The sequence below is a fragment of the Psychrobacter sp. H26 genome (assembly GCF_059073035.1).
Genome location: NZ_JCACRW010000001.1, coordinates 2364532 through 2479874 on the forward strand (window position 1 = coordinate 2364532; position 115343 = coordinate 2479874).

Below are 115343 nucleotides of genomic sequence, written 5' to 3' on the forward strand. Positions count from 1 at the left end.
CATCGTTCAGCCATCTGCTGAGACATTTGCCGCCGCAGGTGATATCGATTGGTCACAACAAGAAGGCTTTTATAAAGTCATCACTAACTCTGAGACTGAGCAAGCATGGCCTATCGCTGCTGCAACCTTTATCTTAGTACACAAGCAGCCAGAGAATCCTCAGCAAGTTGCTGGCGTGTTGAACTTCTTTGACTGGGCGTATACCCAAGGTGATGATAGCGCTATGAGCCTAGATTATGTCCCATTCTCTGATACGGCAGTGGCTCTATTCAAAGCAAAATGGAACGACGTAAAAGGTAGCGACGGTCAGCCAGTTTATAAGCCAGCGCAGTAAGTTGCTACTCTTGATTTTGACATAGTTAGACTCTCAAACAACCACTCTAAAGAGAGCCTGGTTGTTTGAGAGGTTTTATCACAGCAATTTTGACCGTAACATTGACTGCAGTACTGATGGATATATTGAGCAGTTGCCATTGGCACACAGGATCGCTAATGATTATGCGGGTGGGCTTGTTGTGATAAAGCTGAACAAACACACTGGTTTTTTGAATTCACTCTATTCAATGCTGAGACACTTATGACAGACTTAAGGTCCCAACTGGCTAAACAAAAACGTTACGACGCTTTATTTGTCAACTCTACCAAAGCGTTTGCCATACTGGTCCTCCTATCTTTAGGGGGCATTCTAGTTTCTCTCATCGTTGGTGCTTGGCCGAGTATTCAAGAGTTCGGGCTTGGGTTTTATACCAGCAACAACTGGGACACGGTCGCCAATGAGTACGGCGCGCTTGCGCCTATTTACGGTACGCTAGTTACCTCACTCATCGCTATCGTGATTGCCGTGCCCGTCAGTTTTGGTATTGCGATATTTCTGACTGAGATGTGCCCTAAGTTCCTCAAAAAACCACTGGGTATTGCCATTGAACTATTGGCCGGTATCCCTTCTATCATTTATGGTATGTGGGGTTTGTTTGTTTTTGCGCCATTCTTTGGCGATCATATCCAGCCATGGTTTATTGAGAACATCGGTCCTCTACCTATCATCGGTAAATTGTTTGTAGGTGCTCCCATGGGACTGGGGATGTTCACGGCATCTCTAGTACTGGCTATCATGATTATTCCCTTTATCGCAGCCACCATGCGTGACGTCTTCTCTGTCGTACCAGATTTGCTCAAAGAGTCTGCCTACGGTATGGGCGCGACGACTTGGGAAGTTATGTTTAAGATTATCCTCCCTTATACAAAAGCAGGGGTTGTTGGCGGCGTTATCTTGGGTCTGGGGCGCGCACTTGGCGAGACCATGGCGGTGACTTTCTTGATAGGTAATGCTTTCAATATCAGTCCAAGTCTGTTTACTTCTGGTGTGACGATTACCTCTGCCTTAGCCAACGAGTTTGCCGAAGCCTCTAGTGAGCTGCATTTGGCCTCGCTACTACATTTGGGCTTAATACTGTTTGTCATTACCTTCATTGTGCTGTCTTTGGCCAAACTCATGCTTATGCGTATGGATCATAAAGCGGGCAACCGATAAATCATGTATCAGACTTTGATATTGATAAAAGATATGGGAAATAAAGACTATGCCTTCTAACAATGCGCTCAACGCACCACTACCAGTCAAGACAAGCTCTAAAGCACGTTATAACAAGAGTCTTTATAACAAGCGCCGTTGGACCAATAAGCTTGGGCTAGGGTTTGCTATGTCAGCCATGGTTTTTGGTTTGTTTTGGTTGTCGTGGATTCTAGTGACATTATTTGTTGAAGGTTTTCAGGGAATGATGGAGTTACCCATCTTTACCGCTGATACGCCGCCCCCTATGAGTGCTGGTGGTTTGCGTAACGCCATTGTTGGTTCGGCGATGCTCGCGTTCTCAGGATTGTTTATCGGTGCGCCCATTGGTCTTATGACTGGTATTTATTTGTCTGAGTTTTCTAAAGGGAGTATGCTGGGTAAGGTCACTCGTTTTTTGAATGACATTTTATTGTCAGCGCCTTCGATTGTTATTGGTCTATTTATTTATGCGCTGATGGTAAAAGGTCAGAGCTTCTCTGGTTGGGCAGGTGCATTAGCGCTAGCATTGATTGTTATTCCAGTGGTCGTGCGTACGACTGAGAGCATGCTCAACTTGGTGCCTAATAGTTTACGCGAAGCGGCATACGCACTTGGTACGCCTAAGTGGAAAATGGTGACGCAGGTCACGGTAAAAGCTGCCAAAGCGGGACTGACAACTGGTGTGCTATTGGCTTTTGCTCGCATCACAGGCGAGACGGCGCCGTTGCTATTTACGGCACTTAACAACCAGTACTTCAGTACCGATATGGGTCAGCCGATTGCCAACTTACCCAACACCATCTATCAGTTTGCTATGAGTCCTTATGATAACTGGCATATGTTGGCTTGGGCAGCGGCGCTGCTTATTACGGCGTCTGTCTTGGTACTAAACGTATTAGCACGATTTATTGGTAATAGAGGTCAGGTTAAATAAGTCCTGATACCCTGTGATATCGCAGCAGATACTCACTCAAATTTATATGAAATCAATTAAGATAGGTTGAATAATATTATGAATGATGTCATAAGCAAAGCCCGTACAAAAACCACAACAAATGATTTTGATACGGCAACAGACAGCCTATTGAGTAGACCTATGTCAAATAACCAAAAATCACAGCAACCCGTTGCGACTGATTTCAACAAACAAACCCGCCACGATATACCGAAAAACATGCCTGCGGCAAAAATGGAAGTGCGAGATCTAAACTTCTATTATGATGACTTTCAGGCATTAAAGAATATCAACATTGATATCGCAGATAAAAAAGTTACTGCTTTTATCGGTCCTTCAGGTTGCGGTAAATCTACGCTACTACGTACCTTTAACCGTATGTACGACCTATATCCGGGTATGCGTGCAGAAGGTACGATCAATCTAGATGGAAAAAATGTTCTAGGTAAAGACGTCGATGTCAACCTGCTAAGAGCACAGGTCGGTATGGTTTTTCAGAAGCCAACACCGTTCCCTATGTCTATCTATGACAACGTCGCCTTTGGGGTACGACTCTACGAAAAGCTGAGTAAAGACGAGCTGGATCATCGTGTGGAGTGGGCACTGAAAAAATCAGCGCTATGGCCAGAAGTGAAAGACAAACTAAAAGCGTCAGGTCTATCATTATCAGGCGGTCAGCAGCAGCGTCTATGTATCGCCCGTAGCGTCGCGACCAAACCTGAAGTCCTACTACTTGATGAGCCAACATCTGCACTTGATCCTATTTCGACTGGCGCGATTGAGGCATTGATTGAAGATCTCAAGAACGACTATACGATTGCTATTGTCACGCACAACATGCAGCAGGCTGCCCGTGTGTCTGACTATACGGTGTATATGTATTTGGGCGATATGATTGAGATGGGTGAGACCGATCAGATATTTACTAAGCCTGCCCAAACAGCTACGGAAGACTATATCACTGGTCGTTATGGTTAATATCGAGCGATACCAAAGGTAAGTAGTAATGCGTTGAAACTAAAGCTGGATTAAACACCAAGTGCTCAATAGAACATTGTGAGTCAAGCTGTTTTATCCAGTAAGTACACACTGAGCTCATAAAATATAGATTTCAGGGAATACCTCTCATGCAAAGTGATAAGCATATCTCCAAAAGTTTTGACCAAGATCTTGATGAAGCCATTCGTTTGTTTTTGTACATGGGTGATAGCGCTGCCAACCAAGTGGCCAAAGCGATCCATGCGCTGATTGACAAAGATGAGATACTGGCGCAAGAGGTCATCGAGATGGACTTTGATATCAACCGAATGGAGGTTGAGCTCGATGAACATATTCTACTATTGGTGGCGAAGCGTCAACCTGCAGCAGGAGACTTGCGCTTAGTGATGTCGATCAGTAAAGGCGTGGTAGATTTAGAGCGTATCGGTGATGAAGCCGTGAAAATCGCGAAAATGGCAAGCAAAATTGCAGCACAAGGCAAGTCGTCTTATGGCTATGCTGAGGTACAGCATTTGAGTAATCAAGTAAGGTTGATGCTCAACAACGCGCTAGAAGCCTTTAGCCAATCAAATGCTGAGCAGGCATTTGAAGTGATGCGCAATGACAGTGTGGTCAATAACGAATATCAATCCGCTATCCGAGCATTGATGACCTATATCATGGAAGACTCTAGACAAGTCTCAAAGGTCATTAATATCATGTGGATTTTGCGTTCGCTTGAACGCATTGGCGATCATGCACAAAATGTAGCAGAGTTAGTCATCAATTACATCAGTGGTCAAGATGTACGCCATTCAGACTACGCCATGGTCGAAAAAGCAGTACAAGAAGCCAATGATCGTTTGGCTGCTCGTCAAGTCAGTACCATGTCAGTCGACGACTATGAGTCGTTGGAAAGTAATGACGACTGATAACGCAGTCAGCACAGTCTACTCATAATAAAAAACGCGCTATAGTTAGCGCGTTTTTTGTGGTTATTACCAATACATAGAACACTGAGATTAGCTTTCTGGTGTCCAGCCTTGGGCGCGTTCGTAGTCTTCATTGTCCAAGAACTTATCACGTTGCTCAGTCAGGAATTTTTTGGCTTCAGGGTCCATCATGCTCAAATGATTTTCGTTGATGAGCATGGTTTGATGTTCAAGCCACTCTTTCCATGCTTTTTCAGATACCGTTTCTTGTAGCTCTTGACCTTTTTTGTTTGGAAAAGGCGGATGCGGCATTTTTGGCAGTTCTTGCTTGTATTTACGGCAAAAGACGGTATTGGCTTGAGGGTTAAAAGTCTCAGTCATAAGGTACTCCTTATTTATTATATTGGGTAAAATCACATAATCTTATGAGACCATGATAACGGTCTTGGTAGATTTAGCAAAGGATATCTGGTGTAACGTTTGCAATTGTCAGTTTAGTAGCATAGGTCTCAGCATCTTAAATTTTAGCGTCGTAAATTTCAGCACTGTAAATTTCAGTAGCATAAATTTTAGTACGATAAATAAAAACACCCGCTACAGATGCGGGTGTTGGGTATCGATATCACGAATATTGATCGTCAGCCATAGCTTAGCCACTATTTTGGATCAGCTAGCTCAATCGACTGATTAGGCGAAGGCTTTTAAGCGAGCGCGGCCATTGACCACAGCCTTCTTAACTTGGTTTGGCGCAGTACCACCTAAATGGTCACGAGCGGCAAGCGAGCCCTCTAGAGTTAGATAATCAAAAACATCTTCGCCAATAGCGTCGCTGAATTGCTGCAACTGTGCTAATGATAAATCACTGAGATCGACACCTTCTTTGATACCTAGCGCAACCGCATTACCGACCACTTCATGCGCATCGCGGAAGGCAACGCCCTGGCGTACCAGATAATCTGCCAAATCAGTTGCCGTAGCATAGCCTTTCATTGTCGCCGCGCGCATACTTTCTTTATTCGGGACGATGTTTGGTAACATATCAGCGAATGCCAAAAGCGACCCTGTCAGCGTGTCGACACAATCAAACAAAGGCTCTTTGTCTTCTTGATTGTCTTTATTGTAGGCGAGTGGTTGGCTTTTCATCAAGCTGAGCAATGTCATGAGCTGACCAAAAACACGTGCTGCCTTGCCACGTACCAGCTCAGGCACGTCAGGGTTTTTCTTTTGTGGCATGATCGATGAGCCAGTACAGAAGCGATCTGGTATTTGTACAAAGTTGAACTGTGCTGACATCCAAAGAATAATCTCTTCGCTCATACGCGACATGTGCATCATCAGGATAGAGGCAGCTGAGGTAAACTCAATCGCAAAGTCACGATCTGAGACCGCATCTAATGAATTTTGACAAATACCTTCGAACCCTAATAGCTCAGCGGTAATGGTGCGATCGATAGGGAAGGTCGTGCCAGCGAGGGCTGCGCTACCAAGTGGCATCTGGTTGATACGGCGGCGGGCATCAACCAAGCGTTCAGTATCACGATACAGCATCTCAAACCAAGCCATGACGTGATGACCAAAGCTCACAGGTTGGGCAGTTTGTAGATGCGTAAAACCAGGCATAATGGTATCGGTATGTTGATCAGCCAGATCAAGCAGTCCGCTTTGCAAACGCACGAGTAGAGCAATGATATTATCAGTCTCTTCACGTAACCATAAACGAATGTCGGTAGCGACCTGATCATTACGGCTACGACCAGTATGTAGTTTTTTACCGACTGCGCCTATAATGTCAGTTAGGCGTGATTCGACATTCATGTGGACATCTTCAAGAGCGATTGACCAGTTAAACTCGCCTGCTTCGATCTCGCGTAATACCTGGTGCAGTCCATCAATAATCGTGGCCGTTTCATCAGCGGTTAGAATATCGCATTCTTTGAGCATCGTTGCGTGGGCAATTGAGCCTTGAATATCGTGACGAGCAAAACGTTGATCAAAGCCGACAGAAGCAGTAAAAGCGGCAACGAAGCTGTCCGTCGCTTCGCTAAATCGTCCGCCCCACATTTGCTGGCCCTGACTGTTTTGTGTCGCATCAGTTGTTGTAGAGACATCTGTGCTAGAATCAGAGACAGATGAACTTTTACTTGATTCGGGATTACTAAGGTTTGAAGAATTGGCGTTCATATCGGTACAAGACAAGTCAAGAGAATAAGAACTCGAGTATAGCAAATGATGAGGTTGCCTTACTAGCCGAACGTTTAGAGTTTTTTATTCCCAAACTCATGAAGCTTATGAGACCTTGGCAGTGGCTGACATATATCGTTTTTTGGTCATTGTTTCTGACAGTGATTGATCGTCATGGTCTGTCAGGTTGGTCTGATTTTATTATCAAGTTCTTTTCTCGAGTGCTACAGAATTCGCTAACCATCATTCCAGCGTTATATTTGGTCGATTATCTGCGTCCTGCCTTCAAAAACGCGAGCATTCCTAGCGTGAGTGTCCGTATTGTCATGCTCATGATGTTTTCTGCTACGGTATCCATGGCGTTAGTGGTGTTGGTTATGATTAATCTAGGGTTTATGGTATACGACCGTCAAGCTTTTGTGCTCAATTTACTGTTCAATACGATATTGACTGGTGGCTTCACCACTGTGTTTTTGTTATATTTTTTGCGTAATCACCGTGAGCTCAACGCGCTCAAGGTATCTTTTGAGTATAAGTTAACTGCACAAAATGATTTGATCAAAGCCCGTACTGCCCCGCACTTTTTCTTTAATACGATCAACACGCTTGTATCACTTATTGAGTCTAATCCGCCAAGAGCTGCTGCCTTGCTACAGCATGTCTCTGCCTTATACCGTGCCAGTTTTAACGGTGCGCGTGAGATCAGTTTTGAAGAGGAAGTCGCGCTTTGTGAGCATTACTTAGCAATTGAGTCTAGTCGCTTAGCAGATAAGCTTGAGGTAAGCTGGCAGTTGCCTGATGAAGACATCATGTACGATATGATCATCACGGCTTTAACCTTACAAAGTGTTTTAGAAAAGATGCTGCTCAATGTTGTAGAAATGACCACCGAAACCATTCATATTGATATCAAAGTCACTTGGCAACAGCACCGTGTGGCAATTCAGATTGAGGTAGAACTGCCCAAAAGAACCTTAATCATCAATCATGATTTGCGTCAGCACATGAATTTTTATATTCAAGCTGATCGTCTACGTGCCCATTTTGGTCAAAGTGCTGACATCCAAAGTCTTGTAACCAGTAACCAAGTTACCACCATTATTGACTATCCCTTACAAGATGTCAGTTTATAATATTTGCACCTTTTAGGTGCTTTTGAGTGCTACTGTTCACGTATTATAAAGTGTGGCATATTTATTGCATCATCTTCTATATCTATATGGTTATTGCGATTTATATCTGGTGAATAATGGTTAATATAAAATAGGATGCGACGAAATGTCATCATATCGAACCGATCAATATATTCGTAATACCATCAAAAACATTAAGTATGTCTTTAGGTGGGAGTTTTCATGCGTATCGTAGTTTGTGATGATGAGCCTTTGGCACGTGAGCGCTTAGTCAGAATCGTACAGGAGTCAGGTCACGAGGTCGTCGCTCAAGCCACAACAGGTGGAGAGGCCATCGTCGCTGTAAAAATTCAGCAGCCTGATATTATATTATTAGACATTCGGATGCCTGAGATGGATGGGGTACGCTGTGCCCAAGAGCTTGCCAAACTTGAGCATCCACCTGCTATTATTTTTGTTACCGCTTATGATCATTACGCGATAGCGGCACTAAAAGCCAATGCAATCGGGTATCTGTTAAAGCCTGCAAACAAAGATGAGCTGTTAGAGGCACTGAACAAAGCAAAAAACCTAAACGCGGCGCAGCTCAACGAAATTCGTAAGCTAGAAGATCCAACCGCGCGTCCAGTACGCGAGCATATTGCTGCCCGTACTCACCGCGGTGTAGAACTGATTAAACTAAAAGATATTTATTACTTTGCAGCAGACCAAAAGTACGTCAAGGTACGTCACAAAGATGGCATGGTACTGATTGATGAAACGCTAAAAGAGCTAGAGCAAGAGTTTGATGACCGTCTATTTCGCGTGCATCGCAATGCGATCATTAACCTTAATTTCTTGGATTATTTAGAAACCTTAGATGCAGGTCAATATCAGATACGATTTAAAGACATTGATGAGACGCTAGCCGTGAGTCGGCGCCATCTGCCAGCCTTACGTGACAAAATTCAAAGCATGTAATGAGGTGTTCCCATTGCGACATAATCCTGCCATATCATCCAACCCTTATTTATGCTTAAATAGGGGTATTTTTTTGCGTCAGCCTCTACTATCAATGATTTGAGTCACCACTTTTCTGTGGCAAGCTTGCACTATTATTTGGTAATGACATCATGATGGTGGGCTGATAGCATCGAGTTTATTGAGGCCCTTTATGAGCAATCCACAGCAACCTGTTTTGACTACACTAACTATCGCTACGCGGCAGAGTCCTTTGGCTCTATGGCAAGCGGAACATATTCGCGATCGTTTATTGGCGCTTTATCCTGAGCTGACAATCGAGTTACTAAAAATTGTCACTAAGGGTGACAAGATTTTGGACACCCCTTTAGCCAAAATCGGCGGTAAAGGTTTGTTCGTAAAAGAGCTGGAACAGGCGCTGTATGACAAACAAGCAGATATTGCCGTACATTCACTAAAAGACGTACCGATGCAGCTTCCTGAAGGTCTAATGCTAGGCGTTTATTGCAAACGTGCTTCACCAACGGATGCTTTTGTCTCAAACACTTATAATAGTATTGACGAGTTGCCGCAAGGTGCCGTCGTTGGGACGTCGAGTCTGCGCCGTCAATGCCAGATCAAAGCGTACCGCCCAGACCTACAAATCAAAACCCTGCGCGGCAACGTAGGTACGCGTTTGGGTAAACTAGATGCTGGTGAGTATGATGCCATTATTTTAGCGACCAGCGGATTACAGCGTATTGAATTAGATGCGCGTATACGCGGAGAGTTAGATATTGCTGCTTGTTTACCTGCAGTTGGTCAAGGTGCTTTAGCTATCGAATGCCGTGAGGGTGACGATGAAGTACTACAGCTGCTGGCACCGCTAAACGATGACAAAGCTCGCATTCGTCTCATCGCTGAGCGTGCATTAAACCGTCATCTAGAAGGCGGCTGTCAGGTGCCGATTGCTGCTTATGCTGTGTTGCAAATGGCGGACGAGACCAGTGCCAATAATGATGACAATGGCGAAAATGGCAATAACGATGATGGTAATGTGCTGTGGTTACGAGGCCGAGTGGGTCAAGCTGATGGTAGCGAGCTGTTAAAGGCAGAAAAGCGAGCGACGTTGGTCGGTACGCAAGATGAGCAAGAAGTGCAGGCAAATCAGCTGGGTATCGATGTCGCAGACATGCTACTCGCTGATGGAGCTGGAGATATATTATCAGCCATTTATGAGCCTGAGTAACCGATAGATTGCATTGTGATTTTGTTATAGACCAGCACTTCAAATGGCTGGTCTATAGCGAAGTCGACTTTATAGGTCTTTTGCCGTGGTACAGCTATGTCATCAACGTCAACCCAAGCGACATTCAGTCGTGATAGTCACAATAGTCACCTTGAGGACTCATCATCAGTGCCGCAAATTGTCATCAATACGCGTCCAGCAGAACGTGCTGCACCGCTGACACATCACTTGCAAGCAGCTGGGTTTACAGTGATTGAGATACCTATGTTGGCGCTACAATCGCGTCCAACGACTGATGATGATATGGCACTGATGCTTGCATGGCTAACTGGTCAATATAAAGCTCTTGTGGTTATCAGTCCAACTGCTGCTACGTTAGGATTGGATGTTTGGCGTGCACTTGCGCGCAATGAGTATGACGACTGTAATCCTGCGGGAGAAGAGCTCAAGCGACTAGAACTTGCGCAGCTAGAACCTGGACGGCCAAACGCTAAGCCGCCGAAGAGTAAGCAATCAGCGTTTAGGCAAGAAACGTCCACGCAAGCTGAAATACTCTCTGAACCTCTTATCGCACCGAGTCAAATCATCGCAGTCGGTCAGGCCACTGCTACGGTACTGAATCAGGCAAAAATAGAGCCGACAAGCTACCAAGTATTGCAGCCCGAGGTTGCCAATAACGAAGGTATGCTGGCAATGCCTGAGATCGAAAGTTTGCAGTCAGGTGATAAGCTGCTGATATGGCGCGGTCTTGGTGGGCGACGATTATTGGTCGATACATTACAGGCCCGCGGTGTACATATTGATAGCATTGAGTGGTACGAGCGCACCATGCCTATCGATGCATGGACTCAGTATCAGCAATATCAGCAAGATTTTTTTGCACACAACAAAGAAAGGAACGCACAATCTCATCAGTCAAAACCAATCGTAGTTGTGAGTAGTGGTGTTGCCTTTGAGCATTGGAAGCATATCGTTGAAGGTGCACAAGTAGAGACTTTGGCACCGAAGCCAGATACAGATGCGATTAAATATACCGAGGAAAATTTGTCGCTCACACTATCAGATTTTGTTTATGTCGTATTGGGTGAGCGTTTAGCAAAGATGGTGGCAGCAGAACACTTGAGCTATTGGCGTGTAGAAGATTTAGCACCAGATACGATTCTCTCAGCCATCAACGCTACCAATTAGCTTTATAATCTTTTATTTGCTCTAAACATGGTCACACCTATCAATAGTGGTACAGCCTTATGTCAATAAATCCTGAGTCTTTACCCGAAGGTCCTTCTGCTGTACAGCAGCGTCGCCAAGCAAACATTTTGCTGCTACGGATGCAGTGGCTGGTTATTCTGCTACTTGTTGCAGCGCTGCTTTGGCTATATATCAGCCAGCAACGCTTTCAACATAGTGTCAACGAGCGCTTACAAAGTAACGAACAGGTCGTTAGCCGTTTAAATGAAATGGACGATCGTTTATTTGCGGTGAGCCAACAGACACTTCCCGAGCCGAGAGTGGAAGCCAGCAGTCAAGCGCAGAACCAGCTGGATTTATTACGTATCCAAATAAAGGCTGCCGATAGACTACTAGCAGATAATAATGATAGTGCAGCGATAGAGCTACTGCGAGGGTTGCATTGGCAGTTGGCACAAAGCAGTAATGAGATTGCACCTGCGTTGACTGTGGTCATCAAGCAAAGCTTGCTCCAAGATATTGAACGCTTGCAAGCGCAAAGCTCACAACCGAGTCCATGGCAAATACAAAACCTTGCGATTCAAAATATCCAAGAGTTTTTGCACAGTCATGAGCGTCTTGGAAGCTACGAGCGTACGGATATTCATCGCCGAGAGCTTGTCGATGCTGCAACAAACAAGCCTGCTAATAGACCAGTGAACAATGAGGCAAACCTCTCTCGCAGACAGCTCGTCATTCACGAAGTCATCATGACCTTAAATCTTGCGAGCCAATCTAGCAATATGCGTGAGCAGGACCAATTGAGTAGTTATTTGATCCAAGCGCGCAAACAGCTAAAAACGTTAATCCCTAAGTCATCAGCGAGCAAAAAGTCCACTCAAGATAATGCGATTGGTATTGTGCCAGCAGACAAAAAACCGATAAGCGCACAAGCTAATTCGAACACAGCTTTAGATACCAGTTTGAAAACCAACGTGGACACTAATTTAGAAATTATGAAAGCCCCTAGTGATATACCAGAAGTCATTGCTTGGTTGGATCAACTGATTGCTAATACTCCTAAACCAACCCCGTTATTGACCACACAAATCTTAGACAAACCTCAGAGCCAATAGAGGGTGTTTAGAAATGCGACATATATTGAATATAAAGAAAAAGGTAAATTATGACTGATTTTAATGAAAAATCTGATTTTTTGGCTGAAGTGATTACCGAGCGTCCTGATGTATTGGCTAATTATCCAATTATTCATCATCAGCCAATCCATTGGGGTGAAATGGATGCATTTAATCACCTAAATAATGTGGTTTACTATCGTTACTCTGAGTCAGCGCGTATTGGTTATCTACATGCGTTAGATATGTTTGATGGCAGTATGGTTACCGTACTGGCGCAATCAAGCTGCCAATACTTACGGCCAGTGACGTATCCTGACACCTTGCTACTAGGTGTTCGCTGCCAGCGTTTGGGTAATACCAGTATAACAATGGAATACAGCTATTATAGTACAGCGCAAAACATCATCGTGGCGACGGCCGAGGCAGTGGTGGTACGTCTCGATAGTGATGGGAAAGGTAAGTTGCCATGGACAGCGGAAGAGCGCGCGCGGCTGTTAGCACTAGAAGCGAAATTTGATCACACCCCCGAGCTTTAGAGTGATATTAACCTGAAGTCTTATTAAAAATCTCGCTGATTAAAGGTGAACGGTATCGTCGGTTAAACGTTGATAATCAAAAATAAAAAAGGGCACGCTAACATGATATTAGCGTGCCCTTTTCGCGACTTATGTTTCAGTCCACTTTCAAACAAGCTTTAGCTTTGTTGCGGTGCGCTCACAAAATCAACCACATTTAAGTCAAAACCTGATAAGGCATAAAACTTCATCGGTGATGACAGTAAACGCATATCACGCACACCTAAATGACGCAGTATTTGTGCACCAACGCCGATACTACGATAAGGCTGCTGGGCAATGGTCGATAGTGACTGATTGTCTGAAGCTTTATCTAGCGCATCTCCTAGATCGACTGGCTGATGATTACCTACCCAAACCATGACGCCACGATCTGAAGCACTGATCTCTTCTAGCGCTGACTGCACGCTCCAGCCGCTACGACCCGTCGTATCATTTTTGGCCGCAAATAGGTCACGTAGTGGATGGAAGCCATGGACACGTACGGTGCTTACGCCTTCGCTCACATCACCTTTTACCAATGCCAAATGCGTTTCTTCAGCACCAAACTCGCGGAAACGATGCAAGGTAAAGGTGCCATGTTCAGTTTCAAAAGGACGCGACTCGATTTCCTCTACCGTTTGCTCATTGGCGATACGGTAGTTAATGAGATCGGCGATTGTACCCATTTTGATATCGTGCTCTTTTGCAAATATCTCAAGATCATCTCGACGTGCCATCGTACCATCAGCATTGATGATCTCTACAATGACTGCTGCAGGCTCTAGTCCTGCCAATCTTGACAAGTCGCAACCAGCTTCTGTGTGGCCTGCACGGTGTAGAACACCGCCGTTTTGCGCCATGATTGGGAAGATATGCCCAGGTTGGACGATATCTTCTGGTTTGGCAGCAGACGAGACTGCAGCTTGAATCGTGCGAGCGCGATCTGCTGCAGAGATACCAGTGGTAACACCTTCAGAGGCCTCAATAGACACCGTAAAGTTTGTGCTGAACTTTGCCTCATTGCGATCAGACATGAGTGGTAGGGCTAATTGCTGGCAACGCGCCTGTGATAGGGTTAAGCATACCAAGCCGCGCGCGTGAGTAATCATAAAGTTGATATCTTCAGGGCGAACGTGCGTCGCTGCCATGATGATATCACCTTCGTTTTCGCGGTCTTCATCATCCATCAAGATGACCATTTTTCCGGCACGAATGTCTTCGATAATCTCAGGAATCGTATGTAAACTCATAGTAAGTCTCAATATTTTATTATTAATAAATATGTGTGGTTTGGAATATAAAGCGTTATCTGCCTATTGTAGCAGTAGATGGTACAACGCGCTGTTGCTGTTGAGCAAAGCGCGTGATAATCATAGTAATCAAATAGCAGTAATTAAATATAGAAGTAACTCATGACTTTTATAGATCATTAAGGATACATTTTAACGGTTTTTGTCCACGCGTGCTGCCTCAAAGCTGAACTATCACGCTTAGTCTTTTAAAAATGGGGTTAAATATTACTAATGGCTCATACGTATAATGACTAATCCCTAAACCAACGATAGCTCAAAATTTTCCGATACATCAGATGGTAGTCTCAATCATTACTTGCTGCTTGGGTTTTTAGCCATTCTATAAACTGTTTACTATGCTGCTCGCGCTGATTATCAGCAAACTCGTAAAAACTGGTACCCAACAAGTTTTCTGGCAAATAGCTTTGAGGATAGTAGTGATTGGGGTAGTTATGAGGATACGCGTAACCTTGTCCGTAGCCCTGATTACGCATTAGTTTTGTCACCCCATTACGTAGGTGTAATGGTACAGGGGAGGCATCCTTTTCTGCCAAAGCCATCGCCGCATTTATCGCTTTATAAGTGCTATTGCTTTTGGCACTGGTCGCTAGATAGACCACGACTTGCCCCAATATGATGCGCGCCTCTGGCATACCGATTGATTGCACACTGCGCAATGCTGCATCAGCAAGGAGTAGGGCATTGGGGTTGGCATTACCGATATCCTCACTGGCGAGTATCACCAATCGACGCGCAATAAAATCTGCAGGCTCTCCGCCAACCAGCATCCGAGCCATCCAATATAGCGCGGCGTCAGGATCTGAGCCGCGTACTGATTTAATCATGGCTGAAATAATATCGTAATGCTGCTCACCATCTTTGTCATAACGTACCAACGCCGTTTGCGCCACTCGGCTAATCAGCTCATCATCGATGATTGTTGGTGATTGCGTGGTGTCGGCTGTTTGGATCGCGAGCTCTAGTAAGTTTAGCGCCTTTCTTGCGTCGCCATGTGCCAATTGACTAATGGTATCTTGCGCTTGTAAGTCGATAGTCAATTCTTTAACGACAGTGTCTTCTGTTAGTGCTCGCTGTAATACGGCACCAATCTGCTCAGGCGTCAACGGCTCTAAACGATATACTTGGCAACGTGATAATAGAGCATTATTGACGCTAAATGATGGGTTCTCTGTGGTTGCACCAATTAAGGTAATATCCCCAGACTCCACAGCGCCCAAGAGCGCGTCTTGCTGCGCTTTATTAAAACGATGTATCTCATCGATAAACACTACAGGTGACTCAAGGCTTAATGAGTCTTTATTGTCTAATACTTCACGTAGCTGCTTGACCCCAGTATTCAAGGCAGAGAGCGCATGAAAGGGTCTACCAACGGCATCAGCCAATAGCATCGCGATGGTTGTTTTTCCGATACCTGCTTCACCATGTAAGATAATAGATGGCAAGTGTCCTTGCTCTACCAAACGTCGTAGCGGTGCACCTATAGCTAAGAGGTGCTCTTGACCAATAATGGCAGCAAGTGAGGCAGGGCGCATACGCTGGGCAAGGGGGGTGTCGGCGTGAAAGTTGGTCAGCATAAAACTCTCTATTAAAAATTAAAAAACCACCAATGGATCATAATGGCAGTTATCAATGGGCGTTATCGCTAAATACAGAACATTGGGTACAGAGCACCGCATTCTATTCTATATTTACTATTCTAAGTTAATCTGAATATACTCAGTTGTTTGGCATGATTCTCGCAGAAACTTTATGATGACAATCAATATTGGACATTAGATATGAAAGTAGGCTAGGTTATAAACCTGATGCTATCTGCAAGTAGGTGTCATACACACTAGGCTAACGCAAAAATATGTTAATGAAAGCTCACTAAGCGTATAGCTTATGTCCTTGATACTTTAGTTTTCATAATTCATCTATATTAACGGTTTAATCGTTTTATTGAGAACGGACTTAGAAAAATGGATAACCAAACATAATTTATTAGAAGTAGCCTATTAAATATAAGGTAATACATTGACGATGTCTAAACCCACACTCAAGCGCTTATTTAATCGATATCTACGTAACCGTAACCACAATCAGCGGTCGCGTGGTTTGACGGCAGGCGAGATAGCGCTGGCGAGATCCGTATTTGGTGAGAGTATCAGACTTGATGAGGTTCGGCTAAAGACCGCTTGGTGGGTACTAAAAAACTATGCCGTCAGTCCCAATGGTAATATCTATTTTAACCCAGCTGATTGGATTATAGATTTTAGTGACGCGCCTTTGGCGAAACAGAGCTGGCTAATACATGAGTTGACTCATGTATGGCAATTGCAGCAAGGTTTAAAAGTCGTGCGTGGTGCGGTTATCGATCGGCGCTATGACTATGTATTAGAAACGGGTAAATCTTTTTTTAAATATGGTATAGAGCAGCAGGCACGTATGGTACAAGATTATTTTGTACGCCGTCAGCGCGGACAAGACTGCCAAGCTTTGGAGGCTTGCATACCATTTTTGACCGTAAATCCTATTACTAATGCTAAAAACTCTAGTAGCTCTTTTGTCAGCTAGGTCTTATTTGTCATGTTGTAATTGAGTTTTTGGCTGCTCGTGTTGATTAGAGACAGTACTGCGATTAGTAACGGTACGACTAGTGAATAAATTAAAAAATAATTATATGCCTATTGAATTGGGTTTGTTCAATGACTGATAAGTCAGTGATGGCTCGAAGAATAAATGAACAGAGAATGACAAGTCAGTCACTGTCATCACTTTAGCTTTTTATACGTTTGCTTTATTAAAGGATATGTACTCTCATGCTTAGATTTTCATCAGTGAAGCCTAATACTGACACTCATTATCAATCGCCACTGCTTGCAGCAGCGTTGACGAGTGTACTGTTTCTGACGGGTTGCCAACAGCAAGCAGATACCCAGCCTGTACCAAGCGATACCGAGACAAGCGAAAAAACAAATGAAGAAGACAGTCAGCCTATGCCACAAAGCGATTCGGCTGCAGCGCGTATAGAACAGTTTCAACCTATATATGTTGCACAAGCGCAAGGGTTGCAGCGCCGTCTTCAAGCAGAGTATGAGTCACTGCAAGCGGCAGATGCATCAGACAGCGATGAGTCCTTACTACTAGGCGGTGCAGCTGACAATGCTAACGATAACGTGACTGACAGCACCGGTGAAAACACTACTAGCAACAACAGCAACGATGAGACAATAGAGAATGCGTCAGAGGGCTCTGGTGTTGATAGTGCTGAGCAGACAACAGCATCGAACAGCCCAGTGGCTATAGGTAGCAATACAGATTCGGATGCAGCGGTCGATATCAATACCAGTACCGAGGTTGGTGAGCGTGATTTGACAGTGTTAAAGCGTATCAGTCTGGAGCCGCGTAAACCTGTAATACTGACCGAAGCGCAGATAATAGAGCGCTATCAACAAACGATGGACGCACTATATCAACCTGTGACGATGCCGCTCAGTGCGAAGGATTCTGACACGCTGATTAACATCACAACTTTAGTGCCGCAACTGTTTGAACATGCAGAGATTGCTGGAAGAGTAAGCGCAAAAAGCCCGGCGCTGGCTCGTTTGATTATTCAACATCAAGTATGGGAGCAGATAGAAGCGCAGCAGGTAGTCGATATGCAGCAGATGAAACAACAGCAGCAGCAAGAGTTTGAGATGCTCATGACTAAGTTTAATGATACGATCAAAGGCTATGACGAACAGATCGCCAAGTATGAGCAGACTTTAAAAGAGTTTCAGTAAATAACTATGGGCTCGTAGTATCAACTATAGTTATAGAGTCATTAGCACCTATCAAATAGCAATAAAAAATCCCGCATAATAGCGGGATTTTTCATTGCTCAAATACCGTTTAGCTTACTTGCGATCTTCAACCTTTACAAAATCACGGCGCGTTTCACCAGTATATAACTGACGCGGGCGACCGATTTTGAATGGTGCACTGTGCATCTCTAACCAATGGCTGATCCAGCCTGAAGTACGAGCCAATGCGAAGATAACTGTAAACATTGATGTTGGGATACCGATGGCTTTCAAGATGATACCAGAGTAAAAGTCAACGTTTGGATATAGGTTACGCTCGATGAAGAACGGGTCTTCTAGTGCGATTTTCTCTAATGCCATCGCCAACTCAAGCTTAGGATCGTTGATACCTAGTGCTTCTAGTACTTCATCACAAGTCTCTTTCATTACTTGAGCGCGTGGATCGAAGTTTTTGTAGACACGGTGACCAAAGCCCATTAGCTTCACTTCACGGCTTTTTACTTTTTCCATGAATTCAGGCACGTTTTCAACCGTACCGATTTCATCTAGCATCTCAAGAACAGCTTCGTTGGCGCCGCCATGTGATGGTCCCCATAACGCAGCAATACCTGCAGCGATACATGCATAAGGGTTTGCACCGGTAGAACCTGCTAGACGTACCGTTGAAGTAGAGGCGTTTTGCTCATGGTCAGCGTGCAAGGTAAAGATCTTATCCATTGCGCGAGTGATAACGTCGTTGGTTTTGTAGTCTACATCAGCAGGCGTTGCAAACATCATGTACAAGAAGTTTTCTGCGTAGTTAAAGTCGTTACGCGGATACATGAACGGTTCACCTTGTGAGTATTTATAACTCATCGCAGCAAGCGTAGGCATCTTAGCAATCAGACGAATAGCTGTGATTTCGCGATGTTCTTCATTGCTCACGTCTAGATCTTCATGATAGAACGCTGATAAGGCACCAACGACACCAACCATAATAGCCATTGGATGCGCGTCACGGCGGAAGCCTTCAAAGAACTTACGCAATTGATCATGAACAGGAGTATGCTCGCGGATTTTTTCAAAAAAGTCTGCTTTTTGCTCAGCAGTAGGTAGGTCACCATGAATCAATGCATAAGCAACTTCTAGGTACTCAGCGTTGTTTGCTAACTCGTCGATAGGATAGCCACGATGCAATAACTCGCCTTTACCGCCGTCGATGTAAGTAATCTTTGATTCAACAGGAGCAGTAACTTTAAAGCCAGGGTCATAAGACCAGAAGCCTGATTCTTGTAGAGCAGCAACATCGATAACTGGGCGCCCTAAAGTACCTTTAATAATAGGAAGTTCGTATTCTTCACCATTCACGGTTAGTTTGGCATTATTATCAGCCATAAATTGCTCTCCATTGGTTTTAGCTTGTTAGAATAAAATTACTACAGACGTACACCTCACGTCATCATCGGTCAAACGGTAAAATGAATTTAACTCATTTAATACGCAGGGTATATTAGCAGCAATCACTTGTGATTTGAAAAAACTTTTATTGACTACCATCCCAATTGGCATGGGTTAGCGGTGGTTATTCGCTGTAATTTTTGTATCAAAATATGTCTGTTTGGTTATTTTGCTTAAATTTATCCATTTTTAAGCCATATTTATGATGTCAAAATCGGTACAACATTGTTCGAATATTGGCAAAAATCTAGACACATATGCATAAAAATTGAGCCTAAAATCTTCTAGGTTATGAGTAGCAAACCAATCGAATTCGACTTAAGTTTGATATAGATCAATGCTTTTCAGATTGAGTATTACATATCTCTATTTATTTGTTAAATAACTGTGTTTTACTATTGCTTCAGGGATAAGTTTGTAATTATCGCTCAGTCATTTTATAATTGTATTAATTAACTAGCACTAGCTTGTGCAAATTGATAAGTGGTCATAACATAGTGTCGTTTATAGCTTACTTTATATATGCCTATTTACGATTGTCTAGTGTTTTGATAGACCAAACCGAATTCTATGGTTTGAGTGTTCCTATTAACCATTCTGTTTTTGAGTGCTGAGCACAAGTATCTGTTGCTTAGTATGCGGCTCGCTCTGAAGTAGAGGACATATTAACGTTGTCTTGCACTTCATACGACCAATAAAAATAGACTGGTTAGTCGATCTTACTCATGTTTATTCTCTTTGTTGTATAATAGATGGGTTGTTTGATAGGCCTGTCATCTCGACAAGCGATGTTGAACAGTCTATTACTACCTTTATATACATGATCCTTTCTTCATATTTAGCGCAAACTAAAAGAAGTCAGCTAGCTCTTCCTTACTTTATTCGTCTCGTGTGTTGCTCGACGCTCATCTGACACTATTCATGTCAGGCCTCGATAGCAGATACAGGAGTATAACCGCAAAAAGGATGCCCGCTGTGAAAAGCAACCGACCTATTGATCTGCCTTTAAGCCAAGTGATTAGTGTTAATCGCTCACCGATTGCGATCGCCTCTATCTTGCATCGTATCTCTGGCATTATTTTATTCTTATTAATTCCTGTCATGCTATGGTTATTACAGAACTCACTGGCGTCGCCTGAGAGTTTTGCAACTGTATTTGACAACGTACTTGTGCGCTTTTTAGCATGGATATTTGTTGCCGCTATTGCCTATCATTTCGTAATGGGTATGAAACATTTATTTGCTGATATGGGCATGAACGAAGAGCTAAAATCTGGCCGCACTGCCTCGATGGTCAGTTTTGTGATCGCTGCGATTTTAGTTGTCGCGTCATTTGTATGGGTGATGTTCTAATGATAAAAAATGATTCAGGAATCAAAAGTGCTACTGGTCTGACAGGTTCAGGCTCACGTGATTGGATTATTCAGCGTATTAGTGCTGTTGTTTTAGCCGTTTATAGCGTGATATTGCTGGGCTTCTTTTTGACCCATGGTGATGTCACTTTCATTGAATGGTCATCATTTATGACCAGTTTACCGATGCGTTTATTCAGTTTGGTTGCAGTACTTGCACTGGCTGGCCATGCTTGGGTCGGTATGTGGACAGTATTTACTGACTATATTACGACAGGCAAGCTAGGCTCAAGCGCAGCAGGTTTACGTTTAGTACTACAGTCATTGATGATTATCGCTATTTTAGTATTTCTATTTTGGGGCATTATGATTTTTTGGGGTAACGGTTTCGGTATCGCTGCTGTTTAACCATTGAACAAATACCTCTTATATCTATATATAACAGCAGGTATATCCAACTGATAAACTGGTTGGAAAGATAATCGCAATTATCTGCTGATAGCCAAGAATAGTCATAGCATTGGACTAGCATTGATGACCAGCTAATCTGATTATAGCTGAGTAGGCTTAGTCCAGTATAACGATAGATATGCACATGAAGTGGTTGCAGACTGTTTAGATTGTTATGTTACAAGTTTATGAAATAGCCAAATAGTGAGCTTTCATAAATGTGATACAAGCTTTTTAAAGAGTTTTAATTAACTTCTGAGCATTAACAGGCATTAGGAAAACCGTAATGGCAACTAGACAAGACAATACCATTAGTAATATCAAGACCTTAAACTACGATGCAGTCATCGTTGGTGGCGGCGGCTCAGGTATGCGTGCTTCATTGCATTTAGCGGAAGCGGGCATGAAGGTTGCAGTCCTTACCAAAGTATTCCCAACGCGTTCGCACACGGTTGCCGCTCAGGGTGGTATCGGTGCAAGTTTGGGTAACATGAGCAATGACAACTGGCACTTCCACTTCTATGATACCGTAAAAGGATCAGATTGGTTGGGTGACCAAGATGCTATCGAGTATATGTGCCGTGAAGCGCCAAAAGTGGTCTATGAGCTTGAGCACATGGGCATGCCATTTGACCGTAACGAAGATGGTACGATTTATCAGCGTCCGTTCGGTGGTCATACGTCTAACTATGGCGAAAAAGCTGTACAACGTGCTTGTGCTGCTGCTGACCGTACAGGTCACGCGCTGCTACATACGTTATATCAAAAGAATTTAGAGCAAGGCACTGAGTTCTTTATCGAGTGGATTGCCCTTGATTTGATCAAAGACGAAGCGGGTAACATCAACGGTGTCGTTGCGCTTGAGCAAGAGACGGGTACGGTTGCGGTATTCCAGTCACCAATTACTGTCCTAGCGACAGGCGGTGCGGGTCGTATCTTTGCAGCGTCTACCAATGCTTATATCAATACTGGCGACGGTATTGGCATGGCAGTACGTGCTGGTATCCCATTGCAGGATATGGAATTCTGGCAGTTCCATCCAACTGGTGTTCATGGTGCAGGTGTACTACTGACTGAAGGTTGTCGCGGTGAAGGCGCTATTTTGCGTAATAAAGATGGTGAAGCGTTCATGGAGCGTTATGCACCAACCGTGAAAGACTTGGCACCACGTGACCTCGTATCACGTTCAATGGACCAAGAGATCAAGGAAGGCCGTGGTTGTGGTCCTAATGCTGATCATATCGTTATGGATATGACGCATCTAGGCGTTGAAACCATCATGAAGCGTTTGCCATCAGTATTTGAGATTGGTAAAAACTTCGCCAACGTCGACATCACAAAAGAACCAATTCCAGTAATCCCAACCATTCATTACATGATGGGCGGTATTCCAACCACTATTCATGGTCAGGTTGTTGTGCCAGATCTAGAAGCAGGTACTGATGAAGACGGCCTATATGCTAAAGGCAATGTGGTTAAAGGTCTTTATGCAATCGGTGAATGTGCTTGTGTGAGTGTTCATGGTGCCAACCGTTTAGGTACGAATTCACTACTTGATCTACTCGTATTTGGCCGTGCAGCGGGTAAACATATCGTTGATGAGTTCCATCACGCTGATCACAACTACAAGCCGCTTGATCCACGTGTGCTTGATTTTACAGTGAAGCGTTTAGACAAGTTGCAACAGTCTACTGAAGGCTACAATGCGCAAGACGTGGCTGATGAGATTCGGGCAACTATGCAAAAGCATGCTAGTGTATTCCGTACCCAAGCAATGATGGATGAAGGCGTTGAGAAAATCCTAGCGCTAGGCGATAAGATCGAAAAAATTCATCTTGGCGATAAATCACAAGTGTTCAACACAGCACGCATCGAAGCTTTTGAAGTGGCAAATCTGTACGAAGTAGCAAAAGCCACTATGATATCAGCTGCTACACGTCACGAAAGCCGCGGCGCGCACAGTGTATCTGACTATGACCGTCCAGAAGATGATGATTACGCACCAAACGGTCGTAACGACCACGATTGGATGAAGCATACTTTATGGTATTCTGAAGGCAACCGTATTATTTATAAGCCCGTTCGCAAAGTACCATTGACTGTTGACTATATTGAACCAAAAGTTCGCGTCTATTAACTCTAGATTGCATGCTTGGTTCATAGCCAACATGCAACAGCAGTCTCAACGTTTTATCCCTTATTAATTTATTAAAAAGGTGACCGCCAGCTACATGCTCATACCAGCGTTACTAAGTTATTGATTGATACTCGATATTTAGTTATCAGTATCAATTAATAGCCAGCGCTAATATGTTGCAGTCTTTGTATGCCCGCCATCACCTACGTGTGGAGTTTAGCATTATGAGCCGAGGTACTCGCACCATCGAAATCTACCGCTACGATCCTGATGTGGACGCAGCGCCGCGCATGCAAACCTATACGATTGAATTACTTGATTCAGATCGTATGTTGCTTGACGTATTATTACGCCTAAAGAAAGAAGATGAAACAATCACCTTCCGTCGCTCTTGTCGCGAAGGTATTTGTGGTTCTGACGGCATGAACATCAACGGCAAAAATGGTCTAGCATGTTTAATCAACATGAATACCCTACCAGAAAAAGTAACGGTTCGTCCGTTACCTGGTTTGCCAGTGGTTCGTGATTTGGTTGTTGATATGAACCAATTTTATGAGCAATATGAGAAAGTACACCCGTACTTGATCAATGATCAGCCAGCGCCGCCGACGGAACGTCTACAGTCACCTGAACAGCGTGAAAAACTGAACGGTCTGTATGAGTGTATCTTGTGTGCGTGCTGTTCAACCAGTTGCCCATCATTTTGGTGGAACCCTGACAAGTTCCTAGGTCCATCAGCGTTACTGCACGCTTATCGCTTTGTTGCTGATAGTCGTGATGGTGATACCCAAGCACGTTTGGCTCGTCTAGACGATCCGTTTAGTTTGTTCCGTTGCCGCGGTATCATGAATTGTGTATCGGTTTGTCCTAAAGGCTTGAACCCAACCAAAGCCATTGGCCATCTACGTAATATGTTGATTGATCAAGCCGGTTAGTAGTTTACAAGCGCATCAGTTATAATAGATACAGTACGAAAAACACCACCTATTCGTTAGGTGGTGTTTTTGTTAGTTGAACGGACTTAGATATATTTGCGTGCATACTCTACTAACTCTATACCAAGCAGGCTTACCTATAGAGTTTTAGATTACAGTAGCAGGAAAATTAAGCAGTAAGTTTGACTCGCAAATGGTCAATATTCAGCCATCGAGCTGGCAAAACACCATATGCAATACGTTGGTTGTGTGTAAGAAGAAATAATATATAGACAATCAATCTATATAATCGGATATAGACACGAGAAAAGTTTGGTATAATTACGTTTTTGACAATATTGAATACGATTAAATGCTGCTTAAGTGGTTCAGTAATACGTATCAATTAATAGAATAAAACGTTATGTATACAATTATTGTGTTTGTATAATTGATAATAGATATTCATTACGTAAATACTTAGTATTGAACAAACAAACTATGTCACAAAAAATGGTCGTGATAGGCTATACAGCAATGTATTTCTGTCTTGATGGACAAAATTTCTAGTAGATATAAGATGTTTTAGCCTTAACAGCCATTTTAAAGGTTAGCTAGAATTTTAGTTGATTGTTAATAACTTACAACTTACCAATCGGTTATAGCTAAAAGAAGTATATATAAATTAATGTTGTGAAACGAGTCAGTTAACAAAACTGAGCGTTCACAAATAATTTTATTTTTAATATAGGTATTGCAATAAGACTTGTTATCACTATTTAGCATCCCTTGCTTCTTTAGACAATGACGGCAATATTCTATAGTGACGGCAATACTTAGGGATAAAAGTGTTTTATCAAATAGTATTTAACGGGATATGACAAATTGTCTATATGCCTAGCATCTAGCGATTGACACCATAATAAGCACGATTCCATTCATTTATCTATCAAATAGACGATTATTATGAATAGTATAACTAAAGAAAAAGCGGACCAAGGACATACTGAACTGGCCGCTGATAATGCCAGCTATATAGAAGCTCTTTACGAGCAGTACCTAACAGACCCTGATAGTGTTGACACAGATTGGCAAGCGTACTTTGAACAGTACAAATCGTCAGACGATGCCAAGCATAACGCGATTAAGGACCAATTTTTATTACTTGCTCGCAATCAGACTGCAAACAAAGTAAGTGATGAAAGCACTGACCAAAGCAGTGGTACCTCAAATAACTGTACTGATCCAAAGCAAATGGGTGTGCAGCAATTAATCTCCGCATATCGTCGCCGTGGCCATCGCCGTGCCAAACTTGATCCTTTAGATTTGCATCCACGTGCAGAAGTAGAAGATCTAACGCTTGCTTATCATAATTTATCAGAAGCAGACCTTGATACTGTATTCCCAACCAATGATTTAGTAATCGGTAAAAATGAAGCGCCATTGCGTGAAATTATCGAAATCATGGAGCGTGTGTACTGCCGTCATATTGGTATCGAATACATGCACGTCACCACCAGTACAGAAAAGCGCTGGATGGAAGAATACTTAGAAACCAACTTGGGCTATATCCATTTTGATAAAGAAAAGCGCTTATCTATTCTTGAGCGCCTGACTGCTGCCGAAGGTCTAGAAAAGTACTTAGCACGTAAATATACGGGTGTTAAACGTTTCGGTCTAGAGGGCGGCGAAAGCTTCATTCCTGCTATCAATGAAATCATCCAACGTGCTGGTGGCTATGGCACAAAAGAGATGGTCATTGGTATGGCTCACCGTGGACGCCTTAACCTACTAGTCAATATCCTAGGTAAAAATCCTGCGGATCTGTTTGACGAATTTGATGGCAAAGTACAACCAGAAAAAGGCTCAGGCGACGTTAAATACCATAATGGTTTTTCATCGAATGTGATGACCCCAGGTGGTGAAGCGCATTTGGCACTAGCGTTTAACCCATCTCATCTTGAAATCGTTGCACCAGTACTACAAGGCTCAGTACGTGCACGCCAAGTACGCCGTAATGATCAGCCATTGTTAGATAATACTGGTGGTAATTCAGTATTGCCAATCGTTATTCACGGTGACGCTGCGTTTGCCGGTCAAGGTGTGGTTCAAGAAACCTTCCAAATGTCACAAACCCGTGCTTATACCACTGGCGGTACTGTACATATTGTTATCAATAACCAAGTTGGCTTCACTACTAGCCGTCAAGAAGATGTTCGTTCAACCGAATACTGTACTGACGTTGCTAAGATGGTACATGCGCCTATCTTGCATGTGAATGGTGACGATCCTGAATCAGTCGTATTTGCAGCTCAGTTGGCATTAGATTATCGTCATCAGTTTGATAAAGACATTATCATTGATCTTTTCTGCTATCGCCGTAACGGACATAATGAAGCAGATGAGCCTTCAGCCACGCAGCCACTGATGTATGCAGTTATCAAGAAACTGCCTACGACACGTACCATCTATGCACAGAAGCTTATCGCTGATGGGCTTTTAAATAGTGAAGAAGAAAAGCAATATGAAGACGACTATCGTGAATCTTTAGATCGTGGTGATTATGTTGCCAGCTCACTAGTACAAGAACCTAACGAGCAGTTATTTGTAGACTGGAAGCCTTATTTAGGTCACGAATTGGTTGACGACTGGGACACTAGTGTCGATATCGAAAAGCTAAAAGCTTATGGACGCCGTATGGCTGAAATGCCAGAGGGCTACAAGTTACAACGCCAAGTTCAAAAAGTAGTCGAGCAGCGTCTAGCTATGCAGACTGGTGAAGAGCCTCTTAACTGGGGTGCAGCTGAGACATTGGCTTATGCATCATTGGTCGATAACGATGATGTATTGGTACGCATTACGGGCGAAGACGTAGGCCGTGGTACATTCTCGCATCGCCACAGTGAAATCTATAATGTCAATGACGGCAGCATGTATGTGCCACTCGCTCACATGAGTGAAACGCAAGCACGCTTTGCTACCTATAATTCATTGCTATCAGAAGAAGCCGTATTAGCCTTTGAATATGGTTACGCTACGACAGTACCAAATGCATTGATTGTTTGGGAAGCGCAGTTTGGTGACTTCGTGAACGGTGCGCAGGTCGTTATTGATCAGTTCATCTCAAGCGGCGAGACTAAATGGCAGCGTGTTTGTGGTTTGACAATGCTATTGCCACATGGTTTTGAAGGTCAAGGTCCAGAGCATTCTTCTGCGCGTCTTGAGCGCTTCTTACAACTATGTGCTGAAGACAATATGCAAGTTATTACGCCAACGACTCCTGCGCAAATTTATCATGCCTTGCGTCGTCAAGCAGTACGCCCGATTCGTAAGCCTTTGATCGTTATGTCACCAAAGAGTTTGTTACGTCATAAGTTGGCAACGTCTAATCTAGAAGAGCTTGCCGATGGTAAGTTTGAAACTGTAATTTCAGAGATGGACGACCACAACGCAGACAAAGTTACTCGCATGGTGCTATGTGGTGGTAAGGTCTACTACGATCTACTAGAGCAGCGCCGCGCATTGGGTCTTGATCATGTTGCTATCGTACGTATTGAACAGCTTTATCCATTACCAGAGCAACGTTTGGTTGCTGAGATTGAGAAATATAGCAACTTGACTGAGATTGTGTGGACGCAAGAAGAACCACTGAACCAAGGCGCTTGGTACTATCTGGCCCCGCATATGTTCCGTATTGTTGTACCGCATCCAACTAAGGCAAAAGTCATGGAGCCGGTGGCACGTCCTCCTAGTGCAGCACCTGCAACAGGCTCGCCAAAACTGCATGCTCAGCAGCAGCAAGCATTGATTGCTGGCGGTCTTGGCATAAGTGTCGATGAGCTATCTAAGTAACAGGTTATCTAACCGAAAGACTATAGCAGATAAATGAATCAGGCGATGACAGTTAGTATCCGTTAGTACAATCTAAGCGTTACTTTTAACGAATACTGGCTGCCTATCACGACTTAATAATAAGTATGAATATCCACATCTAAGGAGTATATCGATGGCTGACATCAAAGCCCCCGTTTTTCCAGAATCGGTTGCCGATGGCACAATCGTTGAATGGCATGTCACTGAAGGTCAACAAGTTAATCGTGATGACCTACTAGCTGAGATCGAGACTGACAAAGTAGTACTAGAAGTTGTTGCACCTGATGATGGTGTAGTAACTAAAATCGTCAAGCAAGTTGACGACACAGTATTGTCTGATGAATTGATTGCACAGTTCGAAGCGGGTGCAAGTGCAGGCGAAGCACCAGCTGCAGAAACAACAGAGCAGCCAGTTGCATCAGAAAAGCAAGCTGCAGACGGCGGTGAGCCAGTACAAGCGACTGACAAAAAAGACGAAGCAGATCACAAAGATCAAAGCCCAGCAGTTCGCAAAGCGGCAAAAGAGTCTGGCGTTGATCCTAAAGAAGTTGAAGGTAGTGGTCGCGGCGGTCGTGTCACCAAAACGGACATGGCAAACCCAACGCTAAAATCGGACAGTAGCATTAAATCTGATAGTGGTCGTCCTGTTGCTGAGTCAATGGGTGAACGTACAGAAAAACGCGTTCCAATGACTCGTCTGCGCAAGCGTGTTGCTGAGCGTCTATTGTCAGCATCACAAGACACAGCGATGTTGACGACGTTTAACGAAGTGAACATGAAGCCATTGATGGACATGCGCGCTAAGTACAAAGAAAAATTTGAGAAGCGTCATGGCGTACGTCTAGGCTTTATGTCATTGTTTATCAAAGCAGCGACAGAAGCACTTAAACGTTTCCCAGCAGTAAATGCGTCATTAGATGGCGACGACATTGTTTATCATGGTTTTTATGATATCGGTGTGGCCGTATCATCAGACCGTGGTCTAGTAGTACCAGTACTTCGTGATACTGACCGCATGAGCATGGCTGATGTTGAAAGCACCATCCGTGAGTTTGGTAGTAAAGCACAGCAAGGTAAGCTTGGTCTAGAAGATATGACTGGTGGTACTTTTACCATCTCTAACGGCGGTGTGTTCGGTTCATTGATGTCAACGCCTATCCTGAATCCACCACAAACCGCTATCTTGGGTATGCATGCTATAAATGACCGCCCAATGGCTGTTGATGGTAAGGTTGAAATTCTACCGATGATGTACCTAGCGCTATCTTATGACCATCGTATGATTGATGGTAAAGAGGCCGTACAGTTCCTAGTAACTATCAAAGAGTTGGTCGAAGACCCAGCCATGTTGCTACTAGACTTGTAAGCTTCTAAGCTTGTATTGGCAATAGCCGATACAAGCTTTTTCACTTTAGTACAGATTATAGTTTTGCTCAGTCAGCAATCAGTTAATCCGCTGACATACATGAAAATGATTTTAAAAACGGTGACTTACTATCGACTAGCGATAAGTGAGTCTTTCTCACTGATATGGTGTATTAACCATAGAGTGTAGACCGTACTGATTTATCATTAAGATAACAATCTATTTAAATGACACATACAATTAAAAATAGGAACGTACTATGAAAGACAATTATGATTTAGTCGTCATCGGCGGCGGTCCTGGTGGTTACGAAGCGGCTATTCGTGCAGGTCAACTCGGTATGAGCGTTGCCTGTATCGAAAAGCGCGTTTATAAAGGTGAGCCAGCACTTGGTGGCACTTGCTTAAACGTTGGTTGTATCCCATCAAAAGCCTTGCTTGACAGCTCACATCGTTATGAAGCCACTAAGCATGATCTTGACGAGCACGGTATCAGTACTGGTGACGTTGCTATCAATATCGAAAAAATGATAGAGCGCAAAGAAGGTATCGTCAAGCAATTGACTGGCGGTGTTGCAGCGTTGCTAAAAGGCAATGGCGTTGACTGGCTACAAGGCTGGGGTACTCTAGTTGATGGTACGGGCACTGACAAAAAAGTCAAATTTACTGCTCTAGAAGACGACAGCGAAACGACGATCACTGCTAAGAACGTTATTCTTGCGGCAGGTTCTGTGCCTATCGAGATTCCTGTTGCCAAAACTGATGGTGACCGTATTGTTGATTCAACTGGCGCACTTGATTTCACTGAAGTACCTAAGCGTCTAGGCGTTATTGGTGCTGGTGTTATCGGTCTTGAGCTTGGTTCAGTATGGCGTCGCCTAGGTGCAGAAGTGGTAGTCTACGAAGCACTTCCTAGCTTCTTAGCTGCCGCTGACAAAGACATCTCAAAAGAAGCTGGCAAAATGCTGAAGAAGCAAGGTCTTGATATTCGTGTCGATACCAAAGTAACCAACGCTGAAGTTCAAGGTGACCAAGTTGTCGTCACTAGCGAAAACAAAGGCGAGTCGAGCGAGGAAAGCTTTGATAAGCTAATCGTTTGTGTTGGTCGCCGCGCTTATTCTGAAAAACTGCTTGGCGATGACAGCGGTATCACGTTGACTGAACGTGGCCTTATCGATGTCAATGACCAGTGTAAAACCAACCTTGATGGCGTGTATGCTATTGGTGATTTGGTCCGTGGTCCAATGCTTGCGCATAAAGCTATGGAAGAGGGCATGATGGCTGTTGAGCGTATTCATGGCGAAAAACCTCAAGTTAACTATGACACTATCATCAATGTCATTTATACTCACCCAGAAATTGCATGGGTAGGTTTGACTGAGCAAGAAGCTATCGATGCTGGCTACGAAGTGAAGACCGGTTCGTTCAACTTAGCTGCTAACGGCCGTGCACTTGCTCAAAGTGAAGCTCAAGGCTCTGTGAAAGTAGTCGCTGATGCGAAAACAGATCGTCTGTTAGGTATGCATGCGATCTCTGCTGGTGCTGGTGATATTGTCCATCAAGGTATGATTGCGATGGAGTTTGTCTCTAGCATTGAAGATTTGCAGCTAATGACCTTTGCACATCCAACTATCTCAGAAGCAGTGCATGAAGCTGCTCTATCTGCAGACGGCCGTGCTATCCATGCTATCCAGCGCAAAAAACGTAAAAAATAAGTAGTTAATTTAGTTATTGTCGATTTACAACCTGATTGTGGTATCGCTATGTTGGCGATAGCCACGATCATGAGTGCGTTATATGTATGCTTAATATATGTGCGTACTTGATTTCACTTTTTATTAATTGTAAAAAATAAAGGATACAATCAATGAATTTACATGAGTATCAAGCAAAAGAGCTATTAAAAAGCTACGGTTTGCCAATTCAAGAAGGCATCATCGCCCATAACGGCGAAGAAGCTGCTGCAGCTTTCGATAAAACCCCAACTGATATTGCGGTAATTAAAGCGCAAGTACATGCTGGTGGTCGCGGTAAAGCGGGTGGCGTAAAGCTGGTTAAAACTCGTGAAGAAGCGAAGCAAGTTGCTGAAGAGCTGATCGGTACTAACCTAGTAACGTTCCAAACTGACGCTGACGGTCAGCCAGTAAACTTCGTATTGGTTGCAGAAGATATGTACCCAGTACAGACTGAGCTATATCTTGGTGCAGTGGTAGATCGTGCAACTCGCCGTGTAACGTTCATGGCATCTACCGAAGGTGGCGTAGATATCGAAGAAGTAGCACACAGCACCCCAGAAAAAATCTTCAAAGTAAATGTTGATCCTTTAGTTGGTTTAATGCCTTTCCAAGCGCGTGATGTTGCGTTCAAACTTGGTCTAGAAGGCAAGCAAATTAACCAGTTCGTTAAATTGATGACTGGCGCTTATAAAGCATTCGTAGAAAACGACTTTGCCCTAATGGAAATCAACCCATTGGCAGTACGTGAAAACGGCGAAATCGTTTGTGTTGATGGCAAAATCGGTATCGATTCAAACGCACTATATCGTCTGCCTAAAATTGCAGCGCTACAAGACAAGACGCAAGAAAACGAGCGTGAGCTTAAAGCAGCTGAGTTTGACCTAAACTATGTTGCTCTAGAAGGTAACATCGGTTGTATGGTAAACGGTGCTGGTCTTGCAATGGCGACCATGGATATCATCAAGTTGTATGGCGGCAAGCCTGCCAACTTCTTGGACGTTGGCGGCGGCGCAACCAAAGATCGCGTTGTTGAAGCGTTCAAAATTATTCTAGAAGACAGCAGTGTTGAAGGCGTTCTAATCAACATCTTTGGCGGTATCGTACGTTGTGACATGATTGCAGAAGCTATCATCGCTGCTATCAAAGAAGTTGATGTACAAGTACCTGTGGTCGTGCGTTTAGAAGGTAACAACGCTGAGAAAGGCGCACAAATCCTAGAAGAGTCTGGTCTAAAACTGATTTCAGCTCAAGGTCTATCTGACGCGGCTCAAAAAATAGTCGATGCTGTTAAAGCCTAAGTCTTTAAGCATAGTAGTCAAATCGTAATAGTGGTTTTTATAACAAAGATTGGTTATCAATATCTGATAATAAGAGTCATAAAGACCATTATTGCAAGACAACCGAATACAAGGAAAATATAATGAGTGTATTAATCGATAAAGATACCAAAGTATTGGTACAGGGTTTTACTGGTAAAAATGGTACGTTCCATTCTGAGCAAGCCATCGAATATGGTACCAAAGTTGTTGGTGGTGTGACTCCAGGTAAAGGCGGTCAAACGCACCTAGGCCTACCAGTATTTAACACTATGGCGGAGGCTATGGAAGCGACTCAAGCTGACGCTTCTGTCATCTATGTACCAGCACCATTTGTACTAGACTCTATCGTTGAAGCAATCGATGCTGGCGTTAAGTTGATCGTTGTGATCACTGAAGGCGTACCGACTATCGATATGCTAAAAGCAAAACGCTATCTTGAAGAAGCGGGCGACGTACGTTTGGTTGGTCCTAACTGCCCAGGCGTTATCACTCCAGGCCAGTGCAAAATCGGCATCATGCCAGGCCATATCCATCAGCCAGGTAAAGTGGGCATTATCTCACGCTCTGGTACTTTGACCTATGAAGCGGTAGCTCAGACTACTAAGCTTGGTTTTGGTCAGTCAACTTGTATCGGTATCGGTGGTGATCCTATCCCTGGTATGAACCAGATTGATGCCCTAAAACTATTCGAAGCGGATCCACAAACTGAAGCGATTATCCTAATCGGTGAGATTGGTGGTACTGCTGAAGAAGAAGCTGCTGCTTACATCAAAGACCATGTAACCAAGCCAGTTGTTGGTTATATCGCTGGTGTTACCGCTCCAGAAGGCAAGCGCATGGGTCATGCTGGCGCTATCATTTCTGGTGGTCAAGGTACTGCTGAAGAAAAATTCAAGGCGTTTGAAGATGCTGGTATCGCATATACGCGTGACCCATCTAAGCTTGGTGACAAGCTAAAAGAAGTTACTGGTTGGTAAGATAGGCAAAAGCCTACTAACTACCAAAGCTTTGTTGAAATTTTGAAAGGGCACCCCTACAATGGGGTGTCTTTTTTATGTCTGAAAACTTTATGAAAAACAAAATACTAGTCACTGGCGGTGCTGGATATATAGGTTCGCACACTTGTATAAGTTTGCATAAGTTGTATCGTAGCTATTAATCTGAGACTTTTGAAATTGTTATAGGTTATATTTGTTAAGATATTTTACGTAAACAGAGTATGAATCCAAATGGATATACTATGTCTTAAGATTTATTAAATCCTATTACTTATTTAACATTTTTCTCTAAACTCATCTTTTGAATATAGCTAAAAAACTATGAATAAAATAACGCATGCTGTTATCCCCGTCGCAGGCTTTGGTACTCGTATGTTGCCATTGTCTAAATCTGTACCTAAAGAGTTGTTGCCTTTGGGTAATCGTCCAGCTATTCATTACGTGGTAGAAGAGGCCATTGCTGCAGGTATTAAGCATATCGTCTTGGTCGGTCATGCACAAAAAAGCGCAATTGAAAACTACTTTGATGTCAATGCTGAGCTTGATAATCAACTGCGCCATAAAGGTAAAGATGAGCTGGCTGACAGCTTGAACTGGCTACCAGAAGACGTCACAGTATCGATGATACGTCAAGGTAAAGCTTTGGGCTTAGGACATGCGGTATTGGCAGCGCGTCCAATCATCGGTGAGCATGATTTTGCAGTATTGCTTCCAGATGTTGTGCTTGATCCGTTTACTAATGACATGTCGGCTGATAATTTGGCTTTTATGATCGATGCATTTGCTAAAGATGGTCATTCACAGATATTGGTTGATCAAGTGGCAGATGAGGATGTGCATAAATATGGTATTGCTAAACTGAGTAGTAATAGTGAAGTGAACGACCACGTAGATGTTAATACTAGCTTTAAAGTTGCAGGATTTGTGGAAAAGCCAAGCTTAGCAGAAGCGCCTTCGAGACTGGCGGTTGTAGGCCGTTATATTTTTAGTAATCATATTTTTGACTATCTGGCCGATACAAAAGCTTCAGTCGGTGGTGAAATTCAACTAACGGATGCGATTGATGCTTTGATTAGTAAGTACGGCGTGCATGTCACCACTATGCGCGGTGATAGTTATGACGCAGGTGACATGCGCTCATATATGCAGGCTTTTATCTACTTTTCCGAGCAGCAACTAGCGGACGATAAATAACCAATGGAAGAGATAAAAGGCAATAAGAAGTATAAGCGTGCTCGTGATTCTCAGCATTGGGAGCACTTGCAATCGCTTGCATCGCGGTCATGGTCGCTGGCAGATTTATTTGCGCAAGATGATAGCCGTGCGACACGCTTTAGCACCCAAGCGGTTGCATTGTATATGGACTATAGCAAGCAGTGCATAGATGAGCAGGTAATGGACAGTCTATTACAGCTAGCAGACAGCTGTGAGTTGTCCTCTCGAATTGATGCGCTTATGCAAGGTGCGATGGTCAACAACAGTGAAGAGCGTGCGGCGTTGCACACAGCATTGCGTCTACCCGAAACAGCAAAGCTACAAGCAGGTGAGCAAAATATTGTTGCCGATGTACATCACAGCCTAAGGCAGGTAGCGAGGCTATCCGAGCGTGTTCGTAGCGGAACGTGGCGTGGGTTCTCAGGAAAGGCCATCACTGATGTTGTTAATATCGGAGTCGGTGGTTCTGACCTTGGTCCACTTATGGCGACTACGGCGCTTGATGAATGGGCAGATACTAGTATCGAGGTACATTTTGTCTCTAACATGGATGGTACTCAACTCGATAATCTACTTAAGCACTTAAATCCTGAAACCACTTTATTTATTATCTCTTCCAAATCCTTTGGTACGGTTGACACCTTATCGAATGCTAAGACGGCATTATCTTGGCTACTTGCGACGGCAAAACTCCGTGCAGGTACAGAAGATAGTGTATTGCGTCGGCATTTTATCGGCATCTCAGCCAATAGTGAAAAAATGAGTGCTTGGGGAATTCATCCTGAGCACCAGTTAGAGCTTTGGGAGTGGGTTGGCGGTCGCTTTTCTCTATGGTCAGCAATTGGCCTTGCCATTGCTATTCGTATTGGAATGAGTGGCTTTAAGGCGCTATTAAGCGGTGCACATAGTATGGATGAGCACTTTGCACAAGCTGATTTTGCAGACAATTTACCAGTATTGTTAGGATTGCTAGCAGTGTGGAATAGTACGTTTTTGAAAGTAAGTGCCCACACCGTATTGCCTTATGATGGCAGGCTAGGTTATTTACCGAGCTATCTTACCCAGCTTGAGATGGAAAGTAATGGTAAGTCAGTTACCCAGTATGGCGATCGTATCGACTATGATACTTGTCCGATTCTGTGGGGAGAAATTGGTTCAAACGCCCAGCATGCCTTTTATCAACTCTTGCATCAAGGAACGCAGCAAGTCTCTTGTGATTTTATCGCTTGCGTACGTCGCTATAGTGATCAGGCGCAAAATACTTCATTACAGCAGCAGCATGAACTATCTTTAGCCAATTGTCTGGCGCAAAGTCGGGTACTGGCATTTGGTAATGCTGCTGTGACAGAACTGGTCGATCAAACAACAGTATCTCGTGTAGATAAATACAAGTACTACCGTGGTAATCAACCATCAACCACATTGCTTATTGATGAGCTCACACCGCATAGTTTAGGGGCACTAATCGCGCTCTACGAACACAAAGTTTATGTGATGGCCAGTATTTGGGATATTAACCCGTTTGACCAGTGGGGCGTTGAGATGGGCAAACAAATGGCAGAGTCGGTCCATGATGCCATGCAAAAAGAGTCTCAAGGTCAATTTGATACGTCTACTGACCAGTTATTACAATATATTAAAAAGTTGTCCTAATAACAGTTATGGGTCAACAATACAGGAAAGTACGCTCATGGAGACTGCCACAAATGACAGTTATATGCCTAAATATAAAAACATATCTGAAACCAATCAAATGAGTGAGCCTGCAGTCAGTGTACTCATTGGTCACAGCATAGAAGCGATTACCAGTGCGGTCGTGCTGGCAAGTCTTGGTCAGCGTGTGCATCTTTATGCAGATATAGATCTATTGACTGAGCAGATACAGCAGTATGGTTTTGAGCATCATTTGCAAGCATTGTGGCAGATGTATGAACAACAGCAAGTCATCACTATCAAAGCATTACCAGCTAGTGCAGACACAGTGATAGCCTCTTATGAACCTGCAAGTCACAACGAAGCTGATACGCAGAGTCTTGCAGCACTATATTGGTTGTTTCTTGATAGCGCTAAGTCAGTATGGATAGAGGACAGCTGGATTACCGCTTTTAACCACAGCCATCAGCAGAATATACCGGTTATCATGAGCGGTATTGAACAGCTAGGTCATGTATCGGAACTGGCTCAACGTTTGCAGCGTGCATGGGTGTATTACGTGCCCTTTGTATTCTTGCAAGATGGGAATGCGTATAGCTCGATGTTGAACCCTTCGCTATGGCTATTGGGTGAAAAGACAGCGAGCAGTAGTCAGCAGCTACAGGTGTTAAAACCGTTAATGCAGCATGCGCGTGCTGCTCATTATGCTGATATCGCAACAATTGAGTTTGCTCGTAGTAGTATCATGGCGATGCTGGCAACACGAGTGAGCTTTATGAATGAAATGTCACGCTTAGCTGATAGTCAGAACGTTGATATCAGTCAGGTCAGTCGTATAATGGGATTGGATGAGCGCGTAGGCAGCAGCTATCTGCAGGCGGGATGGGGATTCGGTGGTAATACTTTGCCCACCGAGCTGACCAAGTTGCAGCAGTCGAGCAAAATGCACAGTTTGGATATGCCTTTGTTAGAGTCTGTCGTACACATTAATAAAGATCAAAAAGAATTGATATTTCGTAAGTTTTGGCAATATTTTGATGGTTTTATCGACAATAAAACTGTCATGGTTTGGGGCGGCAGCTACAAATCAGGTTCAGGACGTACTGCAGGGTCCGCCATTCATCCGTTATTGGCGTTGTTATGGTCTTATAATATTCGTACATTGGTGTATGGTGATAAAGCACAGGCTGAGCTTGCTGAGCGCTACCAACAGCAGCCATTACTCAAATTGACTACTAACCCTTACGAAGGCTTGGACGATGCCAACGCTATTTTTATTATCAGTTGGTCACCGCGAGATCAGTTGGATATTGCCAAAATAAATCAGCAAGCGATGCCTATATTTGATGCACAAAACGCTCTCACTCGAACGCAAATCAATGATTTGGTAGGGGACTATATGGGTATTGGCCGATCCAAATAGCTTGTTTTCATAGTTTTCGCAATACATATTAATCAAAAAACGCTCACTAAATAACATTAGTGAGCGTTTTTTGAATGTCTAGTTAGCGCTAAAAGATAAGACTATGCGGGCACAGCTCCTTGATCCGCTAGCCATTGCTGAATGGCTTGAGTCTTAGTGGTCAGCAGCTCTTGTTCACCACGACTCTCGATATTTAGTCTAATAAGCGGTTCGGTATTCGATGCACGTAAATTAAAGCGCCAGTCACCAAAGTTCAGACTTAAACCATCTAGAGTTGATTTGGTAGGATTATCCACACTGAATTTTTCTTCAATGGCATCAATAATGGTTGGTGCATCGAGGGTGGTTAGGCGAAAGTTTAATTCACCTGAGCTTGGGTAATTTTCAATATAACCTGTGACTAATTCTGATAAGGTTTTACCTGTAATAGACAACAGCTCAATTGTCAATAGCCACGGTATCATACCGCTATCGCAATAGAAAAAGTCACGGAAATAGTGATGAGCAGACATCTCGCCACCATACACGGCACCCGAGCTGCGCATGACTTGCTTGATAAATGAGTGTCCAGATTTACTGATGACAGCCTTGCCGTTGTGCTTTTCTATCACCGCTTCAGTATTATAAATGACACGTGGATCATAGACGATGGATTCGATTTGTTCTTGATGTTTATTCAAAAACGCTTGGGCGAGCATACCAACGACGTAGCTACCATCGATAAACTCACCTCGCTCATCAAATAAGAAGCAGCGATCAAAGTCCCCATCAAAAGCAATACCAAGGTCGGCGTTGTTTTCTAAAACTGCTTGTTGAGTGGCCACTCTATTGGCTTCAATCATTGGATTAGGAATACCATTAGGGAAGCTGCCATCTGGAGTATGGTGTAGCTTAATCACTTTGATAGGTGCACCAGCTTGGGTCAGTTTATCGATTAATAAATCGACCACAGGACCTGCGCTGCCATTGCCTGAGTTGATCACCAGCTCGAGCGGCTTTAGCTTATCAACATCAATAAACGTCATGACATGATCGATGTACGCACTTTTATTTGTTAGAAGTTTTAGTTTTCCTGATTGGTTATCAGTGATAAATTGTCCTGATTCTGCCAATGCCTGAATCTCTGCCAATCCATCATCAGCACTGATTGGTTTTGAGTATTCTTTGACCAGTTTTAAGCCATTATAGTTGATAGGGTTATGGCTGGCAGTTACTTCGATACCGCCAAGCGTCTCATAATGGCTGGTCGCAAAATACACTTCTTCAGTACCGCTCATACCCAAATCGATAACGTCGACACCAGCATCTATTATTCCTTGAATGGCAGCTTGTTTTAATTGCTCACTAGAATGACGAATATCACTACCAATGACGATAGCCGGCTTCAGAGCTATCATATCATTGTCTTGAGCTTTCACTGCTACCTGATAACGCTGGTACAAAATCTGTGCGAACGCTCGTCCGATACGGTAGGCAATGTCTTCATCTAAACTGACCCCCAGCTCGCCGCGAATATCGTATGCTTTGAACGAATTAATGGTAATAGGAGTAAATTCTGTTGCAGGTTGATAGCTGGTAGCCGCAGAAGTTGACATAATGATAAAATTCCTTGGGAATAAGCAGTGATAGAGTTAGTACGCGCGTCGCACAATTATAAATCGAGTTGTGTTCAATGATACACTAACTGCTAAAGGTGTGAGACATGTGTCGATAGGTAGGGTCAAAATATATATCCATCAACCACTCAAATATACATTGAATCATAGAATGACAAGCGATACTTCCTGTTAAGTAAACAACTAACCCATAGAATGATAAGAGTCGCCATTATGAGTATTGTGAATACTACTACCGAGCCGAAGCCGGTACAAGGAATACCAGCCCCTAGCGGATCGCTCGATGATCTTTTAGCGTTGATGGCACGATTAAGAGCAGACTGTCCGTGGGACAAAAAGCAAACCAATCATAGCCTTATTCCTTATGCTATCGAAGAGGCTTATGAGCTAGGCGAAGCGGTACAAAGCGACGATGACGAAGATATCAAGGGCGAGCTTGGCGATGTGCTACTGCAAGTGGTGTTTCATTGTCAGATGTATGCTGAGCAAAGACGCTTTGATATGAGCGATATCATCAGTACTTTGCAAGAGAAGTTAGTTCGTCGTCATCCACATGTGTTTGAGGCTGAAACGCTACAAGACGACGATGCGGTAAAAGAGCGCTGGGACGAAATCAAGTTAGAAGAACAGCAAGCACGCGAGGCACGTGGTAAATCAAAACGTCGCTTAGATCAGGTTAAGGCGGGTAGTGCTTTGATGCAGGCACAAGATGTACAAAAGCAAGCGTCAAAGTTAGGTTTTGATTGGGAAGGTGTTGCAGGTGCGGTAGACAAGCTAGACGAAGAGATTGCTGAACTCAAGCATGAGCTAACAGATAAATCTGCCGCAGATATCAAGACCAATATCAGAGAGGTCGAAAAAGAATTGGGCGACTGCATGTTTGCGCTCGTCAATGTCGCACGTAAACTAAACCTCGATGCAGAAGCAGCGACTTTAACCTGCGTGCACAAATTCAAATCTCGCTTTGGCTATATCGAAGAGCAATTGGCAGCGAGTGGCAAGCGTGTCGAAGACAGCGATATATCAGAGATGGATGCACTATGGGAAGCGGCGAAACAACATGAACGCTCAGCATAAAACGTCATTTACCAGAATAATTATGATAGCAGTCTTTAGTCTCGTATCGAATGTCGGTATAACTATTGAGGCTAATGCCTCTGAGCCCTGTTTTGATGATCCTGAACGCGCCTATGAGTATTTGATCGCAAAAGAGCAATCTGTGATACAAGCGCGTGAGCAAAAATTAATCAATATTAATAGAGCCAGTGAAGGTGAGCTGGTGTCATTAGATGGCATTGGCAGTAGTAAGGCGCAGGCTATTATTCTATATCGTGAGATGTTTGGTGGTTTTAGGACTGTTGACGAGTTAGAAAAAGTAAAAGGGATTGGGGCGAAAACAGTTGAGAAAAATAAAAAGCGTTTAAGCGTAGTGGATTAACAGCTGTGTTTTGCATTAATTAATCCTAATATTGACAAAATAGCATGTAAGTAAATGTCATAACACCCCCAGTACGTCCAAAATTTGTTAAACTAGCGGGTACATCCGCCTGATAAACGCTGTGTTATTCAGGGGTAGTTAAAGAATACCGGCGAGGAGTAGATGCATGGCCGAGCGTGCCGCCAAGCAGTTAGAACTGAACAAATCTGAATTACCCAATTCCATTACTGAAGTGATTGCCACATTGACCCGAGCTGGGTTTGATGCCTATATCGTCGGTGGTGGTGTGCGCGATACTTTATTGGGCTTGCGCCCGAAAGACTTTGACGCTGTTACTGATGCCAAACCACATGAGATCAAAGATGTCTTTGGTAAGCGTTGCCGTATTATCGGTCGTCGCTTTCAGCTAGCGCATGTATATTCAGGTCGCGAGTTGATTGAAGTGGCTACTTTTCGCGGTCCGCCAACCAGCGATGCCAATACCAATCGTGATGGTATGATTCTGCGCGACAATGTTTGGGGTGATATTCAACAAGATTTTTCTCGCCGTGACTTCTCTATCAATGCGCTCTATTATCAACCGCTCAAAGGCATCGTCCATGATTTTTGTGGTGCGCTGGAAGACATCGATAATAGAGTCATTCGCCTGTTAGGTAATGCGCCAGTGCGTATTGAAGAAGATCCTGTGCGCTTGCTCCGTGCCCTGCGTTTTAAGGCAAAATTAGGCTTTGAGTTTGATGACGCATTGGCTGAGCAATTCCATGATGGTAATTGGGCACTGCTTGAGCAGATATCACCGCATCGACTCTATGATGAAACGCAAAAAATGTTTACTGGTGGTTATTTAGTGCCATTGTTGCCGTTACTTTTTGAGTCAGGTGCCATTGATAGCCTTATCATTTATCCACCAGCCGAGCCAAGCGCCTTGGTCAACCAAGTAGCGATCAATACTGATAAGCGTATTGCTGCTGGCAAAAGTATTAATCCAGCATTTTTCTATGCTGCGCTGCTGTGGGAAAACTATTTACATCAACTGGCAAAAGCTAAAAAGCGCAATATGCCGTTTGCGGAAGCACAAATGCATGCTGCTGGCAAAGTTATTGACCGTCAACGTATCAAGACAGCAATTCCAAAATTTGCTGAGCAGTTTATCCGTGATATTTGGATATTGCAGCCAAAACTTGCCGCTCCTCGTAGCAAACAAATTGTTCAGCTCTCTGAGCATCCACGCTTTCGTGCAGGTTTTGACTTTTTGTTGTTGCGCGAACAGTGCGGTGATGCTGAGCACCCGCTATCAGAGTCGACCAATGATATGGGTGACTGGTGGCAGACATATCAAACATTGTCTGAGCGCGAGCAACAGCAGGCGATTGATGAGTTTGATGAAAATCTTCGCCGCGGTGCCTACAAAAAAGGACAACGTGGTCGCGGACGCAATCGTCAAAAGCCAGAAGCCAATACCATTGATAATGCATCATCTAATCAAAACAGCGCTAAACAAAGCAAAGCCAGTAATAGTGCTGGGCAGGGAAGGAATGATCAGACAATGGTAAACGATCCATCGAATATTCCAGCACGTCGTCGCCGCGCTAGCAGCCAAGCTAAAACAGGTCGAAATGGTAGTAAGCATCACGACACGCAGCAGGTGAAACAAGATAGCAGCGAGCTTGCACAGCTACAGCAGTTATCGCTCAGTAGCAACGATCAATCAGCAAACAAACGCCATCAGTCTAAACCTGCGCCACTGTTTGTAATAGAGCACGATAATGTCGTGCCGCCATTACGGAAGCAGCTATCAGATGATAAAGCGTCAAAGCGCAGTAAGACGCCTGCAAACAAGCAAGAAGCTACGCAGAAGCGAGCATCTATTGATAGCGATGCACCGCAGCAAAAAGCCAAAGCTGATCGTCAGAATAGGAATCAGCCTACTAAAACTGATCTGCCAGAGTCTAACTCGTCATCTAGTCAGGCAAAACCAACGCGCTCGATCGCAAGGTCACCTGCATTGGTGAGTATGAATAACGAGCCAATTCCGCATAAGCGTCGCCGCCGCGAGCCTACTGTTGACAGCACAGACAGTGCTCAAGTACAAGCTGATGATAAGGCGCCAGCAACAGCAAAATATGCGAAAAAAGCACCTAAACAAGTCGCTCAGTCGACTGGTAAAGCTGATGTCAAAGAAGTGACAACCACCGAAGCAAAGAAAGTCGCTACACCTGCAAGAGCGAAAAGACCAGCTAAAACGACTACCGCTAAACCTGCTCAACCCAGTCAAATGGCAAGTGACCAATTACCTGCTATCAAAATGACTGAGAGTAAAGGCCCTGTACCATCAAAGCGTCGCCGTCGTCAGCCTAGTACCGATAACGCTTAATGTTATCAGCATAATTTGCAGATGGTGACATGATGAATAAAAGTAGTTTTGATAGTGGCAACGTATCGGGTAGCAACACATTTATATCGGCAACTAATAGCATTGACGAGACCATTTGGTTCACCTGCTATGTGGGCCTAGGTAGCAACTTGTCTAACGAGCTAGGGTCACCTATAGATCATTTGCAGCAAGCGCTTAAAAATATGCAAGATCATGAGAAGGTACGTAAAGTGACTGTATCTTCTTTTTATGCATCAGTGCCGATGGGACCGCAGGATCAGCCTAATTTTGTTAATGCCGTTGCTGGTTTTGAGACAACGATGAGTCCTTTTGATCTGCTTGCCTTTTGTCAGCAGTTAGAAATATCGGCCAAGCGAGCACGTTTACGTCATTGGGGTGAGCGCAGTCTGGATGTCGATATTTTATTGTATGGAGACATACAAGTCACTGAGACGCAGCTAACGATTCCACATGCAGGCCTGTGTGAGCGTAATTTTGTCCTGATACCATTACGAGAGCTGGCACCCCATTTGACTATATTAGACAAGCCAATAGGTGACTATCCACAAAGCTGCGATTGGACAGGCTTAAAGCTACTATCAGATGCTTGATATTAAATAAACCATAGTCAATGCTCAAAGTTATACGATGATATCGTATTTAATTACAGTCATTATTATAGCTAGCGATATTTATAATCAAAGGTATTACAGGTTAATTGAGGGTCATATGACAACGTTATCTACTTTAAATAAGTTTAAAAAAGACGGCACCAAATTTACGTGTTTGACGTGCTATGACTCAATGTTTGCACGAATGATGGACAAAGCACAGATCGATACGATTTTGATCGGTGATAGCTTAGGAATGGTCGTGCAGGGCCATGATTCGACAATACCTGTAACAATTAATGATATGGCTTATCATACCGCCAATATTGCCCGTAGCAACAAACATGCTCTGATACTGGCTGATCTACCGTTCATGAGCTACGCGACATTGCCAGAAGCCATTGCCAATAGTCGCCAACTGATGCAGGCAGGTGCGCATGTAATCAAAATTGAAGGCGGCAATGAGCTGTGTGAACTGGTCACTACCTTAGCACAAGCAGGGACACCAACTTGTGTACATCTCGGTTTGACGCCGCAATCAGTTAATGTCTTTGGGGGTTATAAAATCCAAGGTCGCGGTGATGAAGCGGCTGACAAATTACTCGCTGATGCTAAAGCGGTCGTTGATGCAGGTGCGGCGCTATTAGTGTTGGAATGTGTTCCAGCAGCACTGGCAAAGGCAGTCACAGAAGCGGTCGCGGTACCTGTTATCGGTATCGGAGCAGGCGCAGATACCGACGGTCAGGTACTCGTTATGCATGACATGCTTGGTATGGTACATGGGCGTGTGCCACGCTTTGTACATGATTTTCTGACCGATGAGCGCAATGATGCAAACAGCATCGAGGGTGCTTTTGCTTTGTATCAACAGTCAGTACGCGAAGGCAGCTTTCCAACTGAACAACATCAATTCGATTAATCTCGTTGACGCTTTTACATAACAGAACGCTTTAATAAAAGAAAAAATTACCATGTCTCCTATCATTCATCATCATATCTCGTCGTTACGTGAGGTTTTGCAGTCTTGCCGTGGTCAGCAGCATACCAAGGAAAAAGGTGTGCAGCGTATTGCTCTAGTACCAACGATGGGCAATCTGCATGACGGTCATCTTGAGCTGGTAAAAATTGCCAAGCAGCATGCGGATGTGGTTGTCGTGAGCATTTTTGTGAACCCTACTCAGTTTGGCGTGGGTGAAGATTTTGACAGTTATCCGCGTACGTTAGACGAAGACGTGGCTAAGCTTGCGACAGTGGGTACAGATTACGTGTTTGCCCCTAGTATCGAAGAGATGTATCCCGTATTACCACCACCCACCAGCGTGTTGGCTGGTGAGATTGCCAATCAATTATGCGGTCAATCACGTCTCGGTCATTTTGATGGTGTGGGTATTGTGGTCTCCAAGCTATTCAATATTGTACAACCAGATATCGCCGTCTTTGGACAAAAAGATTACCAGCAGCTGGCTATCATTAAGCAGTTAGTGCGTGATTTGAGCTATCCCATCGAGATCATCGGCGCCCCTATTGTTCGTTCTGATGATGGGCTAGCACTGTCATCGCGCAATCAGTACTTAAGCACATCTGAAAGAAATACGGCGCCTATATTGCATCAAGCATTACAAGATTTGGCTGAAAAATTAACAGATAGTGGGATTACTCAGCAGGCGTTTCAAACATTGCTAACAAACACGCACAAGCGTATTAGCGACGCAGGTTTTGTGATTGATTATCTAGAAGTAAAAACTGAAGATCTAGACGCTATGACTAATGATTCAATAATCTTCAATGCAGAAAACAAAAATCTCGTTATTTTGGTCGCAGCTTGGTTAGGGCGTGCACGGTTATTGGACAATCAGTTAGTGGCTATTAATTAGTGATTATCAGTTAATGACAATGGGTTAGCTTTTTTATACCGTAATGTACTAGATGGGATGAATAGAGCATGGATACACGTCAGGATCAAAGCGATAATAATACAGCATCGACAACGCCTCAAGTATCAACCGATAAGCTCAGCATCTTGGTGGTATCAGGTCGTTCAGGATCGGGGAAAACCTCGGTGCTGAACATTCTAGAAGATCTGGGATATTATTCTATTGATAATCTACCCTTGTCATTGTTACCTAGTGCGGCACACAAGCTGATTGGTGAGAGCGGTATCAATCGTATTGCCCTTGGGGTTGATATTCGCACGCCGCGCGCTGATCTGTCTAACTTTGCAGCGACACATGAGTTATTACGAAAAACTTATGGGGCGCAGGCAGTACAAGTCCTATATGTGACGGCGCAAGAGAGTACGCTAATTGCGCGTTTTAATGCGACGCGCCGCGTCCATCCGCTAATGTCTCAAGATGTCGATAGCGACAACGCCAGACATATTGCATTTAATCTGCCTGCTGCACTCAAAAAAGAAGTAGAGCTGTTGGAGCCAATTTCTGCTCATGCAGATATCACCATTGATACCAGTAGTTTAAATATTCATCAGCTAAAAGACAGCTTGCGCGAACACGTTGGTGTGGACAATCAAATCGTCATTAATTTGCTGTCTTTTGGTTTTAAATACGGCAGTCCCATTGATGCGGACTTTGTATTTGACGTTAGGATTTTACCCAATCCGCATTGGAATCCTAAGCTGCGCGCATCGACAGGTCTCGACGTTGAAGTGGATGCCTTTTTTAGCGACTATCCTGAAGTGACAGAGATGCTCAATGACATTGATAAATTTTTGATGCGTTGGCTACCCGAGTTCTTGCACAATAATCGTCATACGGTAACCGTTGCCATCGGCTGTACAGGCGGTAAACATCGTTCAGTATTTATTACTGATCACCTGCAGCGCCGCCTCACTGATACCATGCCACAAGGCGTCAAAGTATTGGCAAAGCACCGCGAAAAAAGCCGTTGGTAATTCATTTCGACCCTATTCATTTTATTACTTATTATTTTGGAACGCTTTTATGATCGACTGGAAAGAACAGGACATGCGCGTCTCGCGCACAGAACTCAAAAAAGCCCATGAGCGTTTGCAGCAATTGTCTATACCGCTCGCAAGCCTGTCAAAAAAGCAGCTAAAGACTCTACCTGCCAGTGATTACTTTATGGCTGAGCTCATGGCATTGGCTGACATTACCAGTGCTAATGCTCGCAACCGTCAGACTAAGCGCGTTGGCAAACTTATCAGTGAAGAAAACCGCCACGAACTTGTCAAAGCATTGTTTGATGCATTCTTTCCAAAAGAGCAAGTCTCTAAAATAGAAAGCTGGTACGATCGTTTAAATATCAATGATGAAGGAACGCTCAAGCAATTCGTCAAGCAATACAAAGCTTCTGAGCACAACAGTATGTATCAATTACTGCTATGGATTGAGTATGCTAAGCATATGCAGGACGATGAGCTACTGGCAGAGTCGAAAGAAGATTTGGCAAGTTATATCCGCGAAGTAGCGATTTTGTCGCAGTTGAAAAAATAGATACATATAATATCGATTATATTTTAGAGCATAAAAAAGCCAATCAATTATGATTGGCTTTTTTGTATCACCTAGTGATTCACATTGTATGTATCACTAGGCTGTTTCGATTTGCACTTGCTTCAATTATTTTTTCTCAGCACGCGCTTTATCGACTAAGTACTCAACAACTTTAGGTACTTTAGCATCTTCACCAGTTACCACATATTTGCCTTGTACAACGACGGCTGGTACGCCAGACAGTTGATAACGTTTAGCACCTGCTTGTGAACGACCAATTTTTGTACCCACTGCAAATGAGTTATAAAGACTGTTGAATTTTTTCTCGTTGACCCCTTTTGATGCATACCATTTGCTCAATGATGATTGATCAAACAGTTTTTTGCCGTCTTTATGGATGGCATCAAATAACGCAGCATGAGTTTTGTCTTCATATCCCAAAAGCTGAGCGGAGTAAAAACCACGTGCATTGGCTTCCCAAACAGGGTTGAGCGCTGCTGGTGTTCTAAAAAACACGACATCTTTGTCTTTGGTTTTTGCCCATTTTTCCATATGCGGATCAAGAACATTACAATGCGGGCAGCCATACCAGAAAAATTCACGAACAATGATAGCATCACCGCTGATGGTTTCTGGATTGTCTAGTACGCGATAATCTTTTCCAGCGACATAGTCCGCAGCTTGTGCGCCCATAGAAGCAAGCCCAATGGCCATCGCTAGACCAGTCAGTGTCATGACACGTTTCATACTTTATCCTTGAGGTGTAGGGATTTAGAGTTCGTTAAGAGGTTTGTGCACTGGTGGTATTCAAACGCATGATATTTGCAATATGCAGTTTTCACCGCGTTTGAATGATGCAGCGCCCAGTATAATCGAACGATACAGCAATATTAAGGTATCGACTATGATAACGCAAAATGCATACACTTGTGAATCGGATTCTTAACCGACAGTTGTAAAGCTGTTAGCTATTATTGAAGACATATTGCTTAGCGCTTTTCGGTCTTAGCTTGTTCGGCCTTATCTCGCCAACACTTATCATGATCCTTGCTTCATGATGATTACAAATAATGTGAACAAATACTACCTGTGACAAGGTGGTAACTCATAAAAAATGTGTATTTACCAAACCTATTCACAATCAGTGACGATGTACTTACGACAAATTCGCAGCTGCCATGCTAATATTGAACACATAATCGTGCACTGCATACGATAACAACTATAATAGTAATCAAGGACAATCCTATGAGCTCAGCCTTACCTGCTTCGTCATCTTCAAACGACGAAAACTTAAATAATAAATCGGCTAATACTGTCAATGTTGATCCTAGCGAAGTCGAGAAATTCAACAATTTAGCAAGCGAATGGTGGAGCAATACAGGTGCCTTTGCCACTCTGCATGAGATCAATCCATTACGCTTGAACTGGATAGAAGAAAACATAAAACGTGGCTATCAGGGCGATACTAGTAATAATGGTACGCCTGCCAAAACAGCTGAACAAGGACTTGCTGGCAAAAAAGTACTAGATGTTGGTTGCGGCGGTGGCATATTGGCAGAGTCTATGGCACGTCGCAATGCTGATGTGACAGGAATCGACCTAGGTACCGAAAACTTGAAAGCGGCGGCGTTGCACGCAGAACAAAGTGGATTAGAAAGCACTTTACGCTACCAGCATATCCCAGTAGAAGCGCTGGCAAAGACGCATGCGGGTCAGTTCGATGTCGTAACCTGTATGGAAATGCTTGAGCACGTTCCTGATCCCAGCTCGATTGTGCAGGCTTGTTATGAGCTGCTAGCCCCTGGCGGTGTCTGTGTGCTGTCGACAATCAACCGAAACCCCAAGTCGTATCTGTTTGCTATCGTGGGGGCGGAGTACGTACTACGATTGCTCGATCGCGGTACCCATGACTATGCCAAGTTCATCACGCCAGCTGAATTAGACAAGATGGCAATAGACACGGGGTTTGTCCGTCAGGATATTATTGGCTTGCATTACAATCCATTGACTAAGCGCTATTGGCTCGCTCAAAATGTCGATGTTAATTATATGATGGCAGTCCAAAAGCCATTGGCTTGATACTGGTATCAGTTACCTCTATTCACCGTAATTCACTAAATACATGATCAATCTCAAGAGCATTCACTATGACCCAATTCGTAAAAGCTGTTTTATTCGACCTTGATGGGACGTTAATCGATACTGCTGCTGATTTTGTTCGTATCATTGGCAAAATGAGTTTGGAGAATAACTGGCAAGCGCCGCCTGAAGCAGCAATCCGTGAGCAAGTCTCGGCGGGTGCGTCAGCCATGGTGCAATTAATGCTCAGACACAACGATCAACTTGAGGTTAGCGATGACGCATTACTTGATTTTCGTCAGCAGTTTTTAGACGACTATGAAGCCGATATTTGTGTGGACAGCTGTGTGTTCCATGAGCTCGAAGCGGTACTGACTGATTTAGAAAAAAAAGGTGTCCCATGGGGAATTGTCACTAATAAGCCTCGTTATTTGGCAGAAAAGCTATTAAGCGAAATGCAACTAGATGATCGCTGCGCCGCTCTGGTATGCCCTGATGATGTGTCCCGATCAAAGCCTGATCCAGAGCCGATGTATATGGCATTAGAGAAGCTAGGGATTCCTCGCGGCGCAGCTGGTTGTGTCCTATACGTCGGTGACCATATACGTGATATAGAAGCAGGCAATGCGGCTGGTATGCCAACGATTTTGGCCGCTTATGGTTATATTCCGCCTGAAGATCAGAAGTCTTTGAAAAAGTGGGGTGCTGATTATATTGCTGATACCCCTGAGCAATTAAACAAACTGCTGTTGTCTTCTGGCAAATTTGATTATTTATAAATTTTTAGTTTTTAGTTTTATAGCTATCAGCTATTGGTATATTTCAGTCTCTAAAGACAAGCACATATTTTAACGATTCCATGATAACAAATGATAAGTAGTGAGCAACGCCATGAGTGACCATATTGACAAGCCAGCCAATCAGCAAAACAGTCAGCAAGACAACCAAAGAACCGTCCAAAGTCGTCTCCAGCCTTTGACTCATGATGATATTCGTAGTTTTGTGCCACCTAGCAATTGCCTAGATGGTAAGACTATCTTGGTGACTGGCGCAGGTGATGGTATCGGCCGTGTTGCCGCTTTGACCTATGCTCGTTATGGTGCCACAGTCCTATTGCTAGGACGGACCAGTAGCAAGCTTGAATATGTCTATGATGAGATCGAAAGTCTGGGTGGTAAGCAGCCTGCAATGTTGCCTATGAATCTAGAAGGGGCGACTTATGCTGAGATGCAGCAGTTAGAAGGATTGATCGACAAAGAAGTGGGTCAGCTGGATGGCATATTGCATAATGCTGGTGTGCTTGGGCAACTGACCCCGCTTGAGATGTACGACGTCGATACGTTTGCTGAAGTGATGAAGGTTAACTTTACGGCGACCTTTATGCTCACCCAAGCCCTGCTTCCCTTATTGAAAGATGCTGATCACGGCTCTATCGTCTTTACCTCTAGTACAGTAGGTACGCATCCTCGCGCATTTTGGGGCGCTTATGCGCTCTCAAAACAAGCAGTAGAGGGTATGAGCGATATATTTACGCAAGAGACGCAAAACACCACAAACTTACGTTTTAATTGCGTGAATCCTGGCGGTACGCGCACTAATATGCGTGCTCATGCTTATCCAGGTGAAAACCCTATGAGTTTAAAAACACCTGAGGATATTATGGCAGGTTATGTCTGTCTGATGAGTGACGACAGCATTGGCGTGCGCGGGCAAGTTGTTGAGCTACAGCCTAAAAACTAACAGCGAAATATTTTAATTAATATTGCCGAGTTATATTTACGATACAGTGGTTGTTATCAGGTTGCAATCCAGTAAAACCAGCCCCATCTATCTGTTATTAAAGACTTTTGTATTGTCTAATTATGACAAATAAATAGGATGAGATTATGGCAGGTGGTTGGTCAAGAGATGGTGCTGAGCACGAGCAGATGGACGCAACGGTCAACGATGCGTTAGAGCGAGCACGACGTTCGCTGCCTACAGGTATCAGTGCCGAGCTATGTGATGAATGTGGTAACCCTATTCCAGAAGCGCGGCGATTAGCGGTTCCTGGTATTCAACACTGCGTCAGCTGTCAGACCGAGCTTGAACAAGAAGCAAAAGCTGCGGAACTGTTCAATCGCCGCGGTAGTAAAGACAGTCAATTGCGTTAATTGAATGGTTTTAGCAAGAGCTAAGCAACTTTGGGTAAGAGAAGTCAGAGTGAGCATAAAAAAGCGACCCCTGTTCTACATAGCAGGGGTCGCTTTTTTATGTTCATTTTTTTGTGTTAATGCTTTTATTCTAGAGCGACTGTATAACCATCGCCATCAACTCTCGATCAAAAGCTTCCCAATCTACAGAGTCTGATGAGGATTCAGTATGGGATGCGGTCTCTATTTTTTCTATAGTTGTATCGATAGCATTTGTATCGACAGTATTGCCTAACTGTAAGATAACCTCCAACCGACTGTCAGTCTGTGCATCAATTGTCTTGGTAGTTATACTGCCAGGATTGAAGTTGAGTTGCAGCCAGCCATCTGAAGTATGTACGACGCCTTTGATACGCTGCCAGTTTGGCAGTGCTAATAGCCAGTTTTGTAATTCATCAGCGTCTAGCACGTAGTGTGTGGGTAATCGCCATCCAGCCAGCTGAAAATCTTGCTGCTCTTCATGATATCGATAGGGTAATTCGGTATCAGTATTAGCTTGAGTTTCTTCATCCCCAAAACTGTTCGAGGATGTCGAAACTCCCAAAGTGCTTGGCTGTGACAGTGAGCCAAGCGTAGATTTTTGATTATGAGCGATGTTGACTTTGCGTTGGTTTGAAATGATAGCGCTGGGCTTATGCAGTTGCTCGTTTAGCGTCGCTAAGTAGTTATGTGCTAAAGGGGTATTTGACGAGCCTGCTATATCAGACATTACTTGTTCAGATACTGCCCAAACAATTTTTACTTGTGAATTGAGCTTGGATACCCACTCTACTAAGGATTGTTTTTCGTTACTACTCAATTGAGTATAGCGATTAATGATCAGTACATCGGCATCACGGATATGCGCTTGAAAGCCATCATGATGACGGTATTTAGTCTGTTGCCACTGCTCAGCGCTCAGTACAGTGATCACGGCGCTCATTTTCAAAGCTGTCTGCCAGTGCGGGGCACTGAGCTGTAATATAAGCTCGCGCGGATGAGCTAACCCTGTAGGCTCGATAAGGAGTCGCTGTGGATGATGGTCACTGAGTAGACGACTGATCGCTATTTGTAAGGGCAACTGGCTGGTACAGCAAATACAGCCGCCACTAACTTCACGAATGGCAATGTTCTTTTGCTCAAGCGTGCTGGCTTGTGAGCTTGCTAAGAGTGCACCATCAATACCGATACGACCAAACTCATTGATCAGTAAAGCCCAGCGTTCGTTATCAGGCTTTGCGGCAAGCAACTGATTAATCACTGTGGTTTTGCCAGCACCTAAAAACCCTGTCACTAACGTGCAGGGTATATTTTGAAACATAACAGAGTTTTTCACAGAAATGCTCATTATATAGGTCGTATTTGTGAGTTACCGAACACGACCCATACTAAAAGGAAATGATAGTAGTCAGAAGCTACTCGCTTTTGACGGTGTCTGCCTCAGCCTCGTCAGGGACGAACACATAGCCGACACCCCATACCGTTTGGATATAACGCGCTTGGGAAGGATTATCCTCAATCAGACGACGTAGACGTGATACCTGTACGTCGATAGATCGTTCCATCGCGCCCCATTCGCGCCCGCGAGCAAGATTCATCAGCTTATCACGAGTCAGTGGCTCACGTGGATGTTGTACCAACGCTTTGAGCACTGAGAACTCACCTGTGGTAAGCGTCACTACATTGCCGTCGCGCTTGAGCGTACGAGTTGATAAGTCTAGGGTCCATGGACCAAACTCAACCACTTCTAATTGATGACTTGGTGCGCCTGGGAGCTCACGATTCTGACGACGTAATACTGCTTTGATACGCGCCAATAGCTCTTTCGGATTAAAAGGCTTTGGCAGATAGTCATCTGCACCTGCTTCTAGACCTGCGATGCGATCTGCATCGCCACCTTTGGCGGTCAGCATGATAATTGGGATGTCAGCATTGTCTTCGCGTAAGCGTTTACAGATACTGATACCGTCTTCACCTGGCAACATCAAATCTAGTACGACCAGAGAGAAAAGCTCGCGCTGCATGAGTTTGTCCATTTGACTGCCATCGTGAGCAGTACGAACCACAAACCCGTCGTCTTCTAGAAAGCGCTGCAGCAAAGAGCGCAGACGGGCATCGTCATCGACGACTAAAATACGCTGAGTCAAAGTATCTGGGCTGTTATTATCAGTCATACAGGCATCCTTTTATAAAAATTATTGTTAGCAGAAACTACGAGTCAAAAGCGATGAGTAAAACATTGCTATTGGTTGCCATTATTTAATTATTGGGCAAAATAAATACGTCACAAAATCAAAAACTATTGTTCAATATGTCAACGCATATCGATATTTGTGTCATTGATACTTTAGTGTATAAGATTGCACCGTTAATTGCATCACTCATAAGGACAAATGCTGTATGCGTTTGTTTAACGAAGCCATGGAACGTTTGATACAAAACGATTTGCGCTACAAAATAGACGATAAATAACGAAAAGATAAAAAGGATTTTTATTCATGCAGCTTTTGCTATAATGCAAAACTACATTTCTCAACGATTGATACGTATATGAGTAGCACTGATACCTTAACGTCATCTCAAGCCTCGACAAATGCACAGGTTTTGGATGCAACCACACACGCGAATATTCACGACAAGCTTGCTCGCGCGCTTGGCATTAAGACTGCTCAAGTCAATGCGTTTGTGAAACTTTATGATGAAGGCGCGACTGTTCCTTTTATTGCGCGTTACCGCAAAGAAAAGACGCAAAATCTGGACGATGCACAGTTGCGTGCACTAGAGAAGTCTTTGAACTATGAGCGTGATATGGCTACACGTCGCCTCAAGATCTTGGAGCTACTCAGTACACAGGGCAATCTGACTGATGAGCTACAGGCGCGTATCGATCATGCGACCTCTAAGCTTGAGCTTGAAGATATCTATCTGCCATATCGTCCACGTCGTCGTTCACCTGCTGCCAAAGCGCGTGCCGCAGGTCTCGATGTTGCTGCACAAGCAGTATTGACGCAAGAAATCACTCCGACTGACGCATTGGCTGATTATCAAGTCCAATCAAGTATTACTGATGATAGTGGTAATGAGATTGAAGTTGATTTTAGCGATATTGAAAAACAGCTCGCGGGCGTACAGGCAATTATCGTTGATGAATGGACACAGGCACTAGGCTTACTAGATAACTTGCGTAGTGGTTTTGCCAAAACTGCCAGTATCGTATCGAGTGTTGCGAGCGAAGAAAAGCGCGAAGTGGGCGAGAAGTTCAAAGACTATTTTGAACATAGCGAAAGCCTAGCTCGTCTCCCAAATCATCGTCTATTAGCAATGTTACGTGGTCGTCAAGAGAACGTCTTGGGTCTAAAGATTGAAGGCGAGGATGCTCCCTTTATCGAAAAAATCATTAGCAATTTTGATGTTGATGCCAAAGCACCGGCTGCACGTCGTGAATTTTTGACGGAAGCGGCCAGTAGCTTGTGGAAAGACAAATGGCGTCCGCATATCGAGCATCGCTTGTTGACTGAAAAGCGTCTAGCCGCAGAAGCGGATGCGATTGATGTATTCGCTAGCAACTTACAGCATCTACTCATGTCTGCACCAGCAGGGCCCAAAGTGATTTTGGGCGTTGATCCTGGTATCCGTCATGGCGTAAAGATGGCTATCGTGGACGCTCAAGGTCACGTGATGCTAGACAGCGAAGAAAAGCCTGTCATCGCGACGGTTTATCCATTTGCACCTGATAACAAAATGACTGAAGCCAAAACAGTCATTGATGAGCTATTAGGCACTTATAATGTAGACCTAGTGGCTATCGGTAATGGTACGGCAAGCCGCGAAACTGACGCGATGATTAAAGAGATTCTAGCGGCGAATGATGCACTGAAAGCTAAAGCTGTTATCGTTAATGAGTCAGGCGCGTCTGTCTATTCAGCGAGCGAGCTTGCCAGTGATGAGCTTGCTAACTTAGATGTCTCTGTACGCGGTGCCGTTTCTATCGCCCGTCGCCTGCAAGATCCGTTATCAGAGCTTGTCAAAGTTGATCCAAAAGCCATTGGTGTTGGTCAGTATCAGCATGACGTGAACCAGAACCAGCTAGCGGATAGTCTCGATAAAGTCACTCAAGACAGCGTGAATGCGGTTGGTGTGGACGTCAATACGGCGAGCCCTGCTATCTTGGCTCATATTGCAGGTCTTAACCGCAATGTGGCACAGCAAATCGTCACGTATCGCCGTGAGCACGGTGCCTTTGATAGTCGTGAAGCACTCAAAAATGTCCCACGCCTAGGTGCTAAAACTTTTGAGCAAGCAGCAGGCTTCTTGCGTATCCATAATGGTAGCAATCCACTAGATGCGACTGGCGTACATCCAGAAAGTTATGCCTTGGTCGACAGCTTATTGGCACAAGCGGGTAAGCCGTTGCCAGAAGTTATCGGTAATGATGGTGTGCTGAATGCCATCGATACGACCACACTAGCGGCTAACGATGATAATGTCAGCGTAAAAGCAATATTAGATGAACTGGCTAAACCTGCACGTGATCCACGACCTGAGTTTAAAACGGCTAACTTCCGTGATGATGTGAATGGTATCAAAGATTTGAGCGAAGGGATGACCCTAGAAGGCGTTGTCACCAATGTGACGGCCTTTGGTTGTTTCGTTGACGTAGGGGTACATCAGGATGGTCTGGTACATATCTCACAGATGGCTAATGACTTTGTCGCAGATCCTATGAACCGCGTCAAGCCAGGTGATATCGTATCGGTACGTGTCATCTCTATCGATGAAAAACGTGGGCGTATCGGCTTTAGTATGAAACCTGAATCTGAGAAACCTGCACGTACAGCGGCTATAGATACGGATGGCGAAAAAACCAGTCGTCCACGTAGCAATCCTGCAAATAGCAACCGTCCAAATAATAGTCGCCCAGCTACTGATAAGCGTTCCGCTAAACCACGCGGCAAGCGTCCGGACAATGCAAACAGTAACCGCAGTAGTAAACCAGTCAAAAATGACAAAGCTGAATCACCGAGCAAGATGGGTACGCTTGGCGCCTTGTTACAAGAAGCTGGCGTGACTAAGACAAAGAAATAAGTACGCTACGGTATAGGTAATATACCAATCGCAATACGTAAAAAGGCAGCCATATGGCTGCCTTTTTATGTTCGGTAAATCAGTGATAAAGCATTGATTGACTTAAAAAAATTGTTAGCCTTAACGCGATACCGCAATACGGCGGTTTTCTTTGAACTGTACATTGGCTGGCTGTGTGGCTAGTAACTCACCGCGTTTGTCTTTTTTCTTTTCTTGTAAAGTACTAGCGGTATCTGCCATTTTATTATCGGAAGCCGCTTCACCTGCAATCAATGGCTGATAGTTTGCATTGCTGTGCTGCATGTTAGGTGTCTGGACGCTACGTGCAGGAACTTGAGCAGTTGGCGCCGCAGTCATTGCTGCAGCATTGGTAGATACCTGGGCGTTGTTTCTCAAAGCGGCATTATTGTTGGCCTTATTACGCATCATATCATCGGCTTCGTCATCCATATCGTCGGCATCAGACTCATCGATATCAACAGCGCCAGGTTGTGTCGCTAGTAGCTCACCATCAGGACCTTCTATTTCAGCTCGTAAAGTGTTGTCAACGGCGGTGCTACGCATATCTGCTGGCATAATGTTACTGTTCCCCATAGGGGCAGCCATTGCTACAGCTGGTAACATGAGAGTAGTTCCTACGATTAAAGATAAAATGTTCTTTTTCATTGTAAAGCTCCAAAACCTATAAATTGATAATTGAAAACCGATCTATATATCCAAGTCCTAACATCTATATCCAAATACAATCACTTAGCTAAAGTGTTTTAAAAAAAGTAACTTATATGAGGTAACTTATAATAGGTAACCTAGATATTAATAAGTAATTTATATATAAACTGCTTTGAATATAAATCGACTTAAATAAGGGCATATATAAATGTGATCAGCTTTTGATTTAACCTTGTTCTAATTGGTAAAAGCAAAATACCAGCTATATAGCTGGTATTTCAGTAGTAAACTCATTAAAGTTCTAACAGCTTGGTATATTCTTGTGATGTTATGAAATCAAGCTCTATGACTATTGGTACATGCATCACCGTTTTTATTCAATAATCATGTACTCAGTATCATCAGAATTCATTGAGCGTTGCTGATTGTCACTATCATCATCAGATAGGTCTATCACAGGGTAGCTCTGAGTCACTGCTATATTATTAATAACATCAGCATCTGCTTTTTTCCCAACGATAACCGTGTCATTGGCACTGTTTTCAATGGCAATGGCATCTCCTCTAGCTGTATTAATACTTTTGACTTGGTTTTCTGGCACGAGGATAACTTCTTTAACTCTGTAACTTGTAGGGCGGATGACACGAGTGGTCTCAATCATCACTGGTTCTACGCTACGTGCTTCAGCGATAGCGAGTTGTGCTTCTGGCGCTGCTACCTCACCTACGATAGGAGTAGGGAACTTGCCGCCAAAATGGTTATCACATTGTTGCATACTCAGGCGTACAGGGTTTCCTGCACTGTCCATGTAGACGTTGACAGGCATGTCAGCTGCAATAGGGATGTACTTGCCGACTAAGTCTCCTGATACACCATAGCGACCGTTTGCTTGACCAACACCTAAGTCACAAGCACCAGCTGAATAGTTACTAGTAGACAAATTATTACTATTAACAACGCTCTGAGGGATCATGACTTCAGACAATCGCATTTTGCCGACAGTTGCTTCACCAGCCTGGCGTTTTGGGTTTTGATACGTATATGGGGTATAGAATTTGGCTGAGCCATCTCGAACGGCAGTCACGCATTCTTCATAACTGTCGTAACCAACATTACCATGACCGTCTGTCACCATGGCAGCATTAGCCGAACTGGCAAAAAAAGCAAAACCTGAACTTAATATGGCGGCTGTTAATACATTCAATTTCATCGTTATTTCCTTTTTAGTTAATGTTAGCAATCCTGCTGTTTCTCTGTCTTATAAGAAGCTAGAACTATTCTTATGTCTAGTATCACTTCTTTAAGCAATACTTAATCCTTTAACCAATACGTTTACTTATTTACTTCGTTTTCTTTTTTCTTAAATAATTAGCGTGTCAAAACTGTTTTTAAATTTTCGCTATAAATTTGATGCGCCTTTCTGTATGTCTCTTTTTTATTTTCTATAGAACGGACTTTATGACCTGTTTCATCCTAGCGTACTGCCCCAGTTATGGCTGTGACATTACGCTAGGAATGTGTAGCATAATGTATTAAAAAATCGAAAAGCCGCAACATTGTTTACTAAAAAAGTACGGTATTAGTATTTGTTAACATGCACTGTAAAATTGATAGATGTACAGCCATCAAAAAACCGTACCTTGTTACCAAGATACGGTCATAAAAGTAATAAGCGTTAACCCAGCGCTATTTAAAAATTGTTCGAGCGACTAGCCGTCGACAACCTCAAAGCTCAGACCTGAGTGTTCTTCTAGACGAGATATCAAATTATCCCCCATTGCAGAAGCTGGTGTCCAAAATCCACCGCCGACGTCCTCTTTACTCACATCTTGTGCCAGACACAATGCTGCTTGTGCAATCATACGAGAGGTACTGCCATAACCAGGGTCTTTATCACCTGTGACTTTGACAGTGATAGTGTCATTTTTAGCCGTTTTTCCAAAATGACGAATATCGAAATAGCCGTTTTCTTGCTCATCTTTAGACGGGCCTGACCCTGCCTTAGGAAGGACATGCTTAGATAACAACTCACGGCTTGGCTTGATCATCATGGCGGTAACGAAACCCAGCAACCCTGCACTCATAGCATAGCTTGATAGTTTGCCTTTGACGCCATCTTGCATCCACATGGCTTCGTCATATTTGAAATCGCGACCATATTCATAACTGAGTAGTTGGTTGCTGCGATGGACAATACGCGTATTAATGGTCGCCATCACAAAAGGCGCTAACCAACGTTTATGGTTGCTATCGTACTTTGGTTTGCTGACATTGTCTTGACGTACATTGGGCGCCTCTGCGTCGTCATTCAGCAAGTAAGGGTTGGCGACTTGTTTACGGCGTGATTTATCTTCTCCAGCTTCTTCAAAGATCGACGCCATCGAGGCAATCGTTCCACCAGAAATGCCACCTTTCGCCGCTTTTACGCGCATATTGATCACATTACAAGTTTCGCCAAACTTCTCTTCCGCCTTTTCTTGTAAGAAATAAACGCCCAAGTCTGACGGGATAGAATCAAATCCACAAGAGTTTACGATACGTGCGCCGCTTTGTTTGGCAGTATCTTGATACTTGTCCATCATATCTTTGATAAAAATCGCCTCACCGGTAAGGTCGACATAATCAGTGCCGTTTTCAGCACAAGACTTGATCAGTGGCTCACCATATTTTAGATAGGGACCAACGGTTGAGATGATAACTTGTGTCTGCTTTGTCATGTCATCGAGACTGGCAGGATCTTTGCTATTGGCAACGATAATGTCTACTTTGCTCTCAAGCTTTGACTGTAGTTTATTTAGCTTGTCTTCGTCGCGCCCTGCAATCGCCCAAGTAATATTAGAACCGTCTTTGTTTTTGGCATTAGACAAAAAGTTGGTTAGATAATGAGCAGTGATTTGACCTACGAAGCTCGTTGCCCCGTACAAGATAACGGCATAAGGGCGGTTATCAGTGTTGCTCTGTTTTAATGATTTTGCGGTGTCCGTTTCGGTATTCATAGGTATTATCCTTAATAGGGTGAGTGATTATGTGACCTTAAACTATAAACCAAGTGGTTTAAATAGGTTAGGAGTTTATGGAGTCGCTACAGTTTTCATTGCCAAACATCTGTTTCGGAAAACAGTTAGGGCATCTATCCTAATGTTACTTATCTATATTTCTAATAGGTATATAGTTCTAAAGCGCATAGCTTTAAAACGATAGATAGATTATCAAAGGATATTAGAAAGTGTTTCTATTAAGACAAGAAAAAATAAAAGATACCAGGAGTTGCTACAAAGTTTACATAACCTACCGATATCATTACCAAAGTGTACGCTCTTTAGAAAAAAATATTGCTAATCTATGTTTGTAAGCAGATATGACTGGTATTAAAAAAACAAGAAGTTAAATGAATACCATATAAAGTTTACTATCTGGTTTTTAACAATTATTTTAGGAGAACATTATGTTTCGTTGGGCTATTATTTTCGCAGTAGTTGCACTATTAGCAAGCTTACTAGGTTTTGGCGGTGTTGCAGGACTATCTGCTAATCTGGCATACATTTTCTTAGCCGTTGCGGTCATCTTATTTATCGTTGCGTTTGTTAGTCGTAAAATGTAAAAAAGCTTATCGTTCTAAGAAATTCATAATTATAAAAAAGACCCTAACATTAGGGTCTTTTTTATGTCTAACTCAAAAAATTCACTTATTGATGCGCTCAGCGTAATACTATAGACGTTTGGGCTGAACGATGTGTTCCATTCGTTTTGCTAAGCGAATATCCAAACTAGAAATACCGCCTGTATCCTGATTGGTCAAACGTACTTCTACTATGTTGTATGTATTGCGCCATTCAGGGTGATGTTCGAGTGCTTCAGCATGGAATGCTGCTTGATTCATAAAGCTCATAGCTTCGATGAAATCAGCAAAGTGGTAAGTCTTGACGATGCTGTTACCATCACGCTGCCAACCAGCAAGGTCTTCTAGCTGTAGATTGATTTGTTTGTCAGATAAACTACTCATATTAATAACCTTTATTGTTGTATAGGATTGGTTGATTAACAGTTATGTGCGGGCGTGTCCCTATTTTAAAAATGATGATAAAAATGAGATAAATCGCAAACAAATAAGGAAAGTCGCGCAGATAATATCAAGATATTGACCAGCTATTTGTCGCCATTTGTCAAAGATTTAGCCATTTTTATTCTATTTAGTGATAAACGTTTGAATTAGGGATATGCCCTAATCTCTCATTATTGAAACCATGGTTTAACACAGACAGTCGCGCTGATAGATAACACGCTAGATCAAATCTTGATACTCAGGGTGTTTGCTGATGTATGAGGCTACAAATGAACACTGCGGTATGACTTTCTTATCTTGCGCACGTGCATAGTCCAACGCATGTACAACCAATGCAGACCCAATACCTTGGCCGCCTAACTGCTGAGGGACAATTGTGTGATCGTAGACGAGCGTATCATCACGCTCTTGATAACTGATATAGCCAGTTTGACCATCAATAGTTGTCTCAAAACGTTTTGCTGCTTGATTATGCGTAATATCTAATTCTGATTTAGAAACTTGGTTGCTCATTGATAAACTCCATTTATTATTATCGGATTTTTATTGTGAATTAAAGGTTTTTGAGTGTTAAGGCGCTAGCAGTAAGGACCTATCGAACCCTATTTTGCTAATTGAGTATGTAACTATATAACTATGCAACATTGATGCTAAATACTCTAGACGCTTACCGTAAGGGTCGATAGGGTGATTGTTAACATTATTAAGGTCTTGTCTCTGCTAGGCATTTCCCAATCACTTAAGCACTCAGTTATCTAGGCACTTAAACATCTAAGCGCGTAAGCATCTGGCATCGATTTATCAGAGCAACAATCTAAATATATTACCGTGCGTATGAGATGGCTTTACGAACCACAGGAGGCAAGAACCGACTGAGTCCACCTTCGTCCTCGATCTCTGGTTTAGCGTCATTGGTGGTAGTATTGTCCGTACGTGATACTGACTGCTGATACGCTTGCCACTCTTGTTCGCTAGGTTTGCTAAAGTGGTGAATGCGTCCTAAGACTTGTCGAAGCTGTGTGCTAAAGCGCCCAGTGTTGTATGCCAGATTATATTTGTGACATACGGCCTGTACTTGCGGCGCGATTCTAGCGTAGTGGCGGGCTGGCATATCAGGGAAGATATGATGCTCAATCTGATGGGATAGATTGCCTGTCAAAATATGAAACCACTTGCTACCCTTGATGTTACTAGAACCAAGGATCTGCCGCACGTACCAGTCGCCTTTGCTTTCATCAGCATCGAGGCGGGTGTAGATATGCGCTTGCTCAGTGAAGTGACCACAAAAAATCACCGCCCATGTCCATAGGTTACGGACAATATTAGCTGTGACATTACCACTCAGTGTACTCACAGCGCTACGGCGTCCTAATGTCATTGCTGCTATCGTTGGCAATACAACATAGTCCTTACCCATCTGTCGTCCGATTTTGGCAAATAGGGCACGAGATTTTTGCTGCATGATTTGGTGCAGCTCAGGAGAATCCGCATACTCATCTGCGCTAATCTGAATATCATGAAAAGCAACCGCCCACTCAAACCCAAATGCCAACCCTGCCGTACTGAGTAAATTATAACGGTCTTCTGGTACCCATGGCTGCTCATCAGTGACCCTGATCAAATGGTAACCGACATCATGATCACGACCAACAATATTGGTAAATGTATGATGTAGGTAGTTGTGAGAGTGCTGCCATAATGGCGCAGGACAGACAATATCCCAGTCAAATTTTTGACTGTTGAGGTGCGGGTGCTGCATCCAGTCGTATTGCCCATGCATGACATTGTGCCCAAGCTCCATATTGTTTAATATCTTGCTAAAGCTCAGTAAGTATGTGCCCAGTAGCCAAGTCGCTACTTGTGAGCGCCGCGACGGCATACGTCCTACTGCGGCAAGAAGGCCACGTGCGGCAACCTCACTGTAGGCCACAGTGGCATATATTCGCTGAATGTAACGAGCATCATCACTGCCCAGTGAATCCATCACGTTCTTATAGATAGTATCTAGCTCTGCTCCTAAAGCCTCACTTTGTGTTTTTGTGAGTGGTGCACTACTCAGTGTTGGATAGCGAGCTGACTGTGATGGCAAGCTTGTCGGGTTATCACTGCCAGTTATTTTATCGTCGCTATGAGCGTCAGACATCTCTGGGGCTAATGCTAGCTGCCCTTGAGCTGCATGTTGTGTATCGGATAGTGGCGTCAAGGTAGGTACGGCAGATTGTGCTGGAGTAATAGGTGGTAATAAGCGCATAAATAATCCTTAACCGAAACGGCACGAATAAGCAGCACTGGATCCGGTTTAATAAGTCATCTGAGTTTTAGCATACAATATGAGTTAACATCAGTCTATTTTTTAGTTTTAAGAGGTCAATAGTTAGGGGTCAATGGTCGTATTTTTATTTCAATATTAATGAGGCATGTCATGAACTGGCCTATCTTTGAATTTAGTCGGCTTAAAATGGCCAAATCTTAAGTCTGACACCACAAATGAAATGATGACACGCCTTAAACGTCTAATACCACGTCAGTCATCGCGATATTGATACAAGTCTGGATAGACTCGTAGCCGTCGTGGCTGAGCTTACCTGTTTGGATGTTTTTGACCACGCCACTGACTTTATTGCAGCGGCACAACTGGCAAATACCTTGCCGACAACCATAGGCTAGGCGTAGATCTGCGCTCTCAGCAGCCAGTAGTAAAGTCGTGTTACTGCTAAACTGTCGTTGACGTGCACGTAGATAAACGGTGTGCGCTTCTGTCTGTGGCTGTCGATCTATCTGGTCACTATCACCCTCAAAATCAGGTAACGCACTACCGAAGTTTTCTACGATAATATTGTCGCGTAGCTGGATACCCTCGAGTAAGCTGATCTTTGCTACCGCTTTGTACAGGCCAGCTAAGAGAGTTTGTGAGCCACATGCAAATATTGTTGTGTCTGCTAGAGGCAGATTTAGTGCCGTCAGGCTATCTGCACTCAAGTAGCGCTCACCAGCCAAGTATGTCGCAGGAGTGTCAGTACGAATCAGATGATAGGTAAAGGTCGAGTGTACATCGCCTAGTTGTTGCCACTGGTGCTCAAGCTGTGACAGTTCAGAACGACTATAATGCAGCAGAGTCACTGGATGTCCGATCTCTAGCGCTTGGGTAATGAGCCCTAATATGGGCGTAATACCGCTGCCACCAGCGATAAACAACAAAGGATTAAGTCTTTTATTATCTAGGCTTGTTTTCGCTAAAGTAAAACCACCCAGTGGCACACTCGTATCGACGACGCTAGCCAGCGGCATTTGCTCAGCAAGATAGTTGGATATCAATCCTTGCGGTTTGATAGCGATAGTCACTGTATGGCGACGGCTTTTTGCTGCTTTGGTATTGGCATCATCTGACCACCATAATGGCTGGTTTGCCAATCCTACTATTGAATAGCTGCGCTGATGATACACGCCATCGATGAGCACGCGTAAATCAAGATACTGACCGCCTTGCCAACTCTCTGTCTCTTTAAAAGACTGCTGTCTAAAGGCGCCATTGGTCTCAAATCTGAGTGCAATCAAATCATCGCTCAATGGATACCGCGCAACAAGTCTTAGTTTGGGCGTTGTCAGCGACCAAAATGGATGAAGGCGCGCTCCGATAAAATCGACAAACGCACGTTGAATAACTTCAGGGCGATAGCCGGTGGTCATATTACCAGTACCTTTATCATTGTGATGAAAATGGATATTGCACATTCGATGTCAGCTTGTCAGTCATGCTGTAGCTTGTTGGTCATATTATGGACAATAACACCAAGCTATCTGTCCAACGCTATTAAGCTATCCTAACATGCTAACGGCTATTGATTAAATTTGCGAAAGTTTTGATGCTACTTTTTGTGGTTTTTATAAAACACTAATGAATCAGAATGTTAGGTTTGCGTATTGAGACAAATTTTTTGCGCGACTCTTTTAGAAAACTTATATCATTAAAGTAGACGACTTAATGCCAAAAGCAGCGAAACAAAGGGGAAAACAACCTGTTAGCTTGCAGGGTATGCGCCACAATGCGATAATAACCTATAATTTGTAACCCTGATTTTGAGGTACAGCACGCTTGGCATCATTGCTAAGTGGTATTTGCTGTTCTCTTCTATGCAGTCTATCGGAGTGTTAATGGCTCAATATATCTACACGATGAACAACGTGTCAAAACTTGTTCCCCCTAAGCGCGAAATTCTAAAGAACATCAACCTATCGTTTTTCCCTGGTGCCAAAATTGGTGTCCTAGGTATCAATGGTTCAGGTAAATCAACCTTGCTCCGTATCATGGCTGGTGTTGACACTGAATTTAGCGGTGAAGCACGCGCGCAAGCGGGTACTAAAGTGGGCTATTTGCCACAGGAACCACAGCTTGATGACAGCAAAGATGTACGCGGTAATGTCGAAGACGGTATGCGCGAAGCACTAGACGCGCTCGCTCGTCTAGATGCGATCTATGCTGAATACGCAGAGCCTGATGCTGATTTTGATAAACTTGCTGAAGAGCAAGGCAAGATGGAAGATATCATCCAGTCATGGGATGCTCATAACTTAAATAACCAGCTAGAAAAAGCCGCCGATGCACTACGTCTGCCACCATGGGATGCGGATGTCAGCAAACTATCAGGTGGTGAAAAACGCCGCGTGGCACTATGCCGTTTACTGCTGTCACGTCCTGATATGCTATTACTCGACGAACCGACCAACCATTTGGACGCCGAATCTGTCGCATGGCTAGAGCAGTTCTTGCAGAATTACAGCGGTACTATCGTTGCCATTACCCATGATCGCTATTTCCTTGATAATGTCGCTCAGTGGATCTTAGAGCTTGACCGTGGCCATGGCTATCCGTATGAAGGCAACTATACTGAGTGGCTAGAGCAAAAGAACACGCGTCTAGAGCAGCAGAATAAGCAAGAAGAGTCATTTGCCAAAGCGCTGAAAAAAGAGCTTGAGTGGATTCGTAAAAACCAAAAAGGCCAACAAGCCAAATCTAAATCTCGCGTACAGCGTTTTGAAGAGTTGAACTCAACAGAGTTCCAAAAACGTAATGAGACTTCTGAGATTTATATTCCACCAGGCCCACGTTTGGGTAACAAGGTTATTGAGATCAATGACATCTCTAAATCATTTGGCGATCGTTTGCTGTATGAAAACCTAAGTTTTAACGTACCAGCGGGTGCGATCGTTGGTATCGTCGGTCCGAATGGTGCGGGTAAGACCACGCTATTTAACATGATTACTGAGCGTGATACGCCAGATACTGGCTCGGTTGATTTGGGTGAAAGTGTCAAGGTCGCTTATGTCGGTCAGGTACGTGATCACTTAGATGACAACAAAACCGTGTGGGAAGAAGTGTCTGACGGTCTAGATATCATTACGGTTGGCGACTACACCACGCCGAGCCGTGCCTATATTGGTCGCTTTAACTTTAAAGGCTCAGACCAGCAAAAGCACGTCGGTCAACTATCAGGTGGTGAGCGTAACCGTCTGCAATTAGCGAAGACGCTAAAGCAAGGCGCAAACGTATTGCTACTCGATGAACCATCAAACGATTTGGATATCGAAACCTTACGTGCGCTAGAGGATGCGATTCAAGTATTCCCAGGTACCGTCATGGTGGTCTCGCATGATCGCTGGTTCCTTGATCGTATCGCGACTCACATCTTGGCATTCGAAGAAGAAGGTCCAGTGTGGTTCGATGGTAACTATACTGAGTTTGAAGCATATCGCAAGAAAACAATGGGCGATGATGCGACTCCTAAACGTGCTAAGTATAAGAAGATTACCAACTAATACGGCTGTTTAGTATAGTTAAGTTCAATAAAAAAAGACCGCTAATCATTAGCGGTCTTTTTTTATATCTATTTAGTCAGTATAAGTTATTAAATCAACACTAACGTTTACGCCCGAATTTACGCTGCTTTTTATTACTAATCTCAGTAATCGCATGGGTAATCTCTTCTTCGTCTAGACTCGCCACTTGCTGCAAGATTTGCATCATATCAGGCGTTAGGACGTACTTAGCGTGACTGGCGATATCATTGATACGATGATCAAAGGTCAGTATGCCTGTCTCATCATCCTTTTGTAGATAGTCTAAGCGAGTCAATGCACTGATAAAGCTGGTGAATAAGGCGCGATCAAAGAAGTCCGGAATATCATCGGCGTATAGTACAGATAGGCGCTGTCCAAGCAGATGACATAGGTCAACGACTTCGTTCTCAGTCAAATTACCAGAACCCTGCTGAGCGAGTAGGGCAAGCGTCATAAAATAACGCTCAAGACTCTGTCCAACGGGTGTCGCCAGTACTTGCAGCTGCTGATAATGCTTGCTATTAGACTCAGGAACGCTAAGCGTGTCATCACCCAGCTCAACAATCAGCCCATGAGAGAGTAAGCTGTCGACTTTTTTGTTGAGGGTCTCAGCCAAGCCATGTGCGGGGTAGTATAAAAATAGCTCACCCTGCAAGAATGGGTATAGCTGCTCAGCGATACTGTCTAGGCGACTGCGTTTGATACGGCCGTTGCGAGCGACTAGCGCGGACAAGAACGACAATAGAATAAACACATGCAAAATATTGTTGCGGAAGTAACTGAGCAGGGCAGCTTGCTTGCCTGCAACCTGAATAATATCACCCAAGATATGCGGCGTACGTTCGATCAATTTCAGCTTGATGCCATAATCGATGATTTGCTGCGGTGTCATATCGGTGATCACCGTATCCTCTGCATAGACCAGTTGCTGAGCGAGGCCTTGATATAAAGCGATCTGCTCACGGCAGCTATTTTCATCCAATGCAGCTTTCGGTGCGGACAGCAAAACCAATGATAATAGCGAGACAGGCGTCACCACTGCTGCTTTGTTAATATGCTGCATGACTTTCACACCGATGTTATCAACCATAGCGCTGGTTTTTTCATCGAGCGGTGAGTCAGTACGATCGGATGGCAGGCTGTCAGCAGGAACATCAAACTTGGCCATAAAGTCGCTAAGATGCAGCGGTGTACCAAAGCTCAAATGTACATTGCCAAAGATTCGCTCAATCTTACGACCAACTTTGAGTAATCCAATCAAAGACTCTGACTCTTTTGGTTTGCCTTTTAGCTCACCAACATAAGTACCGCCTTCCATGATACGCTCGTAACCAATATAAGTTGGAATAAAGACCACAGGTTTATTGGTCTTGCGCAATTGGCTATGCACCGTCATCGCGAGCATGCCCATCTTTGGAGGTAGCAGACGACCTGAGCGTGAACGACCACCTTCAATAAAGTACTCAATCGGGGTATTACGCGTGATAAGAGTATGCATGTATTCACGTAGTACCGCGGTATATAAGGCGTTCCCGCGGAAGCTACGACGAATATAAAAAGCGACGGCACCGCGTAATAACGGTCCCAATACTGGCACATCTAAGTTATCACCTGCTGCGACATAAGGGATACTCAAACCGCGTTTGTAGATGACGTAGGACAGCAATAGATAGTCAACATGGCTGCGATGACAAGGTACATAAATCAGCTCATAGTCGGTTGCAAGGTCACGTACTCGCTCGAAGTGATGAACTTCCACACCGTCATATAACTGCGTCCATAGCCATGTCAAAAACTTATAGAATCCGCGGATAATAGAATGAGAGTAGTCATTGACCATTTCATTGGCATAGCCACGGGCTTGGCTACGAGCTTCTCGAACGCTAGTGCCTGTCTCTGCTGCTTCCATCTCGATGGCATGTTTGATGGCAGGCGAGTACACCAGTTTGTCCACTAGGTTACGTTTGTCTGACAAGTCCGGTCCCAGCATGCTGGCGCGTTGCTTATCTAGATAGATCGTCAACTGCTGCTGTAGCATACGTACGAGCTCGCGATTGCCGTCCGCGGCTGCAACCAGAGTATAGCTGGGTGCTACCTCGGCATCAGTTTTTACATCATTGTTTGTAGAGGTGTCTTCAGCACTTTTGGCGTTAGTTGGTGTTAGTTCTGCCGTAGCCAAATCTGTAGAAACCGAGTCAAAAACAGCAGGTCCTTCTACATCGCCTTTAAGGCTGTCGTTGATAATGGTACGTAAGTCTTGCGGTGGATGAAACTGTACAAAAGTATCGCGGCCCATCACACCGATATTAAATAACTGCCTAGTGATACTAGGATCCTGCCAGTTATCAGCAGTGAGCAGCTTAAACAGCGAGTCTTCTTTTTCAGGTGCGCGTCCCCACAAGATAGACACAGGCACGAGGCGGACCTTTAGCTCTGGATGTTGCAAGACCGCAGACACCAAGCGCGAAAGACGAGGGGATAAGGGATTATCTTTGGCATGTGGGTGGTTCAAAAATATAATAGCAGCGTTTTCTTTAATACCGTGGGCCGTATCATTTACCCCAACCAATGCAGGCGGCAAGTTGTGCTCTTGCGTCTGTAAATCAATTAAAATACTATTGGAGCGAGAATAGTCCTGTAGCACATAAAACCTGAGTATCTGATCGTCGTTATCAAACTCAGGCAATTCTCCAAGTAGCTTGGGTTTGACCGCGACATCGAGTAGCTGACCCGATAGCTTGCGATACAACTGATTGATCGGTGCATTCGAGTATGGCTTAGTGGCGACTGGGCCGGCGTCAGTTTCAGAAGTATCAGTTTCAGACGTACGGCCAGTCGCGACTGGCGCTTTAAAAATCCGTTTTTTTAGGAACTTCGGTATCATAATCAGTATCAAAAATAGTCAAATATGTTGCGCTTATGATGCCATAAAAGCCATCAAAGCGATATATCGTGTCTGCATATACTGCGAATATTAATACGGTCTGGTCACGCTATAGTAAGTGATAGATGATATAAAAAATCCAAATATTTGAAATATGACGGTGTTTGGCGTAATAATACAGTGGTGACAGATATGATAAACATATGTGTCTTCTACTTTTTAACTTCACTATACTAAGCCTAAATCCTATGACGCCAGCTATCGACCTTGCCAAAAAACGTGGTCTTGATTATCAAGTACACGAATATACTCACGACAGCCATGTCCCATCGTTTGGACTAGAAGCTGCAGAAAAGCTTGGCGTGGATGCGACACAAGTGTTTAAGACATTGGTTGTATCAACGGATAGCGATGTGCTTGCTGTCGCGATACTGCCAGTAGACAAAACGCTTAATTTTAAAAAAATGGCCAAGGCGTTATCTGCCAATAAATTGCTGTCCTGCAAAAAAGTACAGATGGCTGACCCAAAACAAGTCGAGCGCAGCACGGGCTATGTACTGGGCGGGGTCAGTCCTTTAGGACAAAAAAAGCGCCTGAAGACAGTGATAGATAGCACGGCTCAAGATCAGTTAACCATCTATGTCAGCGGTGGTCGTCGCGGTTTAGAGATTGAGCTGCCACCCGTACAATTGGCTCAGACACTTGATGCCTGTTTTAGTGCGATTACTGATGAATAATATCAATAAATATTTTACGGTAGTCAGGCAGAACGCGTAAACTGATGAGCCAATTTATTTATTAATTTCTCTATATCTAAGGATGTACTCATGCCGCATTTAACCCTTCAAGTCACGCCAAACGTTCGTATCGCTCACGAAGAGTCATTGCTCAAATCGCTAAACAAAGCGCTGTGGGACAGTGGACAGTTCAAACAACCTGCTGATATCAAGGCACGTATCATACCCATGGAAACATTTTTGGTAGGTATTGAAGACGATGAGCAGGCCAATGGATTTATTTATGCGCACCTAAAGCTGATGAGCGGACGTGATATAGAGACTCGCAATCAACTGGCTGAGCTATTGGTCGCAACCATTGAGGACAAGATAGGGCACGAGCAGTCAGGACGTGCAGCCTTGCAGATATGTGTGGAAGTTGAAGAGATTAGTGCGGTGTATCATAAGAAGATACTAGGCAGCTGATAGCGGTTATACTTTTCAAATCTATTGTATGGAATACGATGTATAGCGTGTTTTTAATTAAGCACAAAAAAGCGCCCAAATGATAGGCGCTTTTTTATGGCTTATTAGTACAATCTTAATCTAGGAAAGAAAAGTGTTCGATATCCATTGCGGTCATGCTTTCGCTAGGTGCGACCATCGCTTCAGCATGGCCTGATGTACGAGGCAACAGCTTATCAAAGTAGAATTCAGCAGTTTGAATTTTAGCCTTGTAGAATTCTGGTGCTTCTGTACCACCATTTTCTAGCTTGTCATAAGCAACGGCTGCCATACGAGCCCAGTGGTAACCCATCATCACGTAGCCTGAATACATGAGGAAGTCTTCTGACGCGGCTGAGATGATTTCACGATCTTTACGTGCCATCAACATCAAGCGTACGGTTAGCGTGTTCCACTCAGCACATAGTTTGGTCAGTGCCCAAACAAATTTACGCATTTCTTTATCTAGTGCGTACTCGCCACACCATTTCATGATGCTTGACGTGTAGTCACGGATAATCTTACCTTTAGACTGTAAGATAACCTTACGACCTAGTAGATCAAGTGCTTGTACGCCAGTAGTACCTTCGTACATCGTCGCAATACGAGCATCACGAGCGATCATCTCCATGCCCCATTCTTTGATGTAGCCGTGGCCGCCATAGACTTGTTGACCATGCTTGGCAGCTTCGATACCTAGCTCAGTTAAGAAGCCTTTTAGGATTGGCGTGTAGAAGCCTAGCTTGTCATCCCACTTTTCGAATTCTTCATCATCACCATTGACGATACCTTGAGCCATTTTATCAGCGTAGCGTGCTGAATGATAAATCATTGAGCGGCCGCCTTCGGCAAAGGCTTTTTGTGTCAGTAGCATACGGCGTACATCAGCATGATGGATGATCGCATCAGCTACTTTTTCAGGATCTTTAGTACCTGATAACGTACGCATTGAGCGGCGTTCTTTGGCATAAGGCAGTGCGTTCTGGAAAGACAGCTCAGTATGCGCTAGACCTTGGATACCCGTACCGATACGAGCCGTGTTCATGAATGTGAACATGGCTTTTAAGCCTTTGTGCGGCTCGCCAATCAGATAGCCTGTCGCACCATCAAAGTTCAATACACAAGTCGATGATGCGCTGATGCCCATTTTGTGTTCGATTGAACCACAGACAACGGCATTACGCTCGCCAGCTTCACCTTCAGCGTTCGGCATGAACTTAGGTACGATGAATAATGAGATACCGCGCGTGCCTTCTGGTGCATTTGGTAGACGTGCTAGAACAATATGGACGATGTTATCTGTTAAGTCATGCTCACCGCTTGAGATAAAGATTTTGGTGCCGCTGACTTTGTATGTACCGTCTTCTTGCGGGATTGCTTTTGATTTTACCTGACCCAAATCGGTACCACACTGTGGCTCAGTCAAACACATGGTACCTGCCCATGAGCCTTCGACCAGTTTTGGCAAATAAAGCGCTTTTTGTTCATCTGTACCGTACTGAAGCAACGTATTGATACAACCCGTTGATAGACCAGGGTACATCGACCACGACCAGTTAGCAGTACCGATCATCTCAGCTTTGATAAGGTTGATTGAGGTTGGCAAATTCATACCACCAAACTCTTCAGGGTATGAGATACCTTGCCAGCCACCTTCTACAAACTGGTCATAAGCTTCTTTGAAACCTTTTGGCGTAGTCACTACACCATCTTCGAAATGACAGCCTTCTTCACCACCTGATTGGTAGAGAGGCGCAATGACGTTTTCAGCAAAGTCAGCCATGCCTTGTAGAATCATATCGATAGTTTCAGGGTCAGCGTTTTCGCCGTTGTCTAAGCTTTTGTAATGAGTCTGATAATCAAATACATCATTAATCAAAAATTTGATATCACGTAAAGGTGCTTTGTAAGTTAACATAATCGCTCTCTTTGGTTGGTTCGCTATCATAGACTTACGACGCAGTATTCGAGTCAAAATGCATGTCAGCGATATTTGCTTATTTTAAGTGAGATAGACACTATAGGTCGTCATATGGACTGGTAATAAACAGCAAGTCCGTTGTGAGGGTAAGTAAGACGTCCTTGTTAAGCGTCAGCTGTTATGGCGTTGATATGATTATAAATCTTATAGGGCAACAAATATACAACTAATAACTATTATTCATGTTTTGATGTTTTATTAATTACATTTAGTTATTGGGTGTGAGCGATATATACTTTCAAAGTCGTCTGTAATGGACTATCTCTATGGGTAAAAGGTCGAAGATAAGTAGATTTAATAAATGAGGAAAGCCTTTTATGAGTGAGTCAAAACAACAAAAACAAGGGTCAGGGTTGTCCGCGCTATTCACTCGCATAAAACTGCTTATTGATGGAGAGCTTGGACATCTACTCACCATCAATCGTAGCCAAAGACCGTGGCACATGCCTATTGTTATGGCGATTGCCATTAGCTTTCCGGTATTTGTGGGTGCTTATTTTGGTGACTTGTCCTCCGGTATTAAAGCGTCATTAGGGTCGATGATTATTCTGAACTTGCCATTGGCTGGTACATTACCTTATCGATTGGTGACGGTAATGGCTTGGGGGTTTGCCATGATACTTAGTTTTGCACTGGGACTCATGGCGCAGCAGCTGCCTGTGCTCAGGCTTCCTGTATTTATGTTCATTGCTCTTGGTGTTGTGATGCTAGGTCGCTATTATCGGCAGCCACCACCAGCAGGGTTGTTTGTATTGATGGCAGGTGCCATTGCGCTGTTTATTCCTGTGCCGATAGACCAAACCCTATCAGCCATAGGACTTGTGCTGTTGGGCAGCGGGTCTTCGATGCTGTTAGCGCTGCTCTATACATTGTTTCTACTCGCCACACGTTCTATTGTCCCTGCACCTAGCTATCAGTATGAGCCAGATACGATCAGCGACAGTCTCATTGTCGTAAGTTTTGTCAGTTTGGCATTGGTGATAGCGGTACTGTTATATATGCCTTATCCATACTGGGCGGCGATGAGTTGCTTTATTATTATCCAAGGCATGCAACTACGGACCATGTGGATTAAGCAGTTGCATCGCTTGCTAGGCACGTTGGTTGGTATGGCGGTTGCAAACTGGATGCTGTCTTGGGGACTATCGATGTGGGGTGTTGCCGTAGCGATACTATCTATGATGTTTTTGATTGAGTCGTTTGTCGATCGGCATTACGGACTGGCGGTGATTTTTATCACACCGTTGACGATATTTATTGCAGAATATGGTAGTACGATACTTGTGCCGCCAGTGGCGAGCGTGGTTATCAACGCACGTATGATTGATACAGCGCTTGGCTGTGCGATTGGATTGAGCGGCGGTTTGGCGATACATTCTACGCGATTACGCGTACCACTACGGCGTTTTGAGAACTGGTTACTGCTGCGTTTTGGTCCATAAAAAGCAGCAGTCTTTTTGATACCGCTCGTTTAGTTATTAATCAGTATTCATAGGCGGTATTCATCATGATTTCTGGCTCAATGCTGCTGTGGCTTTGGCGACGTCGATAGTATGACCCGTCCAGCGCTCAAAACTCAGCGCTGCTTGTCCGATGAGCATGCCGTAGCCTTCTGATACTTGGGCATCTCGCGCCGCAAAATGCTGCAAAAACGGTAGCGCGCGCCCGTACATCATGTCATAAGCGTACTGGCAGTTTAGATTATCATCCAGAGGTAAGGTGTCACCTGACAAGCCAATAGAGGTGGCATTGATAATAATATCAAAGGCACCGCTTAACTCATTAGTAACACAGCTCTCAATTTGTTTTGCTGCAATGACGGGACTGGCGGCACTTAGCTCTTTTACTAAATCAGTTGCTTTACTCACAGTACGATTGGCGATAGTAAGGGTGCTAATACCTGCTTCAATCAGTGGCAATATGACACCGCGTGCAGCGCCGCCCGCCCCAATGAGTGCAACACGAGCATCAGCCAGTGGCCAGCCCAAGCTTACGATGTGATTGACGAGTCCTTGCCCGTCTGTATTATCACCGTATATCGCCTCTGTTATCGACGCGCCTTTTGCGACTAATGCTTTGTTTATCAGCAAGGTGTTGACTGCACCTGCTGTCTTGGCATGATCCGATAGACCACCGCGCGCTGTGCAAAGATCATAAGCCGTTTGTTTAAAAGGAACAGTCACATTGGCACCCACGCCACCACCACAAAAAAACGCCTCAACGACAGCGATAAAACTGGCATCGTCAGCAGGGCAATACTGACGTTGGTAGCTGATATCTGCCTTTACCTGTCGCGCAAACTGCTCATGAATTGCTGGAGATTTACTATGGGCAATGGGATTGCCAATGACGATGAAATGTTGAGTCATAAATAGTCCGTTAGCTAAAAGGGGCGAGGCATTATCAAAGAAGCCGTCAGTCACGACCAATCATCATAAGCGATAAAATGATGATTGACAAACTGAAGGGTCAACCAAAAATAAGTCATTAGCCAATAATATTAAAGGATTAATGCTTTAACAAATATGTACTCTCCAAGACTACTATGCGTAACGTAAAAGGTAGTCAAGCAATGAGCAGTTGGGTAAACTATGGATTATATGTTAATTAATATGCTCTAATGATTGTAAGGTTATAACTTTTATTAAATACATTATTTATTAAAAATTCTTCGTTATCGGCGGCATCTGTGTCAGCTCGGTAATGTCATTTTGAGACTAATTTAAAAGTGTGAGTAAACAACCCATGTGGAATCATAACCTTCAGACCCTGCTAGTTGGTACGATAATGGCGGTTAGTGTGTCATTAAGTGGCTGTGATAGCACCAAAGACGATACTCAAAATCCAGAGACAAACACTGAGAGTAGCGAGCAGACAGTCACTGACGCACCAGCCAGTACGACTGATAATTCTGATACGGATACGGCAGCTGCCCAGCAAGGCACACCAGTAAAATATGACGTCTCGGCATGGGGCGCTGATACGGTAGAGCCGATCAGTGTCAATGAGCTCAATGGTATCCAGTCGGCGTTCGGTGAGGTGATGAGCACGGATGAAAATAGCCTAGACTATGCCAGTAACCCTGCGACCAAATACCGCTTTATGAAGACAGATGCGCCTTATCTGGATATTATCGATTCTGAAAAGTATCTAGAGCTTGGCTGGTATTATGCCAACCCTACCGACTCTGACAACGAAAAAGAGCTGAGTCAAAGCCATGCCAAAAAAGCCTACCAGCTATCGCGCCAATTGATGAGTGATGAAGGTGGCAAACTGGTCGGTGAAATGCTCAATGGTCAAATCGTCAAAAACAGAGTCGTTGGCGGACAAAAAGTAGAACTGGCGAAATGCGAGTTTTATAGCTGTATGCTGGTCATCAATAAATCTGATGCCCAAACAGACGATAGCTAAACTATGATAGATACGACGTCAGTACCGAATGGCTGGGTATGTCTGTATCCACAAGACAGCAGTTTGACCGAAGATAATAGTGTGACCGAAGATAATCGGTCGACTAGCCAAACGGTGACGGTGTCTCTAGATAATCGCGGACTGGCATATGGTGATGGATTTTTTACTACCATGGGCGTCATCGATGGGTTGATACTGTGGTCAGACTATCATTATCAGCGGCTCGTCTCTCATGCTGACGCCTTGCAGTTAAATATAAACAGCGAAGCGTTATTAGCAGTACTGCAACTGTATGCCCAGCAATTAGAGCAGGGTATGCTAAAACTCGTAGTCACTCGCGCTACGCAGGATGTACGCGGTTATGGTTATACACCTAGTACAAATGGAAGCGACTGTGAGATATGGCTAAAGGCTACGGTCATGAGAGTATCTACGGCGCTGCAACTGCCTTTGCTCGATGGGAGTTTGGTACCCATACAACCTCACGCCCTGGCAGTATGTTTGTCTTCTCAGATTGCTTGCTTACCGCCACCGCTGGCAGGTCTCAAGAGCCTTAATCGTTTAGACAATGTCCTCGCTAGTGGTGAGCTACAACGTATAAAAGCTGAGCCATTAGCGTCTGAGCTTGCCTCAACACTTGGTGAAGGTCTGCTACGCGATATGAGTGGGCAGTGGGTTGAGGGTACGATGAGTAATGTATTCTATCAATTGGCAGAAGCGCCACTATCAGAATCCAAAACTACCTCTAGTATTCATAAAAATGATGAAGATTACCTAACCACCGGTCAGTGGTACACCCCTTCTATGGCTCAATCGGGTGTCGCTGGCGTCATGCGTCAGGTAATTATAGATGCGCTATCCACGACGCAATATCCAGTCAGAATCAGGTCGCTACAAGATGAAGATTTGCCTAGAGTCACGCAGCTCTTCTTTTGCAATGCACTGCGCGGTATCATGCCAATGAGTAGTCTGACGTTATTGTCAGGTGATGTTGTGGATTTTTAATCTACCTAGCTGTTATTGAAAAATATTGAATTGGGTATCAATAAAATCATCAGGATATAAAACCACTTGCTCATTTCTATACATTTCTTGCGCTTTCAAAAGCGCACTTTGTTTATCTTCTGCGACGATTTCCACGATATTACTTGATGTTTCGACAATCTCTATTTGAAATTTTTGCATCGATTTTTCATCTTTTCTTATCGTATTTACTTCCATTTCTCACGAATAACTTTAGTCATCAATGCCAACTAGATTAGCAAAAGCCCTCAAAAGAAGTGATCGTCTTTTGTTACGCAGACTTGTGCCATAAAGCAAATTATTCAGTGATTTTTTATATCATGCAGGTCAAAAAAAGAAGCGATTAGTATAATTTTCGATAGTGACCACGGCTTACAAATTCAATAATACCTTTGTCTCGTAATACTTGTAATTGTTGGCGAATTTTATCTTTTATATGGTTGTTTTCAGGGTGTTTAAGCTGCAATTCACTAGCAAAAGTATAAACTTGATTGAGAGAAAAACTGGTATCGAGTCGATCGATACATTGCCAGACATCGAGTGTCCAACCGCGTGAAGCCATAGATTGCTTGCGTAAAAACAATGTCTTTTGGAACTGTCGGCTGACATTTTCACGAGGTATAACTTGTTGGTTTTTGACCAAAAATACTTTGCCTGATTCGGGTACTTGGCGTAAGTCAATATTACAACCAACCCAACCTGCGCGCTTGGCAGTCACTGATAATGGTTTACGCTTAACAATAATATTGGGCGTAAAGAAATGCTTGGGAATAATCAGAAAGTTATTGACGCTGTATTCCTTTGAGTAGGTCAAAAAGAAGAAGCTGGGGTTATCCTTACTATTGATACGCTCAATCATCGTCTTATAAGCGCCATCATTGACAACATTGCTTAACTTGGCTTTTTTACTTTTGAGCTCATATTGCTCATGACAGTTTTCGCAATAAAAATCAGCAACTGGCCTGTTGTTCGTAAATTCATTCAAAGGCTGCTCGTTACAGCTGGGACAGTACCCATTTTCTTTTACCCATCCCTCACTGAGTACGCGGATAATTTGCGCTTTAGATGTATAGTTTTTAGCAAGACTTTGATTGAAATGTATGTTCATAAGATATTTTTATTATTAATAGATAAGCTGATAATACTGAAAGAAGCGCCTGAGTATTCAACCATATAAACTCCTATCAATAGCAAGATAATCGATAAGCTAAGCAAATACCATTGAAAATCGCACAGTTCAGTGCTAAATTCTAGCAAACATCTGCCTCGCGAGTTGCCATGAGCAAGCCTACACCTAGTACGCCACCTGAACGTCCCAATGAGACGCCATCAAATAAACAAGATGGCACAGTCGAGGAGCGTGTCGATACCACGCTACCGGACGATCAAACCGTGGTAGATGGGGTGAAGGACGCATCTGCAACGCCAGCAACCAATGTCTCACTCATTAGTGGCAATAGTAAACCGCGCCAATACAAAGTCAATAACCCCTCGTTTTTTATGCAGCGTGGTTACCAAGTACTGCTCGTGTTGGGACTTATTGCTGCGTTTTTCTTAGTCATGGTCTATCAGACACTGTTCGGTCGTATTGAGCAGCCGCAGCAAATGGTCACTATTGACCAAGGTCAGACCTACTATGGTTTATTGCCGCAGTGGCAAAACCAGATTCCGCTATTTTCGGCCAGCGTCGCCAAGCTGTATATTAAGTCACAAGTTGACGCGCCATTGCATGCTGGTATTTATCAGCTGCCTGAAAACCCAACCATCGCGGAGGCACTGCAAATATTAGAGCAGGGCGCAAAAGCAGCTATGGTAAAGGTACAAATTATCGAAGGCAAAACGTCAAAAGATTTGTACCAAACGCTACGGGATAATGACAATATCAAGAAAGAAGTACTGACCGCAGACAGTGATAATGCCAGTATTGCGCAAGCACTGGACTTGGCAAGCATACTGCCAGATACTGTGACGAGTAGCAGCGACCCAATTGTTAATTACAATCTTGAAGGTTGGTTTGCTCCTGATACGTATTACTATGGTGAAGGTACCAGCGACAAAAAAGTCCTTACTGACCTATACAAACGCCAGCAGCAAGCGCTTACTGAGGCGTGGGAAAACCGCGCACCGGATCTACCTTATAAGAGTCCCTATGAGGCGCTAGTGATGGCCTCTATCATCGAAAAAGAAACCAGCGTACCTGAAGAACGCGAGCTGGTCTCTGCGGTGTTCAGAAATCGTCTGAACAAAAACATGCGTATGCAAACGGATCCGACGATTATCTACGGGATGGGTAGTCGCTACGATGGCAATATCCGCCGCCGCGACATCGATGAAAAGACCTCGTATAACACGTATCAAATTGACGGCTTACCACCAACCCCTATTGCACTGCCTTCTGCTGCCTCTATCGAAGCAACACTGCATCCTGCCGATAGTGAGGCGCTTTACTTTGTGGCGACAGGTAACGGCGGACACAAATTTACCAACAGTCTGGCTGAGCACAACCAAGCGGTAAAAGACTATCTAAGCGTCATGCGTGAGAAAAAATCTCAAACACCGCCGCAGTAAATACCCTCTAATTTATAAAACTTATCGTTTATTGAGCGCTATAATCTAACTATAGCGCTCATCAATGACATAAGGTCATATCATGTCAGTATCTATGAATACCAGCGCACCATCACATACCAGCACAGCATCATCGAACCTCATCGACTCCGACGCTGTACAGACTACTAGCACACCTAGTATAGGACGGTTCATTAGTTTTGAAGGGACTGAAGGTGTAGGTAAGACTACCGCCATTGATCAACTGTGCTTGCGACTAGAAGAAAGCGGCGTTAAATATCTACGTACGCGCGAGCCAGGTGGTAGTCCGTTCGCTGAGCGACTGCGTGATATGTTGCTAGACCCTGCCACTAAGATTGAGGATGATACAGAGCTGCTGCTGCTGTTCGCGGCGCGCTGTGATCATATTCAGCGAGTCATCATGCCTGCACTACAACAGGGCATATGGGTCATCTGTGATAGATTTACGGACTCTACTATTGCCTATCAAGGGTTCGGACGGGCGCATGGTGATAAGGTAATGCTAACCAAGATTGAGACGCTAATCGCTCAGTTCGTAACGCAATTGCCTGAGCTAACGTTGTGGCTTGATTTGCCAGTAGCAGAAGGCATGGCGCGTGCCAATAAGCGCAGTACAGCCGATCGCTTTGAGCAGCAGGCAATGACGTTTTTTACTTGGGTGCATAATGGCTTTAGCCAGCTTGCAAGCTCGCATCCTGAACGTATACAGCGTATCGATGCATCAGGCAGCACAGATGAGGTGAGTGCTCGCATATGGCAAACCGTCACAGAAAGGTTCGCTATAGAATAATCAGATGTGATTGAGCGGTTCTATTTTGTCAGTAGCGTGGATAATCAGTCAGATGTGATAAAAACAAAAAGCCCCAGCATATCGCTGGGGCTTTTTATAAATCAACGTTTATTATTTAACGAACTATGACAGTAGCTATCAAATAGCTACAGATGTTATTTATCACTATTTTTATCAGTTAGCTCACTTTGCTCTGCTGGTTTTTCAACAGTGACAGAAGTATCGGTGCCAGTACTAGTATCAGCTTTGGCAGTCGCATTAGTCGCATTGTCTTGACCAGAATCAGGAAGACGATTGGGATCAAGTGCACCTTTTTTGTTTTTGGGCGCGTTGCCGTTACCATTACTGTGAGTAGAGCTCTTCGTCTTTGAAGTTGCTGTTGAGTTTGCGGACATCACACCTGTATGAGCATTATTAGTAGAGCTGGTAGAGGCTGTTTTTTGCTCCACATCTGTATCCTCAGTCGCTACTGGTGCAATAGTAGGTGGCTTGTCCACGTTACTATCCTGAATCGTTGATGACTGAGTAGCCGTATTTTTCTCAGTGCTTTTGGTAGTATCCATCGGAGTCTCTGGCTCGACTTTTGGAGTACTATCACCGCTCAACTCTTTTTCTTTACGTTTTTCAGGCGCTTTTGAACTCGATTCAAAGTTAGCGTCAGCTGCCATACGAGCTTGCTCTTGCTTAGCGGTCACATCGACAGGTTTTGGCTGCACTTCGTCATCCACGACCAGTGATATAAGCTTACGATCACGAGGTACCGTACCGTCGAATTTATCAGTGATGACATGTAGCTTGCCTTCTTTGTCTATCGTATACAGCGGTACGAATTGTTTGTTATCCGCTTTATACTGCTCAAAGCTATAGCTGTCAGTAATGTTAGTGATTTTGATACGGGCTTTTTTGGACAGCATACTAGCAAGTTTGGTATACGTCACATCTTTGCCAAACAGCCACTGTGAGTGGAAGTTTGATTGCTTGTCGTCACGCTCACTTCTGACTTTTTCATCACTGAATTTGAGGCGGTATAGCTTACGCTCACCAAACTCATGACGATAATGAATCTCAGACAGGGTATTCATCTCTTTATCCATACTCATGGCAAACAAACGACCAATACCAATAAGATCGAGATGATGGTCTGCATGATCGGAGATAGGGTTACCAAAGTACGTACGCAGTCCACTCATACGGGCGCGTGCAATGTTGGTGTAGTTGTTATGCGCGACGATAACGTCAAACCCTTGATCTTTGAGTGATGTCGCAATCAATAAGGCGATAGGGTTTGAGCCGACAATCAGGATACCATTGGTTTCAGGCTCGCGTACGCCGAGCAAGTTACCGACTACCTTTGCACCCAGTCCTTGAATCATGACCGTACCGATGATGACCATAAACACCAGTGGCACGAGCAGCTCGACACCCTGAATATCATACTCTTGCAAACGAATCGCAAACAGTGATGAGATGGCAGCAGCAACGATACCACGTGGTCCAATCCAGCTAATCATCAGCTTTTCGTTGGTCTTTAGGTTTGAGCCAATAGCCGATGCCCAGACCGATAGAGGACGTGCCACAAACATGACGATAGCAAGTAGTACTAGCCCCGCAAAACCCACGCTCAATAAGCTTGCCAACTCGACACGAGCCGCCAGAATAATGAACAGGACAGAGATAAGCAGAACGGTCAACGACTCGTTGAACTCCAAAATCGTTTCGCGAGGGAACTTTGGCCAGTTTGCCAATGCCACACCCAGTACAGTGACCGTCAAGAGACCGGACTCATGCTCTAAGTGGTTAGAAATCGAAAACAATACCAGCACAAACGCGAGGGTAAACACATTGCGTAGAAACTCAGGAACCATATGTCGACGCATGAGGAACGCTAGTAACCAAGCACCTGCCATGCCAAGTGCTGTAGCCAATACAACGATTTTGGCAAATAGCAAAATACTACTGGCTTCGCCGCCTGAGATAATATATTCATAGACCAATACAACGGCAATCGCGCCGATTGGGTCAATGATGATACCTTCCCATTTGAGGATATTAGATATCGTCTTGTTGGGACGTACACTACGCAGGAGTGGCATAATGACCGTCGGACCAGTCACACAGACTAGCGCCCCGAACAGCAGAGCTATCAATGGGTCGACATCGAATAGTAAGTAAGTCGATAGCGCTACGATGGCGATGGTGATAAGCACACCCACCGAGACTAGCATTTGTACGACAGTACCGTGCTGCTTGATCTCATCGAACTCTAGGGTCAGCGAACCTTCAAATAAGATAATCGCGACGCCCAGAGAGATAAAGGGGAACATCAGCTCACCCAATACCAAATCGGGGTCAAATATCCCTAATACGGGACCGACGATAATACCAATCAATAATAAAAATAAAATGGACGGTTGCTTTAAATACCAAGCCAACCATTGGGCGGCGATGCCGATCCCAACCACGCCGGATAGCAATAGGGCGGTATCCATAAATTAATCCTTTTATAATCTTGTCATATTTTATATCTATCCATAGCTACTATAAAATAGTGCCATCGTTCATTCTAATAATCGGTTGTCACCAGTACTTACCGTGTCTGGGTCACAACATTGACAGCCATCATGAATCACAACATGAGCCAGATATGATATATATACTATAAAGTAGTAAAGACAAAAGCATCTGTAGACAAATAATATTGTCCTAAAAATGCAAAAGATGGAAAACAAGGGTGATGATGGTCAGCCTGATAAAACTGCTCATCGATAATATTTTTCAAAGTAACTTTTGTTTATTAAGTAATATGTTTTGCTTGCTATCATAGCATGGTTTTATTTCATGCCCATGTAGATAGCGCCGGTCACAATATCATCATAGCGCCATAAAATTGTACAAAGTAAGTATGAAATAGCGATACCTTGGGTTATTCTGCACTATAGAGGCGATGACAACACAGCGTTTTACTCATCATACAGTAGCGACGGTGGTCTTGCACGCTGCGAATACGACAATAATATGAGGTCAACTAGGCACTATATAAGGGTGACGATCGGACGTATTTGCCACGTTCTGTAGTCCTATAATGTATAGAGCAGTAATGAGAGAGTAAGCAGATATAATGATGGATATAGTAGCTTGGTTGTAAGATAGTTATAAGCAACATGGATAAGATACTATTGAAAACAACCATCAACAGTAATCATCAAAAATAACCGTCGTACAATGATCAATGATAACGATCGATAACAATAATAATGACCACTCATATGGAGGACAATATGCCTATCAATATGTTTAGAGCACGAACCACTGTCGATATGCGACTTTGGTTACAGCGTAGCGCACTAGCATTTGCTGTGAGTACCGCTATGGTGGCTGGTATCAGCGTCACAACCATGAATAATGCCCAGGCTGCCGTGACGACGGCTGATTTTTCTGATCTGGTTCAACAAGTCACACCAGCGGTAGCACGTGTCAACGTCACCAAAACCATCAGTGAAGCTGAGCTTGCTAAAGCCCAAACGGCTGAAGTGTTAAGACAGTTCTTTGGTGACCGTGTGCGTATCCCTGATCGTGCAGCCACGCCAGCGATTGAGAATGCTTATGGTACGGGCTTTTTTATCTCGTCTAACGGCTATATGCTGACCAACCATCATGTCATCGAAGGCGCTGACAAGATTACTGTCACACTGAATGATAGAACAGAGCTGGATGCGACCTTAGTCGGTAGTGACGAGCGCTCAGATGTGGCTGTGTTAAAAGTAGAAGGCAGTCAGTTTCCTGCGCTGCCGATTGGCGATTCAAACAGCCTAAAAGTAGGGGAGCCGGTACTGGCCATTGGTTCACCATTTGGCTTTGATTATTCTGCTTCTGCTGGTATCGTCAGTGCAAAATCACGCAGCTTCTCACGTGAGACCAGTGTGCCATTTATCCAGACAGACGTAGCGTTGAACCCGGGTAACTCGGGTGGGCCGCTGTTCAATCAGCGCGGCGAAGTCATCGGTATTAACTCGCGTATTTTCAGTGGTACTGGTGGCTATATGGGACTGTCGTTCTCTATCCCAATTGATGCTGCGATGGATATCTATGAGCAATTAAAAACCAATGGTGAAGTAGCCCGTGCATATTTGGGTATCTATCCGCAAGATATCGACCGTAATCTAGCCGAAGCGTACAAACTGGATCGACCTCAAGGTGCCCTGCTAACTCGTGTGTCTCCAGATTCACCAGCACAAAAATCAGGTCTAAAACCTGGTGACATCATCTTGCAATATAACAATGTACAAATCATGCGCGCCTCTGACTTGTTAAATTTACTCAATCGAGCAAAGCCAAGCGATCCATTCCGCGCACAGATTCAGCGTAATGGTAAGCAAATGATTGTGAGCGGTAAGCTTGCCTATGCACCCGATGATGTGAGAGCTCAGGGCGGCGATCAGCAGAGTGATGATATACAGCTGGGCTTGCGCTTGCGTGATTTGACTGAGGATGAGCAAGCAGAAATCGCTAAGGATAGAAAAACGGGTATCTTAGTGACGACTGTTGACCCTACTGGGCTTGCGGCACGTTCGGGGATTTTGGCCGGTGATGTCATCACCAATTTCCACCAAAAGCCGATCAAAAAGGTAACGGATTTCTCTAATGCTATCTCATCCCTTCCTAAAAAAGGCGTGGTAACGATAGAAGTCATCCGCCAAGGCATTCCTGCTATTATTGGCTTGCGTATTGAGTAGATACTACTGAAGGTGAGTTTTCGGGAAATCAAGATAAGAGGTGTGGCTATATCGCCCGACTATTGACGTGTTGACGATTCGTTAAGATTATCTCAGTGGGTAATCATTACGCTAAACTGACTATTAAGTGATAGTCTTATCTATTGATGCGCTTTTGCGCTGATAGTTACGGTTTTTAGTAATAAAAAAGACTCTTTTTTAGTCTGTAATTTGTGTTTCAATCATCAATTGATTGATAGCGGTCAAAAAAAAATATGCTACACTAGCAGGCGTTTTTATTATTATATTTGATGACTGAGCAAGTATTTATCATCATTAGCGTAGCTGATGTCAATACTGGTCTAAATACCTGGTCTAAATACACAGTCATTTTCGATGTAAGTATTATTATAATAAACAAACATTCGGCATCAACATCAAGCAAGACATGGTCATTAGCGTTTATCGACGCATATAAATATTTGACCACTTGCAAACGACCTATCATGTGACAGCTTTGATAAAAGCTAGGATAATACAGTAAGGCACGGTTATGAGCACAGCATACGACGAGATTAAAACCCGACTACAAGGCTCAATGGTAGCTTTGGTAACGCCCATGCATCCTGACGGCACGGTCGATTATAAACGTCTGGCAGACCTCATAGACTGGCAGATTGAGCAGGGCACTCATTGCCTCGTCGCTGTCGGCACTACTGGCGAGTCGGCAACCTTATCTATGCAAGAGCATAGTGATGTTATTCGCTACTTTGTAAAGCATGTCAAAGGTCGCGTGCCTGTTATCGCGGGTACTGGTGCCAACAATACCATGGAAGCTATCAAGCTGACTCAAGATGCAGCAGATGCTGGTGCAGACTGTGCGTTATTGGTTGCCCCTTATTACAACAAGCCGCCGCAAGAAGGCTTGTATCAACATTACCAAGCCATCGCCAAAGCCGTAAACATACCGCAAATGCTGTATAACGTGCCAGGACGTACAGTGGTTGATATTGCGCAAGATACGGTCGAGCGTTTGTGTGATATTGATAATATCGTTGCTATTAAAGATGCGACAGGCTCTGTCGGTCGCGGCGAGCAACTGATAAAAGTAGTTGGCGATAGAATGGTTGTCCTATCAGGTGATGATGGCACGGCGCTTGATTTGCTGAGAGTAGGCGGTAAAGGCAATATCTCAGTGACTGCAAACGTAGCACCAAAAGCCATGAGCGAGACATTTACAGCAGGATTGCGCGGTGACTTTGAAGCGGCTGACAAAATTCACGACGTGGTCAAGCACTTACATCGTGATTTGTTTATCGAATCAAGCCCTATCCCAGCAAAATACGCACTACACAAAATGGGCATTATCGATAAAGGTATACGCTTACCGCTCGTTTGGTTGGCAGAGCAGCATCATGCGACTATCGATGAAGCATTGGTTCGAGCAAACATACGATAAATTGATAACCAGTACATTGATATTCGGCGATTTAAGACTTGCTGCACATTAGATGAGTGTTATTCGATCTAGCAGCAAGTTACCTTATCACGGTAAGTCAATTGCCCACATGAGCAACAACTGCTAACTCAGAGAGACAATACGATGACAGTAACATCAACGAAAAAACTATTTCCTGCGATGCTGACCTTAGTTTTGGGTAGCACGCTAGTATTGAGTGGCTGTCAGGCAACCAAGAACCTACTTGGTAAGCGTGACAACGGTAGCTTAGATTATCAACAAAGCAAAAAGCTTGTGCCAATCGAGCTTCCTGCTGCCCAAGAAACAGCCCCTTTTGTACCTTTATACCCAACACCTAACGTTGGTGCAAATACGCTCAAACTACAGAACGAATCAGGCAATCAGTATCAGCTGCCAAAACCTCAGCGTGCTGTTAGTAACACTTCGAACTAATTTCATTTTCCTTATTTATACCGCTGGCTTTTATCGTTATTGATTACAATGACATCGATATTACACAATAAGAGTGAGCGGTCGCTGCGCGTTTTTACCACATAAGCTTGAACGAACAGGAACCCCATAATGCAAAAGCAACAACTGCTGTATAAAGGTAAAGCCAAATCTGTCTATGAAACAGAAGACAATGATCTTCTGATTTTGCACTTCCGTGATGATACTTCAGCGCTTGATGGTAAGCGTATCGAACAATTGGCACGCAAAGGTGTGGTCAATAACCGCTTTAACGCTTTTATCATGCAAAAATTGTCTGATGCTGGCATCGAAACGCATTTCGAAAAGCAACTGTCTGATGATGAAGTATTGGTCAAGCGCTTGGATATGATTCCTGTTGAGTGCGTGGTGCGTAACTTTGCCGCAGGTAGCCTAGTGCGCCGTTTAGGCTTAGAAGAAGGTCAAGAATTGACGCCGCCAACGTATGAGCTGTTTTATAAAGATGATGCGCTAGGCGATCCGATGGTGAATGAGTCACTTTCTGTGTCTCTTGGCTGGGCGACCAAAGAGCAATTGGCTAAGATGGAAGAGCTAACCTATCAAGTCAACAATGTATTAAAGGCATTGTTTGATGCGGGTGATTTAATCCTAGTTGATTTTAAACTAGAGTTTGGCGTATTCCATGACCGTATCGTTTTAGGTGATGAGTTCTCACCAGATGGCTGCCGTATCTGGGACAAGAACACTAAGAAAAAGCTCGATAAAGACCGTTTCCGTCAGTCATTGGGTGATGTGATCGAAGCTTATGAAGAAGTGGCTGACCGTATTGGTGTACCATTAAACTAAGCTATCAATAGTCACAATATAAAATAAAAAACTGAGCCATGTGCTCAGTTTTTTTATGGCATTATATTAAGCTAGATAATCTGGTTAGGACTTAATTATTTCATGTTGCGCTTGGTGAATTCTATATAGTAGATATTCCTTTCTTTTTTGTAAATCTTTCTAGTCACTATTTATATATGCTAACAAGATCTTTTACAATCGAATTTTCGAACTTAAAATTCATTCGCTATAACGTTTGTTATAAGAAGATTTTCCAAAAAATAGTTCAGTAATTTTTTACACAAATTAGAAACAATATAGTAATATGTATTGCATAATTATTTCGATTGGAGAAAAAAGTGTCTTTAAAGTATTTCACTAGAGTCAGTATCCTTGCTGTTTTATCAGTAGGTATTGTTGCATGCAGTAGCAGTGGTGGTAGTAGCTCTTCAAACTCACCTACAAGTTTACCTCCGTTAACAGAACAGACTGAAGCTGAGAAAGCTGAAGTAGAACGTCTACAAAACGTTGAAAACAATCGCCTGACATTATTAGCAGCAGCCAAAACAGCTGGGTTAACTGATGAGCAAGCAACTGTTTATGCTGAAGCCAACAAAGAGTCTAGTGAAACAGATGCACAATCAGCCTTAGATGTTCTAGTTGCTGAAAAAGTTGAAGCAGATAGAATTGCTACTGAGAAAGCTGAAGCAGAACGTTTGCAAAAAATTGAAGCTAACCGTGTAGTTCTATTAGCAAAAGCTAAAACAGCTGGGTTAACTGACCAGCAAGCAGCTGCTTATGCTGAAGCCAACAAAGAGTCTAGTGAAACAGATGCACAATCTGCATTAAATGTTCTAGTTGCTGAGAAGATTGCTGCTGAAAAAGCTGAAGCAGATAGAATTGCTGCTGAGAAAGCTGAAGCAGAACGTTTGCAAAAAATTGAAGCTAACCGTGTAGCTCTATTAGCAAAAGCTAAAACAGCTGGGTTAACTGACCAGCAAGCAGCTGCTTATGCTGAAGCCAACAAAGAGTCTAGTGAAACAGATGCACAATCTGCATTAAATGTTCTAGTTGCTGAGAAGATTGCTGCTGAAAAAGCTGAAGCAGATAGAATTGCTGCTGAGAAAGCTGAAGCAGAACGTTTGCAAAAAATTGAAGCTAACCGTGTAGCTCTATTAGCAAAAGCTAAAACAGCTGGATTAACTGATGAGCAAGCAACTGCTTATGCTGAAGCCAACAAAGAGTCTAGTGAAACAGATGCACAATCTGCATTAAATGTTCTAGTTGCTGAGAAGATTGCTGCTGAAAAAGCTGAAGCAGATAGAATTGCTGCTGAGAAAGCTGAAGCAGAACGTTTGCAAAAAATTGAAGCTAACCGTGTAGCTCTATTAGCAAAAGCTAAAACAGCTGGATTAACTGATGAGCAAGCAACTGCTTATGCTGAAGCCAACAAAGAATCTAGTGAAACAGATGCACAATCTGCTTTAAATACTATCGTGGAAGATAATACTGAAAAAGCACTATTGGCAGAAGCAAGCGCAGCGAAGGGAGTCTCAGACACTATGTATCCGGTTGGAGCTATTACTGCTAATAGTCAAACATCTAGTAGCATTACAAGAAATGCATTTACAGAAGAATCTAGAACTCAAACAGTTGTCTATAATCAGCCATATTCTGTTGTTCTGGGCAACTATTCAGGCAACCTATCATATAATAATCAGACAGGAGCTATCTTCACAGATGATAGAATATCTGATATTACCATTAAAGGATTGAAAACTGCCCCGGATGCTATTCCAACATTAGGAAATGCTACTTATACAGGTAAGGCTTTCAATGGTACTTACCAAAACTCTTTCAATTCAAATACCTTTGAGACTACGAAGAGCGTCAAAGAAGGTGTTTTATCATACGATGTTAATTTTACTAACCGCATGGGTTCTGGTTCAATTACTGGATTAGGCGATACTGTTAATTTAAAACAGGGTACTATATTAGGAACGGGTATCAACTCAACAGTCGAACAAGGCTTTAGAAACGGAAATTATTCACTAGACTTCTTTGGTAAAAAAGCCGAAGAAATCGCTGGTAAGGTTGTATTCGATGGTAAAGATACGATTGGCTTTGGCGGTACTCGTGGTGAAATCTCTAAATAATAGAAAATCATTCTTTAATAATTAAATTAAACCGTTTGAAGTATTTAACATATATTTCAAACGGTTTTTTATGGTATCGGTAAAAGTTAATGAAAATAAAGCTCTATATATGCTGTTGTATAACTTTATCTACATCAGTTCTCGCGCAGGAAGTACCTCCTGCCCAAAACGTGTTTTTTCAGAACATTTCACAAGTACAACCAGAATTATTACTGAGTCAACCTAATATTAATACATCGACTCCTGCACCAATAAGAGAAAACAGCAGCCTAGAAGAAAGAATTAATTTTGCTATTATCAGTAAAGAATGGCTAGAGCTAGAAAGATTATTGAGTCAATATCGTACCGCTACAAACTTTGATCCAACGTTATACGATTATGGATTGGGAGCATTATATCGGTATCAAGGTCGTCAAAAAGAAGCAATTGCTTTGTACCGACAGATATTAGTTCGTCAGCCGGATTTACATTACCCAAGATTTGACTTGGCAATGATGTTATACGAAGACAAACGCTATGCCGAAGCAAAAATTGAATTAGAAACAGCTGCGCCTTATGTTGCACAACCATTACAGTCTTTGATTGGTCAGGTATTGACGAGTATACAAAAATCTCAGGAATGGCAGCCTAGTTTCAACTTTAGCTATGAGTCGACTGATAACGTTAATCAAGCATCCGATATAAAAGAATTAGTAGTTGGTGAAGCCACGTTTGTTCGTAGTGATGATTCATTGCCACAAGATGCACATGGAATAAGATATAACATTGGCAGTGCAAAAGAGAAGAACATTACAGGCAATAGTTATGCATATACGGGCATAGACATAGCAGGTGTAAATTACTGGGACAATAGTGACTACAGTGAGTTGACGCTACAAGCAAACTTAGGATATCGTCATAAAAACATCAACCAGTCATGGGGTGCTGTAGCAGGTGCAGGGCAAAATTTACTAGGCGGAAGCCGATACAATCAAAATTATGGTTTAGCGCTAGAATATAATCGAAAGATATCAGATCAGTGGCAAGTTTCTGGTAGTGTATCGCATCTGCAAAAAAACTATAACGAAAAAGATTTAGCCGATTTCTACGATGGTTATGCTAATAGCAACGCATGGGTTTTGCTTTATCAGCCAAAACCTAGATGGCTAGTCTATGCAGGCACAGATTTTACAAATGATAATTTAGCTGATAAAGCTGAATCATCAGATCGTAAAAGCGTACGCGGAGGAATGGTATTCTCTGGGAATGACGTCAATGCAAGGAGTAGTATACGTTATTCTAAACGAGACTTTAAAGGAGACAACTTCTTTTATGGCGAAAGACGTAAAGACGATGAATATCAGTTTGGGGCAACAATAGGACACAAAAAGCTTAGCTGGCAGGGTCTTATACCAAAATTAAACTACGAGTACCAAAAGATTGATAGTAACCTACCATTATATGAACGTAGCAATAGTACCGTGTTTATAAAAGTAGATAAAAAATTCTAGAATTCTCTTTTTGCTATGTTTAACTATGGTATGTCAGCAAGGAGCACATTTTTCTAAAATAATGTATACCCCAGCGGAACCAGTTATTTTACTCGACAAACCTATTAACAGACTACTTAAAATAGACCATCATAATGGAACTACTTATAACAGACTGCAATCCCTACCTATTTATCAACCAGTATCACTCTTTAGGCATAGGTTTGTAGTTTAGCCCGTATAAAAAATCAAACATAGTGCCAACACTGTCCCCGATAACTTATCTTGCTTTTATGCTAATTTATTAATACTTACTCATATCAATTAGACCATAAAATAAGAAAAGGTTTTGCTAATGTCGATTGTCTCATCAACTGTTTTAGAGCCTGATTGGTTCACTCGTCCGGCCTGTGTGGTTGCTGCTGACCTAGTTGGTAAAGTCTTATGTCGAGAGCTAACCGATAATGATGGACAACAAAAAACGCTACGTATGCGTATTTCTGAGACCGAAGCCTATATTGGTCAAGATGATCCTGCGTGCCATTCACATGCAGGCACTCGAACAGCGCGCACAGAGATTATGTATGAGCAAGGCGGTGTGTTCTATGTTTATTTGACCTACGGCGTGCATCATATGCTCAATCTGGTCAGTGGTGCAGCCGAATCCCCTGAGTCGGTACTGATTCGCGCTGGGTTTTTGACCGAGGATAGTGACCGTCTGATTGAAGAGCAACAACTGAGTCCAAACAAGCAGCTGACACACCTCAAGCAGTTCGCAGGCCCCGGAAAATTGACCAAACGCTTGCAAATTGATCGCGATTTATATGGCAAACCAATCTCGCCAGACTCAAGCGTTTGGGTCGAAGATGATAGTTGCCAGCCACCCGTGTCAGTGCGTCCACGTATTGGTATCGACTATGCAGGTGATGCCAAAGACTGGCTACTACGCTATGTTTGGACCGATCATCCGTCTCTGTCCAAAAACTAATAGATTGATTGCCTGTTGACAACATCTATGAGGTAAACCTATGTATAAGTTAACCGTATTCATTCCTGATGTAGCGTTAGACCAAGTAAAATCTGCGATGTTTGCTGCTGGTGCTGGGAGTATTGGTAACTACGAGCAGTGCTGTTGGCAAGTGCAAGGGACTGGACAGTTTATGCCACTAGCAGGTAGTGCGCCGCATATCGGTCGTCACGATAGTTTAGAAATAGTCGATGAATGGCGTGTTGAAATGGTGGTGGATGACGCATTTATAACGGCTACTATCGCCGCGTTAAAAGAGACGCACCCGTACGAGACACCAGCGTATGATGTAATAAAAGTCTTGGATTTTTAGTGTTATGTAGAGAAATATCAGCTTATCGAGCGTAAGACTTGTCATAAAAAAACCAAATAAACCACTCAATGACTTATTTGGTTATAAAATTTTTGATGTTCCAACTAGGTATTAATAGTGAATGCCAGTATTTAACAACTGATCAATCTTTTTTAAGCTTAATCACATTGTAGCTCGGATAACCCAGCTCGATTTTATAATCAGTGCGTCCACGCTCAGCCTTCACTTTAATTTTACGATCGCCCTTTTTATATTTAACGTCTTTGACACGGTAGCCCATACTGCTGACTTTACTAGCCGCTCGGCGCTCGACAGTGGCTGAGGAGATGTTTTTGTCAGCTTTTTTGTTCTTGTGCTTTTTGTGATCTTTACTGTCCTTATAGACATCTCCGTAGATGTCATCGTAGATATTGTAGCCGTTAGGGGTAGTCACACAGCCAGTTGTTACTGCTAGTAGTGTGGCAACAATACTACCAGATACTACATTTTTTAGTGCCAAAGGTAATATGGTTCTCATAAAAATTTTCTCATAACAGGACATTATTGAATATAGGTTAATTTGCAATGCTTCGAGATATCTCGCCAACACTCAGGTCAGTAAGATTGACGATTTGCACTTGCTTCGACGGACAGACATATAGAGCTGCGATAATAAAAGCGGCGTCAGTATAATCAATCTTTTTTGACTCTAATAACCTCTAGATTTGGGTAGCTCAGCAATATCTCATATTTCTGTGAACCGCGTTTTGCTTCAACTTCAAAGACACCGCGCTTGTTCTTTTCTTCAAGATCTATATCTTCGACGCGGTAGCCCATTGCTCTGACTTTGTTGATCGCACGGCGCTTGATAGCGGGGTAACGTGACTCTCTCTTGATACTGTCTTCGACGTTTCCTTTTTTGTAGCGCTTATTCCCTTCGTATTTGTCATCATCCTTGTACTTGTCTTTTTTATATCGGTCATTGTCTCGTTGGTACTTGTTGTTTTTACCATTATTTGACCATGCTACCTTATTTGAGTTGATGAGTCTCAGAGTGGGATAAGTATATTTGACCTCATAAGCTTGGTTGTTCTTTTTGACAAAAGCCGTAATTACGCGCTCGCCGCGATAACTGTCGGGTCTGATATCCATCACCTGATAGCCTTTGCGGCGCAGGTCTTGACGTAATTGCTGGCTGACACGATTAAAACTATCATTTTGACGATTGTTATCGACACGATATACACGTTGGTTATCATAGCCTGGACCAACTACTGTACAACCGACAGTTGTACCTAATAGCGTAAGGGCAAGGCCAGTAGATACAGCAGTCCTAAGTGAGAACGGCTTTATAGTTTTCATAGTTCGATATCCTATAAGGTTTCAGTGGGCTGTAAGGTAAAGTGCTGGTACTGATTAAAAAAATAGGCTGCTGGGTAAAGTAATCTTTGTTTAAAAGTTCACAGTTGTTATCATCGGAAAGTACGTCTAGAAATGTTTTCTTACATTATCTATAGTAAGATGCAAAACTTTATATTAAGTGTCATTTGCGTTAGTAAGTTGTAATCGTTGCTATAATTCAATCGATGTAAGCATATGCTTACACACAATGACGTTTACGCGACTTAACATGAGAGTGAGATTTAGGCATTATAGTCACACGGCATTAGGGAATGTGACTCAAGGATTGAGTTGACCGCATTAAGGATAATGATTCAGCTATCACCATCAGGATGATAATGATAGTTGAAGTAAGGACACATACCCTTTGCTGATAGCAGCAATTAACAGTGAGCTGTAATGTAGTAATAAGGGCAGGATGCCCAGTATCGCAATATACTAACTATTTGTGCAAGGATGCATAGAAATTAGTCCGCGATAGGTAACATGGATGGTTAACAATAAAACCGCATAACAATTAATTGCTATGCGGTTTTATCGTGTCTGGATGACGCTCATTGTTATTACTATTTAATTATCGAAACGCATATGCTATCTAAAATATTGATGGTTTATAATGAGCCTTTATTTAATAACTAGTTTTTATTTTATGGTTAATGTTTATTTGATTATTAATATTCATCCGACGTAAAAAAACCGCATATATCAATATACGGTTTTTTATTTTTGTTAAGAAATTACTATTTTTCTAAATAAAGCCAATTAGTATTTGTTTTCGCGCCGCCAGTCGTCTACTTCACGCTCTGCATCTTCTTTAGCATGACCATAGCGCTCTTGGACACGACCGACTAGTTTGTCTCGGCTACCTTCGACATGGGTAAGATCATCATCAGTCAACTCTGCCCACTTTTGCTTAGCCGAACCTTTCATTTGGTTCCATTCGCCTTTTAGAGTATGTTCGTTCATTGTGTTATTCCTTTTATTGAACTTGTTGTCTTCGGTTAGTTTCAACGTTTTTTTTCTAGTACTTCTTCTTTTTCTTTATTATTAGACGCTATTTATTATTATATTATTTTTATTTTAAAATATTTATTTTGTTTATTGTTATTCTAGCTATTATTATTTTATTTATGATTCACAAGTATAGTTGGTTGTTTTCAAATATCTTGTGAAATCAAATATAGGACTTTTCAATTGGACTGTCTGTATGTGCTATGTTTATAGTGTTACTTAATTATAGTGAACGTTCGCTAAGTGTTATCCATACGGATGATGTGATAGTGCAGCGTAAATTGCGTCTATTGTGCGTAATAGTATTAAACTGAATATGGAAATACGAGAGTCATTAAATAGCGTGTCTGCAAGGTAGAAGGAACTTGTAGGCAAGATAAATAGCGAAAAAAAAGCAGAGCTCTAAATTTAGAATTCTGCTTTTTACTTCTTTATACTCAATAGAGGTCAGTGAAGAGCGCTAGGTTATTAGCGGTTAGCCAGGTAACGCTTATAACGCGTGGTCAGTTTCTTTATGCGAATACGGTCACTAACCAGTGAAAATAATGGCGATACATTAGACTTAGGCGGCTTGCCATTGCCCATGCGCTGTAGCTGACGTTTGACTACTGCCATGGTCGCAAGCGCACTCAAGGTTTTGTCTTTCCAGCGTACCATAGGATCGTGAGCACTCAATGTGGTATCTTTTTTCCAATCATTGGGAAGGGCTGGATTCAGCGCTAACGCTGTACCCATGCCAACAATATCGATGCCTTGAGCCAGTACCTCTTCTGCAACAGCCAACCGTCTGACGCCGCCTGTCGTCATGATAGGCATGGTAGCGGCTTGAGCAATATCTTTTGCAAAATCCAAAAAGTAAGCCTCTCTTTGTAGAGTGCGTCCATCTGCTGTATTGCCTTGCATGGCTGGGCTCTCGTAACTACCACCAGAGAGCTCGACCAAATCTACTGCTAGCTCATTCATGGCTAACACCACCACTTTAGCGTCATCGGCATCAAAACCACCTCGTTGAAAGTCAGCTGAATTTATTTTTACAGCCACTATAAAAGTGGCAGAAACCTGCTCACGAATGGCTTTGATCACTTCGAGCAGCAGTCGCATACGGTTTTCAATCGAACCGCCGTATTTATCTTCACGCTTGTTAGTGAGCGGAGATAAAAACTGAGAGATAAGATAGCCGTGGGCGGCATGAATTTGCACACCATCAAAACCTGCCTGTTCTGCTTTGACAGCGCTATCGGCGAACCGCTGTACCAACTGCTCTATATCTTGCGGTGTCATGGCACGAGGTTTACTAAATAAATGAGAGTGCTTGCCCAAATCAAGCGCCACATCAGAAGGGGAGAGGACATCACCGCCCATCGCAGCGTATACCTGACGACCAGGGTGGTTGAGCTGCATCACAACGCGGGTGTTGTTTTGTTTGGCGGCACGTGCCCACGCCTCAAAAGGCGCGATGCCACTATGCTTATCTAGTACAACACCGCCAGGACCAGTCATGGCGCGACCATCGACCATGACATTCCCTGTAATGAGTAAGCCTGTACCGCCTGCTGCCCAGCGCTTGTATAGGCGAAGGAGGACAGCGCCTGGAATCTGACCTGCATCAGCCATGTTTTCTTCCATGGCAGCTTTTGCTAAGCGATTGGGTAAGGTGATGCCACAAGGCAATACGAACGATGAAAAAACAGGTGATGTCATGATAGTGGCCTAAGATTATGTTTTTGTGAAGCACGAGTTCTACTATGCGTTTGGCTATAGACTTATAGTTTAAATGACTATAACCTTATAGTCGAAACATGATTAGTAATTGTAGTGAGTTTATGGGTGGTAATTCTAAAAATGGCTGATCAAAAGGCAGCTCACCCAAAAAACCGTTATCTCTATCTATCATCACATTTTTTTAGCACAACAGCACCTCAGGTAAATTACTGACCTGTTGACCATACTATTGACTAAGTTATTGAACGAATTCTTAATCAAGTTATTAACCAAATCAGGATACCCCTGTATTGAATGTATTAGTACAAGATATGACAGTACCTATAGAGTCAAAACGCGAGCAAGCAAAGGCTAAGACGCGGCGCGCATTGCTCAAAAGTGCTTTGCGGTTGTACAGCTTGCAAGGCGCTCAAGGTATGAGCATGAATAAAATTGCTAAGGGTGCTGGTATAGCACAGCCCAGTTTTTATAATCATTTTGAGAGTTTAGATGCGCTGCAAAACGAGCTAAGTGCTCAGTTAAAGGACAACTATCTATCTCCTATGCGACTAGCATGGGTCAATATGCTCAAAGACTACGACGTATTGAGTAAGGAGCAGTTTAACGAGCAGTGTCAGCAATGTCTGACCATGATTTTTGATTCAGCGTTTCAAAATATAGAGCTGTTTCAGCACTTGCTCGAAGACCGTCCGCGATTTAGCGCCACTATAGAAAACCAGTCTTCACTAAGTAATGGTCTAGGAAACCTGGTCAGTGAAATACAAGAAGAGTGGACAGAGATATTTATTCAAGGATTACAGCTATCCAATCGTTCTGCTGAGAGGAGTGCTGTCAATCTTTGTGTCGATATGGCTGCTGCACAGGTACACGAGTTGATATTAGGCTGTCATCAGCAGCGCTATTCAAGGGCGCAGGCGATTAACACATTGAGCATTAGCTTTGATGCGCTGTTCGCTAATTTTTTGCACGGAAGCAACCATAGCAAGTCATGATGCATATCGTGATAGCTAGGATTTACAACACATAAAAGGGAGCACGACTATGGCCACAACAGCGGCTACACCAACAGACAATGAACAAATACACTTTAGAACCTGTACCTTATGCGAGGCCATGTGTGGCGTCGAAATAAAGCATGATGGCGAAAAAGTCTTATCGATTAAAGGGGATAAAAATGATCCTTTCTCCCAAGGCTACATTTGTCCAAAAGCCACTGCTTTGCAGGATTTGTACGAAGACCCTGATCGTCTGCGAGGGCCTGTTGAGAGAACGGCGGATGGCTGGAAATCGATCAGTTGGCCAGAGGCTTTAGACAAAGTCGCTGCAGGTATTCAGTCCGTTCAGCAAAAATATGGCCAAAATGCGTTTGGGGTCTATTTAGGTAACCCGAATGTCCATAATATGGGCGGTATGTTGACCATCAAACAGCTACTGACCAGCCTAAAGACACGCAGTCGTTTTTCTGCGACCTCAATTGACCAGCTACCACATCATATTGTTAGTATGCACCTGTTCGGTCATATGCTGCGTATTCCGGTCCCGGATGTGAATCATACCCAGTATATGCTCATCATCGGCGGCAACCCGCTAGCGTCTAATGGCAGTATCATGACTGCGCCCAACATGCGCCAAAAACTAAAAGACATCAAAGCCCGCGACGGTAAAGTGGTGGTGATCGATCCAAGACGTACCGAAACCGCAGATATCGCTAGCGAGCATCACTTTATTCGCCCAGCGACAGACGTACTGCTATTACTTGCCATGCTCAATGAAATCTATGCACAAGGCTATGCCAAAGTCGACAGCCGAGTGGCAGGCTTGGCACCAGAGATTGGTCGTATTGAATCGTTTGCAGAAGGGTTCACACCTGAGTCGGTAGCAGGTATCACTGGTATCACAGCTGATGAAATCAAACGTATAGTTAAAGAGTTCTGTGAGGCCGAAAGCTCGGTCTGTTATGGCCGTATGGGTATCTCAGTGCAAGAGTTTGGGCTGCTGAGCCAGTATCTCTCTATGGTCATCAATATCGTGACAGGACGCTTGGATGAAGTGGGCGGACTCATGTTCCCGAACCCAGCTGTTGATGTGGTCAATAGCTCGGGTCCTGGCTATTTGGGCAAACGCCATAGCCGCGTGAGCAACCTACCTGATTTTAATGGTGAGTATCCCGTGGTTGCGATGGCCGATGAGATGTTGGTCGCAGGAGAAGGGCAGTTAAAAGGCTTTATGACTGTTGCGGGTAACCCCGTCCTCACGACACCAAACGGCGAAAAGCTAGACGAGGCGCTATCAGGGCTGGAGTTTATGGTGTCACTTGATTATTTTGTGACTGAGACCAGTCGCCATGCCAATATTATCCTGCCGCCTGTATCGCCATTAGAGCGTGATCATTATGACATCACGTTTAATGGTTTTGCGGTACATAACGTTGCCAAATACTCGCCTGCCTTGTTTAGCAAAACAGATAATGAAAAGCATGACTGGGAGATTTATTTGGGGCTTGCTGATCGTTTGGATAAAGATGCCCCTGAAGCGGTACAAAAAGAGCGCGCGGCGACCAAAGCGTTTGGACCAAAGTTCTTACTTGAGCAGGGTCTTAAATATGGACCTTATAAAGACGTGACATTGGATGCGCTGATAGATAACCCACATGGCATTGATTTGGGACCATTGCATCGTATGTTGCCAGAGGCAATCAAGCATGCGGACAAACAAATCAATCTCAATGTTGATTTTTATGAGGCGGATTTGGCACGGGTCAAAGAGATGATGCAGCAGTATGACAATCGAGAGATTTTACTTATTGGACGTCGCCATGTACGTAGCAACAACTCATGGCTGCATAACAGTTATCGGTTGGTCAAAGGCAAATCTCGTTGCACGCTAATGCTGCATCCACAGACGGCAGAGCAGTACGGCATTGAAGATGGTCAAGACGTAAAAGTAACGTCTCGAGTCGGTAGCGTAGTCATCGCAGCAGAAGTAACCGATGAGTTGATGCCAGGCGTGGTGAGTATTCCTCATGGCTTTGGTCATGGACGTAAAGGCGTCAAACAGAAAATTGCACAAGAGCATGCTGGCGTCAGTGTCAATGACTTAACAGACGATACTCTAATCGATCAATTGAGTGGTAATGCCGCTGTTAATGGTGTGCCAGTACAGTTGGAAGCGTTGGGTAACAGCATAGAAAGTATATTTACCGAGGCATCAGAGACGTTAGTAGGCAGTGCAATCGCGTAAACTCAATTTTTTAAAGCAAAAAGCAGGCGCTTACATGATGTAAGCGCCTGTTTTTTTATAGGTATAACGCTAATATATTATTTCAATATCGGGTTAATTACTTGCACCTACAAAATCAAAATCGACTTTAGGTGTCTCGCCTTGGATTAATAAGCTAATCGCTTTTGCAGAACCGCAAGCATGCGTCCACCCTAGTGTGCCATGCCCTGTGTTGAGCCATAAATTATCAAAAGTCGCTGACGTATTGTGACTGCCATGTTTGACTTGACCACAGTGCGCACGACCAATCAATGGCACGTTCGATGGGGTCATCGGTCGTAGTCCTGTCCAATACTGAACAGAATTTGCGATGATGCCTTTGGGAAACAATTGCTGTACGCGGCGAGTAATCGCCTCACAGCGCGTGGCATTTAGGTCGAGATTATAGCCGTTAAATTCTGCTGTCCCCGCAACTCGCAGTTTGTCACCCAACCGCGAGGTTACCAGCTTAAACTCATCATCTATTAGGCTAACAAAAGGTGCTAAATGCGGCGCTCGCGGATTCACCGTATATGTGGCTGAATAGCCCTTTGCAGGAAAGATGGGTACATGAATACCCAGTGGTTTTAAGAGAGGAACGCTATAACTGCCAAGTGCGACCACATGACTATCAACCGTGAAAGTCTGCGCGTTTTCACCTTTCGGGCGAATAGTAATACTGTGCACATGGGGCCTAGTAGAGTGAGCGTCAGTATTGAGGGCTAATATCTCAGTATCATACAAAAACTGCACACCTGCACCGATGCAGCGCTGTGCTAAGCGCTGAGTAAACAGATGTGCGTTGCCAGACTCGTCGCGGCTGGTATAGGTAGCCCCTGTGAGATTGTGTGCAATAGGGTAGAGTGCTGGCTCTAAGCTGACGGCATTATTGATATCAATCACATGACGCTCACAGCCTAGCGCTTGCATGCGCTCTGTAGGTTCGATAGCGGCATCGAACTCCGCTTGGCTGGTATAAAAATGCATGATACCGCGTGTTTGCTGCTCATAGTTGATACTGATATCTGCGCGTAGCTGTTGTAGGGCGTCTCTTGAGTAAAGCCCCAAGCGTACCATTTGCACCAGATTGGCATCGGCACGATCGGCGCGGCACTCTTGTAAAAACTGCATGGCCCATTTGAGCTGATTCTTATCTGCACGTAGACGAAACAGCAGTGGCGCATCTTCTTTAAACAACCACTTGAGCGCTTTCATTGGCGTTGCAGGGTTGGCCCATGGCGTGGCATGCGAGACCGATATTTGACCGCCATTGGCAAAGGAGGTCTGCATGCCTGCTGCGGACTCACGCTCAATCACGGTCACATCATAGCCTGCCTGACGTAGATACCATGCGGTGGTCACGCCCACCACGCCTGCTCCGAGTATCGCAATATGTGTCATAGGATTCTCTATGCTCATGTTAATCATGATGGCAGTTCTGTATCAAACCACTATCACCTTTGCCAAGTAGCTATATTGCTTAAGTTACTTTGGGCGCGCCACGTCCACTTGTAGTGCTGCTGGCAAGTCCAGTATGCTCAGTGTGCTTTCTGCCAATTGTTCAGGACGCGCCACGACAAGAGCGATAAAGCCATCGTCGGTCTTCATGGTGTTGACCACTTGGATTTTGTCCAGTTTGTCGCCTGCTACTGGTGCTTCGCCAGTGCCTTGTACATAGTGCAAAAATGCTTTGGGCGCAGATTTGAAATAAATACGAGCGATAACTTCTTGACCTAAATAGCAGCCTTTATCATAGTCCATACCGCCGCGCTGATGTAGACGTAGCTCTTGCGGTTGAAACTCACCTTGAGTCGCCGCCACGATCCAATAGTTGCCTGTGGCTATACTGCATGTCATCCACGCCTCAGTATCAGTGGCTGTATTATGATCTTCCTTGTGACTAAAAGTGGGTGCATCTGCCAGCACGCAAGGATAAATCGCAGTCGGCGCACTGGTCTCAAACTTTGAAAACGCGCCATACTTATTCAGATGCGCTTGCAAAGATGCCGCACAATCGCTGCTTATGACCACATCATAATGCTTTTCTGCTTGTTTCTTAATCCAAATGCCAAATTCGATACGACCTTTTAGGTTACCGATAGCGGCTGCCTGATAGCTGAGCCCAAGTTTGGTCACATCACAAGTCAATTGACCTTGCAAGAATTTTTCGGCGTCCTCACCTTGAATGGTCAGCTGTGAAAACTGCGGTAATACTGAGGTATCTGAAGACTGAGTCATTGTTATTATCCTTCTGCTAAGCGCTTAATTATTAGGGCATATCCCTAATTCAAATGTTTATAAATAAATGGGCTAAAAGACAACATCGAAGTGATAAAAAATTATACGCGCACTTTTTATATAGATGTCGTTGTTTATATAGATGTCGTTGTTTATATAGATGCCGTTGTTACTGACCATGTTACTAACTAAAAATGCACGCATAAATCGTTATAAGGTTAAGAAGAGTACCACAAAAATACAGTCACAAAAACGTCATCGCTAAGGGGTACATTAAAATGAGGGGCTAAGTGCTAAATTGGGTACAGTGTCCAATTTTCAACCGTACAAATTGGTTAAAGATGGTGAGTTACGGTACAATGTTGACTCTATATTGAACCCAATATTTGATGACTACCGAGGATATAATGAGCTTACCAAATTGCCCGAAATGTGATGCTGAATATACGTACGAAGATGGTGCGTTACTGGTATGTCCTATGTGTGCTCATGAGTGGACGGCGGCTGAGACTGATGCAGCACAAGCAGAAGAACAAGATGCATTGATTCGTGATGCGGTCGGCAACGAGTTGCAGGATGGTGATGCTGTTACGGTCATCAAAGACCTTAAGGTTAAAGGCTCGTCACTGGTCATCAAAGTCGGGACAAAAGCAAAAAGTATTCGCTTGTTGCCAGACGCAACCGATGGTCATGATATCGATTGCAAGCTCGACGGCTATGGTCCAATGAAGCTAAAATCTTCTGTCGTCAAAAAAGCGTAAATTGTAAAAACGTCTTGAAAGATTGGATAATAAACAAATATAAAACTAACGTTAATCAAAAAATACAGACCCTATAAAATACAACATCTACAAATAGAGACTAGCTATGAGTACTAAAAACGAACAGCTCTTTGCCCAAGCGCGCAAACATATCCCAGGTGGTGTCAATTCACCCGTACGTGCCTTTGCCGGAGTTGGTGGTACGCCGATATTTATGCACCGTGCCAACGGTAGCAAGATTTATGACACCGAAGACAATGCCTACATCGATTATGTGGGTTCTTGGGGTCCGATGATTTTGGGTCATGCGCATCCAAAAGTTATTGATGCGGTAAAAAAAGCGGCTGATGATGGTTTGAGCTTTGGTACACCAACGCCGTTTGAAACCACCGTTGCTGATAAGATTTGCGATATCGTACCAAGTGTCGAGATGGTTCGTATGACCAGCTCAGGTACCGAAGCGACTATGAGCGCGATCCGTCTGGCACGTGGCTATACCCAGCGTGACAAAATCGTTAAGTTTGAAGGCTGCTATCATGGTCATTCAGACAGTCTACTTGTGAAAGCAGGCTCAGGCATGCTCGATATTGGTGAGCCCACCTCAAAAGGCGTGCCAGCCGATTTTGCGAAGCATACCATCACGATTCCTTATAATGATCCGCAAGCGATTAAGGACTGCTTTGAAAAATGGGGTCAAGAGATTGCCTGCGTTATCTTAGAGCCTATCGCTGGCAACATGAATATGATCATTCCAGAGCAGGACTTTCACGATACGCTGCGTGCCCAGTGTACTGAGCATGGCGCAGTATTGATCTTTGATGAAGTCATGACAGGGTTTCGTGTGGGTCTTGGCGGTGCGCAGGCACATTTTGGTATCACGCCTGATTTGACTTGTTTTGGCAAAATCATTGGTGCCGGTCTACCTGTTGGCGCGTTCGGTGGTAAAGAAGAGATCATGTCTTGCATCGCGCCACTTGGCGGTGTTTATCAAGCTGGTACATTGTCTGGTAATCCGCTGGCCATGCGTGCCGGTATCGCGATGTTTGAAGACTTAACGGAAGCAGGTTTTTACGATGACTTATCTGCCAAAGTCGATCATTTAGTCGATGGTTTTCAAGCGGTAGCGGACAAACACGGCATTAATCTGCGTACCAATAAATTAGGCGGTATGTTTGGTATGTTCTTTGTCAAAGATGCTGATACTCAGACGCCAATGAACTTCGATGATGTGACAGAGTGCGACATGACGGTATTCAATACTTTCTTTCATGGCATGCTAGATCGCGGTATCTATCTTGCACCCTCTGCGTATGAAGCAGGCTTTATGTCGATTAAGCACAGCAATAAAGATATCGATGCGTCGATTGCTGCTGCTGATGAGATATTTGCAGAGATGGCGAAAGCTTAGTCTAGCTACAGTCTAGCTACAGTCTAGCTTTAACTTGGTTTGGCCATATAGTTATCAAGCTTCATAAACATTGAAAAGTTCAAAAGCCAGCAAAATCAAACGTTGATTTTTGCTGGTTTTTTTCGTTTAGTGGCTCTTGTCTTATAACTATTACAGAAGTAAAGGTGTATTTCTAAGGTTCGTTTATATCGATAATAGCGTGACTGATGCTTATACATTCAATCCCTGTGTGTCTAAAAAATAGACAATAAACTATGATACTCTGAGATAAATTCGGACAATAAAGCAAGGATGCAAAAGAATGAGTGATAGTACTTCTAGTAGCGTAGCGCCTCTATGGCAGACCACGTATGAGCAGTATGGTTTGGACAACAACTTGGACGTATTGGCAGGTAAGCAAAACCTGATTGACTTATTGCAACCAAAGATAGATCAGCACAGTAATCGTCCCGCTTTTAGTATGGGCGCTGCGACCCTTACTTTTGGTCAGTTAGACAGTGCTAGCCGCCGTTTTGCGGCGTTCTTACAGGCACAAGGTATAGAAAAAGGCGACCGTATTGCCGTACAGCTACCAAACATACTGCAATATGCCGTAGTACTGTTAGGTTGCTTACGAGCGGGTGTGGTACTGGTCAACGTCAACCCCATGTATACGCAGTATGAGTTGGCACATCAGTTGACGGATGCCCAAGCTTGCGGTCTCATTGTGCTAGATGGTATGAGCACGGCTTATGAGCAACTAGATGAAACGGTAAAAGCACAACTAAAATGGGTGGTCAGGTGCTCTATAGATCCTAGTATTTCTGATAACGATATTGCCTTGCTCAGTCAAATTGACTCAGCACAATCTGCAAGCACACATGAGCCAGCACATACCTCGACCCAGTCAACAACTGAGGCAGTAACCGAGTCATCAACTGACTCAGCAAAGCACAACATAATGTTTGCCCATGTTATGCAGGCGTATAGTGAGTCAGCGTTCAAAGGCGTTACGATAGAACGTGAAGATTTGGCATTGTTGCAGTATACAGGTGGTACGACTGGCAAGCCAAAAGGCGCTATGCTGACCCATTACAATGTCATGGCCAATGTTTGTCAGTGCTACGCAATGTTTGGCAAGACAATTGAAGCCAATCGTAGTGAGCAAATCAAAATCCTCAATCCTTTACCGCTTTATCATATCTTTTCATTTACGGTTTGCGGATTACTGGGTCTTTATGGCGGCTGGGAAGATGTCTTAGTCACCAATCCTCGTGATATCGATGGTTTGGTCAAAACGATTGAACAGCATCGACCTCATGTCATTCCTTCGGTAAATACTTTATTCATCGGTATGTTGCACCATCCGAAATTTGCCAGCCTTGATTTTAGCCGCTTGGCACTATCTATCGGTGGCGGTACAGCAATTATCAAAGCCGTCTCAGATCAGTGGCAGCAGGTCACGGGCATGATTATTAGCGAAGGCTATGGTATGTCTGAGACAGCGCCAGTTATTTCTTTCAATCCCTCTGGTGTTACAGCGTTCAATGGTAGCGTTGGACTGCCGCTGGCGTTGACAGACATTAATATCATAGATGAGAATGGCAAGACATGTCCGCTAAGTACGCGTGGAGAGGTTTGTATCAAAGGCCCACAGGTCATGCGCGGCTACTGGCAACGAGACAATGTAGATACCTTTACCGACAATGGCTACTTTAGATCAGGTGATATTGGTGTCATGAATGACGAGGGGTTTTTGACGCTCGTAGACCGCAAAAAAGACATGATACTGGTCTCAGGATTTAATGTGTATCCCAATGAAGTAGAGGCTACCCTGACCGAGCACCCTAAAGTATTGGAGGTGGCTGTGGTAGGCGTTGCAGATGAACATAGCGGTGAAGTGCCAAAAGCATTTGTGGTGAAAAAAGACTCAGACCTCACAGTAGAGGAGCTACAGGATTTTGCAAGCAAACGCCTCACTGGCTATAAGCGTCCGCAATCCTATGAGTTTATCGATGAGCTACCTAAGACCGCTGTTGGCAAGATATTACGTAAATCCTTAAGATAAAAAATGTGTCGTGTCGTTTATAAAAATGAGCTGACAGCAATAAAGCGATCAATAATAAAAAACTGGGCTACTAAAAATAGTAGCCCAGTTTTTTTGTCATTTGTCTCGTACGATAGCTGGTTTTTATCGTGCTTTATCGTACTTACGATTTCTTAGGCTCAGATTGCCTCGTAGGACATCGCTATACATACGGAAGTCGCTAGCAAAGCTTTTTAGTGGAAATTTAAAGGAAGCTGGCTTGTTTTTTTCAAAGAAAAAGTGCCCAACCCAAGCACAAGCATACCCAGCAGCGATACCTTTTACCAAAGGTTTCGCTGATCTGGTTTTGACAGACTTTGCCAGTCCCAATAAGCCAAAACTACTGCCTGCAAAATGCAGACGGCGACAAGCCATGTTTTGATGCTCGTCCAAATAAAAATCATAGAATGCTTGTTCAGATGGCGTCTCAGTTTTTACCATGTCTGTCTTGGTACTATTGACCTGAGGGCTTGCGATTTTGGTAGTATTTGTGGTGGCGGTTTGATTCATGCGACTAGCTTCCTTGCTGGCGGGTTTATCGGTGGTCAATCGAAGACGATTTATAAGAGAAATTTGAGCAAATAACTCATAATTTTGATGTCAGTTATAGGGGCATATAACCACTAAATAACGGTTTTCTATCATGTTATTGATAACTTTCAATGTAGCAAACCGCTATCACTAACACAAGCACTAGATGTCCAGTGCTTAGAGGATAAGTGTCAAGATAATAAGTGCCTAGCTGATAAATGCCAATATGTCCCCTTAGTCTAAAGAGTAGGTTTTAGAGGGAGTAAGCCTGTAGCAAACTTTGCCTAATGTTGCTCATGTCCCAATATTATCTGTACTCGATTTTCGATGATACTGCTTATTTGGCTGCCATTTATCTTATGATTATCGTCATTTATACCCTCAGTAGACACACCAATGATAACGCTGCTGTTTTATAGAATGGTTGGTTGTGTGCTCGCCATGATTTTACGTTGCTTGCGAGTGTTTGAGATAAATGCTTTAATGACAAAATTGCCCTGATTTTTGTAGATGCTGCTCTTTTCTACACATGTGGTTTCTATATCTATGTAGCACATGATTTTGATAAACTACACATTCTCTCTAACACGGTGACGACTTGTCTTATGCCTATTGACTATCTTGCAAATCCGCCTCTCAGCGATGATCAAATGATGGCCGCTATTGATATTGGTTCCAATAGTTTTCACTTAGCCATCGCTCGTCTGGATCACGGGGAAGTGCGTAAAGTAGTCTCCATGTCTGAAAAAGTGCAACTCGCTGCAGGATTGGATGAGAACAATATATTGAGCGACGCCGCTGAGCAACGCGGTCTGGACTGCTTGAGCCGATTTGTCGCGCGTTTGGATTCTGTGCCGCCAGAGCGTATTCGTGTGGTTGCTACCAATGCCTTGCGCCAAGCCAAAAACGCTAATGACTTTATTTCCCGTGCCAACAAAATCCTGCCAAAGCCCATTGAGACTATCGCTGGACGTGAAGAGGCGAGACTGATCTATTTGGGTGTTTCGCATACCAATGAGAGTAGTGATAAACGCTTGGTTATTGATATCGGTGGTGGCTCAACAGAGTTTATCATTGGTCAAGAGTTCGATCCGCTACTGACCGAAAGCCTGCAAATGGGCTGCGTTGCCTTTACACAAAAATTCTTTGCTGATGGTCTTGTTACCAAAGAAGCGTTCAATGACGCGATTTCAGGCGCGCGCAAAGAAGTCTTGGCAATAAATGGACGTTATCAAAAGACAGGCTGGAGCAGTGTGGTTGGCTCAAGTGGTACGATAAAAGCCGTGCGCAACGTTTTGGTATCTAAAGGATGGGCGGATGAGCAAGAACGCATCACCTACAAAGGGGTCAAAAAGTTAGAAAGACTGCTAATTAAGATTGGCAATATTGACGATATCGAACTAGAAGGCGTCAAAGATCACCGTAAAGCCGTGTTCCCTGCGGGCGTAGCAGTGCTGCGTGCCGTTATGAAAGTATTGGGTGTTGAGACTATTACCTACTCAGATGGGGCATTACGTGAAGGGGTGATGTATGACATGCTGGGACGTTTTGCAAGCGAAGACGTGCGTGACCGTAGTGTGCTTGCACTGATAAAGCGTTATTCAGGCGACAAAAAGCAAGCCAAGCAAGTGGTCAAAACCAGCCGCAATCTGTTTGAACAAGTAAAAGAAGCGCTTGATCTTACGAACGATGATTGCGACTTACTCAGACGCGCCGCGTTCTTGCATGAGATAGGTCTTGCGATCAGTCATAGCAGCTATCATAAGCACAGTGCCTATTTGCTTGAGCACTCTGATATTCCAGGGTTTTCGCAAGTGGATCAAAAGCGCATGGCGCAGCTGATGCTCAATCATCGCCGCAAGCTCAAAAGCGATATGTTAGATCAGACCTGCCAGGTTGGCGGCGAACAGCTGGTCTATCTGTGCTTGCTATTACGTCTTGCTGTCTTGGCACACCATAGCCGTAGCGATCATAAGCTACCAGATCTAGCACTCAAGGTCACAAGCGATAGTGAGTGGCAGATTACGGTTGCTGATAGCAGTGAACATTATGCATTTTTGTTGGCTGATTTGCGTACAGAGATTGACCAGTTTGCCAAATGGGGCATACAGCTGAGTGTGATTGAGGCCGAGGAATCCGAGCCGTTACCATTGTCAGTATCGAGTTAAAGAGTAACGTAACAAAAGCGGTGTCGCCGATAATGTCATGCTATATAAGATGTGCTACTATAGCTTCTATTGAGTTTACAACTGTACTTTCATTATCAAAAAATCGATAACGATATTATTTTTTAAACATAATTATTTTAAACATATATACACTAAGTATAATGAGTAAAAGGAAGCGTTTATGAGCACTGTCTGGGATAGTGTGCAGCTTGCACGACATGCCAAGCGTCCATTGTTTATGGACTATGTTAATCAGCTTTTTACCGAATTTGATGAGTTGCACGGTGACCGTGCTTATGCCGATGACAAAGCCATCTTGGGTGGTCTGGCGCGTTTTGATGGTCAGCCTGTGATGGTAATCGGTCAACACCGTGGCCGCAGTACTCGTGAGCGTATCGCCCATAATTTTGGTATGGCCAATCCTGAAGGCTACCGCAAGGTGATACGTTTGGTCAAAATGGCTGAGCGCTTTAATATTCCTGTGATGACCTTTGTCGATACTCAAGGGGCTTATCCTGGTATTGGTGCAGAAGAACGCGGACAAGCGCAAGCGATTGCAGAGAGCATTGCTGTATTCTCCAGTCTTCAGGTACCTGTAATCGTAACCATTATCGGTGAAGGTGGTTCAGGCGGCGCGCTTGCTATTGGCGTTGGTGACAAAGTAAACATGCTACAGAACAGTATTTACTCAGTTATCTCTCCTGAGGGCTGTGCCTCTATCCTATGGAAAACCGCTGAAAAAGCACAAGACGCCAGTGAGGCACTGAAGCTAAACGCCATTAACCTTTATCAAATGGGTTTGATTGATGCTGTTGTTGATGAAGGCGAGGGCGCACATCTACAGCCGCAACCTGTAATGGCTGCATTAAAAACCCTGATCACTGAACAGCTTGATGAGATTAAAGACTTAGACCCTCAAGAACGTTGTGAGTTACGTTACGAAAAGCTCAAGTCTTTTAATTCAGAAGTGATGTTGCCTTGCTAGTTCAAGACATGCTCTAAGCTTTTCATATTAGAGGCTGAGTCTTAGTGCTAAAATAAAAACGTGTCATTGAATGACGCGTTTTTTTTATGGCTGTTATTAGACAAAGCCTTCGATGCAAGGCCCCTAATACGAAGCCCCTAACACAAAGCATTTCATGCAATGTCTTAATTAATACAAGTATTTCTTTATCGGCACATCAATAAATATACAACCCCCTAATGACTAAGGCTGATTATGACCAGCAATGCCATCCTCCCATATCCTGTTAGATCCGTTGCCGATTTGCCGATTGATGACGTATTGGCAGACGCATTGTTGAGCAGTATGTCTGAGTATAGCGAGCTGTTGCATGGTCGTCGTCTTTGGTTGGCGTGTAGCGGTGGGCGTGACTCGTTGGCACTTGCAGCATTATGTGTGCAGCTCTACGACCAAGGGCGACTGCCATGTATGCCGCAGCTCTTACATGTCGATCATGGTCTACAAATGGACAGTCAGAATTGGGCTGCGCATGTTGCCAGCTGGGCACGAGCGCAAAATATACCTTGTTATATCCTACAAGCACACGTAGCAGGGCATGATGAACAGTCAGCGCGACAAGCTCGTTATGACGTCATGCGCGCACATATCAATCAAGACGATGTACTGCTATTAGGACATCACGCTGATGATCAAGCGGAAACCGTACTGATGCGCTTGATCCAGGGTGCTGGCGTTAATGGTCTGTCAGGCATCCAGCCATGGCGAGTACAAACGCAGCATGGACGATGTAATATACTATGGCGACCGTGGCTGACCATCAGGCGGGCGACTATCAGCACCTATGCGAAGCGCCTTGAACTGCCCTACATCGATGACCCAACCAATGACAGCGGCGATAATGTACGCAGTGGTTTACGCCGCGATATTATGCCCGTACTGGCCACGTACAATCCTAACATCGTTGATAATATTGCCCGTAGTGCACAGCTATTGAGCGATGCCCAAGCCACTGTCAATGTGCAAGCTGAGCAAGATATGCAGCAGACAGTCAATAAAAACCTACAACTGCCAGCTGCACAGCGCGTGCTCAATATTGATGCGCTACAAGCACTACCGATCTATCGTCAGCGCCAACTACTGCATCATTGGCTGGGGCAAGATGAGCCATTGCCACCTGCTAAGCAGCTCGTCGATGACGTACTAAATGTAAGCCATCGTGATGATCAAGACCACCAAACCGCGCTGTTTTGGCAGGGTCGTGAGCAATCCTATACTGTTCGCCGCTATCGTCAGCAGATCTATCGTCTGAGTAGCACATGGCTGTCTTGGCTAAATATACCAATCATAGAGCAAATGCTGCCATTATCTGGTCTACTCTCTACTGTGGACGACTCAGCTGATGACGGTTCGATCATATTGCGCCGCAGTATTGACTATGTGTGGCAGCTACAAATACGTCCAGATAGACTGGTAAAACTGCTAAGCGATCACACAGATGAGAGAGTATCAAAAGCGACAGTCAAAATAACCCCATTGGATAGCAAAAAGCGTCTCAAGACTGCACTGGCGACGCGTCCACAAGCGGGCAAAAGACTATATCAAACCCTAGGTATCCCAGTGTGGCTGCGACAAAATCTGCTGGTAATCAGTATCGCTTTTATCAATAAAGACGGTACCGAAAATGATGCGCCTATATTGCTCATAACACCATTTGAGAGTTGGGGTTTGACCTCTGAAAGCATGATGACTGATACTACACATCAGAAGTTAACTGAGTATATTAAAAGCAACCTAAGCCTACGTACTATAAACTAAAGATCGAGGTGCTTTGTACCGGCGCATTGGTTGTCATTAGCCTGAGGTCGGCACTCACAGTTTGAATTTATCAAACGATACTAGTGGCAGTATGATAAACTGAGTGTCGTTTTATATATCAAGATGTTAAGTTGAATACCTTTGAATGTTGTGACTAGGAGACAAGTATGTCGGTGTTAGATAATAAAAAAATCAGTTTTATTGGTGGCGGAAATATGGCGCAAGCGCTTATTAGCGGGCTTGTAGGCTGCGGCATCAAACCTGATCTCATCACGGTCGCCGATCCTAGCAGCGATGCACGTGAGCAACTGGCTGCTAAAGGCTTAAATACCGTTGACCCAATGGCTGATGCAACAGCCGCTGTCGTCGATGCTGATATCGTAGTACTCGCTGTAAAACCACAGATGATGAAAGTGGTTGTTAGTAGCTTTGCTGATGTATTAGACACGCAATTGGTCATTTCAGTCGCAGCAGGTCTGTCGACCGACCTGTTATCTAACATGTTAGGCGGCTATAGCAATATTGTGCGCGCCATGCCAAACACGCCCTCTATGATTCAGATGGGTGCGACGGGTCTCTATGGCACAGATAATATCTCAGCAGAACAAAAACAGCTAGCAACTGCGGTAATGGAAGCATCAGGACTGGTCATGTGGGTTGATGACGAAGAGCATATGCATGCGGTCACAGCCGTGTCAGGTTCAGCGCCAGCATATATGTTTTACTTTATCGAATCGATGGTCGATGGGGCCGTGGCATTAGGTCTAGACAAAGAACAAGCCTCAGCGCTTGCAATGCAAACCATGCTTGGTGCTGCAAAAATGGCGATGAACAGCGATGATGCACCAGCTGAACTGCGCCGCAAAGTGACGTCTCCGAACGGTACGACTCAGGCAGCGGTCGAGTCCATGCAAGCCAACGAAATTGGTCGTCAAATCAGCGAAGCCATGCAGGCTTGCTACGATCGTAGCCAAGCGTTAAGTGAAGAGATGAGTAAGTAATTACTGACACGCGGTATTGTAAGTTACGATAGCGCTTATGCAACCACCAGCTGATAATGACCTTTGTCATCCTAGCATCTGTTAATAATGTCCCATTGAGTAGCACTTCATGAACAACATGTTATTTCAAATTTTTGATTTGGTCACCACATTCGCTATGATGCTGGTGTTTATTCGTTTTATGTTGCAGTTTGCAGGGATGGATGCGAGCAATCCGATGATTGCGCCTGCCTACAAAGCGACTCATGTCGTCGATGTATTTGGGCGTATTTTTCCAACGGTAGCACAGGGTCGTATCAGCATTGCTGCTATTGTCCTTATGTTTTTAATTCGTCTGATCGACATCTCTGGAAAAGCAGCATTGACGCATCAAGGTATTGCCCCTGTACCGTTATTCTTTACGGGTACGACCAGCTTAATATTAGATTTTTTACGTATGTGTCGCTACTTAGTGATTGGCTCTATCATCGTTAGCTGGATCGTGGTGTTTACCCAATCTCAGCATCCTATCATTGGTATTATTATGAACTTAGCGGAGCCGATACTCGCGCCGTTTCGTCGTATTACGCCAAATCTGGGTATGCTTGACTTGTCACCAATGGTCGCTTTTTTTGCCTTTTACTTACTTGAGATATTTATTGGCGGATTGACTGCCAGTGTGATGCCAATGTTAGGGTAAACGTCATATCGTTTAATCCAAAAATATATAGTATAAAAAGGCGCTCTATGACATATAGAGCGCTTTTTTTATTTGCTGCATATGTCAGACAGGCTTCTATAATAGTGTTAAAAACTAACAAAGCGGTTGGGTATTAATTGAGCCTGAGCATCATTAGGGTGCGGTACGTCAGCTGCACGTAATGTCTGAATAATCCAGCTGTCTGCTGCTTTTATTGCATCAATCAAATTATCACCCATCGCCAAACGTCCAGCGATAAAGCTAGCAAGAGAGCATCCTGAGCCATGGAACTCACCATTTAGACGCGGCAACGTGCTTTTGTGTACCATCTCGCCCTTTATGTATAGGTACTGCTCGATATCACCAACTTCAAAATCGTGTGAAGTTTTTACCAGTACGGCATGAGCGCCTTGTGCGCACAGCTGCTTTGCCCCACTGTGTAAGTCCTGTTCACCACTTAATGCTCGAAGCTCGTGCGTATTTGGTGTGATTAAGGTGGCATAGGGTAGGAGCTGTCTAAAGGCACTCACTAATGTCTTTTCGTCACCCAAGCTACCACCGCTATTGGCAACCAATACAGGGTCCAACACAAAAGGTATGTCTTTGGAGATATTTTCTTCTGCAAATAAGCGTGTGAGCATTGCAATATTGTCAGTGGTGCCAAGCATGCCTGACTTGATAGCGCTCACTGGCAGATCATCAAGCACAGCAGTGGCTTGAGCCTGTACCAAATCTGCGGCGCAAGCGTCAAAACCAAATACCTGCTGTGAGCTCTGAATCGTGACTGCTGTGCAAGCGATGGCAGCATGTGCTCCTGTCTGTCCGATGGCCTCAATATCTGCTTGTAACCCAGCACCACCTGAA

95 protein-coding genes (2 of these 95 only partly in view) are annotated in these 115343 nt (G+C 43.8%); 65 read left to right on the top strand and 30 right to left on the bottom strand.

Annotated features, from left to right (window positions below):
- The 5 genes from pstS to phoU all read left to right on the top strand — a co-directional run.
- Nucleotides 1–334: the 3' end of a phosphate ABC transporter substrate-binding protein PstS gene (pstS, locus tag AC5JPT_RS09820; protein ID WP_443525058.1), read on the top strand. 827 nt of this gene lie to the left of the window's left edge; 334 of the gene's 1161 nt are visible here — the last part of the coding sequence; the start codon falls outside the window, past its left edge; the stop codon is at nucleotides 332–334.
- A gap of 243 nt (nucleotides 335–577) precedes the next feature.
- On the top strand, nucleotides 578–1531 hold the full coding sequence (gene pstC, locus AC5JPT_RS09825) for a phosphate ABC transporter permease subunit PstC (protein ID WP_493857954.1): 954 nt from the start codon (nucleotides 578–580) through the stop codon (nucleotides 1529–1531).
- A 49-nt stretch (nucleotides 1532–1580) separates the two neighbouring features.
- A complete protein-coding gene (gene pstA, locus AC5JPT_RS09830; protein ID WP_493857955.1) occupies nucleotides 1581–2486 on the top strand; it encodes a phosphate ABC transporter permease PstA in 906 nt (301 codons plus the stop codon).
- A gap of 78 nt (nucleotides 2487–2564) precedes the next feature.
- Nucleotides 2565–3485: a phosphate ABC transporter ATP-binding protein PstB gene (gene pstB / locus AC5JPT_RS09835; RefSeq protein ID WP_493843957.1), complete on the top strand. Its 921-nt coding sequence runs from the start codon at nucleotides 2565–2567 to the stop codon at nucleotides 3483–3485.
- Between the two features lie 149 nt (nucleotides 3486–3634).
- On the top strand, nucleotides 3635–4417 hold the full coding sequence (gene phoU, locus AC5JPT_RS09840; RefSeq protein WP_443525061.1) for a phosphate signaling complex protein PhoU: 783 nt from the start codon (nucleotides 3635–3637) through the stop codon (nucleotides 4415–4417).
- Between the two features lie 90 nt (nucleotides 4418–4507).
- On the opposite strand, the gene AC5JPT_RS09845 is transcribed toward phoU, so the two are convergent.
- Together AC5JPT_RS09845 and argH are read right to left on the bottom strand one after the other, a co-directional pair.
- A complete protein-coding gene (locus AC5JPT_RS09845; RefSeq protein ID WP_238036003.1) occupies nucleotides 4508–4798 on the bottom strand; it encodes an oxidative damage protection protein in 291 nt (96 codons plus the stop codon).
- A 306-nt stretch (nucleotides 4799–5104) separates the two neighbouring features.
- The gene (argH, locus tag AC5JPT_RS09850) at nucleotides 5105–6478 is read right to left on the bottom strand and encodes an argininosuccinate lyase (RefSeq protein ID WP_493844466.1); all 1374 of its coding nucleotides are present in this window, start codon (nucleotides 6476–6478) and stop codon (nucleotides 5105–5107) included.
- 227 nt (nucleotides 6479–6705) lie between these two features.
- Here argH and AC5JPT_RS09855 point away from each other — a divergent pair, with 227 nt between their 5' ends.
- From AC5JPT_RS09855 to AC5JPT_RS09880, 6 genes are all read left to right on the top strand, one after another.
- Complete coding sequence (locus tag AC5JPT_RS09855) at nucleotides 6706–7731, top strand: histidine kinase (protein ID WP_493857956.1); 1026 nt, start codon at nucleotides 6706–6708, stop codon at nucleotides 7729–7731.
- Between the two features lie 222 nt (nucleotides 7732–7953).
- The gene (locus AC5JPT_RS09860; protein WP_319050711.1) at nucleotides 7954–8691 is read left to right on the top strand and encodes a LytR/AlgR family response regulator transcription factor; all 738 of its coding nucleotides are present in this window, start codon (nucleotides 7954–7956) and stop codon (nucleotides 8689–8691) included.
- A 193-nt stretch (nucleotides 8692–8884) separates the two neighbouring features.
- On the top strand, nucleotides 8885–9919 hold the full coding sequence (gene hemC, locus AC5JPT_RS09865; RefSeq protein WP_493857957.1) for a hydroxymethylbilane synthase: 1035 nt from the start codon (nucleotides 8885–8887) through the stop codon (nucleotides 9917–9919).
- Between the two features lie 96 nt (nucleotides 9920–10015).
- Nucleotides 10016–11107, top strand: coding sequence for a uroporphyrinogen-III synthase (locus AC5JPT_RS09870; protein WP_493857958.1), 1092 nt, complete (start codon nucleotides 10016–10018; stop codon nucleotides 11105–11107).
- Nucleotides 11108–11166: 59 nt separating this feature from the next.
- A complete protein-coding gene (locus AC5JPT_RS09875) occupies nucleotides 11167–12222 on the top strand; it encodes a hypothetical protein (RefSeq protein ID WP_493857959.1) in 1056 nt (351 codons plus the stop codon).
- 50 nt (nucleotides 12223–12272) lie between these two features.
- On the top strand, nucleotides 12273–12761 hold the full coding sequence (locus AC5JPT_RS09880; protein WP_319050706.1) for an acyl-CoA thioesterase: 489 nt from the start codon (nucleotides 12273–12275) through the stop codon (nucleotides 12759–12761).
- A 158-nt stretch (nucleotides 12762–12919) separates the two neighbouring features.
- Here the strand turns inward: AC5JPT_RS09880 and ribBA are convergent, their stop codons facing one another.
- Entirely contained in the window at nucleotides 12920–14032 is a 1113-nt protein-coding gene (ribBA, locus tag AC5JPT_RS09885) for a bifunctional 3,4-dihydroxy-2-butanone-4-phosphate synthase/GTP cyclohydrolase II (protein ID WP_319050705.1), read from the bottom strand.
- Nucleotides 14033–14379: 347 nt separating this feature from the next.
- Complete coding sequence (locus AC5JPT_RS09890; RefSeq protein WP_493857960.1) at nucleotides 14380–15669, bottom strand: replication-associated recombination protein A; 1290 nt, start codon at nucleotides 15667–15669, stop codon at nucleotides 14380–14382.
- A 448-nt stretch (nucleotides 15670–16117) separates the two neighbouring features.
- Here AC5JPT_RS09890 and AC5JPT_RS09895 point away from each other — a divergent pair, with 448 nt between their 5' ends.
- Together AC5JPT_RS09895 and AC5JPT_RS09900 are read left to right on the top strand one after the other, a co-directional pair.
- Nucleotides 16118–16651: a type IV secretion protein Rhs gene (locus tag AC5JPT_RS09895; protein ID WP_493857961.1), complete on the top strand. Its 534-nt coding sequence runs from the start codon at nucleotides 16118–16120 to the stop codon at nucleotides 16649–16651.
- Between the two features lie 245 nt (nucleotides 16652–16896).
- The gene (locus AC5JPT_RS09900) at nucleotides 16897–17862 is read left to right on the top strand and encodes a hypothetical protein (protein WP_493857962.1); all 966 of its coding nucleotides are present in this window, start codon (nucleotides 16897–16899) and stop codon (nucleotides 17860–17862) included.
- A 114-nt stretch (nucleotides 17863–17976) separates the two neighbouring features.
- Here the strand turns inward: AC5JPT_RS09900 and gltA are convergent, their stop codons facing one another.
- Complete coding sequence (gene gltA / locus AC5JPT_RS09905; protein WP_493857963.1) at nucleotides 17977–19257, bottom strand: citrate synthase; 1281 nt, start codon at nucleotides 19255–19257, stop codon at nucleotides 17977–17979.
- 1029 nt (nucleotides 19258–20286) lie between these two features.
- Here gltA and sdhC point away from each other — a divergent pair.
- From sdhC to AC5JPT_RS09965, 12 genes are all read left to right on the top strand, one after another.
- Complete coding sequence (gene sdhC, locus AC5JPT_RS09910; RefSeq protein ID WP_319050700.1) at nucleotides 20287–20673, top strand: succinate dehydrogenase, cytochrome b556 subunit; 387 nt, start codon at nucleotides 20287–20289, stop codon at nucleotides 20671–20673.
- 2 nt (nucleotides 20674–20675) lie between these two features.
- A complete protein-coding gene (gene sdhD / locus AC5JPT_RS09915) occupies nucleotides 20676–21080 on the top strand; it encodes a succinate dehydrogenase, hydrophobic membrane anchor protein (protein WP_319050869.1) in 405 nt (134 codons plus the stop codon).
- Between the two features lie 328 nt (nucleotides 21081–21408).
- Nucleotides 21409–23259, top strand: a complete 1851-nt coding sequence (sdhA, locus tag AC5JPT_RS09920) for a succinate dehydrogenase flavoprotein subunit (protein ID WP_319050699.1) — start codon at nucleotides 21409–21411, stop codon at nucleotides 23257–23259.
- A 224-nt stretch (nucleotides 23260–23483) separates the two neighbouring features.
- The gene (locus tag AC5JPT_RS09925; protein ID WP_192518379.1) at nucleotides 23484–24194 is read left to right on the top strand and encodes a succinate dehydrogenase iron-sulfur subunit; all 711 of its coding nucleotides are present in this window, start codon (nucleotides 23484–23486) and stop codon (nucleotides 24192–24194) included.
- A 945-nt stretch (nucleotides 24195–25139) separates the two neighbouring features.
- A complete protein-coding gene (locus tag AC5JPT_RS09930; RefSeq protein WP_493857964.1) occupies nucleotides 25140–28025 on the top strand; it encodes a 2-oxoglutarate dehydrogenase E1 component in 2886 nt (961 codons plus the stop codon).
- A 154-nt stretch (nucleotides 28026–28179) separates the two neighbouring features.
- A complete protein-coding gene (gene odhB, locus AC5JPT_RS09935; RefSeq protein WP_493857965.1) occupies nucleotides 28180–29412 on the top strand; it encodes a 2-oxoglutarate dehydrogenase complex dihydrolipoyllysine-residue succinyltransferase in 1233 nt (410 codons plus the stop codon).
- A 259-nt stretch (nucleotides 29413–29671) separates the two neighbouring features.
- Entirely contained in the window at nucleotides 29672–31126 is a 1455-nt protein-coding gene (gene lpdA / locus AC5JPT_RS09940; protein ID WP_493857966.1) for a dihydrolipoyl dehydrogenase, read from the top strand.
- Between the two features lie 152 nt (nucleotides 31127–31278).
- Nucleotides 31279–32445, top strand: coding sequence for an ADP-forming succinate--CoA ligase subunit beta (gene sucC, locus AC5JPT_RS09945; RefSeq protein ID WP_201579290.1), 1167 nt, complete (start codon nucleotides 31279–31281; stop codon nucleotides 32443–32445).
- Between the two features lie 122 nt (nucleotides 32446–32567).
- Nucleotides 32568–33443 carry a succinate--CoA ligase subunit alpha gene (sucD, locus tag AC5JPT_RS09950; RefSeq protein WP_101204626.1) on the top strand — a complete coding sequence of 292 codons (876 nt, stop codon included), beginning with the start codon at nucleotides 32568–32570 and terminating at the stop codon, nucleotides 33441–33443.
- 342 nt (nucleotides 33444–33785) lie between these two features.
- Nucleotides 33786–34658, top strand: coding sequence for a UTP--glucose-1-phosphate uridylyltransferase (locus AC5JPT_RS09955; protein WP_493857967.1), 873 nt, complete (start codon nucleotides 33786–33788; stop codon nucleotides 34656–34658).
- A 3-nt stretch (nucleotides 34659–34661) separates the two neighbouring features.
- Entirely contained in the window at nucleotides 34662–36332 is a 1671-nt protein-coding gene (gene pgi, locus AC5JPT_RS09960; protein ID WP_493857968.1) for a glucose-6-phosphate isomerase, read from the top strand.
- Between the two features lie 37 nt (nucleotides 36333–36369).
- Nucleotides 36370–37755 (top strand): UDP-glucose/GDP-mannose dehydrogenase family protein, encoded by a 1386-nt coding sequence (locus AC5JPT_RS09965; RefSeq protein ID WP_493857969.1) that lies wholly within the window; start codon nucleotides 36370–36372, stop codon nucleotides 37753–37755.
- 101 nt (nucleotides 37756–37856) lie between these two features.
- Here the strand turns inward: AC5JPT_RS09965 and AC5JPT_RS09970 are convergent, their stop codons facing one another.
- Nucleotides 37857–39350, bottom strand: coding sequence for a phosphohexomutase domain-containing protein (locus tag AC5JPT_RS09970; RefSeq protein ID WP_493857970.1), 1494 nt, complete (start codon nucleotides 39348–39350; stop codon nucleotides 37857–37859).
- Between the two features lie 234 nt (nucleotides 39351–39584).
- On the opposite strand from AC5JPT_RS09970, the gene mazG reads away from it, so the two are divergent.
- The 8 genes from mazG (at nucleotide 39585) to yjgA (ending at nucleotide 47264) form a co-directional block, all read left to right on the top strand.
- Nucleotides 39585–40448, top strand: a complete 864-nt coding sequence (mazG, locus tag AC5JPT_RS09975; protein ID WP_493857971.1) for a nucleoside triphosphate pyrophosphohydrolase — start codon at nucleotides 39585–39587, stop codon at nucleotides 40446–40448.
- A gap of 22 nt (nucleotides 40449–40470) precedes the next feature.
- The gene (locus AC5JPT_RS09980; RefSeq protein WP_493857972.1) at nucleotides 40471–40809 is read left to right on the top strand and encodes a ComEA family DNA-binding protein; all 339 of its coding nucleotides are present in this window, start codon (nucleotides 40471–40473) and stop codon (nucleotides 40807–40809) included.
- Nucleotides 40810–40975: 166 nt separating this feature from the next.
- A complete protein-coding gene (pcnB, locus tag AC5JPT_RS09985; protein WP_493857973.1) occupies nucleotides 40976–43183 on the top strand; it encodes a polynucleotide adenylyltransferase PcnB in 2208 nt (735 codons plus the stop codon).
- Nucleotides 43184–43212: 29 nt separating this feature from the next.
- Complete coding sequence (gene folK / locus AC5JPT_RS09990) at nucleotides 43213–43794, top strand: 2-amino-4-hydroxy-6-hydroxymethyldihydropteridine diphosphokinase (protein WP_493857974.1); 582 nt, start codon at nucleotides 43213–43215, stop codon at nucleotides 43792–43794.
- A 118-nt stretch (nucleotides 43795–43912) separates the two neighbouring features.
- The gene (panB, locus tag AC5JPT_RS09995; RefSeq protein ID WP_493857975.1) at nucleotides 43913–44713 is read left to right on the top strand and encodes a 3-methyl-2-oxobutanoate hydroxymethyltransferase; all 801 of its coding nucleotides are present in this window, start codon (nucleotides 43913–43915) and stop codon (nucleotides 44711–44713) included.
- 52 nt (nucleotides 44714–44765) lie between these two features.
- Entirely contained in the window at nucleotides 44766–45668 is a 903-nt protein-coding gene (gene panC / locus AC5JPT_RS10000; RefSeq protein ID WP_493857976.1) for a pantoate--beta-alanine ligase, read from the top strand.
- Nucleotides 45669–45736: 68 nt separating this feature from the next.
- Nucleotides 45737–46702 (top strand): RNase adapter RapZ, encoded by a 966-nt coding sequence (rapZ, locus tag AC5JPT_RS10005; protein ID WP_493857977.1) that lies wholly within the window; start codon nucleotides 45737–45739, stop codon nucleotides 46700–46702.
- Between the two features lie 49 nt (nucleotides 46703–46751).
- On the top strand, nucleotides 46752–47264 hold the full coding sequence (yjgA, locus tag AC5JPT_RS10010; protein ID WP_319050683.1) for a ribosome biogenesis factor YjgA: 513 nt from the start codon (nucleotides 46752–46754) through the stop codon (nucleotides 47262–47264).
- A gap of 126 nt (nucleotides 47265–47390) precedes the next feature.
- On the opposite strand, the gene AC5JPT_RS10015 is transcribed toward yjgA, so the two are convergent.
- Entirely contained in the window at nucleotides 47391–48011 is a 621-nt protein-coding gene (locus AC5JPT_RS10015; protein WP_493843935.1) for a thiol:disulfide interchange protein DsbA/DsbL, read from the bottom strand.
- Nucleotides 48012–48512: 501 nt separating this feature from the next.
- Between AC5JPT_RS10015 and ubiG the strand changes: the two genes are divergently transcribed.
- The 4 genes from ubiG to AC5JPT_RS10035 all read left to right on the top strand — a co-directional run bounded on the left by ubiG (nucleotide 48513) and on the right by AC5JPT_RS10035 (nucleotide 51499).
- On the top strand, nucleotides 48513–49346 hold the full coding sequence (gene ubiG / locus AC5JPT_RS10020; protein ID WP_493857978.1) for a bifunctional 2-polyprenyl-6-hydroxyphenol methylase/3-demethylubiquinol 3-O-methyltransferase UbiG: 834 nt from the start codon (nucleotides 48513–48515) through the stop codon (nucleotides 49344–49346).
- A 68-nt stretch (nucleotides 49347–49414) separates the two neighbouring features.
- On the top strand, nucleotides 49415–50125 hold the full coding sequence (locus tag AC5JPT_RS10025) for an HAD family hydrolase (protein WP_493857979.1): 711 nt from the start codon (nucleotides 49415–49417) through the stop codon (nucleotides 50123–50125).
- A 112-nt stretch (nucleotides 50126–50237) separates the two neighbouring features.
- Nucleotides 50238–51086 carry a YciK family oxidoreductase gene (locus AC5JPT_RS10030; RefSeq protein ID WP_493857980.1) on the top strand — a complete coding sequence of 283 codons (849 nt, stop codon included), beginning with the start codon at nucleotides 50238–50240 and terminating at the stop codon, nucleotides 51084–51086.
- 146 nt (nucleotides 51087–51232) lie between these two features.
- Nucleotides 51233–51499 (top strand): DksA/TraR family C4-type zinc finger protein, encoded by a 267-nt coding sequence (locus AC5JPT_RS10035; protein WP_201600864.1) that lies wholly within the window; start codon nucleotides 51233–51235, stop codon nucleotides 51497–51499.
- Nucleotides 51500–51629: 130 nt separating this feature from the next.
- Here AC5JPT_RS10035 and AC5JPT_RS10040 read toward each other — a convergent pair whose 3' ends face one another.
- A complete protein-coding gene (locus tag AC5JPT_RS10040; RefSeq protein ID WP_493858466.1) occupies nucleotides 51630–52838 on the bottom strand; it encodes a CobW family GTP-binding protein in 1209 nt (402 codons plus the stop codon).
- A 94-nt stretch (nucleotides 52839–52932) separates the two neighbouring features.
- Nucleotides 52933–53691 carry an osmolarity response regulator transcription factor OmpR gene (gene ompR / locus AC5JPT_RS10045; protein WP_319050677.1) on the bottom strand — a complete coding sequence of 253 codons (759 nt, stop codon included), beginning with the start codon at nucleotides 53689–53691 and terminating at the stop codon, nucleotides 52933–52935.
- Between the two features lie 376 nt (nucleotides 53692–54067).
- Here ompR and AC5JPT_RS10050 point away from each other — a divergent pair, with 376 nt between their 5' ends.
- The gene (locus AC5JPT_RS10050; RefSeq protein WP_493857981.1) at nucleotides 54068–56602 is read left to right on the top strand and encodes a Tex family protein; all 2535 of its coding nucleotides are present in this window, start codon (nucleotides 54068–54070) and stop codon (nucleotides 56600–56602) included.
- Between the two features lie 120 nt (nucleotides 56603–56722).
- Here the strand turns inward: AC5JPT_RS10050 and AC5JPT_RS10055 are convergent, their stop codons facing one another.
- The 3 genes from AC5JPT_RS10055 to AC5JPT_RS10065 all read right to left on the bottom strand — a co-directional run bounded on the left by AC5JPT_RS10055 (nucleotide 56723) and on the right by AC5JPT_RS10065 (nucleotide 60267).
- Nucleotides 56723–57226, bottom strand: coding sequence for a hypothetical protein (locus AC5JPT_RS10055; protein ID WP_493857982.1), 504 nt, complete (start codon nucleotides 57224–57226; stop codon nucleotides 56723–56725).
- A gap of 418 nt (nucleotides 57227–57644) precedes the next feature.
- Nucleotides 57645–58481 (bottom strand): hypothetical protein, encoded by an 837-nt coding sequence (locus tag AC5JPT_RS10060; protein ID WP_493857983.1) that lies wholly within the window; start codon nucleotides 58479–58481, stop codon nucleotides 57645–57647.
- 499 nt (nucleotides 58482–58980) lie between these two features.
- A complete protein-coding gene (locus tag AC5JPT_RS10065; RefSeq protein WP_493857984.1) occupies nucleotides 58981–60267 on the bottom strand; it encodes a saccharopine dehydrogenase family protein in 1287 nt (428 codons plus the stop codon).
- Between the two features lie 449 nt (nucleotides 60268–60716).
- Between AC5JPT_RS10065 and AC5JPT_RS10070 the strand changes: the two genes are divergently transcribed.
- The gene (locus AC5JPT_RS10070; protein ID WP_114701374.1) at nucleotides 60717–60872 is read left to right on the top strand and encodes a DUF1328 domain-containing protein; all 156 of its coding nucleotides are present in this window, start codon (nucleotides 60717–60719) and stop codon (nucleotides 60870–60872) included.
- Between the two features lie 108 nt (nucleotides 60873–60980).
- On the opposite strand, the gene AC5JPT_RS10075 is transcribed toward AC5JPT_RS10070, so the two are convergent.
- The 4 genes from AC5JPT_RS10075 to AC5JPT_RS10090 all read right to left on the bottom strand — a co-directional run bounded on the left by AC5JPT_RS10075 (nucleotide 60981) and on the right by AC5JPT_RS10090 (nucleotide 65021).
- Nucleotides 60981–61274: a 4a-hydroxytetrahydrobiopterin dehydratase gene (locus AC5JPT_RS10075; protein WP_319052233.1), complete on the bottom strand. Its 294-nt coding sequence runs from the start codon at nucleotides 61272–61274 to the stop codon at nucleotides 60981–60983.
- A gap of 279 nt (nucleotides 61275–61553) precedes the next feature.
- Complete coding sequence (locus AC5JPT_RS10080) at nucleotides 61554–61847, bottom strand: GNAT family N-acetyltransferase (protein WP_493857985.1); 294 nt, start codon at nucleotides 61845–61847, stop codon at nucleotides 61554–61556.
- Between the two features lie 310 nt (nucleotides 61848–62157).
- A complete protein-coding gene (locus AC5JPT_RS10085; RefSeq protein WP_493857986.1) occupies nucleotides 62158–63585 on the bottom strand; it encodes a fatty acid desaturase family protein in 1428 nt (475 codons plus the stop codon).
- Nucleotides 63586–63839: 254 nt separating this feature from the next.
- Entirely contained in the window at nucleotides 63840–65021 is a 1182-nt protein-coding gene (locus tag AC5JPT_RS10090) for a flavin reductase family protein (RefSeq protein WP_493857987.1), read from the bottom strand.
- A 465-nt stretch (nucleotides 65022–65486) separates the two neighbouring features.
- Here AC5JPT_RS10090 and ettA point away from each other — a divergent pair, with 465 nt between their 5' ends.
- Nucleotides 65487–67148, top strand: coding sequence for an energy-dependent translational throttle protein EttA (gene ettA / locus AC5JPT_RS10095; RefSeq protein WP_102090906.1), 1662 nt, complete (start codon nucleotides 65487–65489; stop codon nucleotides 67146–67148).
- 100 nt (nucleotides 67149–67248) lie between these two features.
- Here the strand turns inward: ettA and plsB are convergent, their stop codons facing one another.
- The gene (gene plsB, locus AC5JPT_RS10100) at nucleotides 67249–70053 is read right to left on the bottom strand and encodes a glycerol-3-phosphate 1-O-acyltransferase PlsB (protein ID WP_493857988.1); all 2805 of its coding nucleotides are present in this window, start codon (nucleotides 70051–70053) and stop codon (nucleotides 67249–67251) included.
- A gap of 248 nt (nucleotides 70054–70301) precedes the next feature.
- Between plsB and ybaK the strand changes: the two genes are divergently transcribed.
- Nucleotides 70302–70790, top strand: a complete 489-nt coding sequence (gene ybaK / locus AC5JPT_RS10105) for a Cys-tRNA(Pro) deacylase (protein ID WP_493857989.1) — start codon at nucleotides 70302–70304, stop codon at nucleotides 70788–70790.
- 90 nt (nucleotides 70791–70880) lie between these two features.
- The gene (locus AC5JPT_RS10110) at nucleotides 70881–71255 is read left to right on the top strand and encodes a 5-carboxymethyl-2-hydroxymuconate Delta-isomerase (RefSeq protein ID WP_493857990.1); all 375 of its coding nucleotides are present in this window, start codon (nucleotides 70881–70883) and stop codon (nucleotides 71253–71255) included.
- Nucleotides 71256–71370: 115 nt separating this feature from the next.
- Here AC5JPT_RS10110 and AC5JPT_RS10115 read toward each other — a convergent pair whose 3' ends face one another.
- Nucleotides 71371–73191: an acyl-CoA dehydrogenase C-terminal domain-containing protein gene (locus tag AC5JPT_RS10115; RefSeq protein WP_443525134.1), complete on the bottom strand. Its 1821-nt coding sequence runs from the start codon at nucleotides 73189–73191 to the stop codon at nucleotides 71371–71373.
- A 380-nt stretch (nucleotides 73192–73571) separates the two neighbouring features.
- Between AC5JPT_RS10115 and AC5JPT_RS10120 the strand changes: the two genes are divergently transcribed.
- Nucleotides 73572–74696, top strand: coding sequence for an FUSC family protein (locus tag AC5JPT_RS10120; RefSeq protein ID WP_493857991.1), 1125 nt, complete (start codon nucleotides 73572–73574; stop codon nucleotides 74694–74696).
- Nucleotides 74697–74759: 63 nt separating this feature from the next.
- Here the strand turns inward: AC5JPT_RS10120 and aroE are convergent, their stop codons facing one another.
- On the bottom strand, nucleotides 74760–75623 hold the full coding sequence (aroE, locus tag AC5JPT_RS10125; RefSeq protein ID WP_493857992.1) for a shikimate dehydrogenase: 864 nt from the start codon (nucleotides 75621–75623) through the stop codon (nucleotides 74760–74762).
- A 376-nt stretch (nucleotides 75624–75999) separates the two neighbouring features.
- Here aroE and AC5JPT_RS10130 point away from each other — a divergent pair, with 376 nt between their 5' ends.
- A complete protein-coding gene (locus AC5JPT_RS10130; protein ID WP_493857993.1) occupies nucleotides 76000–76665 on the top strand; it encodes a hypothetical protein in 666 nt (221 codons plus the stop codon).
- A gap of 3 nt (nucleotides 76666–76668) precedes the next feature.
- Entirely contained in the window at nucleotides 76669–77670 is a 1002-nt protein-coding gene (locus tag AC5JPT_RS10135) for an aminotransferase class IV (RefSeq protein WP_493857994.1), read from the top strand.
- A 12-nt stretch (nucleotides 77671–77682) separates the two neighbouring features.
- Here AC5JPT_RS10135 and AC5JPT_RS10140 read toward each other — a convergent pair whose 3' ends face one another.
- A complete protein-coding gene (locus AC5JPT_RS10140) occupies nucleotides 77683–77886 on the bottom strand; it encodes a DpnD/PcfM family protein (protein WP_493857995.1) in 204 nt (67 codons plus the stop codon).
- Between the two features lie 145 nt (nucleotides 77887–78031).
- Complete coding sequence (locus AC5JPT_RS10145; RefSeq protein ID WP_493857996.1) at nucleotides 78032–78796, bottom strand: DpnI domain-containing protein; 765 nt, start codon at nucleotides 78794–78796, stop codon at nucleotides 78032–78034.
- Between the two features lie 170 nt (nucleotides 78797–78966).
- On the opposite strand from AC5JPT_RS10145, the gene mltG reads away from it, so the two are divergent.
- Together mltG and tmk are read left to right on the top strand one after the other, a co-directional pair.
- Nucleotides 78967–80256 carry an endolytic transglycosylase MltG gene (gene mltG / locus AC5JPT_RS10150; protein ID WP_493857997.1) on the top strand — a complete coding sequence of 430 codons (1290 nt, stop codon included), beginning with the start codon at nucleotides 78967–78969 and terminating at the stop codon, nucleotides 80254–80256.
- Between the two features lie 82 nt (nucleotides 80257–80338).
- The gene (gene tmk, locus AC5JPT_RS10155) at nucleotides 80339–81067 is read left to right on the top strand and encodes a dTMP kinase (protein WP_493857998.1); all 729 of its coding nucleotides are present in this window, start codon (nucleotides 80339–80341) and stop codon (nucleotides 81065–81067) included.
- 155 nt (nucleotides 81068–81222) lie between these two features.
- On the opposite strand, the gene AC5JPT_RS10160 is transcribed toward tmk, so the two are convergent.
- Nucleotides 81223–83556, bottom strand: coding sequence for a cation:proton antiporter (locus AC5JPT_RS10160; protein ID WP_493857999.1), 2334 nt, complete (start codon nucleotides 83554–83556; stop codon nucleotides 81223–81225).
- 879 nt (nucleotides 83557–84435) lie between these two features.
- On the opposite strand from AC5JPT_RS10160, the gene AC5JPT_RS10165 reads away from it, so the two are divergent.
- The 8 genes from AC5JPT_RS10165 (at nucleotide 84436) to AC5JPT_RS10200 (ending at nucleotide 93478) form a co-directional block, all read left to right on the top strand.
- Nucleotides 84436–85800 carry a Do family serine endopeptidase gene (locus AC5JPT_RS10165; protein WP_443525541.1) on the top strand — a complete coding sequence of 455 codons (1365 nt, stop codon included), beginning with the start codon at nucleotides 84436–84438 and terminating at the stop codon, nucleotides 85798–85800.
- 532 nt (nucleotides 85801–86332) lie between these two features.
- Nucleotides 86333–87238 carry a 4-hydroxy-tetrahydrodipicolinate synthase gene (gene dapA / locus AC5JPT_RS10170; protein ID WP_443525155.1) on the top strand — a complete coding sequence of 302 codons (906 nt, stop codon included), beginning with the start codon at nucleotides 86333–86335 and terminating at the stop codon, nucleotides 87236–87238.
- A 144-nt stretch (nucleotides 87239–87382) separates the two neighbouring features.
- On the top strand, nucleotides 87383–87691 hold the full coding sequence (locus AC5JPT_RS10175) for a hypothetical protein (protein ID WP_493858000.1): 309 nt from the start codon (nucleotides 87383–87385) through the stop codon (nucleotides 87689–87691).
- Between the two features lie 129 nt (nucleotides 87692–87820).
- On the top strand, nucleotides 87821–88534 hold the full coding sequence (purC, locus tag AC5JPT_RS10180; protein WP_493858001.1) for a phosphoribosylaminoimidazolesuccinocarboxamide synthase: 714 nt from the start codon (nucleotides 87821–87823) through the stop codon (nucleotides 88532–88534).
- Between the two features lie 338 nt (nucleotides 88535–88872).
- Nucleotides 88873–90669 carry a Slam-dependent surface lipoprotein gene (locus AC5JPT_RS10185; RefSeq protein WP_493858002.1) on the top strand — a complete coding sequence of 599 codons (1797 nt, stop codon included), beginning with the start codon at nucleotides 88873–88875 and terminating at the stop codon, nucleotides 90667–90669.
- A gap of 89 nt (nucleotides 90670–90758) precedes the next feature.
- Entirely contained in the window at nucleotides 90759–92159 is a 1401-nt protein-coding gene (locus AC5JPT_RS10190; RefSeq protein WP_493858003.1) for a surface lipoprotein assembly modifier, read from the top strand.
- A 334-nt stretch (nucleotides 92160–92493) separates the two neighbouring features.
- Nucleotides 92494–93126, top strand: coding sequence for a DNA-3-methyladenine glycosylase (locus AC5JPT_RS10195; RefSeq protein WP_493858004.1), 633 nt, complete (start codon nucleotides 92494–92496; stop codon nucleotides 93124–93126).
- Between the two features lie 40 nt (nucleotides 93127–93166).
- Nucleotides 93167–93478 (top strand): NGG1p interacting factor NIF3, encoded by a 312-nt coding sequence (locus AC5JPT_RS10200; RefSeq protein ID WP_493858005.1) that lies wholly within the window; start codon nucleotides 93167–93169, stop codon nucleotides 93476–93478.
- Between the two features lie 142 nt (nucleotides 93479–93620).
- Here the strand turns inward: AC5JPT_RS10200 and AC5JPT_RS10205 are convergent, their stop codons facing one another.
- The 4 genes from AC5JPT_RS10205 to AC5JPT_RS10220 all read right to left on the bottom strand — a co-directional run bounded on the left by AC5JPT_RS10205 (nucleotide 93621) and on the right by AC5JPT_RS10220 (nucleotide 97570).
- A complete protein-coding gene (locus AC5JPT_RS10205; RefSeq protein WP_493858006.1) occupies nucleotides 93621–93995 on the bottom strand; it encodes a hypothetical protein in 375 nt (124 codons plus the stop codon).
- 155 nt (nucleotides 93996–94150) lie between these two features.
- Nucleotides 94151–94819, bottom strand: coding sequence for a hypothetical protein (locus AC5JPT_RS10210; protein WP_493858007.1), 669 nt, complete (start codon nucleotides 94817–94819; stop codon nucleotides 94151–94153).
- Between the two features lie 801 nt (nucleotides 94820–95620).
- The gene (locus AC5JPT_RS10215; RefSeq protein WP_319052385.1) at nucleotides 95621–95824 is read right to left on the bottom strand and encodes a CsbD family protein; all 204 of its coding nucleotides are present in this window, start codon (nucleotides 95822–95824) and stop codon (nucleotides 95621–95623) included.
- Between the two features lie 513 nt (nucleotides 95825–96337).
- A complete protein-coding gene (locus AC5JPT_RS10220; protein WP_493858008.1) occupies nucleotides 96338–97570 on the bottom strand; it encodes an NADH:flavin oxidoreductase/NADH oxidase family protein in 1233 nt (410 codons plus the stop codon).
- Between the two features lie 332 nt (nucleotides 97571–97902).
- Here AC5JPT_RS10220 and AC5JPT_RS10225 point away from each other — a divergent pair, with 332 nt between their 5' ends.
- Together AC5JPT_RS10225 and AC5JPT_RS10230 are read left to right on the top strand one after the other, a co-directional pair.
- Nucleotides 97903–98583, top strand: coding sequence for a TetR/AcrR family transcriptional regulator (locus AC5JPT_RS10225; RefSeq protein ID WP_493858009.1), 681 nt, complete (start codon nucleotides 97903–97905; stop codon nucleotides 98581–98583).
- A 49-nt stretch (nucleotides 98584–98632) separates the two neighbouring features.
- Nucleotides 98633–100831, top strand: a complete 2199-nt coding sequence (locus AC5JPT_RS10230; protein WP_493858010.1) for a molybdopterin oxidoreductase family protein — start codon at nucleotides 98633–98635, stop codon at nucleotides 100829–100831.
- A gap of 93 nt (nucleotides 100832–100924) precedes the next feature.
- Here the strand turns inward: AC5JPT_RS10230 and AC5JPT_RS10235 are convergent, their stop codons facing one another.
- Nucleotides 100925–102250, bottom strand: coding sequence for a D-amino acid dehydrogenase (locus AC5JPT_RS10235; protein ID WP_493858011.1), 1326 nt, complete (start codon nucleotides 102248–102250; stop codon nucleotides 100925–100927).
- Between the two features lie 84 nt (nucleotides 102251–102334).
- Nucleotides 102335–103087, bottom strand: coding sequence for a CAF17-like 4Fe-4S cluster assembly/insertion protein YgfZ (gene ygfZ / locus AC5JPT_RS10240; RefSeq protein WP_493858012.1), 753 nt, complete (start codon nucleotides 103085–103087; stop codon nucleotides 102335–102337).
- Between the two features lie 407 nt (nucleotides 103088–103494).
- On the opposite strand from ygfZ, the gene AC5JPT_RS10245 reads away from it, so the two are divergent.
- The 3 genes from AC5JPT_RS10245 (at nucleotide 103495) to AC5JPT_RS10255 (ending at nucleotide 107303) form a co-directional block, all read left to right on the top strand.
- Nucleotides 103495–103848, top strand: a complete 354-nt coding sequence (locus AC5JPT_RS10245; RefSeq protein WP_493843901.1) for a zinc ribbon domain-containing protein YjdM — start codon at nucleotides 103495–103497, stop codon at nucleotides 103846–103848.
- 106 nt (nucleotides 103849–103954) lie between these two features.
- Nucleotides 103955–105256, top strand: coding sequence for a glutamate-1-semialdehyde 2,1-aminomutase (gene hemL / locus AC5JPT_RS10250; RefSeq protein ID WP_493858013.1), 1302 nt, complete (start codon nucleotides 103955–103957; stop codon nucleotides 105254–105256).
- Between the two features lie 301 nt (nucleotides 105257–105557).
- Nucleotides 105558–107303, top strand: a complete 1746-nt coding sequence (locus tag AC5JPT_RS10255) for an AMP-binding protein (protein WP_493858014.1) — start codon at nucleotides 105558–105560, stop codon at nucleotides 107301–107303.
- Between the two features lie 123 nt (nucleotides 107304–107426).
- On the opposite strand, the gene AC5JPT_RS10260 is transcribed toward AC5JPT_RS10255, so the two are convergent.
- A complete protein-coding gene (locus tag AC5JPT_RS10260) occupies nucleotides 107427–107762 on the bottom strand; it encodes an Mpo1-like protein (RefSeq protein ID WP_319052142.1) in 336 nt (111 codons plus the stop codon).
- A gap of 695 nt (nucleotides 107763–108457) precedes the next feature.
- On the opposite strand from AC5JPT_RS10260, the gene ppx reads away from it, so the two are divergent.
- From ppx to AC5JPT_RS10285, 5 genes are all read left to right on the top strand, one after another.
- Complete coding sequence (gene ppx, locus AC5JPT_RS10265; protein WP_493858015.1) at nucleotides 108458–110020, top strand: exopolyphosphatase; 1563 nt, start codon at nucleotides 108458–108460, stop codon at nucleotides 110018–110020.
- Between the two features lie 181 nt (nucleotides 110021–110201).
- Nucleotides 110202–111005, top strand: a complete 804-nt coding sequence (locus AC5JPT_RS10270; RefSeq protein WP_493858016.1) for an acetyl-CoA carboxylase carboxyltransferase subunit alpha — start codon at nucleotides 110202–110204, stop codon at nucleotides 111003–111005.
- 234 nt (nucleotides 111006–111239) lie between these two features.
- On the top strand, nucleotides 111240–112799 hold the full coding sequence (gene tilS, locus AC5JPT_RS10275) for a tRNA lysidine(34) synthetase TilS (RefSeq protein WP_493858017.1): 1560 nt from the start codon (nucleotides 111240–111242) through the stop codon (nucleotides 112797–112799).
- Between the two features lie 167 nt (nucleotides 112800–112966).
- Nucleotides 112967–113800: a pyrroline-5-carboxylate reductase gene (gene proC / locus AC5JPT_RS10280; protein ID WP_493858018.1), complete on the top strand. Its 834-nt coding sequence runs from the start codon at nucleotides 112967–112969 to the stop codon at nucleotides 113798–113800.
- A gap of 109 nt (nucleotides 113801–113909) precedes the next feature.
- Complete coding sequence (locus tag AC5JPT_RS10285) at nucleotides 113910–114479, top strand: YggT family protein (protein WP_493852346.1); 570 nt, start codon at nucleotides 113910–113912, stop codon at nucleotides 114477–114479.
- Nucleotides 114480–114586: 107 nt separating this feature from the next.
- On the opposite strand, the gene AC5JPT_RS10290 is transcribed toward AC5JPT_RS10285, so the two are convergent.
- Nucleotides 114587–115343 carry the 3' portion of a hydroxymethylpyrimidine/phosphomethylpyrimidine kinase gene (locus AC5JPT_RS10290; RefSeq protein WP_493858019.1) on the bottom strand. 38 nt of this gene lie beyond the right edge of the window, so 757 of the gene's 795 nt are visible here — the last part of the coding sequence; its start codon lies beyond the right edge, outside the window; it ends in the stop codon at nucleotides 114587–114589.

Excerpts from the sequence above, each read along its gene's own strand:
- pstC (WP_493857954.1), top strand. The coding sequence starts at position 578 with ATGACAGACTTAAGGTCCCAACTGGCTAAACAAAAACGTTACGACGCT.
- pstA (WP_493857955.1), top strand. The coding sequence starts at position 1,581 with ATGCCTTCTAACAATGCGCTCAACGCACCACTACCAGTCAAGACAAGC.
- pstB (WP_493843957.1), top strand. The coding sequence starts at position 2,565 with ATGAATGATGTCATAAGCAAAGCCCGTACAAAAACCACAACAAATGAT.
- phoU (WP_443525061.1), top strand. The coding sequence starts at position 3,635 with ATGCAAAGTGATAAGCATATCTCCAAAAGTTTTGACCAAGATCTTGAT.
- AC5JPT_RS09845 (WP_238036003.1), bottom strand. The coding sequence starts at position 4,798 with ATGACTGAGACTTTTAACCCTCAAGCCAATACCGTCTTTTGCCGTAAA.
- argH (WP_493844466.1), bottom strand. The coding sequence starts at position 6,478 with ATGTGGGGCGGACGATTTAGCGAAGCGACGGACAGCTTCGTTGCCGCT.
- AC5JPT_RS09855 (WP_493857956.1), top strand. The coding sequence starts at position 6,706 with ATGAGACCTTGGCAGTGGCTGACATATATCGTTTTTTGGTCATTGTTT.
- AC5JPT_RS09860 (WP_319050711.1), top strand. The coding sequence starts at position 7,954 with ATGCGTATCGTAGTTTGTGATGATGAGCCTTTGGCACGTGAGCGCTTA.
- hemC (WP_493857957.1), top strand. The coding sequence starts at position 8,885 with ATGAGCAATCCACAGCAACCTGTTTTGACTACACTAACTATCGCTACG.
- AC5JPT_RS09870 (WP_493857958.1), top strand. The coding sequence starts at position 10,016 with ATGTCATCAACGTCAACCCAAGCGACATTCAGTCGTGATAGTCACAAT.
- AC5JPT_RS09875 (WP_493857959.1), top strand. The coding sequence starts at position 11,167 with ATGTCAATAAATCCTGAGTCTTTACCCGAAGGTCCTTCTGCTGTACAG.
- AC5JPT_RS09880 (WP_319050706.1), top strand. The coding sequence starts at position 12,273 with ATGACTGATTTTAATGAAAAATCTGATTTTTTGGCTGAAGTGATTACC.
- ribBA (WP_319050705.1), bottom strand. The coding sequence starts at position 14,032 with ATGAGTTTACATACGATTCCTGAGATTATCGAAGACATTCGTGCCGGA.
- AC5JPT_RS09890 (WP_493857960.1), bottom strand. The coding sequence starts at position 15,669 with ATGCTGACCAACTTTCACGCCGACACCCCCCTTGCCCAGCGTATGCGC.
- AC5JPT_RS09895 (WP_493857961.1), top strand. The coding sequence starts at position 16,118 with ATGTCTAAACCCACACTCAAGCGCTTATTTAATCGATATCTACGTAAC.
- AC5JPT_RS09900 (WP_493857962.1), top strand. The coding sequence starts at position 16,897 with ATGCTTAGATTTTCATCAGTGAAGCCTAATACTGACACTCATTATCAA.
- gltA (WP_493857963.1), bottom strand. The coding sequence starts at position 19,257 with ATGGCTGATAATAATGCCAAACTAACCGTGAATGGTGAAGAATACGAA.
- sdhC (WP_319050700.1), top strand. The coding sequence starts at position 20,287 with ATGCCCGCTGTGAAAAGCAACCGACCTATTGATCTGCCTTTAAGCCAA.
- sdhA (WP_319050699.1), top strand. The coding sequence starts at position 21,409 with ATGGCAACTAGACAAGACAATACCATTAGTAATATCAAGACCTTAAAC.
- AC5JPT_RS09925 (WP_192518379.1), top strand. The coding sequence starts at position 23,484 with ATGAGCCGAGGTACTCGCACCATCGAAATCTACCGCTACGATCCTGAT.
- AC5JPT_RS09930 (WP_493857964.1), top strand. The coding sequence starts at position 25,140 with ATGAATAGTATAACTAAAGAAAAAGCGGACCAAGGACATACTGAACTG.
- odhB (WP_493857965.1), top strand. The coding sequence starts at position 28,180 with ATGGCTGACATCAAAGCCCCCGTTTTTCCAGAATCGGTTGCCGATGGC.
- lpdA (WP_493857966.1), top strand. The coding sequence starts at position 29,672 with ATGAAAGACAATTATGATTTAGTCGTCATCGGCGGCGGTCCTGGTGGT.
- sucC (WP_201579290.1), top strand. The coding sequence starts at position 31,279 with ATGAATTTACATGAGTATCAAGCAAAAGAGCTATTAAAAAGCTACGGT.
- sucD (WP_101204626.1), top strand. The coding sequence starts at position 32,568 with ATGAGTGTATTAATCGATAAAGATACCAAAGTATTGGTACAGGGTTTT.
- AC5JPT_RS09955 (WP_493857967.1), top strand. The coding sequence starts at position 33,786 with ATGAATAAAATAACGCATGCTGTTATCCCCGTCGCAGGCTTTGGTACT.
- pgi (WP_493857968.1), top strand. The coding sequence starts at position 34,662 with ATGGAAGAGATAAAAGGCAATAAGAAGTATAAGCGTGCTCGTGATTCT.
- AC5JPT_RS09965 (WP_493857969.1), top strand. The coding sequence starts at position 36,370 with ATGGAGACTGCCACAAATGACAGTTATATGCCTAAATATAAAAACATA.
- AC5JPT_RS09970 (WP_493857970.1), bottom strand. The coding sequence starts at position 39,350 with ATGTCAACTTCTGCGGCTACCAGCTATCAACCTGCAACAGAATTTACT.
- mazG (WP_493857971.1), top strand. The coding sequence starts at position 39,585 with ATGAGTATTGTGAATACTACTACCGAGCCGAAGCCGGTACAAGGAATA.
- AC5JPT_RS09980 (WP_493857972.1), top strand. The coding sequence starts at position 40,471 with ATGATAGCAGTCTTTAGTCTCGTATCGAATGTCGGTATAACTATTGAG.
- pcnB (WP_493857973.1), top strand. The coding sequence starts at position 40,976 with ATGGCCGAGCGTGCCGCCAAGCAGTTAGAACTGAACAAATCTGAATTA.
- folK (WP_493857974.1), top strand. The coding sequence starts at position 43,213 with ATGATGAATAAAAGTAGTTTTGATAGTGGCAACGTATCGGGTAGCAAC.
- panB (WP_493857975.1), top strand. The coding sequence starts at position 43,913 with ATGACAACGTTATCTACTTTAAATAAGTTTAAAAAAGACGGCACCAAA.
- panC (WP_493857976.1), top strand. The coding sequence starts at position 44,766 with ATGTCTCCTATCATTCATCATCATATCTCGTCGTTACGTGAGGTTTTG.
- rapZ (WP_493857977.1), top strand. The coding sequence starts at position 45,737 with ATGGATACACGTCAGGATCAAAGCGATAATAATACAGCATCGACAACG.
- yjgA (WP_319050683.1), top strand. The coding sequence starts at position 46,752 with ATGATCGACTGGAAAGAACAGGACATGCGCGTCTCGCGCACAGAACTC.
- AC5JPT_RS10015 (WP_493843935.1), bottom strand. The coding sequence starts at position 48,011 with ATGAAACGTGTCATGACACTGACTGGTCTAGCGATGGCCATTGGGCTT.
- ubiG (WP_493857978.1), top strand. The coding sequence starts at position 48,513 with ATGAGCTCAGCCTTACCTGCTTCGTCATCTTCAAACGACGAAAACTTA.
- AC5JPT_RS10025 (WP_493857979.1), top strand. The coding sequence starts at position 49,415 with ATGACCCAATTCGTAAAAGCTGTTTTATTCGACCTTGATGGGACGTTA.
- AC5JPT_RS10030 (WP_493857980.1), top strand. The coding sequence starts at position 50,238 with ATGAGTGACCATATTGACAAGCCAGCCAATCAGCAAAACAGTCAGCAA.
- AC5JPT_RS10035 (WP_201600864.1), top strand. The coding sequence starts at position 51,233 with ATGGCAGGTGGTTGGTCAAGAGATGGTGCTGAGCACGAGCAGATGGAC.
- AC5JPT_RS10040 (WP_493858466.1), bottom strand. The coding sequence starts at position 52,838 with ATGTTTCAAAATATACCCTGCACGTTAGTGACAGGGTTTTTAGGTGCT.
- ompR (WP_319050677.1), bottom strand. The coding sequence starts at position 53,691 with ATGACTGATAATAACAGCCCAGATACTTTGACTCAGCGTATTTTAGTC.
- AC5JPT_RS10050 (WP_493857981.1), top strand. The coding sequence starts at position 54,068 with ATGAGTAGCACTGATACCTTAACGTCATCTCAAGCCTCGACAAATGCA.
- AC5JPT_RS10055 (WP_493857982.1), bottom strand. The coding sequence starts at position 57,226 with ATGTTACCAGCTGTAGCAATGGCTGCCCCTATGGGGAACAGTAACATT.
- AC5JPT_RS10060 (WP_493857983.1), bottom strand. The coding sequence starts at position 58,481 with ATGAAATTGAATGTATTAACAGCCGCCATATTAAGTTCAGGTTTTGCT.
- AC5JPT_RS10065 (WP_493857984.1), bottom strand. The coding sequence starts at position 60,267 with ATGAATACCGAAACGGACACCGCAAAATCATTAAAACAGAGCAACACT.
- AC5JPT_RS10070 (WP_114701374.1), top strand. The coding sequence starts at position 60,717 with ATGTTTCGTTGGGCTATTATTTTCGCAGTAGTTGCACTATTAGCAAGC.
- AC5JPT_RS10075 (WP_319052233.1), bottom strand. The coding sequence starts at position 61,274 with ATGAGTAGTTTATCTGACAAACAAATCAATCTACAGCTAGAAGACCTT.
- AC5JPT_RS10080 (WP_493857985.1), bottom strand. The coding sequence starts at position 61,847 with ATGAGCAACCAAGTTTCTAAATCAGAATTAGATATTACGCATAATCAA.
- AC5JPT_RS10085 (WP_493857986.1), bottom strand. The coding sequence starts at position 63,585 with ATGCGCTTATTACCACCTATTACTCCAGCACAATCTGCCGTACCTACC.
- AC5JPT_RS10090 (WP_493857987.1), bottom strand. The coding sequence starts at position 65,021 with ATGACCACCGGCTATCGCCCTGAAGTTATTCAACGTGCGTTTGTCGAT.
- ettA (WP_102090906.1), top strand. The coding sequence starts at position 65,487 with ATGGCTCAATATATCTACACGATGAACAACGTGTCAAAACTTGTTCCC.
- plsB (WP_493857988.1), bottom strand. The coding sequence starts at position 70,053 with ATGATACCGAAGTTCCTAAAAAAACGGATTTTTAAAGCGCCAGTCGCG.
- ybaK (WP_493857989.1), top strand. The coding sequence starts at position 70,302 with ATGACGCCAGCTATCGACCTTGCCAAAAAACGTGGTCTTGATTATCAA.
- AC5JPT_RS10110 (WP_493857990.1), top strand. The coding sequence starts at position 70,881 with ATGCCGCATTTAACCCTTCAAGTCACGCCAAACGTTCGTATCGCTCAC.
- AC5JPT_RS10115 (WP_443525134.1), bottom strand. The coding sequence starts at position 73,191 with ATGTTAACTTACAAAGCACCTTTACGTGATATCAAATTTTTGATTAAT.
- AC5JPT_RS10120 (WP_493857991.1), top strand. The coding sequence starts at position 73,572 with ATGAGTGAGTCAAAACAACAAAAACAAGGGTCAGGGTTGTCCGCGCTA.
- aroE (WP_493857992.1), bottom strand. The coding sequence starts at position 75,623 with ATGACTCAACATTTCATCGTCATTGGCAATCCCATTGCCCATAGTAAA.
- AC5JPT_RS10130 (WP_493857993.1), top strand. The coding sequence starts at position 76,000 with ATGTGGAATCATAACCTTCAGACCCTGCTAGTTGGTACGATAATGGCG.
- AC5JPT_RS10135 (WP_493857994.1), top strand. The coding sequence starts at position 76,669 with ATGATAGATACGACGTCAGTACCGAATGGCTGGGTATGTCTGTATCCA.
- AC5JPT_RS10140 (WP_493857995.1), bottom strand. The coding sequence starts at position 77,886 with ATGGAAGTAAATACGATAAGAAAAGATGAAAAATCGATGCAAAAATTT.
- AC5JPT_RS10145 (WP_493857996.1), bottom strand. The coding sequence starts at position 78,796 with ATGAACATACATTTCAATCAAAGTCTTGCTAAAAACTATACATCTAAA.
- mltG (WP_493857997.1), top strand. The coding sequence starts at position 78,967 with ATGAGCAAGCCTACACCTAGTACGCCACCTGAACGTCCCAATGAGACG.
- tmk (WP_493857998.1), top strand. The coding sequence starts at position 80,339 with ATGTCAGTATCTATGAATACCAGCGCACCATCACATACCAGCACAGCA.
- AC5JPT_RS10160 (WP_493857999.1), bottom strand. The coding sequence starts at position 83,556 with ATGGATACCGCCCTATTGCTATCCGGCGTGGTTGGGATCGGCATCGCC.
- AC5JPT_RS10165 (WP_443525541.1), top strand. The coding sequence starts at position 84,436 with ATGGTGGCTGGTATCAGCGTCACAACCATGAATAATGCCCAGGCTGCC.
- dapA (WP_443525155.1), top strand. The coding sequence starts at position 86,333 with ATGAGCACAGCATACGACGAGATTAAAACCCGACTACAAGGCTCAATG.
- AC5JPT_RS10175 (WP_493858000.1), top strand. The coding sequence starts at position 87,383 with ATGACAGTAACATCAACGAAAAAACTATTTCCTGCGATGCTGACCTTA.
- purC (WP_493858001.1), top strand. The coding sequence starts at position 87,821 with ATGCAAAAGCAACAACTGCTGTATAAAGGTAAAGCCAAATCTGTCTAT.
- AC5JPT_RS10190 (WP_493858003.1), top strand. The coding sequence starts at position 90,759 with ATGAAAATAAAGCTCTATATATGCTGTTGTATAACTTTATCTACATCA.
- AC5JPT_RS10195 (WP_493858004.1), top strand. The coding sequence starts at position 92,494 with ATGTCGATTGTCTCATCAACTGTTTTAGAGCCTGATTGGTTCACTCGT.
- AC5JPT_RS10200 (WP_493858005.1), top strand. The coding sequence starts at position 93,167 with ATGTATAAGTTAACCGTATTCATTCCTGATGTAGCGTTAGACCAAGTA.
- AC5JPT_RS10205 (WP_493858006.1), bottom strand. The coding sequence starts at position 93,995 with ATGAGAACCATATTACCTTTGGCACTAAAAAATGTAGTATCTGGTAGT.
- AC5JPT_RS10210 (WP_493858007.1), bottom strand. The coding sequence starts at position 94,819 with ATGAAAACTATAAAGCCGTTCTCACTTAGGACTGCTGTATCTACTGGC.
- AC5JPT_RS10215 (WP_319052385.1), bottom strand. The coding sequence starts at position 95,824 with ATGAACGAACATACTCTAAAAGGCGAATGGAACCAAATGAAAGGTTCG.
- AC5JPT_RS10220 (WP_493858008.1), bottom strand. The coding sequence starts at position 97,570 with ATGACATCACCTGTTTTTTCATCGTTCGTATTGCCTTGTGGCATCACC.
- AC5JPT_RS10225 (WP_493858009.1), top strand. The coding sequence starts at position 97,903 with ATGACAGTACCTATAGAGTCAAAACGCGAGCAAGCAAAGGCTAAGACG.
- AC5JPT_RS10230 (WP_493858010.1), top strand. The coding sequence starts at position 98,633 with ATGGCCACAACAGCGGCTACACCAACAGACAATGAACAAATACACTTT.
- AC5JPT_RS10235 (WP_493858011.1), bottom strand. The coding sequence starts at position 102,250 with ATGACACATATTGCGATACTCGGAGCAGGCGTGGTGGGCGTGACCACC.
- ygfZ (WP_493858012.1), bottom strand. The coding sequence starts at position 103,087 with ATGACTCAGTCTTCAGATACCTCAGTATTACCGCAGTTTTCACAGCTG.
- AC5JPT_RS10245 (WP_493843901.1), top strand. The coding sequence starts at position 103,495 with ATGAGCTTACCAAATTGCCCGAAATGTGATGCTGAATATACGTACGAA.
- hemL (WP_493858013.1), top strand. The coding sequence starts at position 103,955 with ATGAGTACTAAAAACGAACAGCTCTTTGCCCAAGCGCGCAAACATATC.
- AC5JPT_RS10255 (WP_493858014.1), top strand. The coding sequence starts at position 105,558 with ATGAGTGATAGTACTTCTAGTAGCGTAGCGCCTCTATGGCAGACCACG.
- AC5JPT_RS10260 (WP_319052142.1), bottom strand. The coding sequence starts at position 107,762 with ATGGTAAAAACTGAGACGCCATCTGAACAAGCATTCTATGATTTTTAT.
- ppx (WP_493858015.1), top strand. The coding sequence starts at position 108,458 with ATGCCTATTGACTATCTTGCAAATCCGCCTCTCAGCGATGATCAAATG.
- AC5JPT_RS10270 (WP_493858016.1), top strand. The coding sequence starts at position 110,202 with ATGAGCACTGTCTGGGATAGTGTGCAGCTTGCACGACATGCCAAGCGT.
- tilS (WP_493858017.1), top strand. The coding sequence starts at position 111,240 with ATGACCAGCAATGCCATCCTCCCATATCCTGTTAGATCCGTTGCCGAT.
- proC (WP_493858018.1), top strand. The coding sequence starts at position 112,967 with ATGTCGGTGTTAGATAATAAAAAAATCAGTTTTATTGGTGGCGGAAAT.
- AC5JPT_RS10285 (WP_493852346.1), top strand. The coding sequence starts at position 113,910 with ATGAACAACATGTTATTTCAAATTTTTGATTTGGTCACCACATTCGCT.